The sequence below is a fragment of the Enterococcus sp. AZ104 genome (assembly GCF_050546705.1).
GTDB classification, from domain to species: Bacteria; Bacillota; Bacilli; order Lactobacillales; family Enterococcaceae; genus Enterococcus; species Enterococcus faecalis.
In genome coordinates, this window is sequence record NZ_CP172952.1 from 2,402,843 (window position 1) to 2,518,185 (window position 115,343).

Annotated in this window: 103 protein-coding genes, 2 pseudogenes and 1 other annotated feature (2 of these 106 running past the window's edge); of the genes and pseudogenes, 22 read left to right on the forward strand and 83 right to left on the reverse strand. The window is 38.5% G+C overall.

The window, feature by feature from the left end; genetic code table 11:
* The 14 genes from IGJ37_RS11525 to IGJ37_RS11590 form a co-directional block, all read right to left on the reverse strand.
* On the reverse strand, positions 1–689 hold the 5' portion of the coding sequence (locus IGJ37_RS11525; RefSeq protein WP_325815170.1) for a PTS system mannose/fructose/sorbose family transporter subunit IID. Its footprint begins 163 nt before the window's first position; 689 of the gene's 852 nt are visible here — the first part of the coding sequence; the start codon lies at positions 687–689; its stop codon lies beyond the left edge, outside the window.
* Entirely contained in the window at positions 689–1,438 is a 750-nt protein-coding gene (locus IGJ37_RS11530) for a PTS mannose/fructose/sorbose/N-acetylgalactosamine transporter subunit IIC (protein ID WP_002355079.1), read from the reverse strand. The genes IGJ37_RS11525 and IGJ37_RS11530 overlap by 1 nt, the downstream gene beginning before the upstream one ends.
* 23 nt (positions 1,439–1,461) lie before the next feature.
* Entirely contained in the window at positions 1,462–1,956 is a 495-nt protein-coding gene (locus tag IGJ37_RS11535) for a PTS system mannose/fructose/N-acetylgalactosamine-transporter subunit IIB (protein ID WP_002355078.1), read from the reverse strand.
* Between the two features lie 19 nt (positions 1,957–1,975).
* Positions 1,976–2,377 (reverse strand): PTS sugar transporter subunit IIA, encoded by a 402-nt coding sequence (locus tag IGJ37_RS11540; protein WP_002365282.1) that lies wholly within the window; start codon positions 2,375–2,377, stop codon positions 1,976–1,978.
* A gap of 71 nt (positions 2,378–2,448) precedes the next feature.
* Positions 2,449–5,262: a sigma 54-interacting transcriptional regulator gene (locus IGJ37_RS11545; RefSeq protein ID WP_325815172.1), complete on the reverse strand. Its 2,814-nt coding sequence runs from the start codon at positions 5,260–5,262 to the stop codon at positions 2,449–2,451.
* Between the two features lie 121 nt (positions 5,263–5,383).
* Positions 5,384–5,911, reverse strand: a complete 528-nt coding sequence (locus IGJ37_RS11550) for a histidine phosphatase family protein (RefSeq protein WP_002359138.1) — start codon at positions 5,909–5,911, stop codon at positions 5,384–5,386.
* A gap of 65 nt (positions 5,912–5,976) precedes the next feature.
* Positions 5,977–7,425: an amidase gene (locus tag IGJ37_RS11555; RefSeq protein ID WP_252671580.1), complete on the reverse strand. Its 1,449-nt coding sequence runs from the start codon at positions 7,423–7,425 to the stop codon at positions 5,977–5,979.
* A 96-nt stretch (positions 7,426–7,521) separates the two neighbouring features.
* Entirely contained in the window at positions 7,522–8,187 is a 666-nt protein-coding gene (locus IGJ37_RS11560) for a helix-turn-helix domain-containing protein (protein WP_002359135.1), read from the reverse strand.
* A 380-nt stretch (positions 8,188–8,567) separates the two neighbouring features.
* A complete protein-coding gene (locus IGJ37_RS11565) occupies positions 8,568–9,776 on the reverse strand; it encodes an ABC transporter permease (RefSeq protein WP_002361089.1) in 1,209 nt (402 codons plus the stop codon).
* Entirely contained in the window at positions 9,773–10,447 is a 675-nt protein-coding gene (locus IGJ37_RS11570) for an ABC transporter ATP-binding protein (RefSeq protein WP_002367351.1), read from the reverse strand. The genes IGJ37_RS11565 and IGJ37_RS11570 overlap by 4 nt, the downstream gene beginning before the upstream one ends.
* Positions 10,440–11,606 carry an efflux RND transporter periplasmic adaptor subunit gene (locus tag IGJ37_RS11575; RefSeq protein ID WP_252671581.1) on the reverse strand — a complete coding sequence of 389 codons (1,167 nt, stop codon included), beginning with the start codon at positions 11,604–11,606 and terminating at the stop codon, positions 10,440–10,442. Before IGJ37_RS11575 ends, IGJ37_RS11570 begins: the two co-directional genes overlap by 8 nt.
* Before the next feature lie 170 nt (positions 11,607–11,776).
* Positions 11,777–12,076 carry a rhodanese-like domain-containing protein gene (locus IGJ37_RS11580; protein ID WP_002355066.1) on the reverse strand — a complete coding sequence of 100 codons (300 nt, stop codon included), beginning with the start codon at positions 12,074–12,076 and terminating at the stop codon, positions 11,777–11,779.
* Positions 12,069–13,718 (reverse strand): FAD-dependent oxidoreductase, encoded by a 1,650-nt coding sequence (locus IGJ37_RS11585; RefSeq protein ID WP_252671582.1) that lies wholly within the window; start codon positions 13,716–13,718, stop codon positions 12,069–12,071. The genes IGJ37_RS11580 and IGJ37_RS11585 overlap by 8 nt, the downstream gene beginning before the upstream one ends.
* A complete protein-coding gene (locus IGJ37_RS11590) occupies positions 13,719–14,033 on the reverse strand; it encodes a rhodanese-like domain-containing protein (protein WP_002370047.1) in 315 nt (104 codons plus the stop codon).
* Between the two features lie 168 nt (positions 14,034–14,201).
* On the opposite strand from IGJ37_RS11590, the gene IGJ37_RS11595 reads away from it, so the two are divergent.
* A complete protein-coding gene (locus IGJ37_RS11595) occupies positions 14,202–14,462 on the forward strand; it encodes a metal-sensitive transcriptional regulator (protein WP_010820276.1) in 261 nt (86 codons plus the stop codon).
* 45 nt (positions 14,463–14,507) lie between these two features.
* Here IGJ37_RS11595 and IGJ37_RS11600 read toward each other — a convergent pair whose 3' ends face one another.
* Positions 14,508–15,767 carry an MFS transporter gene (locus IGJ37_RS11600; protein WP_002370048.1) on the reverse strand — a complete coding sequence of 420 codons (1,260 nt, stop codon included), beginning with the start codon at positions 15,765–15,767 and terminating at the stop codon, positions 14,508–14,510.
* Between the two features lie 97 nt (positions 15,768–15,864).
* Complete coding sequence (locus tag IGJ37_RS11605) at positions 15,865–17,073, reverse strand: pyridoxal-phosphate-dependent aminotransferase family protein (protein WP_002355061.1); 1,209 nt, start codon at positions 17,071–17,073, stop codon at positions 15,865–15,867.
* A gap of 171 nt (positions 17,074–17,244) precedes the next feature.
* Here IGJ37_RS11605 and IGJ37_RS11610 point away from each other — a divergent pair, with 171 nt between their 5' ends.
* Entirely contained in the window at positions 17,245–18,870 is a 1,626-nt protein-coding gene (locus IGJ37_RS11610) for a PucR family transcriptional regulator (RefSeq protein WP_325815174.1), read from the forward strand.
* Between the two features lie 117 nt (positions 18,871–18,987).
* Here IGJ37_RS11610 and allE read toward each other — a convergent pair whose 3' ends face one another.
* The 10 genes from allE to sylA form a co-directional block, all read right to left on the reverse strand.
* Positions 18,988–19,773, reverse strand: coding sequence for a (S)-ureidoglycine aminohydrolase (allE, locus tag IGJ37_RS11615; RefSeq protein ID WP_002384779.1), 786 nt, complete (start codon positions 19,771–19,773; stop codon positions 18,988–18,990).
* A gap of 21 nt (positions 19,774–19,794) precedes the next feature.
* Positions 19,795–21,018 carry an allantoate deiminase gene (gene allC, locus IGJ37_RS11620; RefSeq protein WP_002383320.1) on the reverse strand — a complete coding sequence of 408 codons (1,224 nt, stop codon included), beginning with the start codon at positions 21,016–21,018 and terminating at the stop codon, positions 19,795–19,797.
* A gap of 181 nt (positions 21,019–21,199) precedes the next feature.
* A complete protein-coding gene (gene allB / locus IGJ37_RS11625) occupies positions 21,200–22,564 on the reverse strand; it encodes an allantoinase AllB (RefSeq protein WP_325815175.1) in 1,365 nt (454 codons plus the stop codon).
* Positions 22,565–24,061 carry an allantoin permease gene (gene allW, locus IGJ37_RS11630; RefSeq protein ID WP_325815176.1) on the reverse strand — a complete coding sequence of 499 codons (1,497 nt, stop codon included), beginning with the start codon at positions 24,059–24,061 and terminating at the stop codon, positions 22,565–22,567.
* A gap of 908 nt (positions 24,062–24,969) precedes the next feature.
* On the reverse strand, positions 24,970–25,377 hold the full coding sequence (locus IGJ37_RS11635; RefSeq protein WP_002409212.1) for a hypothetical protein: 408 nt from the start codon (positions 25,375–25,377) through the stop codon (positions 24,970–24,972).
* 14 nt (positions 25,378–25,391) lie between these two features.
* Positions 25,392–27,005: an EndoU domain-containing protein gene (locus IGJ37_RS11640; protein WP_430598925.1), complete on the reverse strand. Its 1,614-nt coding sequence runs from the start codon at positions 27,003–27,005 to the stop codon at positions 25,392–25,394.
* Positions 26,996–27,358, reverse strand: coding sequence for a hypothetical protein (locus tag IGJ37_RS11645; RefSeq protein WP_325815180.1), 363 nt, complete (start codon positions 27,356–27,358; stop codon positions 26,996–26,998). Before IGJ37_RS11645 ends, IGJ37_RS11640 begins: the two co-directional genes overlap by 10 nt.
* Positions 27,359–27,367: 9 nt before the next feature.
* Positions 27,368–27,622 carry a hypothetical protein gene (locus IGJ37_RS11650; protein ID WP_325815182.1) on the reverse strand — a complete coding sequence of 85 codons (255 nt, stop codon included), beginning with the start codon at positions 27,620–27,622 and terminating at the stop codon, positions 27,368–27,370.
* A gap of 277 nt (positions 27,623–27,899) precedes the next feature.
* Positions 27,900–28,412 carry a GNAT family N-acetyltransferase gene (locus IGJ37_RS11655; RefSeq protein ID WP_002391365.1) on the reverse strand — a complete coding sequence of 171 codons (513 nt, stop codon included), beginning with the start codon at positions 28,410–28,412 and terminating at the stop codon, positions 27,900–27,902.
* Between the two features lie 18 nt (positions 28,413–28,430).
* Positions 28,431–28,883 carry a transcriptional regulator SylA gene (gene sylA / locus IGJ37_RS11660; RefSeq protein ID WP_002370053.1) on the reverse strand — a complete coding sequence of 151 codons (453 nt, stop codon included), beginning with the start codon at positions 28,881–28,883 and terminating at the stop codon, positions 28,431–28,433.
* 192 nt (positions 28,884–29,075) lie between these two features.
* On the opposite strand from sylA, the gene IGJ37_RS11665 reads away from it, so the two are divergent.
* Entirely contained in the window at positions 29,076–29,768 is a 693-nt protein-coding gene (locus IGJ37_RS11665; RefSeq protein ID WP_325815184.1) for a hypothetical protein, read from the forward strand.
* Positions 29,769–29,932: 164 nt separating this feature from the next.
* Here IGJ37_RS11665 and IGJ37_RS11670 read toward each other — a convergent pair whose 3' ends face one another.
* The gene (locus IGJ37_RS11670; RefSeq protein WP_325815185.1) at positions 29,933–31,594 is read right to left on the reverse strand and encodes a SulP family inorganic anion transporter; all 1,662 of its coding nucleotides are present in this window, start codon (positions 31,592–31,594) and stop codon (positions 29,933–29,935) included.
* Positions 31,595–31,770: 176 nt separating this feature from the next.
* Here IGJ37_RS11670 and IGJ37_RS11675 point away from each other — a divergent pair, with 176 nt between their 5' ends.
* Positions 31,771–32,838, forward strand: coding sequence for a choloylglycine hydrolase family protein (locus tag IGJ37_RS11675; protein ID WP_002367364.1), 1,068 nt, complete (start codon positions 31,771–31,773; stop codon positions 32,836–32,838).
* A gap of 103 nt (positions 32,839–32,941) precedes the next feature.
* Here IGJ37_RS11675 and IGJ37_RS11680 read toward each other — a convergent pair whose 3' ends face one another.
* A complete protein-coding gene (locus IGJ37_RS11680; protein ID WP_129193983.1) occupies positions 32,942–34,354 on the reverse strand; it encodes a glycoside hydrolase family 1 protein in 1,413 nt (470 codons plus the stop codon).
* Positions 34,347–35,648: a PTS sugar transporter subunit IIC gene (locus IGJ37_RS11685; protein WP_033599312.1), complete on the reverse strand. Its 1,302-nt coding sequence runs from the start codon at positions 35,646–35,648 to the stop codon at positions 34,347–34,349. The genes IGJ37_RS11680 and IGJ37_RS11685 overlap by 8 nt, the downstream gene beginning before the upstream one ends.
* 111 nt (positions 35,649–35,759) lie before the next feature.
* On the opposite strand from IGJ37_RS11685, the gene IGJ37_RS11690 reads away from it, so the two are divergent.
* Entirely contained in the window at positions 35,760–36,512 is a 753-nt protein-coding gene (locus IGJ37_RS11690) for a MerR family transcriptional regulator (RefSeq protein ID WP_010709058.1), read from the forward strand.
* 46 nt (positions 36,513–36,558) lie between these two features.
* Here the strand turns inward: IGJ37_RS11690 and IGJ37_RS11695 are convergent, their stop codons facing one another.
* Positions 36,559–37,767: a chloride ion channel protein gene (locus IGJ37_RS11695; protein ID WP_325815188.1), complete on the reverse strand. Its 1,209-nt coding sequence runs from the start codon at positions 37,765–37,767 to the stop codon at positions 36,559–36,561.
* A gap of 207 nt (positions 37,768–37,974) precedes the next feature.
* Complete coding sequence (locus IGJ37_RS11700) at positions 37,975–39,633, reverse strand: PucR family transcriptional regulator (RefSeq protein WP_325815189.1); 1,659 nt, start codon at positions 39,631–39,633, stop codon at positions 37,975–37,977.
* 127 nt (positions 39,634–39,760) lie between these two features.
* Here IGJ37_RS11700 and IGJ37_RS11705 point away from each other — a divergent pair, with 127 nt between their 5' ends.
* The 5 genes from IGJ37_RS11705 (at position 39,761) to IGJ37_RS11725 (ending at position 46,339) form a co-directional block, all read left to right on the forward strand.
* A complete protein-coding gene (locus IGJ37_RS11705) occupies positions 39,761–40,627 on the forward strand; it encodes a DUF2877 domain-containing protein (protein ID WP_002365307.1) in 867 nt (288 codons plus the stop codon).
* A complete protein-coding gene (gene fdrA, locus IGJ37_RS11710) occupies positions 40,605–42,164 on the forward strand; it encodes an acyl-CoA synthetase FdrA (protein WP_325815191.1) in 1,560 nt (519 codons plus the stop codon). Before IGJ37_RS11705 ends, fdrA begins: the two co-directional genes overlap by 23 nt.
* Positions 42,151–43,575, forward strand: a complete 1,425-nt coding sequence (locus IGJ37_RS11715) for a DUF1116 domain-containing protein (RefSeq protein ID WP_002355045.1) — start codon at positions 42,151–42,153, stop codon at positions 43,573–43,575. Before fdrA ends, IGJ37_RS11715 begins: the two co-directional genes overlap by 14 nt.
* 42 nt (positions 43,576–43,617) lie before the next feature.
* On the forward strand, positions 43,618–44,799 hold the full coding sequence (locus IGJ37_RS11720; RefSeq protein ID WP_002359110.1) for a hypothetical protein: 1,182 nt from the start codon (positions 43,618–43,620) through the stop codon (positions 44,797–44,799).
* Between the two features lie 100 nt (positions 44,800–44,899).
* Positions 44,900–46,339 (forward strand): helix-turn-helix domain-containing protein, encoded by a 1,440-nt coding sequence (locus tag IGJ37_RS11725; protein ID WP_002396642.1) that lies wholly within the window; start codon positions 44,900–44,902, stop codon positions 46,337–46,339.
* 5 nt (positions 46,340–46,344) lie between these two features.
* Here the strand turns inward: IGJ37_RS11725 and IGJ37_RS11730 are convergent, their stop codons facing one another.
* The 10 genes from IGJ37_RS11730 to IGJ37_RS11775 form a co-directional block, all read right to left on the reverse strand.
* Positions 46,345–48,897: a cation-transporting P-type ATPase gene (locus IGJ37_RS11730; RefSeq protein WP_325815192.1), complete on the reverse strand. Its 2,553-nt coding sequence runs from the start codon at positions 48,895–48,897 to the stop codon at positions 46,345–46,347.
* Between the two features lie 149 nt (positions 48,898–49,046).
* A complete protein-coding gene (gene sstT / locus IGJ37_RS11735; RefSeq protein WP_010825531.1) occupies positions 49,047–50,309 on the reverse strand; it encodes a serine/threonine transporter SstT in 1,263 nt (420 codons plus the stop codon).
* A 128-nt stretch (positions 50,310–50,437) separates the two neighbouring features.
* Positions 50,438–50,821, reverse strand: coding sequence for a potassium channel family protein (locus IGJ37_RS11740; RefSeq protein ID WP_002355036.1), 384 nt, complete (start codon positions 50,819–50,821; stop codon positions 50,438–50,440).
* 101 nt (positions 50,822–50,922) lie between these two features.
* A complete protein-coding gene (truA, locus tag IGJ37_RS11745) occupies positions 50,923–51,663 on the reverse strand; it encodes a tRNA pseudouridine(38-40) synthase TruA (RefSeq protein ID WP_002355033.1) in 741 nt (246 codons plus the stop codon).
* A 111-nt stretch (positions 51,664–51,774) separates the two neighbouring features.
* Complete coding sequence (locus IGJ37_RS11750; RefSeq protein WP_010830683.1) at positions 51,775–53,556, reverse strand: hypothetical protein; 1,782 nt, start codon at positions 53,554–53,556, stop codon at positions 51,775–51,777.
* Between the two features lie 151 nt (positions 53,557–53,707).
* Positions 53,708–54,634 carry an anti-sigma factor gene (locus tag IGJ37_RS11755; protein WP_002365315.1) on the reverse strand — a complete coding sequence of 309 codons (927 nt, stop codon included), beginning with the start codon at positions 54,632–54,634 and terminating at the stop codon, positions 53,708–53,710.
* Between the two features lie 2 nt (positions 54,635–54,636).
* Positions 54,637–55,101 (reverse strand): RNA polymerase sigma factor, encoded by a 465-nt coding sequence (locus IGJ37_RS11760; protein WP_070416085.1) that lies wholly within the window; start codon positions 55,099–55,101, stop codon positions 54,637–54,639.
* Between the two features lie 139 nt (positions 55,102–55,240).
* Entirely contained in the window at positions 55,241–55,750 is a 510-nt protein-coding gene (gst, locus tag IGJ37_RS11765) for a DinB family glutathione transferase (RefSeq protein ID WP_002361063.1), read from the reverse strand.
* Between the two features lie 39 nt (positions 55,751–55,789).
* Positions 55,790–56,551, reverse strand: coding sequence for a hypothetical protein (locus IGJ37_RS11770; RefSeq protein ID WP_016626298.1), 762 nt, complete (start codon positions 56,549–56,551; stop codon positions 55,790–55,792).
* A gap of 33 nt (positions 56,552–56,584) precedes the next feature.
* Positions 56,585–57,286: a hypothetical protein gene (locus tag IGJ37_RS11775; RefSeq protein WP_002407861.1), complete on the reverse strand. Its 702-nt coding sequence runs from the start codon at positions 57,284–57,286 to the stop codon at positions 56,585–56,587.
* A gap of 327 nt (positions 57,287–57,613) precedes the next feature.
* Here IGJ37_RS11775 and IGJ37_RS11780 point away from each other — a divergent pair, with 327 nt between their 5' ends.
* A complete protein-coding gene (locus tag IGJ37_RS11780; protein ID WP_325815198.1) occupies positions 57,614–59,017 on the forward strand; it encodes a dicarboxylate/amino acid:cation symporter in 1,404 nt (467 codons plus the stop codon).
* A 70-nt stretch (positions 59,018–59,087) separates the two neighbouring features.
* On the opposite strand, the pseudogene IGJ37_RS11785 reads toward IGJ37_RS11780, so the two are convergent.
* A pseudogene (locus IGJ37_RS11785) lies at positions 59,088–63,205 on the reverse strand (EF3023 family LPXTG-anchored polysaccharide lyase).
* Between the two features lie 582 nt (positions 63,206–63,787).
* Positions 63,788–64,267 carry a 23S rRNA (pseudouridine(1915)-N(3))-methyltransferase RlmH gene (rlmH, locus tag IGJ37_RS11790; protein ID WP_002355021.1) on the reverse strand — a complete coding sequence of 160 codons (480 nt, stop codon included), beginning with the start codon at positions 64,265–64,267 and terminating at the stop codon, positions 63,788–63,790.
* A 400-nt stretch (positions 64,268–64,667) separates the two neighbouring features.
* On the opposite strand from rlmH, the gene IGJ37_RS11795 reads away from it, so the two are divergent.
* Complete coding sequence (locus IGJ37_RS11795) at positions 64,668–65,966, forward strand: S1C family serine protease (protein ID WP_002368406.1); 1,299 nt, start codon at positions 64,668–64,670, stop codon at positions 65,964–65,966.
* 46 nt (positions 65,967–66,012) lie between these two features.
* On the opposite strand, the gene ytpR is transcribed toward IGJ37_RS11795, so the two are convergent.
* From ytpR to pepA, 4 genes are all read right to left on the reverse strand, one after another.
* The gene (ytpR, locus tag IGJ37_RS11800; RefSeq protein ID WP_325815199.1) at positions 66,013–66,633 is read right to left on the reverse strand and encodes a YtpR family tRNA-binding protein; all 621 of its coding nucleotides are present in this window, start codon (positions 66,631–66,633) and stop codon (positions 66,013–66,015) included.
* 210 nt (positions 66,634–66,843) lie between these two features.
* Positions 66,844–67,299 carry a universal stress protein gene (locus IGJ37_RS11805; RefSeq protein ID WP_002385249.1) on the reverse strand — a complete coding sequence of 152 codons (456 nt, stop codon included), beginning with the start codon at positions 67,297–67,299 and terminating at the stop codon, positions 66,844–66,846.
* A gap of 147 nt (positions 67,300–67,446) precedes the next feature.
* The gene (locus IGJ37_RS11810; protein WP_002355015.1) at positions 67,447–67,761 is read right to left on the reverse strand and encodes a thioredoxin family protein; all 315 of its coding nucleotides are present in this window, start codon (positions 67,759–67,761) and stop codon (positions 67,447–67,449) included.
* Between the two features lie 11 nt (positions 67,762–67,772).
* On the reverse strand, positions 67,773–68,849 hold the full coding sequence (gene pepA / locus IGJ37_RS11815) for a glutamyl aminopeptidase (RefSeq protein ID WP_002355013.1): 1,077 nt from the start codon (positions 68,847–68,849) through the stop codon (positions 67,773–67,775).
* A 306-nt stretch (positions 68,850–69,155) separates the two neighbouring features.
* On the opposite strand from pepA, the gene IGJ37_RS11820 reads away from it, so the two are divergent.
* Together IGJ37_RS11820 and IGJ37_RS11825 are read left to right on the forward strand one after the other, a co-directional pair.
* Complete coding sequence (locus IGJ37_RS11820; RefSeq protein WP_002355012.1) at positions 69,156–69,497, forward strand: PepSY domain-containing protein; 342 nt, start codon at positions 69,156–69,158, stop codon at positions 69,495–69,497.
* Positions 69,498–69,815: 318 nt separating this feature from the next.
* Entirely contained in the window at positions 69,816–71,471 is a 1,656-nt protein-coding gene (locus tag IGJ37_RS11825; RefSeq protein ID WP_002355011.1) for a peptide ABC transporter substrate-binding protein, read from the forward strand.
* A 66-nt stretch (positions 71,472–71,537) separates the two neighbouring features.
* Here the strand turns inward: IGJ37_RS11825 and IGJ37_RS11830 are convergent.
* From IGJ37_RS11830 to IGJ37_RS11860, 7 genes and pseudogenes are all read right to left on the reverse strand, one after another.
* Positions 71,538–72,373 (reverse strand): annotated as a pseudogene (locus tag IGJ37_RS11830) (PTS system mannose/fructose/sorbose family transporter subunit IID).
* Positions 72,345–73,118 (reverse strand): PTS N-acetylgalactosamine transporter subunit IIC, encoded by a 774-nt coding sequence (agaW, locus tag IGJ37_RS11835; RefSeq protein WP_002365326.1) that lies wholly within the window; start codon positions 73,116–73,118, stop codon positions 72,345–72,347. The pseudogene IGJ37_RS11830 and the gene agaW overlap by 29 nt, the downstream one beginning before the upstream one ends.
* Positions 73,119–73,142: 24 nt before the next feature.
* Positions 73,143–74,294, reverse strand: coding sequence for an N-acetylglucosamine-6-phosphate deacetylase (nagA, locus tag IGJ37_RS11840; RefSeq protein WP_325815200.1), 1,152 nt, complete (start codon positions 74,292–74,294; stop codon positions 73,143–73,145).
* Between the two features lie 45 nt (positions 74,295–74,339).
* Positions 74,340–74,816: a PTS N-acetylgalactosamine transporter subunit IIB gene (agaV, locus tag IGJ37_RS11845; protein WP_002355007.1), complete on the reverse strand. Its 477-nt coding sequence runs from the start codon at positions 74,814–74,816 to the stop codon at positions 74,340–74,342.
* A 26-nt stretch (positions 74,817–74,842) separates the two neighbouring features.
* On the reverse strand, positions 74,843–75,280 hold the full coding sequence (locus IGJ37_RS11850) for a PTS sugar transporter subunit IIA (protein WP_002355006.1): 438 nt from the start codon (positions 75,278–75,280) through the stop codon (positions 74,843–74,845).
* A gap of 146 nt (positions 75,281–75,426) precedes the next feature.
* Positions 75,427–76,521, reverse strand: a complete 1,095-nt coding sequence (locus tag IGJ37_RS11855) for an acyltransferase family protein (RefSeq protein ID WP_002392675.1) — start codon at positions 76,519–76,521, stop codon at positions 75,427–75,429.
* A gap of 86 nt (positions 76,522–76,607) precedes the next feature.
* Positions 76,608–77,423 carry a carbohydrate deacetylase gene (locus IGJ37_RS11860; RefSeq protein ID WP_002385244.1) on the reverse strand — a complete coding sequence of 272 codons (816 nt, stop codon included), beginning with the start codon at positions 77,421–77,423 and terminating at the stop codon, positions 76,608–76,610.
* A 143-nt stretch (positions 77,424–77,566) separates the two neighbouring features.
* Between IGJ37_RS11860 and IGJ37_RS11865 the strand changes: the two genes are divergently transcribed.
* On the forward strand, positions 77,567–78,319 hold the full coding sequence (locus IGJ37_RS11865; RefSeq protein ID WP_002365331.1) for a MurR/RpiR family transcriptional regulator: 753 nt from the start codon (positions 77,567–77,569) through the stop codon (positions 78,317–78,319).
* A gap of 68 nt (positions 78,320–78,387) precedes the next feature.
* Here the strand turns inward: IGJ37_RS11865 and IGJ37_RS11870 are convergent, their stop codons facing one another.
* Together IGJ37_RS11870 and IGJ37_RS11875 are read right to left on the reverse strand one after the other, a co-directional pair.
* Positions 78,388–78,939: a DNA-3-methyladenine glycosylase I gene (locus IGJ37_RS11870; RefSeq protein ID WP_033786611.1), complete on the reverse strand. Its 552-nt coding sequence runs from the start codon at positions 78,937–78,939 to the stop codon at positions 78,388–78,390.
* Positions 78,940–79,015: 76 nt separating this feature from the next.
* Positions 79,016–79,792, reverse strand: coding sequence for a peptidase C39 family protein (locus IGJ37_RS11875; protein ID WP_016614831.1), 777 nt, complete (start codon positions 79,790–79,792; stop codon positions 79,016–79,018).
* Between the two features lie 216 nt (positions 79,793–80,008).
* Here IGJ37_RS11875 and IGJ37_RS11880 point away from each other — a divergent pair, with 216 nt between their 5' ends.
* Positions 80,009–80,371, forward strand: a complete 363-nt coding sequence (locus IGJ37_RS11880) for a hypothetical protein (protein WP_002354999.1) — start codon at positions 80,009–80,011, stop codon at positions 80,369–80,371.
* 119 nt (positions 80,372–80,490) lie between these two features.
* Here IGJ37_RS11880 and thiT read toward each other — a convergent pair whose 3' ends face one another.
* From thiT to IGJ37_RS11895, 3 genes are all read right to left on the reverse strand, one after another.
* Positions 80,491–81,066, reverse strand: a complete 576-nt coding sequence (gene thiT, locus IGJ37_RS11885) for an energy-coupled thiamine transporter ThiT (RefSeq protein WP_002354998.1) — start codon at positions 81,064–81,066, stop codon at positions 80,491–80,493.
* A gap of 162 nt (positions 81,067–81,228) precedes the next feature.
* Positions 81,229–81,882, reverse strand: a complete 654-nt coding sequence (locus IGJ37_RS11890) for a PepSY domain-containing protein (protein ID WP_002392676.1) — start codon at positions 81,880–81,882, stop codon at positions 81,229–81,231.
* Positions 81,883–81,959: 77 nt separating this feature from the next.
* Entirely contained in the window at positions 81,960–82,745 is a 786-nt protein-coding gene (locus IGJ37_RS11895; RefSeq protein ID WP_002354996.1) for a hypothetical protein, read from the reverse strand.
* A 233-nt stretch (positions 82,746–82,978) separates the two neighbouring features.
* Here IGJ37_RS11895 and IGJ37_RS11900 point away from each other — a divergent pair, with 233 nt between their 5' ends.
* The gene (locus IGJ37_RS11900; protein WP_002354994.1) at positions 82,979–83,713 is read left to right on the forward strand and encodes a class A sortase; all 735 of its coding nucleotides are present in this window, start codon (positions 82,979–82,981) and stop codon (positions 83,711–83,713) included.
* A gap of 47 nt (positions 83,714–83,760) precedes the next feature.
* Here IGJ37_RS11900 and IGJ37_RS11905 read toward each other — a convergent pair whose 3' ends face one another.
* From IGJ37_RS11905 to rpsO, 8 genes are all read right to left on the reverse strand, one after another.
* On the reverse strand, positions 83,761–83,991 hold the full coding sequence (locus IGJ37_RS11905; RefSeq protein ID WP_002385239.1) for a hypothetical protein: 231 nt from the start codon (positions 83,989–83,991) through the stop codon (positions 83,761–83,763).
* 88 nt (positions 83,992–84,079) lie between these two features.
* Positions 84,080–84,550 carry a low molecular weight protein-tyrosine-phosphatase gene (locus IGJ37_RS11910; RefSeq protein WP_002365336.1) on the reverse strand — a complete coding sequence of 157 codons (471 nt, stop codon included), beginning with the start codon at positions 84,548–84,550 and terminating at the stop codon, positions 84,080–84,082.
* A 40-nt stretch (positions 84,551–84,590) separates the two neighbouring features.
* Positions 84,591–85,160 carry a TetR/AcrR family transcriptional regulator gene (locus IGJ37_RS11915; protein WP_002354991.1) on the reverse strand — a complete coding sequence of 190 codons (570 nt, stop codon included), beginning with the start codon at positions 85,158–85,160 and terminating at the stop codon, positions 84,591–84,593.
* Positions 85,161–85,337: 177 nt separating this feature from the next.
* Positions 85,338–86,756 (reverse strand): CHAP domain-containing protein, encoded by a 1,419-nt coding sequence (locus IGJ37_RS11920; protein WP_025187368.1) that lies wholly within the window; start codon positions 86,754–86,756, stop codon positions 85,338–85,340.
* A gap of 331 nt (positions 86,757–87,087) precedes the next feature.
* Positions 87,088–87,597 carry a rod shape-determining protein MreD gene (mreD, locus tag IGJ37_RS11925; protein ID WP_002359075.1) on the reverse strand — a complete coding sequence of 170 codons (510 nt, stop codon included), beginning with the start codon at positions 87,595–87,597 and terminating at the stop codon, positions 87,088–87,090.
* Positions 87,594–88,454: a rod shape-determining protein MreC gene (mreC, locus tag IGJ37_RS11930; RefSeq protein ID WP_002383273.1), complete on the reverse strand. Its 861-nt coding sequence runs from the start codon at positions 88,452–88,454 to the stop codon at positions 87,594–87,596. The genes mreD and mreC overlap by 4 nt, the downstream gene beginning before the upstream one ends.
* Positions 88,455–88,635: 181 nt before the next feature.
* A complete protein-coding gene (gene pnp / locus IGJ37_RS11935) occupies positions 88,636–90,750 on the reverse strand; it encodes a polyribonucleotide nucleotidyltransferase (protein ID WP_033599818.1) in 2,115 nt (704 codons plus the stop codon).
* 186 nt (positions 90,751–90,936) lie between these two features.
* The gene (gene rpsO / locus IGJ37_RS11940) at positions 90,937–91,206 is read right to left on the reverse strand and encodes a 30S ribosomal protein S15 (RefSeq protein ID WP_002354983.1); all 270 of its coding nucleotides are present in this window, start codon (positions 91,204–91,206) and stop codon (positions 90,937–90,939) included.
* Between the two features lie 279 nt (positions 91,207–91,485).
* Here rpsO and def point away from each other — a divergent pair, with 279 nt between their 5' ends.
* Positions 91,486–92,049 carry a peptide deformylase gene (def, locus tag IGJ37_RS11945; protein ID WP_033599817.1) on the forward strand — a complete coding sequence of 188 codons (564 nt, stop codon included), beginning with the start codon at positions 91,486–91,488 and terminating at the stop codon, positions 92,047–92,049.
* A gap of 47 nt (positions 92,050–92,096) precedes the next feature.
* Here the strand turns inward: def and IGJ37_RS11950 are convergent, their stop codons facing one another.
* From IGJ37_RS11950 to IGJ37_RS11960, 3 genes are all read right to left on the reverse strand, one after another.
* The gene (locus IGJ37_RS11950; RefSeq protein WP_325815203.1) at positions 92,097–92,873 is read right to left on the reverse strand and encodes an HAD family hydrolase; all 777 of its coding nucleotides are present in this window, start codon (positions 92,871–92,873) and stop codon (positions 92,097–92,099) included.
* A gap of 9 nt (positions 92,874–92,882) precedes the next feature.
* Complete coding sequence (locus IGJ37_RS11955; protein ID WP_002354978.1) at positions 92,883–93,536, reverse strand: DNA alkylation repair protein; 654 nt, start codon at positions 93,534–93,536, stop codon at positions 92,883–92,885.
* Between the two features lie 71 nt (positions 93,537–93,607).
* Positions 93,608–94,411: a formate/nitrite transporter family protein gene (locus IGJ37_RS11960; RefSeq protein WP_002365340.1), complete on the reverse strand. Its 804-nt coding sequence runs from the start codon at positions 94,409–94,411 to the stop codon at positions 93,608–93,610.
* Positions 94,412–94,734: 323 nt separating this feature from the next.
* On the opposite strand from IGJ37_RS11960, the gene rpsD reads away from it, so the two are divergent.
* The 3 genes from rpsD to lepB all read left to right on the forward strand — a co-directional run bounded on the left by rpsD (position 94,735) and on the right by lepB (position 96,653).
* Positions 94,735–95,346: a 30S ribosomal protein S4 gene (gene rpsD, locus IGJ37_RS11965; RefSeq protein WP_002365342.1), complete on the forward strand. Its 612-nt coding sequence runs from the start codon at positions 94,735–94,737 to the stop codon at positions 95,344–95,346.
* 160 nt (positions 95,347–95,506) lie between these two features.
* Positions 95,507–96,055 carry a biotin transporter BioY gene (locus IGJ37_RS11970; protein WP_002354975.1) on the forward strand — a complete coding sequence of 183 codons (549 nt, stop codon included), beginning with the start codon at positions 95,507–95,509 and terminating at the stop codon, positions 96,053–96,055.
* 61 nt (positions 96,056–96,116) lie between these two features.
* Positions 96,117–96,653: a signal peptidase I gene (gene lepB, locus IGJ37_RS11975; RefSeq protein ID WP_002385230.1), complete on the forward strand. Its 537-nt coding sequence runs from the start codon at positions 96,117–96,119 to the stop codon at positions 96,651–96,653.
* Positions 96,654–96,707: 54 nt separating this feature from the next.
* Here the strand turns inward: lepB and IGJ37_RS11980 are convergent, their stop codons facing one another.
* The 11 genes from IGJ37_RS11980 to IGJ37_RS12030 form a co-directional block, all read right to left on the reverse strand.
* Positions 96,708–100,574, reverse strand: coding sequence for a WxL domain-containing protein (locus IGJ37_RS11980; protein WP_104875675.1), 3,867 nt, complete (start codon positions 100,572–100,574; stop codon positions 96,708–96,710).
* A 495-nt stretch (positions 100,575–101,069) separates the two neighbouring features.
* Positions 101,070–105,023: a WxL domain-containing protein gene (locus IGJ37_RS11985; RefSeq protein WP_325815204.1), complete on the reverse strand. Its 3,954-nt coding sequence runs from the start codon at positions 105,021–105,023 to the stop codon at positions 101,070–101,072.
* On the reverse strand, positions 105,010–105,372 hold the full coding sequence (locus tag IGJ37_RS11990; protein ID WP_325815205.1) for an LPXTG cell wall anchor domain-containing protein: 363 nt from the start codon (positions 105,370–105,372) through the stop codon (positions 105,010–105,012). The genes IGJ37_RS11985 and IGJ37_RS11990 overlap by 14 nt, the downstream gene beginning before the upstream one ends.
* Before the next feature lie 355 nt (positions 105,373–105,727).
* The gene (locus tag IGJ37_RS11995; RefSeq protein WP_002381097.1) at positions 105,728–106,339 is read right to left on the reverse strand and encodes a YktB family protein; all 612 of its coding nucleotides are present in this window, start codon (positions 106,337–106,339) and stop codon (positions 105,728–105,730) included.
* A gap of 34 nt (positions 106,340–106,373) precedes the next feature.
* Positions 106,374–106,931 carry a GNAT family N-acetyltransferase gene (locus tag IGJ37_RS12000; RefSeq protein ID WP_002398904.1) on the reverse strand — a complete coding sequence of 186 codons (558 nt, stop codon included), beginning with the start codon at positions 106,929–106,931 and terminating at the stop codon, positions 106,374–106,376.
* A gap of 85 nt (positions 106,932–107,016) precedes the next feature.
* Positions 107,017–108,237 carry a peptidase T gene (pepT, locus tag IGJ37_RS12005; protein ID WP_002354968.1) on the reverse strand — a complete coding sequence of 407 codons (1,221 nt, stop codon included), beginning with the start codon at positions 108,235–108,237 and terminating at the stop codon, positions 107,017–107,019.
* 21 nt (positions 108,238–108,258) lie between these two features.
* Positions 108,259–109,902, reverse strand: coding sequence for a peptide ABC transporter substrate-binding protein (locus IGJ37_RS12010; RefSeq protein ID WP_002359061.1), 1,644 nt, complete (start codon positions 109,900–109,902; stop codon positions 108,259–108,261).
* Positions 109,903–109,951: 49 nt separating this feature from the next.
* Positions 109,952–110,197: a binding site (T-box leader), on the reverse strand.
* 147 nt (positions 110,198–110,344) lie between these two features.
* Positions 110,345–111,298, reverse strand: coding sequence for a siderophore ABC transporter substrate-binding protein (locus tag IGJ37_RS12015; RefSeq protein WP_002370087.1), 954 nt, complete (start codon positions 111,296–111,298; stop codon positions 110,345–110,347).
* 38 nt (positions 111,299–111,336) lie between these two features.
* On the reverse strand, positions 111,337–112,092 hold the full coding sequence (locus IGJ37_RS12020; RefSeq protein ID WP_002354962.1) for an ABC transporter ATP-binding protein: 756 nt from the start codon (positions 112,090–112,092) through the stop codon (positions 111,337–111,339).
* Complete coding sequence (locus IGJ37_RS12025; RefSeq protein WP_325815207.1) at positions 112,089–113,054, reverse strand: iron chelate uptake ABC transporter family permease subunit; 966 nt, start codon at positions 113,052–113,054, stop codon at positions 112,089–112,091. The genes IGJ37_RS12020 and IGJ37_RS12025 overlap by 4 nt, the downstream gene beginning before the upstream one ends.
* Entirely contained in the window at positions 113,051–113,998 is a 948-nt protein-coding gene (locus IGJ37_RS12030; protein ID WP_002354960.1) for an ABC transporter permease, read from the reverse strand. The genes IGJ37_RS12025 and IGJ37_RS12030 overlap by 4 nt, the downstream gene beginning before the upstream one ends.
* 184 nt (positions 113,999–114,182) lie before the next feature.
* Here IGJ37_RS12030 and IGJ37_RS12035 point away from each other — a divergent pair, with 184 nt between their 5' ends.
* A complete protein-coding gene (locus tag IGJ37_RS12035; RefSeq protein ID WP_010710887.1) occupies positions 114,183–114,635 on the forward strand; it encodes a YueI family protein in 453 nt (150 codons plus the stop codon).
* Between the two features lie 181 nt (positions 114,636–114,816).
* Here the strand turns inward: IGJ37_RS12035 and IGJ37_RS12040 are convergent, their stop codons facing one another.
* Positions 114,817–114,918, reverse strand: coding sequence for a putative holin-like toxin (locus IGJ37_RS12040; protein WP_021164441.1), 102 nt, complete (start codon positions 114,916–114,918; stop codon positions 114,817–114,819).
* A 331-nt stretch (positions 114,919–115,249) separates the two neighbouring features.
* Positions 115,250–115,343 carry the 3' portion of a putative holin-like toxin gene (locus IGJ37_RS12045; RefSeq protein WP_075551663.1) on the reverse strand. 8 nt of this gene lie beyond the right edge of the window, so the window shows 94 of its 102 coding nt (coding positions 9–102); its start codon lies beyond the right edge, outside the window — the gene reads right to left on this strand; its stop codon occupies positions 115,250–115,252.

A 115,343-nucleotide genomic window follows, 5' to 3' on the forward strand; every position in this document is an offset into this window, starting at 1 on the left:
ATCGTGGCACCGCCAGTAACTTTAAACGTCATCGGGCTAGCAATTTTAACATAACTCGCACTTAAAGCGCCCATCATCATCATTCCTAAAACATTTGCTGAATAAATGACTTGCTTAATTTTGCCGTCTTTTAACAAACTTAAGATTGAATTACGCCCTAATGTATAGGACTTATTCACTAACGTCCAACTGATGTATAATGTAATGGCTGTGTACAGAACCAACGGACCGATACTTCCAATCACGTTACCTCCTTTAGCCATTGGAATAAAAATGGAAATGATTAACGGCATTAATGCTGCCCAAATAATTGAATCACCAATCCCAGCCAGCGGACCCATCAGCCCAGTTTTAATCGATGTAATCGCCGTATCAGAGATCGCTGCGCCATTGGATTTTTCTTCCTCCATAGCAATTGCAATCCCTTGAATGGAAGCCCCTACTGTTCCTTCAGTATTAAAAAAATTCAAATGACGTTTCAGAGCTTCTTTTTGTTGTTCTTCATCGTCTGCGTAAAGTTTTTTAATTGCAGGAATCATCGATGCACAAAAAACTAAACTTTGAAGACGTTCATAAGAATTGGATAATTCACAGCCTAGTTGATAAATCCAAAAGGCTTTGGATAATTCTTTTTTAGTAATTTTTTTCTGTTCCAATTGTTGTTCATTTGCTTGTGTCATTTGTTCCATTATGCTGCCTCCTCACTCAATGCCTTGTTTCTAACTAAAAAGGCAATACAGATTCCTAAAATAGCGACGGCCATAACTTCTGCGCCAAAATATACTACTGCAACAAAACCGATTAAAAAATAAGGAATCAAATTTTTCTTGCCAATTACCATAATTGTTAAGGCGAATCCTAACGCTGGTAAAATACCACCCATTACTTCAAAGCCGTGCATCAACCATGCTGGGATAACTTCTAAGACTTTATTCACCACGGATTGACCAAAAAAGTTCGCCGCAAAAACCAAAGGAAAGCGAATTAAAAATCCCGCTAAAGCTGGATAAACAAACGCAGCTCGGTAAATCCCTCCATAATTTAACTCTTCCGCATATTTATCAGCCATATGCACCCACGTCGCATTGATGGTCCGCCGTAATTGATCCATAAAGACGCCTAACACACCAAAAGGAACAGCTAGTGCAACAGCCGCCTCGGCATTCATTCCCACACCTAAAGCAATTGGAATCGCAATTGCTGAAGCTAAAGCCGGATCACTAGGCACATTGCCGCCCGGTGTGGAGGTGACTCCTAGATAAACAAGTTGAATCCCCGCACCTACAACCATTGCTTCACTAAGTTTTCCTGTTGCTAAACCAGCCACCAACGCTGCACCTAATGGCTGAGACAGCATGCCTGAAAATGTGTACCCAAAACGCAAACGTGCAAACCAATAATAAAGTCCCATAATAATTGAAACACCTAAAACGCCCATATGATTCTCTCCTTTTTCTCTGATTATAGTGATTGATATTTTTCAATTAATTTTTGAATTGGTAGGGGATTTTCTTCGGGAATCGCTTGGAAGAAAACATGGATGCCCTTCGTTAAAAGTTCAGTCAAAATTGCAACATCTTCTTCAGATAAATTGATATTTTTTAAAACATTTTTCCGATTTGGTCCGCCACCTAAGCCACCAACTTGAATCTCCTCTTTAATAATTTCTTGGTCCACCATCGCTTTTAAGGTCGTTAAATCTGGCACTAAAAATAACACCTTTTTCTCTTCCTTTTCTTGCGATTCCCAATATTCTTTGGCACTTTCAATCCCTTTAATTACTACAGAAACCCCTGGAGGCGCCGCCATTAAATAAATACTTTGTAAAAATTCATCTTGCTCTAGTTCATCACTCACTACCAAAATTTCATTTGCACCTGATTGTTGTAACCATTTAGTCACTACTTGTCCATGGATTAAACGGCTATCGACTCTTGTTAATACGATTTTTGACATTCTGTTCACCTGTACTTTCTTATTTTGGAATTTCTAAAATTTGACAACTGTCTACTGCTGCTTGTTGAATCATCTCTGCATCTTGTAAACGAAATCCAGGACCACTTTGTTTCATGACGGATTCTAATAATAACGATGTGCATAATCCTGACACAATCAGGAGGTCATAATCTTTTGATAAACGTAATGCAACATTACTAGGTGTGCCGCCTTTAACATCTGTTAAAATTAGCAACTGGTTGTGCCACGTTAATTGGTCAATTTTTTCTGTGACTCGTTCTAAATAATCCCCCAGTGAATCCTCTGCTTGTAATGCAACTTCATGTACATTTGTGACTTCTCCAACAATCATCTGGACGCTTTTGACTAATTCCAAGCCCCAACCATTGTGTGTTAAAAGTAAAATTGGTTCATTTTCCATAAACAAACTCCTTTGCTAATTAATCATTTTATTAAAAGCAATAAGTGTGCCAACTTTCATTTCCGTTTGAATTAAGCCTTTTCAAAGAGCAATTCATAAATATAGCGCACTTCCAAAGGTGGAATCAACAGATTATAGGACACTTCAAGCGGTCGAAACGCCATTTTTATGACAGATACAGCTTCTGGCAACTCTCGATATGACACTTCATAAGCTGTCGGGTCATATTCTGGATTCAACAATTGCCGTTCTAACATACAAGCACAATGAATGATAAAACGAAGTAAAATCTTTTCGTCACTTTTTATTTTAGTTTGCAAGCAAATGTCTGAATAAATCTTAGCTAATTCGATTGAAATGGTTGTCGGATTCAAAACCGTTAGTAAGTCTGTAATAGCTTCGATTGATAATCCTTGAATATATTTAGCTGAAACTTTTTTTAGTAACTCTTGGTTTTGTTTTTCTTCTAAATGATGGCCTAATAATTCGAAAACTAGCTGAATGCCCCGCTTCGATAGTAAATCTTGTAAAGAAATAAACGGAATATCTGGCACTTCTGTCTTTACGGTGCCAATGATACCAACGATTTTCTCTTCTTTCCGAACAAAAGAATGCAAGCGATCAATGTCTTCCACTTCTCTTTTCTCTAAAGTAATGATGCGTACATTCGTTAGTAATTCATTGGGAAAAGTTTTTAGTAACAACTGTTCAATTTTAATAGCAGTCCCCATGCCAGTTAGACAGAAAATAATGAGAACTTTTGCCTCGTTGAAGCGACCTTTACTGCAAATCAAGGCGCGATGATTTTTTTCTTTTAAGACTGGTAATAGATACTCAAACGCCGTCGATTCATAAATGACTTCTCGGGCCACTTCTAGCAATGTTAATAGATTGATATTGCTAATTAGCAGCACTTCCATTTGAAACGTTTGACTGATAGCATTACCAAAGTAAACCAGGGAACCGATGTCCACCATTAAAATAATTTTTTTATACTGATTTTGCTTTACAATTGTACGGACTTTTTCTAATGTTTCTTCCACTGATTGATTAATCGGCATATCAACTGCACGCATGACCGTTGTTGAAAACAGAAGGTTGGTGTACTCAACCATGCTACTGGCCGTCGCGGCACCATGTGCAACGACGATAACGCCACAGTTTTCTTCATCTGAGTGCGCTCTTTTTTTAGCTGTGACTTTACGAATAAATAGATCAAAAAAGAGGATTTCCGTATCAGCAAAAGAAATCCCAAACAACGTTTGTAGAAAGTCCACCATGGCCTTAGCAGCTTGATACTGGGTTACTTTACCAGAATAGATATTTTTGGTATCTGAATAAAATGTTTCATTCATTTGTGCAGAATAAAAAACAGCAGAATAAAGGTGGACAATTAAAATATTCTGGAAATCCTCTGTCAATTTTTCTTGGATTAATTGTTCAAAAAAGACAATGGCTTCTTGAATTTTTGGCTGCAATGTTTCGTCAATGGCCTCTATGGCTAGCGGTTCTTGAGCAAAAATATCCATATCATAAAGTTGCTCGACTTTGTTTTGCATGATTGCTAGCGCATCCTCTGTCGAAAGAGTTAATTTTTTCAAATCCGCATATTCTTTCAATAGAAAATTATAAAAACGATCATTTTTCAGACTTTCCGATTTGAGTAACTCTTGACTGCTTAAATAAAAATGGTTGTATTGAATCGTGAGGCCATCGTTAGGTATCCACTCATTAAAAGCCAGCAGACTTTCTACATCAGGTTGCTCTTTGACTGTCCCCTCGTTTGCTTCAATGCAAATAGTTTCCGTTAATTGATCGAACACTTCTAAATAGGCTTGTGCGCTCATAAATTGAATCGCCGCTTTCAATTCGCCAACGTTGGCTTCAAAATGAGTAAACGTTAATTGTTTCAACGCCTCATAACGAATATGGATATTCTTTTGAATCCGTTGACTTTCTTCTAAGAAAAAGGACAAAATCAATTGAATTTTTTCTTTCAAAGAGCGCTCGGCTAAAGCTGGAATGGCTAATGTCACAGGAATCCTTCTTGAAAACGTTTTCAAAAAATGTTGATTGACTGCTTCGGTTGTTGCAAAAATAAATTTTATCGATACATTTCTTTGTTTTTCGGCTTCGCCCATCCGTGTAAAATACCCTTTATCCAAAACTGTAAACAATTTTTCTTGGCCTTCGCTCGTTAATCGATGGACTTCATCTAAAAATAAAAAACCGCCATCTGCCAACTCCACTAAGCCTTTTTGGTCATTGACGGCACCAGTAAAACTGCCTTTTTTATAGCCAAACAGATGCGAAGTTAATAATTCTGGATTGTTGAAATATTCTGCACAATTAAAATAAATAAACGGAACTTCTTGGTTCATTTTAACTTGATAAAATTGGTGTAATTGTTCCGCAATTAAGGTTTTCCCCACCCCAGATTCTCCAGTAAGTAAAATATTCAAGCCATTAGGCGGATATAAAATAGCGGCTTTCAACTTCTTGATGGCGTCTGCTAAGCTCCCATCAAAACCAATTACGTTCGCAAATGGATTCATTTTCAGTAGCTGCTTTTTCTTATGTATCTGTTCTGTCTGTTGATAAATGTCCTCTTGCAGCGAAGCGAGGGAATCGTAGCACGTGCTACTTTTAAAAAAAGGAAACTGTTCCTCTAAGTAGTCTTTATCAAAAAATAACACCGGTCTTGATTTAACTTTAACGACTTGGTCTTTTCTCACTAATTCTGAAAGCTCTTCACTAACAGCGGTTCGGGTATAGCCAGAGGTCTGACTTAATTGCGAAGCCGTTGCGGGCAACAAGGTTTCTTTGCTACTTGGATTTTGTACGTGAAACTGTTTTAACGCTTGATGAATATTATCAATTCTCATAGTCTTTTCCCCATTTCTTTTTTGATCCAAAAGTTAATTTATTATACATTAAAACGGAAGCGGTTTCTTATTTACCATAAAAAAAATCAAGTCTTTAACCAAAAGATTAAAGACTTGATTTTTATTCTCCGTATTGTACAAGTTGTGTATTTTCACAATGAAAGTCCAAGAAATCTTGGATTTTTTTACCATTGAAGTAGTTATCAATGACTCGCATAACCGCATTGTGGCAAACAAATAGGTAAGTTTCCTCTGAAGCCAAGGCTTCCTCAATCAGGGGATAAATTCGACCCGCGACATCTAGGACTGATTCCCCTTCTGGAAACGGCAAGGAAATCTCAGAACGATTTTCTTGGAAAGCCGTTGTTTCAATCGGTTCACCATCATAAATGCCAAAATTCATCTCAATTAAACGAGGTTCTGTTTCAATCGTCAATTGATTTCGTTCTGCAATTTTACGGGCTGTTTCTTGCGCCCTTTTTAAAGGCGACGCCAGTAAACGGTCGATTTGAATTCCTTGTTTGGCAATTTTTTCAGCTACCAATTCTGCTTGTTGATAGCCTTTTTCGGTCAATTGCGCTTCCGCATGACCACAAATTCTACGGGCCACATTATAATCTGTTTCACCATGTCTCACTACGTACAGCATTTTTCCACCTCAGTTTTTTGTCTTGTGTCTATTTTATCTGAAATTTGGTCACAATAACACCCTATTTAGCGGTAACTTTCTGGTAATTTAAATTTGCCTTCTTGCTCAAACTGTTCGCCTACTTGGAATAAGAGATCTTCACGTCCACGAGCAGCCAGCAATTGAATGCCTAAGGGTAACCCCGTTGCCGTAACATGTGTGGGCAAGCTGATGGCTGGTTGTCCTGTCAAGTTAGCTAGTTGAGTATACGGTGTTATCTGTAAACTTTTATCAAAATAATCATAGATTAATTCAGCTAACTCTGCTTCTGTTAATTCTGCTGCTTGCTCCATTCGTTGACGAATGTGCTCACTTTGCAAATCTTCGTTAATTTTTGGTGCTGAAAAAGCCGTTGTTGGTGATAAAAACAGATCAAATTTTTGAAAAAGTTCTTCCATCGTTACTGCTGCTTGATCCCACAACTGTAATGAATGAACATAGGTGGCTGCTGGAATCTTTTGGCCAAATTGATGCATGGTCCATGAAAAAGATTCGATTTCTTCTTTACGAATTGGGCGCCCGAGCCCCTGTTGAATGCTGTTCATCATCGCTGTAGTTTCTGCGCCGTTCATTTGATAATAGGAGCGAATCAGCGCTGCACCATCGACTGGATAAGGAATCTCAATGATTTCATGGCCAGCGGCTGCCAGAAAATCAGCCGCTTGTTTCGCCGCTAGTGTTGCTTCTGGCGAAATCATTGAGCCGATAGGCGAAGCGGTACACAGAGCAATTTTTAGCCGTTGTTTTTTAGGGTGTGTTTGCCATTCTGCCAAGGGCGCTTGGTAGGGGGCGCCACTGTGGCTACCACGTAGGCCATAGAATAACGCTTTGGTGTCTCTCATAGAAATAGTCAACGCAAAGTCAATCGAGGCACCTTGCCAGCCTCGCCAGCCTTCAGGGCCGACAGGCATGGAGCCACGGCTAGGTTTTAAGCCAATTAAGCCACTAAAAGAGGCGGGAATTCGGATGGAGCCACCGCCATCGCTAGCGCCGGCTATAGGAACAATCCCGCTAGCGACAACTGCGGCAGCGCCGCCACTGGAACCGCCTGGCGAATGTTCCAGGTTCCAAGGATTGCGGGCTGGCCCGTAAAGCGCAGGGTCCGTAATATTTTTAAAGCCAAACTCTGGAGCGTTGGTTTGTCCTAAAGGCATCAAGCCAATCGTTTCTGCTTGTTTGACAAAGTTAGAAGTCGTTGTTGCAGTACTATTTTTAAAAAGTTGCGAGCCAGCCGTTGCTGACCACCCCGCTTTTTCTTGGCCTAACATTTTCAAAGGAAATGGCAAACCAGCAAATAGTGTGTCCTGCTGTTTATTTTTTTGATAAGTTGCTTCTGCTTTTTGGCTGTCAAAGGTTACAAAGCCATTGATCTTTGGATTTAACTTTTGGACTTTTTTCTCAATATCCTTTAAGAGTTCTGTGTGACTTACTTTCTGTTCTTTTAATTGTTGTACCCAATATAGTCCGTCTTTCATACAGACCCACCTCCTATACTATTCCTTATTAGTATAGCATGGTTTTTAGGGGTCATCCTGTGATGGTGATTTTCATTCGTCAAGTGCTTCTCTAATTTAAGTAAATAATTCGCCAATGTAAGGAAGCAACTGCGGATGCAGTTTGTAGCCTTTATACCGTGTATTTTGGATACCTTGTTTTTTAAAGCCCCCTACTTGAATTTTTTTATTTAATTTTGTCAGCTGTTTGGTCATTTTTTTTCGATTATTGGCTGTTTCTTCTGTGTCATATATTAATTTACAAAGGCGTTCCATTGGTAAGTGTTCTTTTGGCGTACTATACAAGACAGCCAGTAGTGCACGTTCTGCGGCTGTTAGCTTTATCCCCTCTACATCTAACTTTTCATCTTCTCGTTGGATGGGTTTATTTAATTCTGCCAAAAGGAGATTTTCTCTTAATGTATCCAAAGTCGCATCCAATCGTAACCAATTGAGAATGCCATATTGATAGCTAATGCTCAATTCTTCCGAGGTAGGAATGTCTTCCGAGCGAAGAAACAACGGCGTTTTAACTCTGGCTAATTCCTTTAGATATAAATATTGTTCTTTGCGAGGAATCGTTTCGCTGAGAATGATGGCATCAAATTTTCGATAAAACAAATGACTTTCCTTAATTTCACCAATCAGACACGTCGTACAAAAAACTTGGTGATCTAAATGCTGTAAGCGGTTTTGAAAAGCAGTTTCTGATAAAATATTTTTTGTGATGACCATTATTTTCATTCTTGATTCCTCCTTAATTCTTTTTTGGTTCAAAATTTTCTCAATTTTCGTGTTTTGTTTTGATATATTTAGTATACTGGAATTTTTTCGAATTAAAATTTAGAAATTTACAAGCAAATCAGTCATTAACAGTCATTCCTGTAATCCCCTATTTATAAAGGATTTCCAATAGTCTTATTTAAAAAATGTTTGTTATTTAATCCTCAACGTGCTATTTTTTTAATTTTTTTCTTTTTTATTTAGCTGACAAACGTCAAAAGGTTGGTAGCTAATATCAACCTTTTGACGTTTGTTAGCTACTTTCTCTTGAAATCTTTGGATTTTTTTCTACTTTCACTAAAAAAAACAGCCAAAAATGGCTGTTTCTTTGCTATTTATATTTATTTCATAATATCGATTAAGTCTTTTTTTGAAGCTGCCGAGGCAGGGAAATAGCTAAATACAACCCCGATAAAGACAGAAATCCCAATGGCTAATGAAACGGTCATTAAATCTGGTCGAACAGAAAACGGTAGTGCCATTGAGGCTAAGTAGGCAATAATCATTCCTAAAAGATAACCAGTAATTCCGCCGATTAAGGTCAAGGCAATCCCTTCTGTTAAGAATTGCTTTTTAATATCACTGGCTGTCCCGCCCAATGCACGTCGGATACCAATTTCCTTAATCCGTTCTGAGACCGAAATGTACATCATATTCATAACGCCGACCCCAGCAATTACCAGTGAAATAGCCGCAATTGCGGAAATAAACAAGGTTAAATTATTTAATAAAGAGCCCATTTCTTTGATGGTATCTTTAACATTATATTCTTGATACGTCCCGCTGTTTTTCATGGTTCCTTGTTGAGAGAGAGTTTTTATTGTTTCTTTCAATACTTGATCTGGTTGGTAGCCAGGTGCCACTGTTAGCTTCAACGTAGATGTATCTTTTAGCTTGCCGAAATAATGTTCATAGGTCTTTTTTGGAAAATAAAGTAATGAGTCATCATTACCTGGACCAATGGCACCGCTGGTATTGGTTGTCACGCCAACAATGGTAAAAAGTTGCTCTTTATATGGAAAAGTTCGATTAACTGCTGCAGTCGGGTCTTGGTAGAGTTCTTTGGCAACCAGTTCATCCACCACCACTGTTTTATCCATTTTTGCATTGTCTCCATCATTCAGTTGGCGTCCCGCCAACAATTCTTTGGTGGTTTTGTTGGCAAGTTCATAGGTTACGGAAAGATTTTTCGGTCCTGCTTGAAAATTCAGTGTACCTTTTTGGGCGCCATCAACTTCTCTTTGATCAAAATCAATTTTTTCTACGCCAGGAACCATGCGCACGACCCCTAAATCATTGTCGGTAAACATCGCTTGGTCACTAAACATATCCGAAGTGTTGTAAGCCGAAAAAGAAATCTTTTTCACATTTTCTTTTTGTTTTTCAGCAGATAATTTATCGACCATGTCTTCTTTAAAGCCGTTACCGATAGCCACGATGGTAATCACCGAAGCGATCCCGATGACAATCCCTAGCATCGTTAACAAGCTGCGTCGCTTATTTTTCAAAATGGAACGGAAGGCGGTTTTCCAAATAATTGAACGTTTCATGTCAGCACCTCCTCTAAAATCTTTCCATCACGAACTTTAATCAAACGATTGCAGTATTCAATTGTTTCTTCATCATGTGTCACTAAAATAATGGTGACACCTTCATTGTTTAATTGCTGAAAGAGCGTTAAAATTTCTTCCGATGTTTTACTATCTAAAGCCCCAGTTGGTTCATCTGCAATAATAAAACTTGGCCGATTGACAATCGCACGCGCAATGGCAACACGTTGTTGTTGTCCGCCCGAAAGTTGTTTTGGATGCTTCTTGCCTTTATCTGGCAAGCCGACTTTTGTCAGAACTTCGTGGACACGATCTTTGGCTTCTTTTGGGGTTAACCCACTATATAAAAGAGGTAATTCAATGTTTTCTTCAACTGTTAGTGTTTCAATTAAACTAAAATTCTGAAAGACAAAGCCGACTGCTTCATTTCTAATTCGGGATAGTTCCTTATCAGAAAAGTCGCCAATTTCACGGTCTTCAAATAAATACGTTCCTTCAAACTTTTTATCAATAAAGCCTAGCAAATTAATCAAAGTCGATTTCCCAGAACCAGAAGGACCCATAATCGCTAAAAATTCTCCAGCATCTACTTGGAGGTTAATATCATCTAACACATGCAGTGTTTCTTCTTCGGAATAATAATATTTATGAATATGGGATAGCTTAATCATTGGCAGCTACCTGAACATCTTGATTATCTTTTAATTCTTTATTGGGATTGGCAATCACTTGGTCTTTCCAGTTCAAGCCACTTTTGACAACTTTACGACCTAAATTTGTTTCTGTTTCAATCGGTGTTTTTTTCGCTTTGCCCGCTTTGTAAACATAGACAAATTCTTTTTCGCCTTCTTTTTGGATTGCTGCTGTCGGTATAATCATTTGTTTTTGCGGCACAGCGATGCTAGTAGACAAGCCTTCTGCCCAAGGAAAATCACCTTCTACTGTAAATTGATAACTCACTACTGGATTGCCTTCATTTTTAGCTATTGGGGTTTGCGCAATGGAAACAATTTTGCCTGGTGCTGATTTACCTGAACCAACGGTCGTCACTGTTACTTCTTCCCCTGTCTGTAATTTATCGTAATCATACTCGGTTACTTTTCCTTGAATATTTTTCTTTTGTGTTGCAATTTTAATGACTGGTTTGTCGGTACTACTCATGGCACTAGCATCAACAGTGACTTGGCCATCAATTGGTGCTGTAACGACTGTGTTGACTTTGCCACGTGTTTGTTCAAGCGTGTTTGCTGCTCCGACGGCATCACTGTTGGCTAATTGAAGGGCTTGGTTAGCTTGGGCGACTTCACTATTCGCAGCACTAACGGCTTCATTCAATTGCTGAATTTCCGCATTTAGTGTTTCTTTCTCTTCAGCCTCTTTTGCGGTGTTTAATTTTTGCTTGGCTGCAGCAACTTTGTTTAAGACTTCATTGTATTTTTGAGTGGCTAAGTTAACGTTCTCTTGTGCTTGTTGAACTTGAAGATTATTCCGATTAACGGCATTCGCTTGTTCTGTTTCTGTGGCTTGGATGTCTGAGTTATTGTACGTTAACAATGGACTATCTTTCTTGACTTCTTTACCATTTTCAACATTTATTTCGGCAATTTTTCCTAAAGAAGGATCAAAGAAAATATCCCGAGTATCTAGAAAACTCACTTGACCATCTAATTTTAATGAGGCCATTTCTGTAATGGTATACGTTGTGTATTCAGGTTCAACTTCTTTTGAAGAAAAAACTGTTTTTGCTCCGATAAATCCGACGACGACCACTGCGGCACCAATACCGAACCACACTTTTTTATTTCGCTTCTTCTGGCCTGACTTTTTCATTTATTTGTTCCTCCTTGATTTCTGTTGACGAGTTTGTCATTTTATTTAGTATATAATGAATAAAAAAACCGGTCCCTTCATCTTCCTATCATTCCTCTTACAGTTTTGACACATCTTTATCTAACAAAAAACGTTTATCCTGTGTAAAAGGATAAACGTTTTTTGTTATTTTATTGTTCTAATTGACCCAACCAGCCAGATGTACCACCTAGAACATTGGTTACTTGATACCCTTGTTGACTGAGAAACGCACACGCTTGTGCGGAGCGCGATCCCATTTGACAAATCAGATAATAGGGTTGGTTTTTATCTAATTGCTGATAATTTTCGGTTAAAGTACTTAAAGGTAAGTTGATGGCCTGAGGGACATGCCCCAGTTGATATTCCATTTCTTCTCGTACATCAATAATCGGTAATTTTTTTCGTTTTGCTTCCTGATAAAATTCAGGCATGCCAATCGTGTTATACATTTTCTAGTTCCTCCGGTTTTACCATTCGATATAGCGCAAAAGCACCATCTAAATTTTTGGCTGAGATGCCTGCTTGTTTTAGCATCCGTTCTGCAATATAACTACGCAAACCGCTGTGACAACTAACAATGTACTCCGTTGACTTGTCTAATTCCTCCAAACGTTCTCTTAACTCATTTAAATGAATAGACACAGCATTTTTAAATTGACCATTGGCTCGTTCGGCGGGATTACGGACATCTAATAAAACAGCCCCCTTAGCTAATTCGTTGGATAACTCATACCATTGAACGTTTTCACTCAATCCTTCTACAAGGTTCATCGCTGCATAGCCTAACATGTTCACGGGATCTTTCGCTGAACCAAACGGCGGCGCATAGGTAAACTCTAATTCAGGTAAATCAAAAATAGTTAACTGTCCTTTAATAGCGGTCGCAAGAATATCAATCCGCTTATCTACGCCCTTTGCCCCAATTCCTTGTGCGCCATAAATTTCCCCTGTCGTAGGATGGAAAACTAATTTTAACTGAAGATCTGTTGCGCCAGGATAATACCCCGCATGGTCTTTTCCACTGATATGCACAACAGCTGTTGTTAGTCCAGCAGCTTTAGCAGCCCGTTCGCTTAAACCAGTTGAAGCAGCGGTTAAATCAAAGACTCGCACAATGGCGGTCCCAATGCTTCCTTGATTTTTTCTCTCTAATCCAGCAATCACATCCGCTACTTGACGTCCTTGGCGATTGGCGGGAGAAGCTAAAGAAATCAGCGCATCTTCTTGAGTGATTTGTTGTTTCACTACAATAGCATCCCCAACCGCATAAATATCGGGTTGATTCGTTTGATAGTGTTCATCAACAACAATACCGCCACGTAAACCAGTTGCTACACCTGCTTCAACTGCTAAGGTATTTTCTGGTTGGACCCCCACCGACAAAATGGTTAAATCAGAAGCTAATGTTTGACCGTCTTCTAAGCGAATCACTTGCCCTTCTTCTTCAAAAGCAACCGCAGATTGTCCCGTAATTACTTGAACATTGTTTTTGCTTAATTCAGCTTTGACAAAAGCGGCCATTTCTTCGTCTAATGGCGGTAAAACATGAGGCGCTTTTTCCACGAGAGTGACTTCTAATCCGCGTTTTTGCAAGTTTTCTGCCATTTCCAAGCCAATGAAGCCTGCGCCAATCACGACGGCTCGTTTTGTTTCTGGTGTCAAGGCTGTCATAATTTGATCTAAATCAGGAACATTTCTTAATGAAAAAACATTTTTGGCTTCTGCCAATCCTGTAATTGGTGGCACAAAAGGTTTCGCCCCTGGTGATAAAATTAATTTGTCATAGTGTTCTGTTAAAATTTCTGTTTCATGTTTCACTGTGATCACTTTTTCTATTGGATCAATAGACACGACTTCATGGTGAGGACGAACATCTAAATTAAACCGTGCCTTTAACGCTTCGGGTTTTTGAACAAGCAGTTGCTCTCTTTCTGCGATTTCGCCAGAAACGTAGTAAGGCAAACCACAGTTTGCAAATGAAACAAAAGGGCCTTTTTCCATGACAACAATTTCAGCATCTTCCATTAAGCGACGTAAACGTGTCGCTGCTGACATGCCACCAGCCACGCCTCCGATAATTACAATTTTCATTTATTTTCCTCCTTTAATTTGACCAAACCATTGGGACATCCCGCCACGAACGTTAATCACGTGATAGTTTTTTCTCGCTAAAATTTTGGCCGCATTTTTGCTGCGCATGCCGGACTGGCAAATCACATAGACTTCGTTAGCGGATTTGTTGTAGGCGGGAATTTTGTTAAGTGGGACATTAATCGCTTGTGGAATATGCCCTGCGCGGTATTCGCTAGGTGTTCGGACATCTAATAACGTTATCTCTTTAGATAAACGTGACTGAAGTTCTTTTGTTGAAATACTTGGCGTTTTTTTAAACAATTGAAATAACATTTTGTTCTCCTTCTCTTATATACCTTACGGGGTATATTTAACATGAAAAAGTTAGACTTGTCAACTGAAGAGATTTCTGCCATTTTTAGATTCAAAGAAAAGATAGTTGACAAAAATACCTCGTGTAGGTATATTTTAAACCAATCACTACTCTTAAGGAGGGGCAAAATGACTGAAGAAAAAAAGAAAGTGCTGAATCGTTTACGCCGCACAGAAGGTCAAATTCGCGGAATTCAAAAAATGATTGATGAAGAAAAAGAGTGTATCGATATTATCACTCAGTTGAGTGCGGTCCGTTCTAGTATTGATCGCGTAATGGGGATGATTGTTGCGGAAAATTTAAAGCATTGCTTTGAAAATCCTGAAAAAGACCCTAAAGAACAAGAAGAGCGATTAGCACAAGCGATTAATATGATTGTCAAAAAGTAAAACAACGCAAACTTATTCAGCGAAAGATAAGTTTGCGTTGTTTTTTTATTTATTAGACGAATCTGCCCCGCGTTTTTTTAAATTGACAAGCATAAAAAGAATCGTGCCAATTAGTAAAATCACGACGGCAATATAAAAGCCCATGACTTTCGAACCCGTTGTGTCAGAAATTTTCCCAGTTAAAGCTGGGGCAATCACAGATGACATCATGCCGAAAAAGTTAAACACGCCCAAAGTAGTGCCAATTCCAATTTTTGGTGCATTTTCACCTAGCCAAGAAATAATAATCGGTTCTACAGCTAATTTTCCTAAGAACCCATACATAATTAAAGCAATTAATAACAACGTCGCATTACTTACTTGTACAGTTAACAAAAGCATGGCTGTTGCTAAAAATTCTAAAACAACGATGAATTGAACTTTTTTATGCATGTACTTATCCGCCAACCGACTAAAAAATAACGCTCCTGGAATAGAGGCAAATGCGACCAGCGAAGAGGACAACCCTATTGCTGCTCCTTGGAAACCACGTTCGGTACTTAAAAAATTAGGTAACCAAGTCACAATCATATAATATGCATAACAAGTGCCAAAATATAAAATATACGCAAATAGCATATGTGGCGCAAACAGTTTTTTAAAGGGCACTTTTTCTTTTACCGCTTCGTTATCTTTTTCATCAACAACGGTTGGCTGAATCAAGGCCATGTCTTCTTTATGATTGCGAATAATCACTTGAAAAGCCACTAACATACAAATAATCATAAAGGCGGAAATGTACATCATCACTTGCCAAGGTAATCCTTTTTGGGCAACTAAATAACTAGATAAAATCATCCCTAAACCTGAACCAACTGCTGAACCACTGTTGACAATAGCTGTTGCAAAACTTTTTTTGGCTTGAGGAATGTTTTGCGACGTCAACGAGTAAGCCGAGCCATAGAAAGAACCACATCCTAAGCCTGCCAATAAGCTACCTAAGTAAATTGTTCCAATCGTTTGGGCTTGGGCAATCAGTAATGCTGCCAGCGCAAACAAGATAAAGCCTGGAATTAATACACGTTTTTTCCCAATTTTGTCTACCAAGAAGCCTGCAGGAATCTGCATGACTACGTAACCGAGAAAATAAAAGCTAGAAATGGACCCTAGGGCCGTATCGGAAGCGTTACCATTTAGAGACGCGCGAATTTGTGGATAAACAGGAGAAAGCGCGGAACGATAAATCCAGATTGTTACCCAGCCCATACATAGTAAAATAACGATTTTTTTCCAATAAGCCAACGAACTTTTTGTCTTGTCTGTCATTTTCTTTTCCTCCACCAATCATTTTTTTGGTTAACGTTTCACAAGGAACAAAAGCACTACGCTTTTTTACGTAGTGACCTTTGTCCTACCTTCTTTTTTAGTTTAAATACTCAGCCAATGCATGAGTACTACCGCTACCGCCTTCAAATTGATAGCCTTGGTGTTTCAATACAGTCTCAAAGGCACTTAAAAAATGCAACACATTGTCTTCGCGACTGCTGTAACCCATATTACCGACCCGCCAAATTTTTCCTTTTAAATCACCGAAGGAAGAGGCAATTTCAACTTTAAAATGATCCAGTAATAAGCTCCGCACTTTTTCACCATCAATTCCTTCTGGAATGACCACAGGAATGACTGTTGGTGTTTTTGTGTCTAACTTTCCGAAAATTTCTAAGCCCATTTTTTGCAGACTTTCAACTAAAATACGATCGTTTTTCCGATGGCGTGCGTAGACATTTTCCATGCCTTCTTGAAGTAACAAGCGCAGCCCTTCATGTAGCCCATAAATCATTGTAGTCGCTTCTGTATGGTGATTTAAGCGCTCTGGTCCCCAATATTTTTCTAATTGCGATAAATCCAAGTAGTTACTTTGAATGAACCGTTCATTCCGCGCATCCGCGCCAAGCCCTAACTCTTTTTGGTAACGGCCCGCTAGATAATCGGCTACACGTTGGTTGTAGGTAATTAAAGAAAGGCCTGAAGGTACGCTGACACATTTTTGAGTGCCTGCTACCGCAATATCAATCTTCCAATCATCGACCTTTGTTTCAACACCGCCGTAAGTCGCCACCATATCTACTACAAAGAAAATTTCATTTTCCCGACAAAAGGCGCCAATTTGATCCAGTGGTTGCATTTGTGCATTCGCCGTTTCGCCGTGGACCATCGCAACAATTTTTGGTTGATGTTCTTTAATCGCTTCAATCACCGTTGTTTGTTCAAACGGTGCGAGCCAGTCCTTTTCTAAATAAATGACTTCGGCCCGGGCGCGTTCGCAAATTTCACCTAATAAATAAGCAAACCGGCCATACGCAGGCACAAGCACTTTGTCGCCTGGCTCAATCAACGCAAATAACCCCGCTTCCAAGCCTGAACGTGACGTGCCATCAATGGCAAAGGCTTGTTGATTCTTTGTGGCAAAAGGTACTTTAATCATTTCCCGAACTTCATCCATAATTTGTAGAAATTCTGGATCAAATTGCCCTAAAATTGGTTGACCCATTTGACGAAGTACCGATGGATGGGCTTCGACTGGTCCCGGCGTCATGATTGTTCGCCGTACAAAATTTGGTTGTTGATACATAGTAATCCCTCACTTCATTTTTAATTCTTCTCTTTTATTATCTTTGGAAAAACCCAGAAATTCATTGTTCAATTTGCACTATTTTGACTTTGTTTTTTAGACATATTCAATAACTATCTTTTGTACTCCTTTTTATTCTTCGCTATACTATAAAAAAAGGAGGTTGTTGTGATGAAAATATTAGCTGAGGTCTTGGCTTTACCAAGATTTTCTGACTTACAATTATTATCGTCTCACTCAAACTTAACACAGCCCTTGGAAAGTGTAGAAATCACGGAAACACCTGATGTGGCTGATTTTATCCCTAAAAATGTCATGATTTTAACAACGGCAATGATTTATAAAGATGATCAAGAAAAATTGAAACCTTTTATTAACTCGCTAAAACAAGCAGAGTGTACGGCTTTAGGAATCAAAGTTGGGCGGTTCCTTGACGAAATTTCACCAGAAATTGTTGCCTATGCCAGTGCCGTTGATTTGCCCCTGATTAAAATTCCTAGCACACAGCCACTAGGCGGGTTGTTGCATGAAATTGTAGGCTATCTTCGTGATAGCAAAACCGAACAGATGTCTGTAGCATTTGACATACAAAAGCGTTTTTCAACATTATTAATGCAAGATGTTGATGCTACGCGCTTCATCGCTGAATTTGCGAAAATTTTAAATGCGCCAATTATTTTATTAAGTCCTTGGCAACAGGTGATTGCCCACTCGAATTATTTTTATGGCAATCAAAAATCGGCGGAGTTTTTCATCGAACAATTATCAAAAGACCACTTTCAACAATTGGCACAAGAAAAGAAAATCTTTCGTTTACAGGATGAGCGACAAGAAAACATTCAAGTAGCTGGCTTTCCAATTCGTGTGAACGATTATTTTCCCTATTATTTATTGGTCTTATCTCCTGAACAGATTCCTTATCCTATTTCTGAATTTGCCATTGATCAGGCCATTTTAGTTTTGACTTTTATGTTATTTAAAAACCAGAAAATTGCTGAATCTTTTGAGCATCTCAAAACAGACTTTTTGGACCGCTTGCTTGATACACATCAAGAAGCGCTGAGTAAACATCAAAATTGGTTGGAACTTTGGAAAAATTATCGTTTAATCAACAGTGATTATTATCAATTAGCGATTGTCTACGGCGTGACTAAACCAGAAAATGAAACCCATATTCGTTATCAGCAAGCGGAAGGGCAACTAATTTTCCAATGGCTCAAAGAACAATTGCCGGAAATCCTGCCAGATGTCGCCTTGTTTAAATTAAAAAATCAAAATAAAAGTATCTTGATTTTTCAATCTAAAAAAAATGACCATTTGATGATTTTGCAAAACCTCGCTGAACGTTTGCAACAGGCTTTGCCTATTACCATTCGCTTTGCTTTAGGCAATGCTTATGAAAACCTAGAAGATTTGCCTAATTCTTATATTGAAGCTTCCTCGACATTAGAGGCTTCTTTACACGCTCAAAAACCAGCGACTGTGCAATTGTTCCATCCCAAAGGCCTAGCTGGACTTTTTGAAAAGATTGGCACTGAAGATGTTGAATACTTTTGCCAGCAACAATTGAAAGAGTTGGCCTATCCGACGGAACCGACGTTACAAGAATTACGAAAAACCTTGAAAGTTTTTTTAGATTTCAATTGCGAAATTACTAAAACGGCCAACGCTCTTTACCTACACAGAAACACCATTAAATATCGCATGAATCAATGTGAAAAATTATTAGGCACCTCTATCCAAGAGCCTGAGACGAGTTTACTCTTACGGGTAGCGCTAGAACTTTCAGGAAAATAATTAACAGGAAAATAGCCGAATAAAAGTAACGTCTACCAAGAAAAAGGACTCTACCGTTCACCACTGCGTGTTCAAATCCTATTGTTCCGAGGTCATTACTTTACATTCGGCTTTTCTTTATAATTCTGGTTCACGATTGGCATCTTTGGAATAAACGTACATTAGCGGTTCTTCACGGCCAACCGCATAGGCTGCTTGTGGCACATAGGCACTCATGAAAATATAGTCCCCTTTTTCCACTGGATACCATTCATTGTCCAAATTGTACATCCCTTGGCCACTAATTAAATACGCACCATGCTCTTGGACATGCGTTTCAATATAGGCATGACTAGCGCCTGGTTCAAAAGATAAGATATGCATATTCATATCAAAGTCAAACTCTTTCGGCAATAAACTCCAAAGTAAAACGTCTGTCATTCCTTCATATTCTTCGGGTTGTTGGTCATGAATTGACCCAACCACTTTATAAGGTTGATGGCCTGCCAACGGCTGATAGCGTTTTTTATATAAGAAAACTTCTGTGTCCGCTTCCTGTGCGTTCGCTAAATACATTTTCATTTCAGGCGTAAAGTAGGCGTAGCCCCCGGCTTCAAGTTCATGAGTTTCTTGACCATCTGAAACGCGCAAACGACCGTCAATGACATAAACCAACGTTTGGATCCCGTCGCCACCAAAACCAGTTGTTTGTTGACCATTTTTATGAAACGTAGCAATGTAATCCACAAATGTCGCACCTAATTTAGGCGATCCCAAAATGGAAATATCGACATTTTCAAAACCAGGTACTGCATTTTGCACCAAACCATCATGGGGAATAATGGCGTAATTGTCTTTTTTTATCACAGCTCTTGATGTTAACAATTCTTTTTGGTAACCAACTCGATTATTTTTATAACCCATCACAATTCTTCCTTTTCTATCTTATTTATACGCTAATTCATATAAGGTATCTGCTAAAAGCTTGACGCCTTCAACCAAATCTGGAAATGCCGTTGCTTCTGCTGGATTATGACTAATCCCACCAATACTTGGCACAAATATCATCGCTGTCGGGTAATGGGGCGCAATAATTTGCGAATCATGCCCAGCACCACTATGCATCATACGATACTGATACTTGCCTTCTTTGGCTTTTTGTTCAATAACTTCTACAATTGCTTGATTCATCGGTACAGGGGCTTCATCCATCCAGCGGTCAATCGCAATCGTCAAGCCTAATTCTTGAGCAATTGTTTTCATCCGTTCTTCTAATTCACCGGTAAAATGTCGTAAAAAAGCAGCGTCGGTATGACGGCAGTCAATTGTAAATTCCACTTCTCCAGGCACCACGTTGACTGTATTGGGTTTCGGAATAACTTTGCCGAATGTTAAAACTAACGGATCCCCAATTTCGTTCGCACGATCAATGGCTTCTGCACAAATTTTAGCAAAGCCATATACCGCATCATGACGGTAACTCATTGGCGTAGTGCCTGCATGATTGGCTTGCCCTTTTAAGTTAACCGTGTAGCGACGTTGCCCTACAATACTATGAACAACACCGACTTGGAGCTTTTCGTTCTCTAAAATATTGCCTTGTTCAATATGAATTTCGACAAATGCTTCAATGTCCTCACGTCTAGTTTGCTCCTGCCGAAAATCAAAGCCTTGGCGATGCATCTCATCAACAAACTTTTTACCTTCGTTGTCAGAGATATCGACTACTTCTTCACGTTTGGCTTCACCAACGACATTTTTGCTTCCCCAGAAAACCGTTGGAAAACGACTCCCTTCTTCTTCAGCCATGGAAAGCACTTCTAAAGAACGCCGTGGTTTCCCATATTTGTCTAATAAATATTGAACAGCCGTCATGGAAGCAATAACACCATATTGACCATCTAAGGTCCCACCATTAACTACTGTGTCGATATGTGACCCAGTTAAAATCGTTTCCTGAGGAAATTCCGTTCCTGCCACTCGACAAAACAGATTCCCGACTTCGTCAAATTGCGTTTCCAGTCCAAACGCCTCAGTTTGGCTTTGCACATACTTTTGTGCTGCCAACCACGAATCTGTATAAAGTAAGCGTGTCATCCCTCCTGCAGGATCACTCCCAATTGCTGACAATTCTTCGATTCTTTGTTTTAAAACTTTTTCCAAGTCCATCACAAAACCTCCTGACTGATTACACTCTGATTGTAAACGTTTCCCTAGTTATCTTCATTGTACTTATCAAACAAAATTAAGCCTTTTTTTGTGCAAAACAACCAATGAACATCCTCTAACTCATGGACAGAGGCGCTAATTCAATCACACTTCTGTCCCTTTTCATTTCTAAAATAGGTGTTTAATTTTTGATAAATACGCCGTTAAACACCTCTGTTACTCCAGTTTCTTGTGCGTAAATTGTTTCGCCTCTTAAAATTGTTTGAATCACTTGGGCCCCAATTTCACGACCAATGTAAGGACTAATTTTATTTCGATATTCTAAATCTTCTGCTTTTAAGATATACGGCGCATTAGGTTTAATTAGTACAAAATCGGCATCCTTACCAATGCTGATGCGGCCCTTTTGTGCTAAGTGATAACGGTCAGCTGGGTTTGCTGCAATCAGATCCGCGAATTGTTTCAAGGATAAACCACGTTTTTGGACGGCTTCATCGAATAACACATCGACGTTATTTTGAACACCAGAAATGCCGCCCCAAGCTTCAAAAGCATTCGTTGTATCTTTTAAGTCTGGCGTACAAGGAGAATGGTCAGAGGTTACAAACGCGATGCCGCCTGTTTGCACGTGGTTCCATAATGCGGCTTGTTGGTCCGCGTCACGAATCGGCGGTGAACATTTGACAACTGGACCAATGGCATCAAGTTCATCCGTGGTAAAATATAAATAATGCGTACATGTTTCACAAGTCACATCTACCCCTTCTGCTTGGGCTTTTAAAACTTCTTCCACGCCTTCTTGACAAGCCACATGACAAATATGAATCCGACAACCTGTTTCTTTGGCAAATAAAATGGCTTTTTGAATCGCTTCAACTTCGGTAAACACAGGACGTGTAGCTACATATGCCGCTAAAGTCGTTTCACCATTTTGATAAGCTAACGCGCCTAATTTATCCGTAATTGGCGCATTTTCTGCATGGATTGCTAGCACTTTGCCAGTTTTGGCGACTTGTTTCATTCCTTCATATAGCGAATAATCGTCGACATTTTGAAAATCTCCTTCAATTGAACGATCGCCGCACGTTCCTAAAAAGCATTTATAGCCGGAAACGCCTCCTTCATCAAGTTCCTGAATCCCGCCAGCCAAGTTGGTCGGGACCACGCCGCCAAATGACCCTACATCTACTTTTAGTTTATTTTCTCCTGCCTTGTATTTGATCTCAAGAGAGGTCTTATCCACAGTTGCTGGAATCTGATTTAAAGGCATTTCCATAAAGGTCGTCACGCCCCCTTTGGCACAAGCGGCCGTTCCTGTGACATACCCTTCCCATTCATCGCGGTAACCACCACCAGGATCGGTAATATGAACATGAGCATCCACCATCCCAGGACTAACGACTAAACCCGTCGCATCAATCACACGTTCTCCTGACAAGTCTTGCCCAATCGCTACGATTTTTCCTCCTTGAACGGCGACATCCGTAATGACTTCTCCAGTTTCTAAAATAACTAACCCGTTTTTAATCACTAACTCTGCTTGCATCTATTTTCCCTCCTGATAAGCTGTTTCTTTCACTTTTTTTGAATCCCAAGTCCATTTTTTTAACACTAAGTACAGCACAAAACCTGTGGCAAAGCCCACAAACCACGAAATATCAGCAATGATTTTAACCTGTGGAATAAATTGACCACTTAAAGAAAGAACCAACGCCAGAATAGTAGCGACATATGCAGGCTTGTTTAATCCGTAAAAAGGATTGGCTTCCTCTTTTTTGTGTTTATCTACGTATAAAGCATTTAAATCAATTTGTTGCTTTTGAACAAAATAATAATTCGCAATCATCACACCAGCGACTGGTCCTAAAACAGCCCCAATTGCGTTCAGAAAAATAAAAATACTATCGGCGTTTTCCATCAGTTTCCAAGGCATAATGAGAAAGCTAATAACACTGGCAATCATGACGCCTTTTTTATACGTCATTTTTTTAGGAAACAGCGCCGCCAATTGATAACCTGCCGGAATGATGTTCCCCGTTGCATTCGTTGAAATAGTCGTTAATAAGAAAACCGACATGGCTAAGGCCACCACCGCCACATTATCTAAACGATCAATAATGTTTAAAATATTCCATTCTTGAATCCCAAAATACAGCGAACCACCTAACAGAATAACCACACTGGAAAAAGCGAAAATCCCATAACCAACAACTAAACCTGCTGTTTGCCCCACAACCTGAGCACGTGTCGAGCGCGCATTCTTAGTAAAATCCGCCACACTCGCACCAGGCGCTGACCAAACGGCCACAACCGAGTTAAAAATAATCAGATACGCCACAAGTGGATTGACTGAACGAATCGCACCAGAAACTTGATAAGACAAAATTGGTGTTAAACCGCCCCCAACTCGAATGGCCCAAATCGTTAATCCAATAATAACGACATAAATCAACGGACTTAAAATGGCGGTAAACCGGTTCAAAATTTTGCTACCACCGAAACCTATTGCCACATTTAAGAGCCAGAAAAGAGTAAACGCCATTAATTCAGGTAGCCTGAGACCAAAAAACTGGAATGATCCACCAATTTCTAAAAAGTTCGGCCAAAATTTCCCGAGAATAATTAATAAAGCCAGCGATCCTGTAAATGTTTGCAGACCAAACCAAGCAATTGCGGCCACACATCCTCTTAAGAACCCTGGCAGTTTTGCCCCGAGACTGCCGTAAGTAGACTGTAAGTGCATCGCAAAAGGAATGCCATATTTAGAGCCAGCCACGCCATTCAAATTCATGAAAGTTGCTACAATGAATGAGCTTAACACAACTGCCAACATAACTTGCAGCGGCGATAAACCTAAGAAAATAAAGCCGCCCACTGCTGCATAATTCGGGATATTATGAATCGAACCCATCCATAATGTAAAAAAATTGCGCGCGCCCATTGTCCGTTGTTTCGGGCTACTTGGCAACAAATCCTCATTGTAGCCACGTGCTTTCATCGCTGTTTCTTCTTGAGCTGTTACTTGAGACACATTTTTCTCCACGACAAACTCTCCTTTTTATTAAAAATTTTTTCTATTAAAACACCCTACCTTCTCTTTTTTGTCACTTTTGCACAAACATGCGTACTACTCTCATCACACAAATTGTAAGCGCTTTTTATAACAACAATCATTAGTTACCCCAACTAAATAACAAACGATTCTTTGTTCACTTTGAACGAAAAAATAGCAACCTTTTTTATATCGTCCTCTCACTCTAGAAAGTAAGAAACAAATCTTTTTATTCACATATTATGTACAAATTCTCTTTTCAAATGCTAAAATACGCTTATTATTAAAAATTACATAAATAAATTATACATTTAAATGAAATCCAACACAACATTTTTTAATCAAATACACACAAAACAGATAAACTGAAGTGGATTTTCAGGAAGAGACCCATCCTGAAAAAAGACACTGACAAAAGAGTTTTCTCACAAGATCGACAACTTTTCACAGATTCAAAATCTTCTTTTTCAATTTTTACGTTTTAAAAAATAACATTTTGAAAATAAAAAAACGCTTAATTTTAATCAAAAAAATAAACAAAGATTTCTGATTTTATCAGAAATCTTTGTTTCTAATGCATTTCCTCTAAGCTAGTGGCGAATAAGTTTTTGGTTTGTCGATCAAACTCATTGAGCTTTTGTATTTGCTTGTGGAGCTTGTCAATGTCTTGTTGCATACTATCAGCCATCTTAATAAAGGTCCGTTGGGCATTTTGTAAGAGTTCATAAATTCCTGGAATCGGCTGACTATGGGCTAATGTGGCGATTGCCCTAGCAGAATCGTGCAATAAATGAATATACAGTTAGCTTTTGGTAGTTATTGGCAATTTGATTAGTGAGATTGCGCTTACTAGTCAAGACTTTACTAACCTAAGCTGATCAGATATTAAAGTGCCTTTTTTATTTATTTTGTTGTAAAAATGCTTCCAAAATTCGTTTTACTGGTAAACTAGCATTTTTTAATAAATTTTCTGCTTTTCCGATTATTGCCTTGTCTGAAATAATCAAATTTCTGTATGGTTCTCCATCAAATGAACGTAATGAATCTAAAGCATATTCAACTACCTCATCATTTTCATGTAGCAATTCTAATAATACATTGAAGCCATTAATACCTGTTTCCTCATCAATACAATAGGCTAACCTAATTTTATACTTTTCTTCCTTATTCTTTAAATTATGAGTTAAATCTTTCCAATCATTTTCTGTAAATCCACTTAATAATTCTTGTACATACAAAAATTCATCATCAAAAAAGTAATTGTCTGAACTATTCTCAGATAAAACTTCATCTACTTTTTCATACATTAATTTCTCCTCCTCTATTTAGTAAATCCTCCTGGAATCGGTGCATTTACTTTCCCTGTTGGATATCCACTTACAATATTATCTCCTAGCTTAATTACATCTATCTCTACACCATCAACAATTGTTCTATGCCATGTTGCTCCGTCTCGTCCTCTAACACTTATTGTAGGTGAGTTACCAACATTCTTAATACTATCTAAAATTTTAGTATCACTCCATCCATTTGGAAAAACTGTACTATTTTTTATTTTAGAAAGATTTCCATCTGGAAATTGGGTAACAATTTTGATGTCTTTTGTACCATCAGGATTAATTTTGATAGTTTCAGTTGCAAAGTTTGGATGGTTATTGTTAATACTTGAAGAATGCCCACCAATTATTTCATTCTTAGTAGGATTTTTCCTTTGTCCCCAAAGGATTTTCTCTTCCATTTCTGGAGTAATAACTGATTTAGCCCCACTAACTTTCTTATAAACCGCATTTCCAGCACTCTTATTCCGATCAAGAGTATAAGCCTGTCCATTCTTACTTCCTTTTAAGACATTACCCGTGCTACCAGTTTCTTTTGAAAATGTCTGGGTACTTCGGATTGCTGCGGTACTTAAGCCTAACATCCACAGGGAATCCCACACACCTGACTCTTGGATTTCATCCATGACTCCTTGACCTTTTGACAGGAGACCTAATCCCAAAACTCTGTCATCTTTTTCAAAGCAATTATAGCCTTTTTTCTGCTGATTATTGACTCGGGTAGTCAGTTCCATTGACGTCAGTTCTACTACATCTAAGTCATATTTTTTTACTAGAGAAGCCAAGTTTCCTGATAGTTTTTTCTCGTCTATTCGGTAGGAATAGCCGTCCTTTTCTAGCATGTAATAATTGAAACCGTTCTTTTTATCATGAACATAAAGAATGGTGCAACCCGCTAACAGCTGTTTGTCAGTCACTTCATTTTTAGTATCTTTTTTGATTTCCGTAAAGTAACTTTTATCAACCCTACTTGGCAAGGTGTAGAGGCCGTTACTTTTGACAGTTGTTTCATTCAGGACTAAGATCCCTTGCATCGCCAACTGCATTTCCTCTAAGCTAGTGGCGAACAGGTTTTTGGTTTGTCGGTCAAACTCATTGAGCTTTTGTTTTTGCTTGTGGAGCTTATCAATGTCCTGTTGCATGCTTTCTGCCATCTTAATAAAGGTCCGTTGGGCATTTTGTAAGAGTTCATAAATTCCTGGAATCGGCTGACTATGGGCTAGCGTGGCGACTGCCCTAGCAGAATCGTGCAATAATTGTTGGTTGGCTTTCATGATTTTTATTTTCAATTTGAGTTTGTCTTCATCTAAAAAACCTTCACTGGCAATAAACGCATCCGCAGCGCTGTATTTGGCCAAATCACTTTGGACATTATCAACGGCGGCAGTCATTCGATGAATCGTCGGAATCACTAATTCTGAAAATAGCCCTTTTCCCGCATTATAGGCAGCACCAGACAATGTATGACCGTCGATAGCTGCGATTAGTTGCTGACAACCTGCTGTTAGCTCACTGGTGGTTGTTCGGGCAACTGCTAGGTTGCTGGACAGCGCGCGCATCATTGCTGAAGAATCGCTACTGGAGTAGATTAATCCCATGACAACCGACTCCTTTCTCTTTGGAGCTGTAGTCGTTCTTCATTCGATTGTGCGGTTGCTTTTGTGTATCTTTGACTTAATTCATGTGTCTGTTGTTGTAAAAAGCCCTTTAAATAGCGTTGTTTTCCAGAGAGCTCCTCTTGCTCCCAACGCGTAGACTTACCGCCTTTATGAATCACTTCTGCGTTGAGTTGCTCAAGTTCGCGAAAATTTCTAGTTAGTTCAGACTCTAGTGTACCAAAAATGGTTTGGATTTGCTTCTTTTCCTTCGACAATTGATCCATCGCTCGTTCTTTTTTGACAATCTGTTCCGCATAGTTCCTTCTTAATTTTTCATTCGTATCCTTTTCCATCGTTTCTCCTTATTTAAACGTTGTTTGGCTATCTCTAGCCGCCATCGTTGCCGCTAATTTGGGGAATTTATTGGCTTGTGCGTTGACACCATTAACTACTTTTGCTAATTGATTGAGCAGTTGATTACTGACTTTAACCCCTTTTTTCACGCTTGAAATATTGCTTTCTCCTAAATGACATGTTTGATTTTTATTCACAGATACATTCTTGATCCCGGCAATTGCCTTTTGGGCAGTGCCTTGATTGGATGCAATTTTTACCATATTTCCTCATCACTCCTTTTCATTTTTTTACCCACATCAAACTAAATCAATTATAAATAAAATGATAACTAAAATCAAAATGTTTTTCACTAACAATAAATTTAATAAGGTTTAAAATTATGTTTTAAAAAACAAATAAATGTTATATAAACAAAAAACTTAAATAAAGAGCCTTTTAAAGATAAACGAAACCTAAAAAACAAAAAAATATAATTTTTTTATATAAAAATAAAAAAAGTGAAAATAATCACCTTTTGATTATTTTCACTTTTCTCTACTATAATTCCTTTAACAAAATAAAATCCGTCTGTTCATCGTCTCCCATAAAAAACGAATGTTGACTGTAATAGCGGTAGCCAATCGTTTTATAAAATGCCCGCGCCGCATCATTGTGTTCCCAGACACCTAGCCACAGTGCGTTTTTACCAAATTCACGAGCTTTTTCTTCCGCCAGTTCTAACAATTGTGTTCCCAGCTTCTTTCCTTTAAACGCAGGCAAAATATACAATCGCTCAACCTCGAGCTTTTCTGGCCCCATCGGTTCCGTTTGTGCCTTCTCACGATTTAATTTCATGTAGCCAGCTAATTGATTATCGACAAAGATAAAATAAAAGTCAGAGTGGGGATTAGCCAATTCCTTTTGTAATTTTTCTAAATTGTAGGCTTCTACTAAATAGGCTTGCATATTTTCTGGGGTATTATATGGTCCGAAAGTATCTGTATAAGTTTCAATGCTGATTTCTTGTAACGCTGGTGCATCTTCTATTGTTAATTTTTTTATTTCTCCCATCAATCAGTCGTCCTTTCCTTAATAATTTCGAGTGTTCCCTTTTTTGACAAATTCCCAATCTTCGCTGACATTTTTACGCATCCGGACTAAGTACTCTGCCAATTGTGAAATTTCCACTTCTGACATACCTTGCAAAGCAACTTGATTCGAGTGTTGATTTTCGCGCAAAATGATTGGATAAACGTTTTTCCCTTTTTCTGTGGCATAAATCCGCTTAATTTTTTTGTTGCTTGCATCTTCTTGACGATAAATGAAGCCTTGTTCTTCCAAACGCTTAATCGCCCGCGCCGCTGTGGTTCGATCAACTTTAATCAGTTCGGCGATCTTTTCTTGGATAATTCCAGGATTTTCACAGACCCTGACCAAATAAAGATATTGTCCTCGTGTTAAAGATAATTCCTTAAATTCGATATTACTGATTGAATCTAAGGCCCGCGCAATCATGCCAATTTCTCTTAAAATATCTGTCACTAGGACACTTCCTTTCGCTAATATTTTATGATTGTCATTACTTTAACTTATTTTTGTTGCAAATGCAACAAAAATAAGTATAAAAACTACAGATTTAAACAATTTGAGCATTCGTAAAAGTAAAATAATTATTCCTTTTGTTATATTAACAAGTAAGATAAAATTAGTTATAGCGTCTATAGGAGGAATAGTATGAAAAAATTATTTTGTGTTATTTTAGTTATTTTTTTAACAGGTTGTAGTTCTCAAAAAGCGAATGAACCTAAAAAACAAGAAAATCCTACCAATCATACAACATCAATAAAAAGCAGTACTAATCATTACAGTTCTAGCACAGAAACAAGCTCTAGTAATAAACTAAAAGAAGCTTCAGAAAGTGCCAGTACCACTCAGGCTTCGTCAAAGTCTAAAAATGAAGTATCCACAAATGTCGAAGAAACAAATTCTTTAGAAGCAACACCTTATGCTGTCGATCTTAGTAGTTTAAACAACCCACTCGTATTTAATTTTAAAGGAATGAATGTGCCAACTTCAATTACGTTAGAAAACTTAAATTCAACACCAACTGCTACCTTCCGAACTAAATTGTTCGGGGCTGAAAATGGTCAAGTGAAAGAAGCCATTAATAAATATGAGCTATCTATAAATACAATTCCTACAAAAGAGATTAGAATATTTTCAGCGGACGATAACAGTATTCGCACCGTTAAAGTAAATACAGAGTTAATTTTAGGAACTAATATTTCTTCAAACGATGAACAAAATAGATCGGGTACTTTATACTTATTCAACAATAAAAATGGTTCGATATCTTTAATCACTCCTAACTACGCTGGCAATGTTACGGATGATCAAAAAGACGTTATGCTAGAAGTAATTCAATAAATAACCAAAAAAAATAATAAAGAGAAAACTTCATACTTAGAAGTTTTCTCTTTATTATTTTTTAGGAACTCCTCTAGAAACTCGTTTTAGTCCCCACTTATTTTTCTTATTTCTTCACCCATTAAGCTCGCGATAGAAAATAGAACATTTCATTTGAAAATGAATTATGGTTCTGCAACATGCACCGTTTGTAAAAATTCTGCGACTGAGAAATGGTATTCTTTCTCTTGATTTCCTTGAATGGTTCGAATCATTTTCTCAACTTCTGGTTGCAGAGCGGCAAACTGAACTTGTTGTCCGCGACCTTCTGCTGCGAGACAAAATTCTTCTAAAATATCTAACGCCGTACTATCAATGCTAGGAACTCCTCGCATTGAAAATACTACACCACTTTTTGTTTCCAATTGCAGTAACGTTTGTTTCAATCGTTCAGAAGACATGAAAAATAACGGGCCACTCAAATAAACCACCACCCAATTTTCCGTACAATCGGTCGGTACTAGCCCCATTCTTGACCAATCAACTTCCTCGACATTAATCGTAATCACGGCACTTTTCGCAATGAAAAACAGGCAACCCGCTAAGACCCCTAAAACAATAGCTAAACTCAAGTCAAAAATAACGGTCGCTACCATCGTTAAAAAGAATAAACATAAGGCTGTGTGGAAACGTTTCTGGAAGAATTCTTTAATCACCGACCATTCATTCATTCGCCACGCTGTCACCACTAAAACACCAGCTAACGCAGGCATGGGAATTTTAGACATGACTGGCGATAAAAGCAACATCGATAACAATAAAAAGACCGCATGAAAAATACCCGCTAAACGTGTTTGCGTACCAGATTTAATCACTACGCTCGTGCGGGCAATCGCTGCCGTCGCAGGCACGCCACCGAAAAATGGCAAAATTAAGTTGCCAATTCCTTGTGCCACTAGTTCCTGATTACTGTCTAATGGTTTCCCTGTCATGCGACCAGCCGAAGCGCCACAAAGCAAACTTTCAATCATACCTAACATAGCAATGCTAATCGAAGGCACCAAAATATCCTGAAACGCACTTAATTGAAGTGAACCAAGTTCCAAACGTGTATCACTAAAAATACTTGTCGGAATTTTCCCTACAGTGGCCACTGGCAGTTGAAAAACCACTGTTGCTAAAGTAGCTAAAATAATCATCACCAATGAAGCTGGTATCATCGCATTCCACTTTTTCGGAAAGAACACTAATCCAAGCACCACTAAAATCGATATAACCGTCGTTGGTATACTTAAATCAAAGCCCAATGAACGATAACTGCTGATTTTCTCAATTAAATTGTGTCCTTCTGAACGAACCCCAAAGAAATTATCAAGCTGCCCCAACGCAATAATAATAGCAATTCCTGAAGTAAACCCGGTAATGACCGGTGACGGAATAAAAGAAGTCAAGCTCCCTAAGCGCAAAATCCCTGCCAAAAGCAAGAAAATTCCCGCCAAAAAGGTGGCCAACAAAATCCCTTGCATGCCATGCACTGCCGCAATTGACATTAAAATAGCTGCCATCGCACCTGTTGGTCCTGAAATTTGATAAAACCCACCTGAAAGGCTCCCAATCACAATTCCAGCGATAATCGCCGTGATCATGCCAGCTGCTGCAGTGGCGCCGCTAGAGACCCCAAACGCTAACGCTAACGGCAACGCGACGGCTGCGACAGTCAAACCTGCCAAGAAATCTTTTTTCAATTTTTTTTGATTATACCCTTTAAATTCATCCCTTATCATTTGTGTGTACTTTTTAAACATTCGCATCCTCTTTTCATGAAATTTCCATTCTAAAGATATCATATTTTCGGAAAGATAATAAGGTGTTTTGTGAAGGAAATCGCTAAAAAATTTTTTTCACCTCATTTAGACAAAATTGTCTAATATTTTAGGAATTTAGCCACCGCTGTTTCCTAGAGTATGATATGCTTAACTAGTAAACAGGCTTCACAAACTTACATTAATTGGGGGAAACTATTATGTGTACAGGCATCAAGATTATTTCCAAAACAAATGATATTTTTTATGGACGTACGATGGATTTTACGTTTGACTTTTTTGGCAACGAAGATCCAATTGCACCAAAAATCCCTACTCTAATTGCTCAATTTCCAAAAGGTACAGTTCTAAACAGCCAACTAAATCCTTGGACGGCAAAATATGCCTTTATGGGACTAGCAATGTCAGGCACAGATCAACCAGCGAACGATGGTAAAACCGTCAGCCTTGCTATCACAGATGGTATCAACGAAGCCGGCTTATCTGGTGATATTCAATATTTAATGGAATCTTCAACAGCACCTGCTGAAAGTTTAGCAGATCGTGGTTTAACACCTCATATTGCAGAAGAAGTTCTCGCTTATATTTTGAGTAATTTTGAAAGCGTTGACGAAGTAAAAGTAGCTTTTGAAAAAATCGGCCTGTTAGATCAAAAATTCCAACTTGATTCATTGGGGGAAGTTCATTTTACCTTACACTGGACCATTAATGATAAAAATAATAATAGTATCGTTTTGCAACCAACAGATAACGGAGCGTTCGTCATTTATGATTCGATTGGCGTAGTCACAAACAGCCCAGAATACAATTATCATTTAACCAATGCACGAAACTATATCGGAATGCGCAACTACGCTATTAAAGAACCTTACACTTTAAAATCAGGCGCAACACTTGACCCAATTGAAGGTGGGACTTCTTACGGACTACTAGGAATCCCAGGAGACTTCACTTCGCCGTCACGCTTCATTCGTGCGTTATACTATTCTGACAATCTCCAAGAATTTGATAGCTCTGAAGGGATTATGCAACTCTATCGCGCCTTCCAAACAGTGATGATTCCTCGGGGGATTGGCCATTTAGGTCAAAGTAATTCTCTGTCTGATTTCACACATTATTGGTCAGGATATGATGTGACTAATCTAACCATGTATGTCCAACCAGAAAGTACTACCTCATTTACAAAATACACTTTGGATCCAGCTTTAACAGAAGTTACTACTTTTGCTGTTTCTAACGAGCTACTATTAACAGATTTAAATCAATAAAAACACAAACAACGTCTCTGACCAGGTCCTTGGTCAGAGACGTTGTTTCGTTCATGCGTTTAGTTGTTCAGTTATTTTATCATACCACTCCGGAAAATAGAGCTTACAACTCTGCACCATTGGACTCAATGATCTTTTGATACCAATAAAAAGAGGCTTTCTTTTTTCGAGCCAGCGTCCCCTGACCTTCATCATCTAAATCTACATAAATCAAACCATACCTTTTACCAATTTCTCCAGTTGAAGCACTAATTGAGTCGATGGCACTCCAGACGGTAAAACCAATTACTGGCACACCATCTAAGACAATCGCTTGTTTCACTGCCAGCAAATGTTGTTGTAAATAATCAATGCGATAATCATCATAAATTTCACCATTTTCTGAACAATGATCAACTGCTCCTAAGCCATTTTCAACAATCATAATTTCTTTCTCATATCGTTGATACAAACGATTTAAACTAATCCGCAGTCCCAGTGGATCCACTTGCCAGCCCCATTCAGATTGCTCTAAAAAGGGATTTTTCCCTCCTGTTGCCATATTTCCTGCTGCTGTTTCTGGTGCAGTAGTCCAACTCATATAATAACTTATACTAACAAAGTCCACCACACCTTCTCGTAGGTCTTGTTCATCTTCTTCTGTAATAACTAGTTGGACATCCAGTTGCTCCAACATTTTTTTAGCCCACGGAGAATAATATCCTCGAATCTGAATATCACCAAAATAATAGGTTTCCTCATCATCCATCATTGCTTGAAAAACAGATTCAGGGTGACAATTGTGCGGATAAGTCGGGCCATACATAAGCATTGTTGCAAAACGATAGTTGCTTGAATATTTCCGACCTAATTGAACCGCTTTTGCACTTGCTACTAACTGATGATGCGCCATTTGGAAAATTTCTTGATAATTTTCTGTATGAATCCCAGTAGAAAAATAAGGCATATACGTAATAACATTAATCTCATTAAACGGAATCCAATAGCGGACACGATCACTAAATCGTTGAAATAGCGCTTCACAAAAGCGTAAATAGAACGTAATGACTTGGCGATTTTTCCACGAACCATATTTTGTCACTAAATTTTCTGGTAAATCAAAATGTGAAATCGTTATAATTGGTTCGATTCGATGACGCTCTAGCTCGTCCAAAATTTTTTCATAAAATAATAAACCTGCTTCATTAGGCCGTTCCTCTTCTCCAGTTGGAAAAATGCGTGACCATTGGATTGAAAATCGAAGACTTTTAAATCCCATATCAGCGAACAGTTGGATATCTTTTTGATAACTTTCATAAAAGCCAATCGCTCGATGAGAAGGATAGTATTGATTTACATCCACTTGTTGAGTTATTTGACGTTTCTCCCCTTTTTTACAACGCAAAGCTAAATCTAAATTACTCAAGCCTTTTCCGTCACGGTTATAGGCACCTTCTACTTGAGTAGCAGAAATTGCACCACCCCACAAAAAATCATTTGGCATACTGCTCAATTGTTTTTTTTCACTGCTACTCATTTTCTTGTTCTCCTGTCGCTAAGGTCTGCTCTTCTTTCACTGCTCGTTCATCAGCCATACGGAAAAACGGATAATATAACAACGTCAGAGCAATTACCACAGCAATCATTGCCAACCCAAAGCGAATGCCGCCATAGAAAGTTTCTGCAACAACTGGTGGTGTCACCCAAGGTAATTCAACCGTTGGATTATAGTAATTTAAGAAACCAACTTTATAGAATAAATGTAACACCAAACCACCGACAGCTGTTGAACTTACCAACGGAATAAAGAAAATAGGGTTCAGCATAATCGGAACACCGAAAATCAATGGCTCATTAATATTGAAAATACTTGGTACAACACCTAATTTACCAAGGGATTTGTATCGTTCTGATTTTGCTCTTAACATACAAAAGGCTAAACCAATCGTATTCCCAGTTCCGCCAACCATAATAATACTAGAGAAAAACATAATTTCTGGATAAGGCAACACTTGACCAGCAATAAATGCATTAATATTAGCTAAAAAGACTGGCGCCATCACAGCAAAGAAAATATTAATAATTGGACTTGGATGAATACCAAAAAACCATAATAGATTTGCTAGTGTAAAGACTACAATAACCGTCATTGGTGATTGGCCTAATGATGCAATTGGTTTACTCACTAACTCGGTTAAAAAGCTCATCGCATCCCCCGAACCAGTATATGTGAAAATAGCTTTGACTAATAAAGCTACCACAAAAATTATCATGGCTACAAAGGTTGGACTTAACGAATCTGTCACCATCGTAGGAACGGAATCAGGTAATTTAATTCGTAAAAATTCTTTTTTCATTAAATAACTATATAACATAGTTACACCTAAACCGACTAGAATAGCTACAAAAATCCCGTCAGTCCCAATTGATGCTGTTTTAATGACAATTGTTTCTTCTCCACCTAATTTAACGGCAAACTGTGGTACCAAGATCAAGAAAAATGCCAAAGATAAAATAACACTAGTGATGGGATTTTGTTTTTCCATCTTCGCAGTTTCATACGCAATGGTACAAACAATGTAAACAGCGTACAAGCCGCTGGTCATAGCAATGACTTCTTGAATGATTGGAGCTAACCCAATGGATGTTAAAAATTCTTGCCAAATTGGAATAGGAAAATTCCCTACAATTGCGATAAAAGCAACCCCTAAAGAAACGGGTAAAACAGCCATCATCCCATTAGTTAGTGCTTGAATGACCTTACTTTTTTGCATTCTTTCAGCGATTGGACCAATAAACTTTTCTAAAAAACGTTGAAACTTATCAAACATACAATTCTCTCCTCTTTCTAATTTACGTTGAGTATACACCTTAAAGTTACTTCAAGGTAAAGCGGTTTTATAAACTAATTTTGTGTTATACTAAAATTGAGGTGAATGCTGATGAACCAAGACCATCTTTACTCGCTAGAAACGATTGCTTCCTTGTTGAAAATTCCTAAGTCCACATTGCGCTATTGGGAAAAAGAACGGTTGATTCATTCTGTTCGAGGCGATACAAATGATTATCGACAATACACAACAGAACAGCTGATTGCTATCTGTGAAATCAAGTTTTATCGCGACTTAAATTTTTCCATTAAAGAAATTAAAAACTTATATACCAATCCATTATCAGATACCCAGAAATTACTAGAAAATGCACGTCAAGATTTAGAAGAACGCATTACACAGTTAAAACAAATTCACAGAAACTTAATCACTTATCAACAAAAATATGAAGAAGTCAGCCAACTACAAGAGGAAGTCTTGAAAGAAGAAATACCGCCGTTTAAAACTCTTTACTATTTCCACCCTGCAAAAGCAGAAAATCTTTTGCTTTACTTGAATGATCCAAGTATTTTAGGCTTTGTTTTATCACCAGATGAACAAACTATTGAACATTTTTCAACGACTAATAAAGACAGCGCCGCTTTCCCTTTAGCCTTACATTGGGAATTCGATGCTTCTAAAAGCTACTATAGTCAACTGATTCGTATAGAAGAAAGTAGCAATCAGTTGCAGCCACAACAAATTCAGAAAAATCTAATTTACTTAAAAGAACAAGGCTATCAAGTCCATCAACTATTGGGCCGCTATCTGCTTTCAAAAAAACATCAAGATTACTATCAACTATGGTTTGAGTGTTCTAATTAGAAAAACGTCAAATCGGCTTAATCCCCTAAGTCGATTTGACGTTTTTCTAGTTACTCTTAATAATTTTATTTTTCAATAGCCATTGTACAAATAACACAAGGACTACAACTGGCCAAAGCGTGATTGGGAAAAAGAGCCCCACAAAAATGCCTGGTACAAGAATCGTCCCTAAAATCTGGGTTGTTAAACTCGTAGCAAAAATTGCGACAACAAAAAGTGAGTCAATTGTTGGGAAAAATTGCGCGACCGCAAACCCGATTAAAATAGCTGAAAAAACGACGGGAAAAATATCGCCACCTATCCAACCTATCTGTAAACAAACTTGTAAAAATACTAGTTTCATTATCGCAGCGACCACCAAGATATACCAGGCTTGTTGACTACCAAAACTAGGAACTAAATGCATAAAAGATTGTCCTGAAAATAGTAATCTTGGCATTAAAATAACAAAAAGAAAAATACAGGCTGCGCCTAAACTTACCAGTATGCTTTGCTTTCCTTCAAACGGTTGGCATATTTTAGCCAGAGCAGCTTTCAACCATCGATAGGCGTTACCAATCACAAAAGCAGTTAATAAAGCGGGTAAAATCAGCCATAACGAAGCCATTTCAATTTTTCCAGTTCCTAACTTCGTAATAAACGATGGGTGTCCCACCAATTTCATTAAAAAGGTAAACACCACCAACCCGTTCACAATAAATAACCCGTTCATCACTTGTTTCAGTTTCTTTTTATCCGAAGGAGCGAGCCTCGTATCGTAGCGCTGAACAAACTGTTTCGGATGCAGCAAGCGCTGGATTTTTGTCCAAAATGTTTGCTGTTCTTGCTCGTCATAATGAAAATAAAGGTACCGTAACTTATCAGATTGCCAGACTGACAACGAAATAATTGCTCCCAACAATGCAGCTTCAGGACCGACACCAGCTCCGAAAATTAAAATTACCAAGGCGGCCAATAAATTTCTAAACACACCTGAATAATCGACCGATTGTTTCGCCTTCAATTCTGTCAGCGCCTCATGCGCCGTTTGTGGTACTTGCCCGAAGCGTTTCTTCAGATAACTCAATACCAACGCTCCTAGCACACACAAGACAAAATAATAGAGGATTGGCCACTTCATTTGCGCTGGCAACACCTCCCAGAGCAGAGTCGTTAGCTCTCCTTCAATGATTAAAAACGCTCCTGAAATTCCCGCGATGATACTACTTAAAAATAACCCACTGACGATAATTGTCCACATTTTTCTGTTACGCATACTTCCTCCAAATGATAGTTGTTTCTTTTATAGTAGCAGATAGTTAGTGGTTTGTGTTTGAAGATTTTGGGAAGGAATTATTTTTTTGAAAAAATTGAGGTTATGAAAAGATTCCATTTTTTATTAATTAAATTATCCTTCTTGTATAATCGTTTCTTTTAGCTATATATATTCCATTAAATTAAAAACCGCCACTTATATTGCTTCTTAAGTTCCCACAAACAACGCCACTTCCAGCGCCAACAAGTCCACTTCCTTATCAAAATCCAACAGCACTAGCTGTTCAATTTTCTCCAATCGTTGTAACAAAGTATTACGATGAATAAAGAGCTTTTTGGCTGTTTGAGACAAGTTTCGTTTTGATTGAAAATAGACATTCAGTGTATGGACAAAGTCGGTATGTTGCTGTTGATCACTTTTCTGCAATGGTTGGAGATATTTGTTTCTGAGGGTTGCTTGTCCTTCTTCTAAAAAATAACGTTGTAGTGTCTGTCTAAAATGAAAATTCGCGTAGGAAGCAATCCTCATTTCAGGTTTTTCTGCAACGAATTGGCGTTGAAAGGTTAAAACATCAATCGCTTGTTGATACGATTCATGAATCTGGGTCAGACCTTGAATCTTAGGTCCTATTGTTAGGAAAAGTTCCACATCTTCTTGTACTTTCATTAACTGATTTATACTACTTTGTGCTAGGCGTTGCATCATTTTCAGATAATCGCCTTCTTTTTCAGGTGGATTTTCAACTAATAAGACAAAGGAACTGTCAATTTCAATACAAACAATTTTTTGTTTGTCCCCTAAAATAACTTGGTTTAGCTGGTTACCTAAAATAGACATTCTTTCTTGCCTTTGGCGTTCATTTAAGGTTAATGAAATTAGCAAAATCGCATAGGGCTTATCTATTGCCAAGCGATAATATTGTTGAAATTGTTGGAAAACAGCTTGGTCCCTTTTTTCATGCGCAATCAGCTTAAAAAATAATTCGTTTCGTTGTTGGTATTCTTCAAATTTCCGTGAGTATTCCAATTGCAATTGTAAAAGTAAGTAATGAGCTGTGATTTTAAAATGAGCCACGTCGACTGGTCGTAATGGGGCCAAGGTGTTCCAGACGAGTAAATAATATAAAATAACATTTTTCTTTTTAATTGGATAAATTTCAATTGGCACCACTTGGTTCTGGAGTTTCAACTGTAAATGAATCGGTTCTTGATAAAAGCGTAATAATGGATGACTTTGTTCCAGCAATTGTTTTTGGAACTCTGAGGTTTCATGTCTATCTTCTAAAATGCTAGAAATACGAATTGGATTTTTAGGCAAGTCAAAAAAATTAACTCCTTCAAAGTGGTCATTCAATAACAAGACAGGATTTTGAATGGTTTCTGCTAGATCCTGCAGCAAATGAAAACTGCTACTTCCCGTTTCTAAGATTTGGTAAATTTTATTATGCAATGCGGTTTCTTGCGCATTCATGTCAAATTGTTCTAACGTGACACGACTTTTCAACACATCAGCAATTTGTGAAAAGGTGTAATTGTAAGGAATTGCTAAAATAGGAACGTTCATTTCATCTGCTAATTTGATTAGGTCTGGTGGAACTTCTTCAAAATAACGTTGGGTTTTAAATCCTAAGGCAGCACAATGGTGTTTGGCTAGTTCTTTCAAAAAATTTTTCTGTAATTTCCGATCATCTTTAAATATGTACCCTGTCGTTAACAGCAGCTCACCTGCTGTTAGCCAATCTAAAATATCAGGATTTTCTAAAATATTGACTTTTAAAATCGGTTGGTCCTGATTTTTATGTCCTGCCACTAAGGTAATGCCAGGTAATTCTTCTAACGTTAATAAATCACTCACTTTTAACATCATTTATCCTCCCAATGTACAAATTGTCCATTCAAACTTGTAAATCAATGTCATTTTTAGCAATTGTTTATCGTGCTGGATTCTTTTATTATGAAGTTGTGAAAGCGCTATTAAAAAGGAGGTCGTTGGAATGACAAAAATTTTAGCTTATGACCAAACGATTTTATCGAAACTCCCTCATCAAACATTGACTAGTTTGCAATGTTTTACGCACGCTATTAATTATGGTCATGTAGACACCCAAGAAATTCTCTTGACCATTTCAACGCATCCCGAACATATAGCACCTAACACGATTATACTCGATGAAAAAAAACTTAGCCATTTCGCTGATTTACCTGTCCAAATTGAGCCCCTGTTTATCCGGTTAGGCCGACGACAATTAACACTAGCCGATGCCCAAATTTGGCAACCAACGCCACTTTATTTAACACCCAGTAAAACAAAAATAGCTATTTTTTTAACGTATATTCAGCAAACTCGTTTCAATCCTTGGCAAGCGCTTTTTCCTGCTTCGTCGTCAACCTTTCTTTTTGATTCTTATAGTCGGACCCAGATTCAAAAAGAAATGATTCATTTTCAACAGGCTTGGGAGCAAAAATCTTTTAAAATAGCTCTTGATTGTTTAACGAAGATTTTGGGATTGGGGATTGGTTTAACCCCCACTGGCGATGATTTTATCACAGGATTACTTGCTAGTTTTTCTGCATTACAGCAACTTCCCTCGAATTTCCAACAGCTGGCTGTGCTAGCCAAGGAACGAACGAATGCGGTCAGTTATGCGGAAATCCATGAAGCAGTGAACGAGCGGTTTTCTCAACTAGTTCAGCGTGTTTTTTTATCAATTGAAAGTGGAAATACAAACGAAATGGCTCAAGCGGTTTCAGCTTTAGAGGAGGTGGGCTCAACTTCAGGAAGCGACATACTTTGCGGCATTATTTTTGGTTTAAAACTATTTTGTGAGGAGAATAATCATGACAATTCAAACAGTAATTAAAGAGAACGCCTATTTTGATTCAGTTACTTTAATGACCATTTCAACACGAGCCAATGAACTGGCTGGAGTTAAAACTGCAATGATTGGGATGGGAACCGACATGAATCTTGAAGTGATTCGGAATGTTGGTTTATATACACCCGCCTTGGATCATGTTACAACGGGCGATTTATTAATTGTTTTAGATCTTGATGACCAAGCGGACTCAGAAGAAATTTTACAGCAAGTCGACGAGTTATTTACGAAGAAAAAGAAAACCGCTTCTTCTGAAGTAACCTATAAGACGTTAGATTCAGCCCTTCATGAAGAGCCTGATGCCAACTTAGTTGTAATTTCTGTCAATGGAAAATTTGCTGCACGAGAAGCGCATAAAGCTTTAGATCAGCAAAAACACGTCATGCTCTTTAGTGATAACGTGACGGTTGACGAGGAATTAGCGTTAAAACAAAAAGCACACGAAAAAGAACTGTTTGTGATGGGCCCTGATTGTGGAACAGCGATTATTAATGGCGTCGGGTTATGTTTTGCTAACGAGGTACGTTCAGGAGATATTGGAATTGTCGGCGCTTCTGGTACAGGCAGCCAAGAAGTTAGTGTCCAAATCCATAAATATGGTTATGGGATTTCACAATTAATTGGTACTGGCGGCCGTGATTTGTCTGCTGAAATTGGTGGGCTGATGATGCTTGACGGACTGGATGCTTTAATGGCTGACGAACAAACTAAGGCAATTTTGCTTATTTCTAAACCGCCTGCTCCAGAAGTAACAGAGAAAATTTTAAAAAAATTAGCTGTTTCAACTAAACCAGTTGTTATTTATTTTATCGGCAGTGAACAAACGGAACGAAAAATAGACAACGTCACTTTTGCTACTTCTTCTCTGGATGCAGTTCAAAAAGTGATTCAATTTAGTCAAACACAGGAAGCGGAAAACAGCCTCTATCAAAATCCGACAGGCGCAACGTTAACAGCCATCCAACAGCAACAAGCCCCTTCTCAAAAATTTGTTCGTGGGTTGTTCTGTGGTGGCACTCTTTGTGATGAACTTTTATATGCTTTAACAGAAGTCTCTGATGATGTTTATAGTAATATTCATAAAATTCCTGAACGACAATTAGCAAATCCTGACCACAGCCAAGCACATACATTGATTGATTTCGGTGATGATCGTTTCACAGAAGGCCGCCCACATCCAATGATCGATCCGACTTCTCGGATTACTCGCATTCTTCAAGAAGCCAAAGATCCTGAAGTGGCAGTTTTAGCGTTAGATTTTGAATTAGGTTATGGTTCTCACGAAAATCCCGTTGGTGTGTTAGCAGAGGCGTTAAAGGAAGCCAAAGCAATAGCGAAAGCAGATGGTCGTGAGTTAGCCATTATTGGCTATGTTTTAGGGACCGAAGAAGATCCACAAGCTATTCATGAACAGCGGAAAATTTTAGAAGATTTAGAGGTTCTCGTTGTCGACAGCAGTCATCAACTTTGCGAAGCCACCAAAACTTTTGTAAAAGGAGCGAACGAACATGAGCAGAAATGATCTTTTTAAGCAGCCTTTAGATACGATCAATGTAGGCATTGACTTTATACATGAAGATATGAAAAAACAAGGGATTCCTTCACATCAAGTAAATTGGGCACCGCCAGCCAATGGTGACCCAGAGCTATTAAAATTATTGGATCAATTAAAAAATCCAACACTTTATGAAAAAATCCAACAAGCCAACGAAGAAGCGGTTACCCGCATTATTCAATCAAAACCTATTTTAGTAGGATTTGATAAAGCAATTAATGTCATGCCCGATATGACTGAAACGACCATTTTACATGCTGGGCCACCCATTACTTATGAAAATATGTGCGGACCGATGAAAGGTGCCGTTCAAGGAGCGCTTGTTTTTGAAGGATTAGCAAAAGATCTAGCTGATGCCGATCGGGTTGCTCGTTCTGGCGCAATTACGTTTTCTCCTTGTCATGAACATGATGCCGTTGGTTCTATGGCTGGCGTGACTTCTCCGAATATGTACGTTCATATTATCAAAAATGAAACGTACGGCAACACGGCTTTTACTAATTTAAGTGAACAATTGGCGAAAGTTTTACGATTTGGTGCAAATGATCAATCCGTCGTGGATCGCCTGATTTGGATGCGCGATGTTTTAGGTCCATTACTTCATGATGCCATGACTTTTTGTCCAGAAGGCATTGATTTACGCTTAATGCTTTCACAAGCCTTGCATATGGGCGATGAGTGTCATAATCGCAATGTAGCCGGAAGTACGTTGTTAGTCCAAGCATTAACACCTTACATGGTTCAAACTGATTTTTCTCGTGAACAATTAAAAGAAGTATTTGAATTTCTTGGCAGTTCTGACTATTTTTCTGGTCCGACTTGGATGGGCGCCGCTAAATGTGCGTTAGATGCTGGGCATAATGTGGAGAATAGTACAATTGTCACCACCATGTGTCGCAACGGGGTCGAATTTGGGATTCGTGTCAGTGGAATTGGCGGAAATCACTGGTTTACGGGGCCTGCCCAACGGGTGATTGGTCCGATGTTTGCTGGTTACACACAAGAAGATGCTGGTTTGGATATGGGCGATAGTGCTATTACAGAAACGTATGGTGTTGGCGGATTTGCTATGGCAGCTGCACCAGCAATTGTCCCATTAGTTGGCGGAACAGTGGCAGAAGCATTGAATTATTCAAAAGAAATGCTGGAAATTACTACGAAAGAAAATCCCAATGTCACGATTCCTGTTTTAGATTTTATGGGGATTCCTTCAGGCATCGATGTCTTAAAAGTCTTAGAAACAGGAATGCTGCCTGTCATTAATACTGCTATTGCTCATAAAGAACCGGGGATTGGTATGATTGGCGCTGGATTGACTAATCCGCCAGCAAATGTCTTTAACGAGGCACTAAAAGCTTTAGTAGCTAAAATAAACTAATTTCAAAAACTTAGTAAAATGTCATTTTTTTGGAGCGATCATATGAAAAATAAATCGATCAATTACGAAGCCGTTTTAGCTCTTGTTGTAAAAATTTTTTTGGGAATGTTCCTGTATTGGATCATGAATGGCTTTCGACATGTGTCTAACTTTTTTCCTTACAATGACGTAGTTACCAAAGTGAATCAGCAGGGATTTTACAAATTTATCTATTTTGTTATGAACTTCACGGAAGGGGAATTTTACGGTGGACTTTTTACAACGCTTTTCTTACTAATCGGCGGTCTGATTGCTTGGCAACTTTATCGGAAAAATTCAAAATGGCAGGGATTTGCAATTGCTGGTGGTTCTGGTGCTTGGCCTTGGGTACTTGCTTCTCAGCTACTTTCCCTCTTTTTAACTATTTATGTTTTTGATTTTACACGCTTTTTTACAAAAGAAGTGTTGTGGTTACCAACGTTTATTGTGGTGGTCGGCACGCCGCCAGCTTTAACGCTCGTTTATGGTCCTGGCTGGAAAAAATTAGGAACGATTTCTCTGTTGAGTGCGCTTTTCACCTTTCCGTTTGCCAATTGGCTGAATGCGCAATTGATGCCCCTTTTAAATGTACCTGGGACAGTTTCCAACGTTACCACAATGGCTTTTGTTGGCTGGATTGTTTCAGCCATCTGTCATCAACTTCCTTGGATGGTTCCTTCTGTTGCACCAATCGCTCAGAAGCGGCAAAAACAACCTAAAATTGAAAATACGCAAACCTTTCAATGGTCAATACGACGCACTTTTGCTGACTTCTCCGAAGCTTGGTTTTATGGAAATGAGTTAGTTGGAGGTTTGGTAATTCTAGGCGTTTTAACAGATTGGTTTGTCAATATTAATCATATTACAAATGGTTCTGGCTTGGTTCCTGACATTTTAATGGGACAAATGATTGCTTCGGCTGTTGGTGTTTTTCTTTATCGAAAACATTTCGCTGAAGAAGGTTGGTATCCAACGTTTATGCCACTGGTCAGCATTGTTCCTGGTGTGATTTTAATGATGGGTGGTGGCTTTTGGCTTTCCCTGACCATCGCCGTTTTAGCAGGAATCAGTGCGGCCCCTGTCGGTAGCTATATTGCTAAACGATTACCTCCGTTTGTTCCTGGTGCTGTCGGCTTTGTATCAGGGATGGCCGTTGTAACCATTTTATTGTCAGCCGTTTTGCATACATTTGATATTTTTGTATAGTGAATAAAAAGAAGCGAATGACGATTCGCTTCTTTTTTTAATTGACCAATCCCCTTTTTATCCGTATTCTTAAGCAAAAGGAGGTTTTGCCATGTACTCCATGTTAAAACGTGTGATAACGGAAAAAGATTTGCTTCGGCAAATTCGTTTGTTGGAACAGTTGTTAAATGTTCCCCAGCTGACAGCCAAGCGTTTAGCCACGCAAATCCAAACGACAGAGCGAACCGTTTTTTCGGATTTACAGTATATTCGCAGTCAATTACCCGCCGACTGGTCCATTGAAACCGATAGCAGTGGTATTCGGTTACGCAATCAGGGGAATGCGCAAACCAATGAGCTTTGGTCATTATTTTTACCTCAATCCATTAGTATTCAGCTATTAAAAGAGCTACTATTTACGAAAGAGTTAGTAACAACTTCTTTTTTGAGCACTAGTGGTGTTTCTTATGAAACTTTGAAGCGACATATCAAAAAAATGAATCAGGCCTTACGTGATTTTCATTTAACGATTCAACTAACCACGACGACCATTCAGCTAATCGGGGCAGAAAGTAATATTCGGATTTTTTATCATCGTTTGTTGGTGCCTTTTACTCATAATAATTATTTTTTTGACGATTATTCTATTCATGAGGAGCATTATTTTCAATTTTTGAAACAAGTTTACAGTAGTGAGTTGACGGTGGAAACGGAAGAAATTTTTGGCGCTTGTTGGTTTTTTATTAACACGATTCGCAACAAAGCCAATTGCCGAGTGAGTCAATTTTCTTTTGATTCAAAAGATGTCTTGTTTCAACTTTATCAACCGTCCTTGGCAAAGCTTTATGCTTCTGAAGGCATCTATTTGCAAGGAGAAGAAAGTTTTTTCGCCTTCTTTTGTTTCTTAGAAAGTTGGAATTACGATAATGTCTATGGCGAAACGTTGGCTTCTGCGCTCCACACTCATTACAGTCAGCTGCGAAAGTCGTTACAACAGTTTGTCACTAATTTGTCCACTGAAGAAGCCCGGCCTGATTTAATCCAAACAAATTTATTGGATAATCTGTTATTGTTATTCATTAAATATACCGAGTCCCCAACACTTTCTGAGCAATTTCAATTGGAATATCAAGAATTAATGACCGAACAAGCCGCAGAGGACCTTGCGTTATCAAAGAGCAACCAAGAACTTTTGGAGATTTTATCTCGCTACACCACGATTGAAGAACCGACTTATTTTCTTAGTTTGGCTTCTTTGTTAGAAAAACAAGCCAGTTATTCCATTCAGGCGCAAACGATGACTGCCTATTTCCTCTTTCAAGGGGAACCTGCTTGGAAAGCTTTTTTACAACAAGAATTAGCTGCTTATTTAGGTACTCGTGTGAAATTACAAGCTATTGAATATGTGGAACTAAGCCAGTTGACGTTAAATGAAGCCGACATAATTATTTCCAATTTTCCCTTGGATCATCTTGATCTTCCTGTCTTTTATCTCTCTTTAATTCCAACAAAAAATGAACTCCGCCGACTAGCAGAGCTCACTCTTCATTCTTATTTTTAAAGGAACTAGCGAGGACATTCGCTAGTTTTTTGGCTTTCTTTCGTCATGAATCGTTTGGTTATATATTTTTCCCCTTCAACAAGGAAAAACAGACTCACAACATGGGCGAAAATCATTGCTAATTGAAGGCCATTTAAAGAAGTTGTGCCAATTAATTGCTGCGCTACTGGCCAGTAAACTACTAGCGCTTGTAGTAAAAAGAGGATTCCTAATGAAGCAAACAACACTTTATTTTGGAAAAAGCCTGTGCTTAACGACGGATCAACCAACTTACGACAGTTGATCATATACGCTGCTTGCGCTAAGACGATACTTTGTAAGAGGAACGTTTGCTGTAAGGCTTGTCCCTCAAATTGTAATGCCATAAGGTAACCTGGTACCATAATGAGTACCGACACATAGACGATTCTAAAAATACTGTACTTTGTTAAAATGCCTTCGTTGACATCTCTTGGTGGTCGTTTCATGGTATCAGCACTCGCTTTTTCAAAACCTAATGCATAAGACAAAGTAATCGTAGTTACCATGTTTACCCATAATATCTGGACAGGTGTCAACGGTAGAGGATGATTCATTAAAAGCGCCCAGACAACAATTAAACCTTGTGCTAAAGAAGTTGGCAAGAAGAAAGTAATCGTCTTTTTCAAGTTATCAAAAATGCGGCGTCCTTCTTTCACGGCTTTAGCAATCGTATGGAAATTATCATCTGCCAAAACCATATCTGCGGCTTGTTTGGTTACTTCACTTCCTTTAATTCCCATGGCAATTCCGACATCAGCTTTCTTTAGTGCTGGCGCATCGTTTACACCATCGCCGGTCATTCCGACAATTTCGCCATTGTTTTGTAACGCCGTGACAATTCGTAATTTATGTTCTGGCGTCGTTCGTGCAAATACATCGACTTTTTGAACGTGCTGAGCTAATTCTTCATCTGACATAACATCAATTTCTAATCCTTCAAGGACTTTTTTCGTATGCTTTAAACCAACTTGCTCGCCAATGGCTTGCGCTGTATCTTTATGGTCTCCGGTAATCATTTTGACGGAAATACCTGCTTCTTGAGATTCTTTGACGGCTTGAATGGCACTTTCTTTTGGCGGATCGATGATGCCTGCCAGTCCAGCAAACGTCAATCCTGACAATGTTTCATGTGTCAGTTCCTGTTGTGACGTAACTGTCTTATAAGCGAAACCTAATACCCGTTGTCCTTTTTGCGCTAATTGCGCAGCTTGTGCTTGCCAAGCACCTTTTTGATTATCAGATAACGTAGAAAGTTGTAACAATACTTCTGGCGCACCTTTGACATAAATAATTGAACCTTCTGCTTGCGGATGGCGAGTGGCCATGTATTTGTAACTTGAACTAAACGGAATTTTCTTTTCTACAGGGCGTAAAGACAGTTGATCCTGATCAACATATTGTAATAAAGCTAACTCGGTAGGATTCCCTTGTAAGTCGGCGATTTTTTGTTGGTCTTGTAATTTCAATTCTTGACAGTTGGCCATAATCTCTTTGACAATGGTCATTTCTTCAGTCACTACATCCATTACCGTCATTTCATTTTTAGTTAGCGTTCCTGTTTTATCTGAACAGATAACTGTCATTGAACCTAATGTTTCAACAGAAGGCATGCCTTTAATAATCGCATTTTCTCTAGCCATCTCATGAACACCCATCGATAAAATCATCGTTAACACAGCAGGTAAGCCTTCTGGAATCATTGCTACAATTAATGCAATCATCGCAGAAAATAAGAGGCTCCATTCCATGCCATGACGAAAAGTGGTAAAGAAAATCAGAAACACGATCAAGACCATAATCCCTTGGAAAATTTGCTTGTTTAATTGGTGCATTTTCCGCACGAGCGGCGTTGTTTTTTGATCTACTGACTGCAACGCGTGATTAATTTTTCCAACTTCAGTGGAATCTCCTGTTTCTACTACAACGCCCAAGGCTGAGCCCGCTTGGACAAGAGTTCCTGAAAAAGCCAAATTCTTTTGATCGCCTGTTGGCAATTCTTCATTCAAGGAACCGGTAATTTTCTCCACGGCTTCTGATTCGCCTGTCAAAATTGATTCTTCAATCATCAGATTATGAACATCATATAAGCGCAAATCTGCTGGGACTACATCGCCAGCTTGTAACGTGACTACATCTCCCAGAACCAATGTTTCAGAAGAAACGGTTGTTTTTTGTCCATCAATTAGAACGACTGCCTCTTGGCCCATCATCTGTTTCAGGCCGTCTAATGATTCTTCTGCTTTACGCTCTTGCCAATAACCGACAAAGCCATTGACAAGTACCACTAGAAAAATGATACTTCCTTCGACCACTTCGCCTGTGGCAAATTTTAGAATTGCGGCAGCGAGTAAGACCACCATTAGTAAATCTGTAAAATGTTTGGCTAGCTTTTGCCACGTTTTCAGTTGTTGTTTTTCTTCAATTTTATTTGGACCATTCGTTTGTAAACGTTGCTGACGTTCTTCGCTAGAAAGACCCGTTTGCTTCGTCTTAGTCTGCTCGATTACTTTTGTTGAGGAAAGTTGATACCATTTCATTTCGTGTACCTCCTATTTACTTGATACCTTTATTATAGAGAGGATTTTCTTCACAAAATGGTCGATAATTTCAGTGGCCCCTGAAAAAAATGGGGCCGAGATTATAAAAGAAAGGAACAACCCGCATTTTAGCTGGTTGTTCCTTTCTTTTAAATATTTTCTTGTTCGACAACCAATTGACTTTTGCCAATTAACACTTTGACATCAATAATTTCACCATTTTTACGTCGGTCTGCTAACTCAACTGAGGTGGTAAACAACAAGTCACTAGAAGAGTTCAACGCTGTTTCAATGGAATCTTGGACTACGCCGACGATAAAGCCAACGCCGACGACTTGCATGGCAATGTCATTGGAAATGCCAAACAAACTACATGCAAGCGGAATTAACAACAAGGAACCACCAGCAATTCCTGAAGCCCCACAAGCAGAAACAGCGGCGATGATACTCAACAATAATGCTAAATAGATTGGCACGGACATGCCTAATGTGTGGACTGCCGCCAATGTCATAATAGTAATCGTAATGGCTGCGCCGCCCATATTAATCGTTGCGCCCAGCGGAATAGAGACCGCATAAGATTCTTCATTTAAATCCATTGCTTTCGCCAATTCCATATTAATGGGAATATTGGCCGCAGAACTACGTGTAAAGAATGCGGGAATCGCACTTTCCTTTAATACAAAAAAGACTAACGGATACGGATTTTGCCGAATATTCCAAAAAACAATCGCTGGATAAACGACTAAAGCAACCACGGCCATCGTACCAATTAACAATAATAGTAACTGACCATACTTGGCTAACCCTGCAATGCCTGTTGTTGCCACCGAATGAAACACCAAACCTAGAATTCCAATTGGCGCAATGCCGATAATCATTTGAACGACCGTGGTAATCCCTGTTGAAAGATTGGCAATCACATCCTTGGTAGCGACCGAACTTTGACGTAACCCAATACCGATTAATGAGGACCAAAATAAAACAGATAAATAATTGCCTTCAATCATCGCTTGAATCGGATTTTGGACAACGCTTGTTAACACATTGCTTAAAACATCACTAAGTTGCGTTGGGGCTGCTTGCGCTTCCTGCGCCGCCTCCAAGACAATCTTAACGGGAAACAGATAGCTTGCCGTCACGGCAACAACAGCTGCCAAAAATGTCGCTAACAGATACACAACTAAAATTGATCCAACATATGTTTTCGCCCCAGCCTTTTGTTGGGCTAGCGACGCAATAATTAAGACAAAAACTAAAATCGGCGCAATTGCTTTTAAGGCGCCCACAAACAATTCACCAAGAACGCTGATGAAGGTCCATTCTGGCACCAAGAAACCCAAGGTGGTTCCAATCACAATCCCTATCATGATTTTTTGAATTAACGATAATTTCCGAATCGCTTTGACCATTCACTTCACGCTCCTTTAAAATAAAATACAGTTTGGGACATACTACCATAATTATTAAGATAAAAAAAGAGTGTTTCTCAAAAAACTTTCATTTTTCGAGAAACACTTGGTCAACTCATCAATTTCGTCTATTTTTCTGAAGACTTTTCCGCTGAATGTTCTTTGTTTTTATGGTGATGGTGGTGATGACTTTGTTTAGAATACAAGTAGGATTTTGCTACGACCGAAATAAACATAGCCATAATCCCCAAGCCTACTGTAGCATAAACCATGGTGAAAATTTTTCCCAAGTCAGTAACTGGATGCACATCTCCATAACCAATCGTGGTTAACGTCATGAAACTTAAATATAACGAATCTAATGGCGACAATTTTTCCACTGTTGAATAAAAAATAGTCCCACTCAACAACGTGGTTGCCAGTAAAAAGAACAAGGCACGAGTGTCTTCTTTTTTTAAGATACCTAAAAAAGATGAAAATAGTTTTTTGACAGAAATAAGTAAAGATAGCAAAAAAATGACCTCTTTCTATTGTTAATCTCTTCTTAACGTTAGCACTTTTTAGATGAAGTTCAACTTTTTAATTGGTGTGGTTAAAGAAAATTTATTTTTTGTTATTTATAATACACTTCATCTAAAAACAACCCTTGTGCAGGAGCCGTTTCACCTGCGCCTTCTCGGACTTTTGTTGCGAACAATTCATCAATTATCGCTAATTCTTTGGTGCCTGCACCAATTTCTAAAAGTGTCCCAACGAGGATGCGGACCATTTTATGCAAGAAACCATTGCCCACAAAAGTGAACTGTAACATTTCGCCGTTTCTTTCAATCGTAATCTTTTCAATCGTTCGAGTAGTCGATTTTTTGGTTTTTTTCAATGCTGAAAAACCAATAAAATCATGGGTCCCTATTAATTTTTGGCAAGCTTGTTCCATTTTTTCTTGATCCAACGCTTTGGGAAAGTGAAAACTATGATACCGTTCAAAGGCATTAGGAATTGGGCTATTCCAAACATAGTAGCTGTATTGTTTGCCTGTAGCGTTATACCGTGCATGAAAACGTTCAGGCATTTCTGTAACTTCTTTAACAACAATATCGCCAGGTAAATATCGATTTAAAAAGGATAACATTTCGGTTGTTGTTAGTGAACTAGTCGTTTTAAAATTCGCTACTTGACCACGTGCATGCGTGCCGGCATCCGTTCTGCCTGAGCCAATAATTTCAATCGGTTCACCCGTCATTTGTGTTAAAATACTTTCAATTTTCCCTTGAATCGTTTTCTCTGAATTACCTAGTCGTTGCCAACCTGAGTATCTTTTACCATCGTATTCAATGGTTAATTTTATGTTGCGCATGGGCGAAGCTCCTTCGTATTCTTTTTCTCTATTATCATAGCAGAAATAAGTGGATTTTTCTTCTTTTCCAAGAATAAAACACCTCTTTTCTATAGAAAAGAGGTGTTTTATTTAGTTTAATCCTGCAATTTTCAATTCTTCAACATTCGCTGCTTTAGCATTTTCAGTCACTACGGCTTTAAATGTCACTTGGTCGCCCTCTTTTAAGAATAGCGCCAGCGGACTGTTATTAGTCGTTACGCTAAAAATGGTTTTTTCATCTTCTAGTAAAAATGAAACTACCGTTTGCGCTTCCCCAGCTACTACTGAGACACGAGCTACTTTACCTTGCATCGTTTTCAAGTTGGCTTTGTCTGTATTTTCATTGTTGCTTCCTTTGGTTACTAATTCAATTCGATAAGCGTCTAATGCGCCTTGTGCCGTGTCTGCATCAATCACAATATCATTATCTACGGCGTTTATATAGACATATTTTTTGAAAATCCCTTTACTGTCCATTAACGAAACAATCCACGTTGGCACGCCATCAATATTATAAAGGACTGGCATACTAGCTTTCCATTTCTTTTCTGGATAAATTTTTGAGGCGATAGAAATGGCGCCATCACTATCCATAATGCCGACTTTAGTATCACGATAATACGTAACTTGGCCTGTTCGGGCATTGATTAAGGAGTAACCTAAAGCGGAATCTTGGTCTTTTTCACTACTTGTAAAGTCCGTAAAATAAAGCAACTGGTTCCCTTCCTTGTTCATCATCGGCGTAATTTGTCCTGATGCATAAATACCATTTTCAGTTGGAATTTTGACATCTTTTTTGGCACCAAACATCGTCTGGTTCCACCAGCCTTGACTGTAACGACCAAAGAATTCATTTAAGCTATTCGCCGCTGAGCTAGTAATCGGCGCATCAACGAAACTTGGGGCTTTTTGACTGTCATAAACGTTAACTTCTCCTGTTGTAGCATTTAATACCGCCGTTTTAAATTCATTATAGTGCATGCGACCAGAAACCCCATACTCTTTGTAAAGCGTTTGAATATAGTAAGGATTCCCTTGGTCGTCCAGCTCTAAATTGATTGTGCCAGTTGCTGCATAACCTGGATAAGCGGAATAAATTTTTCGTGCGGCATCTTTGCCAAAGTAAGCTGAAGGAGTATAAACAATTGGTTTTTCTACAAATTCTGGCTGTGCGTTGATATCTGTCGCACTAATGATGAAATAGCCAGGTACTTCCCCCAGTTTTAGCCATTTAAAGAAGCCATTAAATTCGACTGTTGCTACATAAACATACTCGCCATTGACAACTTGTGCCGTTATACCATCCAAAGTAAACATATTGGAATTGGGAATGACGGAAAATTTCTGTAACATTTTTCGTTTCGCCGTTTGTGGTGCAATCGCAATGGGTGTTTCTTTCGCCGAAGTTAAAACTTCAGCTTTTTCTTCCGTTTTTAAAGGAATCGTTTGATAAATTTCATCAATAGAAGAGATTCTGGTAATACTACTGACAACAGTCAATAAAATCATTGCCAAAACGGCAACACCCAAAATTTTGCCAGACCAGTCTTTGTTAGCCGTTTTGTTGGTATTCTTTCCTACTTCTTTGCGGCCCTTTTGGATACCAGGAACTTCGACTTTACTAGCTAAGCGTGTACTTAATAACACCCCACTAGCAATCACTGCGCCAATCAGATTAATCCATAACACGGTTGAAAGATTTTTACTTGGCAAAGTCACAAATAAAAAGATACCTAACAAGAGCAATTCCATCACCATTAATAGAATGGTCCCCTTACTCTTTTTCCCTTTATTCGCTACAATTTTGGCGCCATTCGCAACTAAGATCCCGATACCAAAAAATAACGTTAACCCAATAAAATTAAAAAACATTCACTTGCCCTCCTCATAGATAAGTAAAAAAAGTGCTCCCACGCATTGTAGAAGCACTTCCTGTGATCCATTCTATTATAACGTTTTCTATTTTTACTGACAATATCGTTGAAGCAAAATCAGTCGGAAGGCTTAGAGTTTTGAAGAACGTTTATTTCTCTGGCTGAATATAAGGAACGATAGGTGCGGTCACGCCAATTGAAGCCCCACGAACAAAAGGTTCATTTTGTAAGGCTTTGAAATTTTTGGTTTGTCCGGTGAGCATGACTCCCCAAATAGGTAATTTTTCGACTTTTTTATTTTTATTTTGTTGGATAAACTTTTGGCCTTCTTGGTTGTCAGCAAACATGGGGGATTTTTCTAAGGTTTCAAAAAAGTGTTGCTTGTCGTTTTCAGGATCAAATATTTCATTTTGATCGTCCATGCTTAATTGAAAACCATAAGGCAGCGTACCAGAAGGCCCCTCTTTTTCATTAACCGTTTCGGAGTAAACATAGAGCCAAACTAAGTTGACATTGCTCGGTAACATTTTGCGGACTTCTTCATATGGATAAGGTTTATCAAAAGAAATCGCCACTTCCGCTACTTGGTTTTCCATTTTATCTAATTCACTTAATTCGTTTTTGATACCACCATAGTAATTGGTAATCGCTGGGTTATAAAAAGATGCTACTTTCTGCTTGGTTTGTCGGTTGTATTCATAAAAATTCTTAGAAGAATAATAGCTACCAGGATAGACTTCATTCCAGTCAATCGAATTTCTGAAAAAGCTATATCTGCTACGTAAATTACTCCACTCCACCGTGTAACCATCAATATTTTTTGAACGATTAGTTACAACTTCGCCCCCAAAAGGCGAACTATTAGCAATTACTTGGGAATCTAATTGAGTGTTTGGTGAAGCAATCATTTCTTGATCATTAATTACTTCTAGTAGGGTATGATAGTTTTTCGTCGAAAGTTTATCCATTCCCACAAAAAAACCGACAAACAATACGGCAAAACTAACAACGGTTATGGCACCAATCACGATAAATTGTTTTCTTTTCGCTTTACGAATACTTTTTTTTAAATCCACTTCTATTCCTCCAGTTCTTTTTTTAATTTTTGACGTGTGCGATACAATTTTTTGCGAACATTTTCAACAGATAATTCTAAAATCAACGCAATCTCGGCATACGATAATTGATAATAATATTTCAAAAGTATTAGTTCTTGTTCCTCATCTTTTAAGGAATCAATCAATAATAATAACTCTTGCCCTTCCATTTTTTCTATTGATTGCACAGGATGGCTGTTTGCCACAAAAGTGCGTTCTCGTTTCTTTTTTCGATACATCGTAATGTAGTAATTAAATGTTACTCGGAAAAACCACGGGCGTAGATTTTCTGATGTAATTTCAGGTAATATTGAAAAAATCGTTGTATACGTTTGCGACACTGCATCTTGTGCATCTTCAAGACTTGCTCCTCGGCGAATCAAGACTTGGATGACTTCTTGCCCCAAAGAAAATAGTACTTCGTCAAAATTTGCCTCCTTTTTCATCTGATTTCTCCTTTCACTTATACAACGTTTCAACTAGGGAAAAAGTGGACAGTTCTTCGTTCATTATTTTTATGTATTTTTTCTCTCAATAAAAAATACTCCTGCTTAGGCAGAAGCATTTTTTGTTTTTGCTTATTTATCATTTTCCAATGACTAATCTTCGTGTATAAACGGCTTGCCCAGAATGCATCACTGCATCATCAATCGCTGAAACTAAACGCACTTGTCTAGTCACCGGCGGGGTCCAATTTTTATCAATCACGTCTGACAATTGTTCTTCTTTGATTTGGTCTAAATAGCTTTTGGTAAGTGCCACACTGGCAGCCAAATAGTCACTAAGCAATTGCTTTTCTGCCACCACGACTTTCGCCGCTTCTTCTGGTGTGTGATGCCAGTCTTCTGTCTCATCTGGCAAATCCAAGGCAAATTTTTCTGTCCAGTGTTGGCTAAGCCATAACGGTTCACTATGATTAAGTGCGGAAATTTGTAGGTCTAATTCTCTGGCTGTGTGCCACATCAGCCAAGTAACAGACTTGATTAATGGAGCGGGCATCGTGTTTGCTTCGGCAACGGTCATTTGCGCAAGTGTTTCTTCAAAACGTTCATGCGCTCGGTCAAGGGTTTCACTAGAAAGTTGAGTGACTTTCATAAAAATACCTCCTTTGTGTTGGTGCCTGTTCTTTCGTTTCTATTTTCTATTATACTGCAAAAGAATCCGTTGTAGTTCTTTTTTGGCTGCGGTATCTGCAGAAAGGGTAAATGTTTGAATAGGCCTTCCATTTTCTTGCCGATTGCCTTTATCATCCATCTCATAAAAACCATCTGTAAAAGAACCACTACTGTGATATTCATAAATTTCACCATCATCACCAAGTAAATATTTTATAATTGGTTTTCCTAAATCAGCAACTTCATTATAGCCTGCTGCTAAAGCCGAAGTCATTACTTTATCAGACTGGCCCAAGGTGCCATCTTTCGAAGTATAAAATGTTACCCCACCCAAGGCTTGAATAGAGTAGCTATTTTGTCTAGATGAATCTTGCCGCTGAACTAAAATAGCTTGCCAATCTGGTGTTAATGCATACCAATCACCTTTACCACTAGCTCCATGATCAAAAAATCTAGTGGTAACAGCCATTCCACCAATTTCTGCTCGCTTACTAGCCCAGAGCAGAAATTCATTAGTTATTGCTCGCTTCTCTGACTCCGTATAATTCCTTTCGTTTAATCTTGTTGAACTATTTTGCTGTGAACTCATTGTTTGAGGTATGGTTTTCAAACTCTCTTTACTAATTTTTGTTGTTTGGGTTGTTTTGCTGGAACTTTTTGTTTGTTTTTCAGAATTTTTTCCACCAGTAACAATAATAAAAATAAGTAACCCAATAATGACTAGTAGCAGTATAATCACAACAAAGAAGTATTTATTTTTTTGGTGACGATGATTAAACATACGCTTTAACTCCTTTTCTAAATCAGTGCTCTATTACTTTATGACAATCTGATCCGCCACTCGATTCATACTACTTAAATCACCCACATCAAAAAAATTTTTCCAAATTTTATTCATATTAGCTTGTCCCAAGTTTATCGCTGTTGGTTGAGCGGATGAATTATCCAGTTTCGTTTTAACAACATAATAGTAAATCATTTCACCATCACGTCCGAACGCATAGATTTGCGAGGGAACACCGCCAACACCTTGTATATTTTTCCCAGTTGCAAAAAACATTTGATCATTTTCACTAGTGTTATCACTTAACTTACTACTTACTTTGGTTAACGTTATAGTATTCATATTGGATAAAGCAATCTCTTGAACTGATTGATTCGAATTTTCTTGAGCTGGATAGCCATTAAACCGCCATCCTGAAGGCGCACCCAAAATAACTAACGCCGCACGTTGGCTAGTGGAGAGTTTTTTTACTGCTTCTGCAGCCACATTTTCTTCATCTGAAATAGTAGTAACTGCTGAACTACTTTCACTTTCTTTCACCACTGAGGTACTTGAATAACTGCTAACGGTCTTTGTCGAGGAAGATGGTGTTGCATCTACTTCTTCTACCGTCTTTCTTTTTAAATTTGTTTGCCCATTCACTAAGATGAATACTAATAATCCAATAATAACAATTAATAATCCAATCACTATTCCTAAATACTTGTTATTATGATGTCGATCACTTCTCATTAAAAATACTCTCCTATCATATAGAAAGGTAATATTTCCTTTCACTTATTCTACTAATGATTATTTTAACACAATCATTAAACAAAAAATGAAAAACGTCTGTTTCTTTCCTTTCATTTCTTCAAAAATAACACCCCCCTAAGTAAAAAAGAATTGACAATTCTCGTAGTTTCCCTTAGTATGTGGAAAAGTACCTTTAAGATAGTCCGAGAGGCTAACAAGGCAAAGTTCTGTAAAATTCTGTATTTTTGTATAGTGAATGATACGAGATGTCTTGCCCTTTTTTTGTGTGCAAGGCTTTTTTTGCGCGGTGCTTAATCAATTTATTTGGGAGGCAACAAAGTGGAAAAGAAAAAACGTGAAGTGAAAGGTATCTCATTTACCAAAAAAATGGTGATTTCATTGGTGGGAGGTTTAATCGTTGGGCTCGGCTTTTTATTTTTAAGAGAGCACCTTATTCGCAGCAATCAAGGCGCTGTGTGGCAGACAATCAATCAGATTCTTTTCCAAGATATTTCAGATCCTGAAAAAGGACAATCTGCGATTGGGCTTTTCTATATTATTGGTCAACTATTTATCAACGGCCTACAATTAGTAATTGTGCCGATGGTCTTTACTTCAATTACTTTAGCCATTTGTCATATTACCGATACGCAAAAATTAGGACGAATTTCTTATAAAACGATTTTTGGCTTTTTATCGATGTCACTGATTGCTCTATTAACGGCTGGAATTGTGGGCTATAGCGTATATTTAACTGGCGCTTTTAATGTGTCGTTATCTGAAACGCTAGCTCCTGTCGAAGTAAGTACGAGCGGCAACCCATTAATGGTGATTGTCAATGCTGTCACGAAAAATATCGGTTCTGCATTTAGCGACAATGGTGCAATTTTAGCCGTTGTTGTGTTGGCAGTGATTACTGGTTTATGTATTAATGCATTAGGGGGTAAAATTCGTGTTTTCAAAAAATTAATTGAAGAAGTCAATGCGATGGTCACGTTATTTTTAACCTTTGTAATTACTAAATTTGCTCCTATCGCCGTCTTTATGTTGTTAGTTCGGACGTTTGCTTCTTACGGGATTGATTATTTAAAACCAGCGTTAGTCTACGTCGTAACAACGACAGCGACGCTCTTAGCCTTTTTGATGATCGGTTACCCATTATTTATCTTATTTGCGACAAAATTAAATCCTGTTCCTTTTATTAAAAAGATTATGAAAGTTGTGGTCTTTGGATTTTCTACTTCTTCTTCGGCAGCCACTTTACCGTTAAATACAAAAACAACGGTTGAAGAGTTAGGTGTCGACAGCGATGTTGCCGCCTTTGTCTTGCCGTTAGGAATGACTATTAATATGAACGGCACAGCGATTATGCAAGTAATTGCGGCTATTTTTGTGGCGGGCGTAGCTGGTTATGAAGTGACACCAGCTAATATTGCCTTGATTGCCATTTTAGCTTTAATGTCATCTATTGGTACACCGGCGGCACCTGGCGCTGGCGGAATTATCCTTTTCACTATTTTAACTGGTTTAAACTATAACAATGAGATTGCGATTGCGACGTATTCATTGATTTTAGCCATTAATCGTCCAATCGAAATGCTCGTTACTAGCCTAAACGTGGTTGGTGATAGCGCCACTGCGATTTATGTCGCACATTCGGAAGATTTGTTGGATGAAGCCACTTATCTGACTGATGTCGCTGACTTGCAAAATGCGGAAGCGGAGTGATTAATGAAAAAGCAGACTTCTTGTATGGAAGTCTGCTTTTTCATTATGTTTTTAGTGAATCCGTAATTTTTTACTTCTTCGATTTACTTTTACGAAAAACTAAAAGACACCCACTGGCGATAACTAGAAGACCAATAATCACAAGCGCGATTGATTTCTTTTCTCCTGTGCTCGGCAAAAATTGGCTAGCTTTTCTGAAACCACCTTGGCTTGATGGCTTAACTTGTTTCGTACCAGTTTGATCAACTCCCGCACTAGTATTTAAGTGTCCATTATTCCCCCCATTTTTTTGTTCCTTTTTATTTTCCCCACTATTTTTCAATGTTAATTGCTCCACCGCCGAACGTAGTTTTGCTTCTGCTTGGTCTACTTCTGCTTGCGTTGCTGTTGTTTGATCTGCCACAGTTTGCGCTTGCTTCAATGCTTCGCTGTAGACTTTCCAGCTGCTTGCGGTGTAGTCTTTTTCTTGGTTTTTCTCATTTTCTTTGATGATTTTCAACAAGTTGGTTTTATCTACTTCTTTAGTTGGCACTTTTGCCAATTGCTTCACTGCCGAGCGTAGCTCTGCTTCTGCTTGGTCTACTTCTGCTTGTGTTGCTGTTGTTTGATCTGCCACAGTTTGTGCTTGTTTCAATGCTTCACTGTAGACTTTCCAGCTACTTGCGGTGTAATCTTTTTCTTGGTGTTTCTCGTTTTCTTTGATGATTTTCAACAAGTTGGTTTTATCTACTTCTTTAGTTGGCACTTTTACCAATTGCTTCACTGCCGAACGTAACTCTGTTTCTGCTTGGTCTACTTCTGCTTGCGTTGCTGTTGTTTGATCTGCCACAGTTTGTGCTTGTTTCAATGCTTCGCTGTAGACTTTCAAGCTGCTTGCGGTGTAGTCTTTTTCTTGGTGTTTCTCGTTTTCTTTGATGATTTTCAACAAGTTGGTTTTATCTACTTCTTTAGTTGGCACTTTTACCAATTGCTTCACCGCCGAACGTAGTTTTGCTTCTGCTTGGTCTACTTCTGCTTGTGTCGCTGTTGTTTGATCTGCCACAGTTTGTGCTTGTTTCAATGCTTCGCTGTAGACTTTCCAGCTGCTTGCGGTGTAGTCTTTTTCTTGGTGTTCTTTTTGTTCCTGAATTAATTTTTCTAACGCTTCTTTCGTTACTTCAGGAGTTGTTTTAACAGTGATTGAACGCGAGCTGCCATTTAACCCCGCACTATTTAAAGTGATAATATTTTGGTCAACAAAAATTTCTGGGTCCGCTGCGACTACTTCAAGAATGCCCTTATCAAATTCAATAGAAACGGATGCATTATTTTGTAAAGGATTCGCAAGAGTTAAGCGATAAACACCGTTATCAATTTTTTCTGAAATAACCGACATTGGATCATACGCATACAGTCCTGCAATTTCTTGGTCATTATTCCATGTATTCATCATGACATAATTACCTGCTTCAATGGCTTGTAAGTTTGCTGTATTTTCTAGAACAGTATAGCCTTTGTTTTTAGAAAGAGCTGCGATTTCTTCATTCGTTTTCCCAACCACTGTTAAATATTCGTAAGTACCATTTTCAACAGTCTTGCCATAATTTTTACTAATTTTAGCAAATGTATTTGTATAGGTTTTATCATTAACAAAGTATTCGTTAATATCTCCGTAGCGACCAGAGCGTTCTTCTATTTGAACATCAAGCGTATTCATTGAATTAGGAAAAACATAGCCAATGTTATTCAATGGATTCGCTGCGCTTAAACTAATCCAAGAATTATCTTTGTCTGAACCTTGGTTAAGCTTCACTTCCTGTGGATGAATCATCCGATTATCGAGGATTGTTTCAATCGAAGCATCTGTCGTACCAGTAATGCCACTTCCCAAATTAATGATTTGACCATCTAATAAGAACCAAGATTTTTTAGCAACTAAGTTCATTCCTTCATTACTTTTATCTAAAAACATTCCTATAGAGGCAACCTGTCCATTATTTGAGCCACCTACCCATGACTGGGGACTGCGTTTCCCTGTATAAGCACCATTTACCAATTCTCTTGTGTCAACTGTCGTTCCTGGTAATCGATATGGATCGATCGTTGCCCAGTATCCTTCATCAAACTGAGCAAAGTCTTGATTGTATAAATAAAGCATGCCGTCTGCTGTATGCCAGCCTTTTTTATTTTCCGTATTCCCAAATTCATAGTTTCCGACACGTTGTGAATACATACTGATACCCACCGCATATTCGTTATTTTTCTGTAGGACTCGATCCATCGAACCATATACATTTAAAGATTGCATTGGTGTCGCTTGGGCAGGTGACGCACTATTCACCACATTTTTCAAGTCAATTAACGCTTCAAAATCTCTTGGTTTTTTAAAGAAATGATAGTATGACCCACTTTGTTGAAGCCACGTTTGGATAGATGTATAAATGTCATTTCTTAAATTTTCTGGTGCAAATTTTGCAATTAAGGTTAAATTAGCTATTGTTTCTTTACCCGATTCAAACTCTGTAGTAAAAGGATTCGTTTCTGGCGCTCTGGAAATACTTCTACCAGAAACCATCGATGGCATTTTTCCATTTACCATCAATTGTAAGTAACCTTTATCAACAACATTAAATAAATTACTAATGTTAGGGTCATTCATCTCCCAGTCGGAACCTTGTAAAATAGTCTGAATTCGTCCAAACCCTTTTAGCAACTCATTCCCGTAACTGCCGTTGTACGGAAAATAACCATGTTGAATCAAGGAACCATCAGGATATAAGCCATCACCAGAGGAAACACTTTTTAAAACGGACGGAACAGCTTCTTGTACTTGTACTAGGCGTTGATTATCTTCTAACAAAAGTCCAGTACCTAAAACGGTGATTGAAATATCTGTTAAGTTAGCCCCTGTTGCACGATAAATTGGCCATTGTATGTTTGGATCTTTTGCATACAGCATCAGCGGAGCAGTAAATTTATTTAATTTTTCTGCATCTGTATTCAATAGGTCATCATGTAATAAAATCAATGTATCTGTTAGCGGCTGCGCGGAACCAATTTGCCAATCCCACCAGTTACCTGTGTAATACGTTCCATTGTATTTTTTGTATCAATCATAAATTCAATGCCTTTAACAATCGCATCATAAACTTCCGGTTTTTCAAAAAGCTCACTTGATGGTTCATAGTAGCCTAACGCTAATTTTTTAATATTGGTAAATTGAGTCGTGTAATCAGCAGACACTGTATCCGATGGTTTTCGTTCCCACAGATACCCACGATCTGCTACTTGATTAAGCGTTTGCCACAATGCTAAACTCTCCGTAGCAATCTGGGCACGATACTGTTGCACATCTGCATCGTTATCATACTGCGTTGTACCTAACAATCGCATTTTCCATTTTGCTCGCATTTCCGCATATTGTTTATTTTCTGCTACAACAGTCACAGGAATTGTATCACTAATTTCTGTTCCTTTAATTTTGACTGTTACTTTCGCTTCACCACTCTTAACTGCTGTTAAATTACCCGTTTGGTCAACCGTCACAATGGTAGGATCACTACTTGACCACTCAATCTGATCCTCTGTGATATCTACTCCAGCTGGTGACACTTCAAAGGCTAGCTGTTGCTTTCTTTTTTCACTAATAGTCAGGTTCTCTGTTAAAAGTTTAATCGCTTCTGGCAGTCGTTTTTTTTCATATGCTTCAAACGAAATAATACTTGAACTGTAAAATTGCTTATTTGTGTGTTGCCACATTTTCATCTGCTGATATTTTACAAAACGTGCTTGTACATTATTGCCATCAATATATTTTTTAGTAGGTTGGCCACCTTTCCCATTCTCTTCTTTAAAGATAGATTGATAGCTTTCACCATCTGTTGAAACTAAGATTTCATACACAGGACTTTCTGCATGCAACTGTAAAACGAGTTCGCCAATGTTTTTTACTTCACCCAAATCAACAATTAACCATTGTTCATCTTGCTTATCAGCGGACCAGCGTGTTGTTTCATCGCCATCAACAGCTTTTTCGCCAACAAATTGAGGGTATTTCCAATTCTCTCCAATTTTTCCTCCTTCTACACCAGAATATGTCACTTCTTTTTGTAAAAATAAATCAGTTATTTCTTCTGCAGATGCACTCATCGCAGTTAGCGAGAAGCCTGTAAGCATGAAAGCAACAACGACTATTATTTTTTTAATTATATTTTTCCCCATATCTTTCTATTTTTAAGCAACCAATCCGACTTTTCCAAACACTTTTTTCTGATAATTTAATCAACTTCCTCCTCTACTAAGTATTCTATATAAAAATTAGGCATGAAAAGACAACCTAAAGTAATTACTTCAGACAGACTTTTCATGCCTAGTTTTCCCTAGTCACATGAAATATTATACATGTTTACGCTTTCACTTTAAGGTAATTTTTGGTTACTGTCAATAGCGTTTTCTTCATTAAAGAGCTTATTCAACTTTTCACGTTAAAAATATTGATTTTTATGATAATCCCTTAATTTTTTCTCATTTTAAAATAATAATTATGGGTGCTGAACCTGTTTCTGAGGCACAACAATTGGACAATTTTTTTGAAAAAACGAGAGGAATGAGCATTGTTTTTTGCCATTCCTTTCATTTTTATTTATTGTTTGAACGGTAACGTTGCTCTCAAACCAGTTTGATTGAATTTTTTTATTTTCTATCAGACAAACAGACTAAAGATATTTTACTTCATATATTTTTCAAGCAATGACTTGATTCATAGAAATTACTGAGCAACCAGCCTACTTCCTATTTATGATACGGTTCCCCTTTCATAATCCGAAAACCGCGATAAATTTGTTCCACTAATACCAAACGCATTAACTGATGTGGATAAGTCAAGCGGCCAAAAGAAATTTGTTGGTTACTTCGCTGAAGGACTGAATCACTGAGACCTAAAGAACCACCAATGACAAACGTTAGGTTACTTTTGCCACTAATCCCTAATTGTTCAATTTCTTTTGAAAATTCTTCACTAGATAATTGTTTGCCATTAATGGCTAAAACAAAGACGTATTCGTTGTCATTAATTTTCCCCAAAATACGTTGGCCTTCTTTTTCTTTGACTTGAAGCATTTCAGCGTCACTGAGTTTTTCTGGGGCTTTTTCATCTGGTACTTCAATGATTTCCATCTTGGCATAGCTATTTAAACGTTTCAGATATTCATTAATGCCTTGAATCAGGTATTTTTCTTTCAGTTTTCCGACTGTTACTAGTTTAATTTTCACCTATTCCACTACTTTCTCGTTTTCTCTTCTTTCTTATTTTAGCACGAAGTTTGGCTACTTTCCACAACGTTTCCACATACTTATACACATATACACAGAGTTATCCACAGAACAAACTAAAAATTTACTTTATTTAACAGCTTTTTCAATACAAACACATATTCGCCACTGATTTGTCCACATTATCCACATTCTGTGGATAACTTTTCTGAAAACTGTACACAGAGTTATTCCCGATTTGTTCACATTTTTCTGTGTATAACTTTTTCATTCGTATTTTTTCTGTAATTTTTCCCTAAGTTGTTCATAAAAAATTCAAAGCTATTCGATAGACTAAAGGAGTAGGAAACAGATATACTTAATATAGAAAATTCAGATGCACTTATTGGGAGGTTATTTTATGCAACGAAAAGATGTTACACCTAATTCAGATAAAAAAAGTTTATTGCAAAAATTTGGGATTGGTTTAGCTGGCGGCTTACTTGGTGGCGCCCTTATTCTAGGAGGCGCTTATTCTGGGATTATTCCCACACCCAACGGCGGAAATAATGCGGCGACGACGACATCCACTAATCACGGCGACACAAAAGTCAGCAATGTAAGTTACAATGTGTCTAGCGATGTCACAAAAGCCGTGAAAAAAGTTCAAAATTCTGTGGTTTCTGTCATTAATATGCAAAGTGCTAGCAACAATTCTTCGGCAGATGATCCTTTTGGGGGATTGTTCGGTGGGAATGAAGGTACTCAAGACTCTTCCGGCAACAATGGTAACGATTTAGAAGCAGCCAGTGAAGGTAGTGGGGTTATTTATAAGAAAGATGGTAAAACGGCTTATGTCGTGACAAATAACCACGTCGTAGATAAAGCGCAAGGATTGGAAGTTGTTTTATCTGATGGTACCAAAGTGAAAGGCGAATTAGTCGGAACCGATGCTTACACGGATTTAGCCGTGATTAAAATTTCTTCCGACAAAGTTGATCAAGTCGCTGAGTTTGGAAATTCTAGTAAAATCACAGTCGGTGAGCCTGCTATTGCAATTGGTTCCCCTCTAGGCTCTGATTATGCTAACTCTGTCACACAAGGAATCATCTCTTCTGTGAATAGAAATATTACCAATAAAAACGAGTCTGGTGAAACCATCAATATTAATGCCATTCAAACCGATGCTGCCATCAATCCAGGAAACTCCGGTGGTCCACTAATCAATATTGAAGGACAAGTCATTGGCATTAACTCAGTAAAAATTGTGCAATCAACTAGTCAAGTGAGCGTTGAAGGGATGGGCTTTGCCATTCCAAGTAATGACGTAGTCAACATTATCAACCAATTAGAAAAAGATGGTAAAGTGACGCGGCCAGCTCTCGGGATTACGATGTCTGATTTAACAGGTATCTCTTCACAACAACAAGAACAAATTTTAAAAATTCCAGCTTCTGTAAAAACTGGCGTAGTGGTTCGTGGTGTTGAAGCAGCGACCCCTGCTGAAAAGGCTGGATTGGAAAAATACGATGTTATCACGAAAGTTGACGGCCAAGACGTAAGCTCTACTACAGATTTACAAAGCGCGCTTTACAAGAAAAAAGTTGGCGACAAAATGGAAGTGACTTATTATCGTGGTTCTAAAGAAATGAAAGCAACCATCGATTTAACCATTGATAAATCAGCTTTAACACAACAAAATAATCGCAGCAATCAATAAAAGAAAGAAACGACCTGTTGTCTGAACAACAGGTCGTTTCTTTCTTTTATTCTCCTACCGCAAATGCAGAACCAACTTCTGCATCAAAAGGCAATTCTAAGATTCTTTTTTTAGCAGGTGCATTTGGTAAACGTAATTCTTTTGCTGAACAAATCATTCCAAAACTTTCTTCACCACGTAAAACCCCTGGCCAAATCATTAAACCATCAGGCATCATTGCGCCTGGCTTGGCCACAACTACTTTTTGTCCTGCTTTGATGTTCGGTGCGCCACAAACAATTTGTAAGATTTCGCCGTTGTCTACTTCTGTTTGTGTGATAGATAAATGATCTGAATCTGGGTGTTTTTTACATGATTTGACAAAGCCGACCACAATTTTAGGGGTGTCGTCTTTTTCAAGGGTTTCTGAAAATCCCGCATCTTTAATCGCTGTATTGACTTTTTCAATTTGTTCGTCGGTTAAAGTCACTTGGCCGGTGCCATTAATGTCACCTAGAAGCGCTGAAGCATTGAAAATATTCCAAGCTACCACTGTTTCTGGCGCCTCAACTAAACTTACACATGCCACATCGCCGACACGTTTTACTTGGTTTTCCGCACCTTGATCGTCCGCAACGATGACAAGTAAGACATCGCCAACGTGTTCTTTGTTATATGCAAAAATCATTTCTGTTCCTCCTCTGTCGTTTTCCTGTCTTATCTTATCAAAAATTGACCCCTTGTGCATACTTTTTTGTCGAAAAACTAAAAGACTTGGAAAATATGTCGCTACGACTTATTCTCCAAGTCCTCAATTTTGAGTGACAAGCCGCTGATCCTTTGAAAAAACAAAAGAAACGTAGGGTCAACTCTCTATTCAATCAATAACTTTTTTTGCTTATTTTTCTTCAGAGTGAACAATTAAGACATCGCAAGGGGCTTGACGAATAATGTAGCTACTGACGCTTCCCATGACCACACGTTCGACTGCGTTTAATCCTGATTGTCCCACCATAATTAAATCAACATTGTATTTTTCAGGTAATTCATGACTCATGACTTCTTTGGGTGAACCAAACATGGTAACTGTTTCAACATTATGAAAATCAACGCTTTCAGCATACTTTTTACAATCGGCCATTAATTCTTCCGCAGCAGCTGTTTCTTGATCAATTAATTGATCATTTAACGTCGAATACCCCATCATTGTATACACTTGATTTTCTAAAATATTTGCAACAATGACTCGGCTTCCGTTTCGACGAGCAACCTCAATTGCACGTTCATAAGCTAAATTAGCTTGATCACTACCGTCTACGCCGACAAGAATATTTTTATACATTTGTTCTTCCATTTTCGTCACCTTCCCGATGGAGGCTGATCTAAAAGGCTTCTTTGACTAAGAAACTAGAGTCAAAAATGAATTTAGGACCCTTACGCAGAACGCCCTTTTGTCCAGCTGATTCTCTCTTAATTTAATGGTTCCTCTGGTTCATGAAAATTAGCCTAAGCTAGTTAAAAATGCACTGATTTCTTCTTTTGTTTTTCGGTCTTTGTTTACTAAGCGTCCTAACTCTTGACCGTTTTCGATTACGACAAAACTCGGAATACCAAAAATATTCCACTCGGCAGCCACGTCAATAAACTGATCACGGTCGACTTCGATAAATTGAAACGCTGGAAATGCTTCTTCAATTTCAGGCATGACTGGTTTAATGAAACGACAGTCTCCGCACCAATCAGCAGTAAAGAAGAAAACATTTTTACCTTTTTCAACATAAGTGGCTAGTTCTTCTAATGAATTGGGATAAATCATTTAAACATCCTCTACTTTCCGTAAACAATTGTATTAACTGTTGATTTATCCAAGCCACGTAATGCTTGTAACAACATTTCCCGCGCTGCTTCATAATCCGCAATACTAAACATTGTTTGATGCGTATGGATGTAACGACCACAAACGCCGATGACTGTACTTGGTACACCGTTATTAGTTGTGTGCGCTGCCCCAGCATCCGTTCCGCCTTTAGAAACAAAATATTGATACGGAATATTGTGTGTCGCTGCTGTATCTAATAAATATTCACGTAAGCGAGGCAATGTGATCAAACCTGGGTCGAAAATCCGTAATAACGTTCCTTCACCTAAATGACCATATGTCCCTTTTTTCGTGTGAATATCATCTGCCGCTGAACAATCCACCGCAAAGAAGATATCTGGATTAAATTTATGAACAGATGGTTTAGAACCACGTAAACCAACTTCTTCTTGTACGTTTGCTCCAGCAATTAATGTGTGGCCTAATTCTTCATTTTGTAACGTTTCCAATGCATCTAATACCAACGTACAACCATAGCGGTTATCCCATGATTTACTGATAATATTTTTGCCATTGGCTGTTTTAATCGTTTCTGTTTGTGGAACAATGGAATCCCCTGGACGAACACCAAAGCTTTCAGCTTCTTCTTTTGAAGAGAATCCTGCATCAAATAACACATCAGAGACTTCTAATTGTTTCTGACCACTCGTACCACGCAACAAGTGTGGCGGAATAGATGAAGAAATACATGGATAGTTCCCTTTACTTGTTTTTAACGTAAAACGTTGTGCTGAAACAACATAGGGATTCCAGCCACCTAAAGGAACCACTTGGAATAAACCATTATCGTTAATTTGAGTTAACATGAAGCCAACTTCGTCCATGTGAGCTGCTACCATTACGCGTGGCGCTGCTTCCACTTTTGAACGTTTAATCCCAAAAATACCACCTAAACCATCATATTGGACATCGTCCACTAATGGGGTGATATGTTCTTTCATGTACGCGCGAATGTCGTCTTCAAATCCGCTGGTTCCTTGTAATTCAGTTAATTCCTTGATTCGTTGAAATGTTTTTTCTTCCATAGATGTATGTCCTATTGCTTTTGATTTGTTGGAAATTACGCCAACCAAGCGTCACTTTTTCTCTAAAAAGTCACTTTATCCTGTCGATAAAAATAGGTACTCCTTTCATATGATTTCACTCTTATTATAACGCAAATACTAGAAAATGCACATCGCTTTCTCTTTTTAAACGTGACAATGAGAATGCCCTAAAAGAATGATTGAAAAACTTTTTTTATTTCTCAGCGGCCCCTTCTCTATGGTAAAATAAGAGTGATACTGACAAAAGTAATAGTAAGCAGAAACCGACCAAGGGAGGTCATACAAATGAACGAAGAAAATGAGTTGACATACTTTAAAGGCGGCTTAGCGCTAGGCGTTGGTCTTGGTTTAGTAGGCGGCATTGCCTCAACCTTGTTCTACCATAAGAAAAAAACAATCTCCGCTGATCTCGTCTTAGAAAATGTAAAAGCTGCTTTTTTAAAAGAAGGACCGATTGAAGGTTCGTGGATTGAGTTTGAGAAAAAGCCCTTGCGGAAATTCGCCATCCACTCCAAAACATATACTGGAGGAATTTGCCGCATTGAAGACGACGGCATTGTTCAATACGAATTCACTGCAGATGCCTACACAGGAACTGTCATTGACATTCAACGATTAAAAGATTAAAAAGATTGTTACAAAAGCACTTATTTGCTTTTGTAACAATCTTTTTTTCTTCTCATTTGTTTTTTGTAAAAGGGATGTTTATTTTATGTCAAAAAAATCAAACCAATGATGAATAAATACTCAAAAATCGAATGTTTTCTGTATGGAAATCACCTCAAATCTTTACTTATCAACGTTTGTCCACTTTTTTCATAAAAAAGATTAGACATTTTTTAAAAATTGATAAAAGAATAATCATTTCTAACGATTTTTTAATTTCTCCTTTTCATTTTTACATTATACTGAGAGTATTGCTAAAAATGAAAAGGAGCGTGTCAAATGAAGAAATCTGTTTTATTTACTTCATTACTTGTATTATCAAGCTTAGCTTTAGCGGCCTGCGGCGGTGGCAGTGACGATAAAGGAGCAAGCAACGGCGGCAGCGACAACCAAGTATACACAATGGTTGAATCCCAAGAAATGCCTAGTGCCGATCCGTCCCTTGCGACAGATGAAGTGAGTTTTACCACTTTAAATAATGTCTACGAAGGAATCTATCGTTTAGATAAAGACAACAAACCCGCGCCTGCTGGTGCAGCCGAAAAAGCGACTGTTTCAGAAGACGGTTTAGTTTACAAAGTTAAATTACGTGAAGAATCAAAATGGTCTGATGGCAAACCAGTTACTGCTGCAGATTACGTTTACGGTTGGCAACGAACAGTGGACCCTGCCACTGCTTCAGAATATGCCTACATGTTTGAACCAGTAAAAAATGCTGAAAAAATTTCTAAAGGGGAACTACCTAAAGAAGAATTGGGCATTAAAGCAATCAATGATCATGAATTAGAAATCACCTTAGAAACAGCAACACCATATTTTGACGATTTATTGGCTTTCCCTTCTTTCTTGCCGCAACGTCAAGATATCGTTGAACGTTTTGGTAAAGATTATACAAAGAGTAGCGATAAAGCAGTCTACAATGGTCCGTTTACGCTAACTGAGTTTGATGGTCCCGGAACAGATACTAAATGGTCTCTAACTAAAAATGAAGAATATTGGGACAAAGAGACTGTCAAGTTAGATAAAGTCGCTATCAACGTGGTGAAAGAAGCCCCAACTGCCTTAAATCTTTATGAAACTGGTGAAGTGGATGATACGTATTTATCTGGCGAACTGGCCCAACAAATGCAAAACTCGCCTGACTTGGTCCAATTAAAAGCCGCTTCTTCTTTCTATTTAGAAATGAATCAAGCAGATGAAAAATCACCATTGACCAACGCAAACTTACGTCGTGCTATGTCTTATGCCATCGATCGCGATTCATTAGCTAAAAACATTTTAGCCAATGGCTCTCTTCCTTCACAAGGCTTCGTTCCTGTGGATGTCGCGAAATCACCAAAAACGGGTGAAGACTTTGTTAAAGAAGCCGGCAGCGACAAATTAGTCAAATACGACAAGAAAAAAGCTGTGGAATACTGGAACAAAGCGAAACAAGAACTTGGTGTTTCCAACTTAACGGTTGATTTAATGGTAGACGACTCTGAAGGCGCTAAAAAAATGGGCGAATATCTTCAAGGATCACTATCTGATACTTTGGAAGGCTTAAAAGTAACTGTGACGCCTGTCCCTATGGCTGTTCGCTTAGATCGTACCTTAAAAGGGGATTTCCAAATCGCTGTTCGTGGTTGGAGTGCCGACTATTCAGACCCAATTAACTTCTTAGATTTATTAGAAAGCTCAACTTCTAATAACCGTGGACGTTACAGCAATCCTGAATACGATAAATTCATTGCTGCGTCCAAAACTACAGATGTTAACGATCCTGAAAAACGCTGGGAAGATCTAATCAACGCTGAAAAAACAGTAATTGCTGATATGGGTGTTGTGCCAATTTACCAAAAAGCAGAATCACACTTACGTGCACCAAACGTGAAAGAAATTATTTATCATCCAACAGGTGCTAAATACGACTTCAAGTGGGCGTATAAAGAATAATCACTCGATTAAATTTAGAAAAAGATTTGGAACAATAGCGATTTTGGCTATTGTTCCAAATCTTTTTTATATAATCCCGATTAAAGAACCTAACAACCCAAAAATCACAGTAAAAATAATTAAAGCAATCGGTGTGCGTCCTTTTTTCAACATAATAAAACAAAACAGCGTAAACACTAACGGTAATAAATTGGGCATTATTGTATCAAACAATTGTGTTTGAAGGTCTAACTTAGTATCTTTCAAGCGAAAAACAAAAGTTGTCGTTAATTGTACACTCTTCGGAATCAACGCACCCACCACGGAAATTCCTACAATTGTTGCTGAACGAGATAATTTTTTAGTACTTTCGCTTAAAACTGAAATTGCTTTGACGCCCATTTTATAACCTAGATTAATTAACCCAATTTTGGCAGCCATATACGGAATATTAAATAACAACAAGAAAACAATTGGTCCTAAGATATTGCCTTCTAATGATAGTTGTGAACCAATCGCTGCTGCAATCGGCAAAACGGTTAAATAAAATAACGCATCCCCAATTCCGCCTAACGGGCCCATCAACGCTGTTTTAATCGCTTGAATGGATTTTGGTGATTCTTTTGACTCTTCCATTGCAATAATCACACCATGCATGAACGTCACCAATTGTGGATTCGTGTTCATAAATTGTAAATGATTTTCCAAAGAAAGAGCTAAGTCTTCTTTATCACGATGAATCTTTTTCAATCCTGGAATTAATGAGTAGGTCCAGCCGCCTGCTTGCATTCTTTCATAATTAAATGAAGATTGTAGCAGATACGAACGGAACATTATTTTTTTAACTCTTTTTTTGTTATTACTTTTTCGGATATCGTATCATTATATGTTTCTTCAGATGCCATCTTCTTCAAACCCTCCATTATTATTTGATGCAGTGACTGTATTATTTCTTTGTGCGTAAAATTCATATAAAGCAATTGCGACAGCTAAACCTGCAACCGCTAATGTATCTAATCCTAAATAGGCAGCCATAACAAACCCAAAAATAAAGAACGGTACGTAGGATGTTTCCCACATCGTTTTTAATAACATGGCGAAACCTACTGCTGGCATCATACCACCTGCAACGCTCAAGCCATGAATACTCCATTCGGGTAGAATAGAAATGAAACTAGATGCTTTATCAGCACCAAAGAAAATACATAAAAATACTACAAAAAAATAACAAATGAATAAAACGATTGGTAAAAAACTAGACATTCTTTCGATGCCTCTTGTATCTGCTTTTTTTGCATAAGCATCAAATTTATGCATAATTGGTGACATCGCTGTATATAACAAGGTAATTAACGCTTGCGCTGCAACTGCGAAAGGAACAGCCAAACCTACGGTCACTTGTGGATCAGATTTTGTGATAATTGCTAACGCTGTTCCAATAACTCCCCCAATTACTACGTTGGGTGGTTGCGCACCGCCGATTGCTACTGCACCAATCCAAACTAACTCTAGCGTTGCTCCAGTGATTAACCCTGTGTTGACATCTCCCAATATTAAACCAACAATCAGCCCTGTAACAATCGGACGATGAATATGTGTCTGTAAGACAAGCTTATCAACCCCTGCTATCCCAGCCCAAATTCCTACCAAAATTGCCTGTACTAACATTTTTTTCCTCCTATTAGACTTCGTCTACTTTTTATAAACTGTTTCACCATTTACTAAGGTTTCTAGCACTTCGTATTTCTCATCAATAATTGTAAAATTACCTAAAAGCCCTAGTTTGATTTCTCCCATAGATTCGTTCACATTCAACAAACGAGCTGGATTTTTCGTGACTGAATTAATAGCAATCACTTCTGGAAGTAATGCTTTTTCAACAAGGTTGCGAACCATATTATTTAAATGGTTCGTACTTCCAGCTAACTTGCCATTGGCTAAACGGACCACATTTTGTTCATCAATAACCATTTCGATCCCTTTTTCTGGTTTTGGATAAACGCCTGGTTGACACCCTTTGGCCCAGATAGAATCTGTCACAGCAATTAAATAGTCCTTGCCTTTTAGTTTGGCTAACACACGTACTAATGAATAATCAACATGTACCCCATCAGCAATAATTTCAGCAAACGTTTCTTCACTATCCAAAGCAGCAACTACTGCGGTTGGTTTCCGGTGACTGATATCTTCCATTCCATTAAACGTATGGGTAAAACTTTTTGCACCTGCTTCGACAGCTGCCATTGCTTGTTCATAGGTTGCAGCCGTATGGCCAATTGAAATGACTACATCATGTTCATGACAATATGTAGTCAAGGCATTCTCTACATCATTTTCTGGTGCCAATGTCATTAATTTTATATGCCCTTTTGCCAACTCTTGCCATTTTTTAAATGTCTCAACGGATGGTTTTACTAATAACTCTGGATTATGAGAGCCACGAAATTCTTCAGAAATCATTGGTCCTTCCGCATGAATCCCTAAGATTTGTGCCCCGTTGGTTCCTTGCTCTTCCTCAATAAATGAACCAATCACTTCAAATGAATGTTCCAAGTCTTTTGGAAATGTTGTTGACGTTGTTGGTAAAAAAGCTGTAATCCCTTCTTCTGGAAGGTAAGCTTGCCACTCTTTGATAAATTCATGATTGGCATGATTGGCATCCCCACCATGCCAACCATGATCATGAATATCAATAAATCCTGGAAGAATGCGCTTTTCTCCGTATTCTTTGTCGACAGCTTTTTCATTGTACGGTAGAATTGCAACAATTCGTTGTTCTGACACTTCAACTTGAGCTGGTTGAAATTGTTCGTTAATCCATACGTTTTTACTTTGAATAATCATTCTTCCCACTTCTTCTCTTCAAAATTATTGTCCAACATTACTTTTTTATGAAAATAATGCATCTAAACTTTCTTCTGGCGTTGACGGTACACGTTGAATCGAAAGTTTAACACCTAATTCTTGTAGCTTTTTAAAGGCGTCTACATCTGTTTTATTAACGGCAACAGCGGTAGCTACTTGTTTTTTGCCTTCTTCCATATGCATATTACCAATGTTTAATTTTTCAATTGGCACACCACCTTCTACCAAGCGCAATGCATCAACAGGATTATCAACTAACAGAAAAATCTTTTGTCTTTCTGAGGCTTTATGAATGACCTCAATCGTTTTCTTAATGGAAAAAAAACGGGTTTGTACTTCTGCAGGGGCCGCCATGTTTAACAATTGTTGGCGCATTGTATCCTCAGAAATTGCATCATTTGCGACTAAAATTAAGTTGGCGCCTAAAGAACCGTTCCATTGTGTTGCGACTTGACCATGAATCAAGCGATTATCAATTCTTGTTAATAAAATATTCGGCATAGTGCTTCCTCCTCTTTTCTAATTGGTTAAATTCCGTCTGCTTCTTCTTGAGTATTTGCTTGTGGTTGTTCTAGTTTTTTATGAACAATTCCGTCTCTGGCTGAATCTGTGACCATTGAAACAAAATCTTCTACGTTCGTGCTGATTGTGCGTAAGGCAAGCCCTTCAAGAACCATCGGTAAATTTGTTCCTGCTAACACTTCGACATTTGGATAATTACTTGCGACAGTCATTGAAATTCTAAATGGTGTGCCACCTAAAAGGTCAGTTAAAATGACCACTGCTGGACACGTCTCCAGCATAGAGTCAACGGCTTTACGGATGTTTGACTCTAATACATCAAGCCCTGTATCATTGAAAAAAGGGACCGCCTGAATATTTGGTTGTTCTCCTGCAATCATACTAACTGATTGATGCATTCCAGTTGAAAATACCCCATGTCCCGTTAAAATAAGACCTATCATTTATTCTTTCTCCCCTAACTATTTACTGAGCTTACTATTTAATTGGATAAGCAGAACTTATTCCTCAAAGAGTGTAACAATTCTTGTAACAATTGAGTATGCTTTCCCATGATTTTGGACGATGATTTCTATTTAAGAACATGTCCCTATACAGATACAAGGCGTCCCAACTTAAATATGCTTTTGAAAAAATGCTCGATTACAACCGTTAACCCAAACGAGCCAACAAATGTACCCATATACAACACAAGAATAACCAAGCTGACTGGTTGATTGGTTAAAAACGGATGGACCAGTTTCAAGACCAATTGAAAAACAAAAACATTCGCTAAATAACTACGATACGCATAAGTGGCTATCCATTTAACCATTGGTAAAAGACGAATCTTTTTGGCTATTCCTTGTGTTCCCAAATAAAAAACCAACCCGATAATCAGTAAACTATAGGCACTTTGAAGAGGATCCAAATAAGGTAGATCGTTCGGTGTCATCTGTGTTCCATCAAATAAATTCCCTTGGACTGCCTGCCAAAAAATAAAAAGAAACAACAGAAATAGCACCACTCTCGTCTTTTTCAAGAAAGTAAAAATTCCCCCCTGATACTTCGCTGCGATGACCCCGAAAATACCATAAATGAGATAACTAAGCCCTGAACGATCTATTAAGTACCAAAGAGAAGTTTCTGCATATGGAAAAATCATTTTCTGGTACCAGAAGCACCAAAGGATATGCGCACCGATTGTAAAAAAGACAATTGGTAAAATCACTTTTTTGTTTTTTGTAATTCTGGTTGCCAACCAAATAAAATACGGCATAAATAATTGGAATTGCAACATCATTACGGCATACCATAGATGTGCCGCGCCATCACCACTGAGAACTTTTCCTAGAAATCCTAGGGGCGTTTCATAGGGCATTCGTTGTTGTAAACTAGGAAAAGCGTATAGATAGAGACTGGACCAGACCACATAAGGAAGCACCAATTCATAAAATTTTTCCTTTAAAAATTCAAGATACGATTCAGCTTGACTCTTTAACACCATGTTGTAAATAATTGCAAAAATAAACATGGGTGCCGAATATTTAGACATTCGGTAAAAACTACCGATTGAATTCATTGCTTCCGTTTGCGGAGAATGTGTCAACACATATGATAAAACCGTTTGTAAAATAACTGATGCTACAGCGAAAACTTTTAAAAAATCGCTGATATTCAGATTTATTGGTTGTTCTTTACTCATGTACGTCCTCTTTCTTTCAATAATTTAGCGTGTAAGTAAGCGCTCGGATTAAGAACTTACTCACACGCTATTCACGCTTCTTTGATTTACATTGCTAGCGATTCATAATTGGCTAACAAGATGCCGCGTTCTTCAATCGCTTCTTTGACTTCTTGGGACGTTAATATTTCCACTTCACGAATGCGAGGCATACAATACCCTGATTGATTTTGTAAAATAGTATCGATAAACGCAGGATGACAATTGATTTCAAAGACCTCTCCTTCACTACAAACAACCATATCAAGCAATTGCAAGATGGTTTCAGTTGAAATCGCCTTGTCATAAAATTGGTACAACATTTCATCTGGCGTGCGAACATCCTGATATAACTCTAAATAGTCTTTTGTTTCAATACTTCTTGAAGCGTTACGTAAAGGTAATTGATATTTGCGAGCAAGTGCCAAAGCCACACCTAATAACTTTTCATTTTTTCCATGAACGTTATGATGAGAATCAATATGATCAGGGCGTCTACCACTTTTCATAAATGAAATAATTTGAGCATCCCATTCGTTATAAACCTCTTCTAAATTGACTTTTTCTTCAAAAATCGATTGATGCCAAAAATAACCAGCTTCATCTACTAAGGAAGGAACCATTTCTCGAGGTAAAATAGGTTTTGCTTGGTTCAATGTCAATGTTAAATGGACACCGATAGCTAAAGTCGGTGCACTGATTCGAGCACTCTCCATGGCCTCTAAAAAATAAGGAGAAGTTGGTAATGCGGTTGTTGAAGTAACCACGCCACGTTTGTGTGCTTCAATGATTCCTTGCGTTACCGCTGGCGTGTAACCAAAATCATCAGCGTTGATAATTAATTTTTTATTGCTCATTTTTCCCCACTCTCTCTTCTGTTTCATGAATTTTTAGTTGTTTCTCTATTGATTGTAGCTAAGTGGCGCCTTTTTTTATAGCTAGTTTTCTGATTGAGTGCTATAATCTACAAATAAGACCATGTCCCTGAAAAAGGACATTACGTTCACAAACGACAGGAGGGATCAGCATGCTGTTTTTAACCTACGATCCACAATTAAATCCAACAGAATTAGAGATTTACAAGTATATTAGCCACAATATTGAAAAAGTTCCTTATATGACAATTCGAGAATTAGCAGATGAAATTCATTTCAGTAAAACGGCAATCTGGCGTTTTTGTCAAAAATTCGAGTGTGAAGGCTATACAGATTTTAAATTTAAATTGAAGAATTATCTAAGCGAACGAAAAAAAACAGCCCAACCAAAATCTTTAGATGAAACAATGCTGATTCATTTTTTGCAACGCTCATCAGAAGAATTATTAGAAGGACGGATTGTTCAAGCTGCGGAATTACTGGCAAAAAAAGAATTTGTTCTTTTTATTGGCGAAGGAACGTCCAAAGTCCTAGCTGAATTTGGTGAAATTTATTTTTCCAGTATCTATAATTTATCTGCTTCTGTATCCCACCTTTTTTCACATCCCGTTAGCAAATTATCCGAAGAAACAGCTAAAAAAGTGGGCGTTATCGCCTTATCAGTTTCGGGTGAAACACAAAAAGTTCGGCAAAATATTGATTATTTTATCGAAATGGGGATTGATGTAATTGCTATTACAAATAGTGAAAAAAGCACGATTGCTCAACTTTCAACAGTCACCATCCCCTACTATATAACAACCGAGAAAAGTTCCATTGCAGACGTAACGTCCCAACTACCTGCACTATTCTTAATAGAAAAGTTGGCGAAAACTGTTTCAACGATGTTAAATGAGTGTCCATAATCACTGCAAAAAAAGGAAGGAACTAGCCATTCGTTTTGCTAGTTCCTTCCTTTTTAATTCTTCTATACTTATTTATACTGACACGTTTCTAAATGATCATTCACCAATCCCGCCGCCTGTAAAAAGGAATAGACTGTCGTGGCACCTAAAAATTTAAATCCTCGTTTTTTTAACGCTCGACTAATCTGTTGCGATAATTCCGTGGAGGCTGGAACCTCTTCTGGGTGCTGCCAGTGATTAACGATTGGTTGCTGATCGATAAAGTTCCAGAGGTAGCGATCAAAGGAGCCAAATTCTGCCTGAATTTCTTGAAAAACTTGCGCATTCGTAATGGTCGCTTGAATTTTTAAACGATGACGAATCACACCAGGATTTGCTAGTAAAGCTAAAATTTTTTCCTCATCATATCGCGCAATTTTCCGATAATCAAACGCATCATAAGCTGCTCTAAGCGTTTCTCGTTTATTCAAAATAATCGCCCAGCTTAAGCCTGCTTGCATACTTTCCAAGGTCAATAACTCAAATAACTGTTGCTCTTCATGAACTGGACGTCCCCATTCATCATCATGATAGGCTTGCATCTCTTCAGTTGTATTCGTTGCCCAAGTACATCGCTCCATTGTCCTGCCTCCTTTTATTTGCTAAAAAAGATGCGAACAAAGGGTACTGCCTGTTGTTCCACACCTTTTCTTATTCCTAATAAAATGCCCAGAAGTTTAACGCTTCATTCATCACTTCTTCGGCTGTAAATGTCCGTTTTGAATGGCCCTTTTCTTCTGAATCGTTTGGATCATTAATCCAGAAATCGCCTTTTTCATCCACACCACTCATCACCATAATGTGACCAGTTGTAGTGAAATAGCCCGGTTTTACAGAAATAATGACTGGATGACCTTCCTTCAAGAAAGCTACCACTGTTTCAATATCCCCAATTTCTTGACAGTTATAGCCTTTCATTTCAGCATATGCACTAAAAATAGACCACGCCGTCCCTTGCCCTTCCATAAAGAAGTCATTTTTTGCCCAAGCTAACACATCCAGAGGGGTAACTTCTTGGTGATCCATGTATGAACCAACCATTGCAAGCGACACAATCGCACAGCCATTAATTTCGATTGTATTCGGCTTATCCACATTGCCAAATCCGTATGCGGTGTCTTTCCATTTAGCATCTGTCTGCAATTCTAACGGCAAATCCAGATGTCCATTATATTGCTTCTTTTCAATTTCTTGATTGACCTGTTGTCCATAGCTTAAAGGTTTGACTTTTTTCTCAATTTTAACTGGTGCTGGTTCTTTTGTTTTACTTGATTCAGCACTAGCTTTGACATATGAATCATCAAACCAACTTGAAAACCCACCTGATTTCATCGGCGAAAACTGCGCTAACAATCCGCCAAAGCCAAACGATACCAACAACACCGTGAGAACTTTTTTTTGGTAACCTGATGGTTTTTTTGACATACTATTCATCCTTTTCTATCTATTGACTACATCCGATAATCTTATGTATTTCTTATATGCTCACACATTATACTACTTTCTTTTTCGAAAAACAGAAACGTTGGTAAATTCTCATAATTATTGAAGGCGAACATATTTTCTTGAATTTTATCACAAAATTAGGTAAAATACAGGTAATTAGTCATTTGAGTTTTATTCTATTTTATTCGTAAAGGAGGCAGAAGAATGGATCAACATAAAGCTACCATCAAGAGCATTTCTAAACTGATTACGCTCTCTTCCCAACATTTCTTTTCGGCATTTTTAGAAGATTCTCAAGATCAAAAGAATAAAGAAAAGGAACGCAGTGCGCTTTTACAAGAGCTCCAAGTCGCTGCCGCCCAAAAATCCTTAGTGGTCTTACAATTGAAAGAAGTCCCTACAGCGCATAAATTCGAAACGGTGATCGGCTGGATTGTCTCAAAAAATATTTCGGACAATATCGTTGTTCGTTTACAAACGGATGAACAACAGTTGCGCATGATTCCTGTTGCTTCTGTCATGAAAGTCAGCACGTTAGCCAATCGTCACCAACGTCAAATTCACTAGAATATTGAAGTCTTTATAAAATAAATGGAAACCACCAACCCTGGCGATTGCAGGTTGGTGGTTTCTTTTATTTATGACTTTAGTCAAAATCCCATGAAACTTCTGACTTAGGACTCAACTTATTTCTTAGGAACAAATAATTGCGGTGCTACTTTTGCCAATAAGCCTAGAACTAGACTTACATACAAACAATTGACGACGGTACTCGTACCGTTTAGTACAAAAGAATAGAGGTATGGGCTCATCCCTTCTGGTGCATACATGCCCCAAACCAATACACCCGCCCAAAAATGCCAAAACCAACGGGCGAAGACTGCGACAACACTTCCTAAAATAATCGTACGAATGGCTGATTTTAAACGATTCGCTTGAAAATACAGTTGAATTTTTCTAGCGAATACGCCACCCATTCCTCCAAACGCAAAAGCAAAGGGATATTCAAAAATAATCTGTGGAACGGACAAGAAATTTTTCATGGCTGTACCGAGAATAATATTTAACATGCCCCAAACAAAGCCTGCTGCAACTCCAGGAAGCAACCCACGACGAAACGAATAAAGAACTAATGGGACCATTCCCAACGATAGGTCCAAGCCACTATTGGCAAATTCAATCGGTAAAAAAGAGAGGGCCATTGCCATTGCTGCGACGACTGTTCCTTCTACCCAAATACGTAAATCCATTTTTCTAGCCAAACAAATTTCCTCCTATGTTCTGACGCTCTCAACCACTAATACATCGTTATTTTACCATAGGGACTTTAGAAAAACACGTTTGTCGAACAAGCAAAAAAATAGCTGATCAGCATTTAAGGGAATCAACTCCTACTCAAACGCATGCCAGCTACTTTTTATCCATTAATCGTCCCGCTCAGTTGTCAAAATTTTACCAGAATGAGCATCGATTTTTACCTCTATTTTTTGTTGGCCCTCTTTCACTTTCACTTCCCAATAGGTGATTCCTAATTCTTTCTCTAACTTCCAATCTGTTGCCTGGCCGACTTTCGCTTCTTTTTCAGCCAAGGTTGTGGCTTGTTCTCTGGAAATGATATTTGTTAAATCAAGTGCCTCTTCTTGCATTTTAACGCCATTTTGTTCATCGGCATCCAAGGTTTCAACTTTTTCTTTTGTGAATTCGCCTGTTTCTGCGTTCACTTCAACTTGATATTCTTTTTGCTGATCCACGCCTTCTATTTCATAAAAATAACGTCCAAAATCTGTATCTAACTGCAGACTTGTTATTTTAGCTTCTGGATATTTTTTCTCAAATGCTGTCGTTACTTTTTCTAAAGAGACAGCTACCGCACTTGTCTTCTCTGATGTCGTCGTTGCTTCTTGTTGTACGGATGAACTTGTTTCAATAGTTGATATTACTGTTTCTTTTTGTTCATTTGTTGATGAAACAGCTGTGGGTGTTTTGGATGTACAGCCAGCTACCAAAAAGAGTGCCAAGCCAGTCATAGAGCCATAGAGTATTTTTTTCATTAAACAACCTTCTTTCCTTTTTATCATTTTATTATACTTGATTTCTCATCCAAATCATAGCTACAAAAAAAAGCCCTACTTTAGTTGATAAAGTTAGAGCTCTCTCAGCCTTCATGGGCCAACATAAAAATTTCACCGAAATCATTCTCTTGTTCAATGTGCCAAATGCGTTTTTCACTATTATAGACAAGCGTTGCCAAAATTTCTTCTTTTTGGTAAGAGGTATTTTTCATCTTGCTAAGTGAATCTTCCACCAAGTAAATAGGAATCCGATATTCTTCTTTATCCACTTCCGTTTGTTGGAAGCAAAAAATAACACCTTCTTGCAAGATACCTTTCATATTTTTAAGTAATTCAGGACTTAATTTTTCGACAGGCGTATTTCGTTTAAAGAAGGCCTTTTTCTGATTCACTTTTTCTAAAACAACACGTGTAATTTTATCAGCAAAGATTCGATAAAATTCATCAATATAACGATAATAGACACGCGTCATCTGATCTGCAAATTCAAAAAAGACAAAATCATTTTGTAGCTTATAAAAGAAAGGCGAATGCAAACTATTCTTCATGTGTCCAAAATAAAGAAGTTCCGAAATTTCTAATGGCGTTAGCTCTTTTAGCATCGTCACATCGGAAAAGTCAATCCATTTAATTTCTTCAGTCATCCAACGACGTTGTAGCGATTGAAAATAGCGATTGACGCTTTCTTCTCCGCGAATAATTTTCAAGCCTGAATGCATATCGTATTCGCCAGCTTCGGCAGAAGGATCTAATAATAGTAAGTTCTGTGGATGATGCACAATTGAACGAACAAAATCGGAATGGGTAATTCCTTTAGATAAAACCGCGTTGCTGGTTACATCTATATGTACATAAATTAAATCAAGCAAATTCCCATCTCCCCTCTACTAGCCTCCTTACCATTTTACAATATTTTCAAAAGAAAAGCTTGTTTCTTTTACTTTAAAATTCCATTACAAAATGAGGATTTTTTTGAAAAATCAATCGATTCAGTTGTTTTTTATTAAATCAAGGTCCGGCCAGCTTACCTATTCCCCAAAGAAAATAAATAGGTTTTTCAAATAAATTGTGGTAAACTTGATACATTAAAAGGAGGGAGAATATGCGCCCAAAAGAGAAAAAAAGAGGAAAAAATTGGTTAATCAACAGTTTATTAGTTTTACTATTTATCATTGGCTTAGCCTTAATTTTTAACAATCAGATACGTAGTTGGGTGGTTCAACAAAATAGCCGCTCGTACGCCGTTAGCAAGTTGAAACCAGCTGATGTGAAGAAAAATATGGCTCGTGAAACAACGTTTGACTTTGATTCAGTTGAGTCCTTGAGCACAGAAGCGGTGATGAAAGCCCAATTTGAAAACAAAAACTTACCTGTGATTGGTGCCATTGCGATACCAAGTGTCGAAATTAATTTGCCCATTTTTAAAGGATTGTCCAATGTCGCTTTATTAACTGGTGCCGGGACCATGAAAGAAGATCAAGTCATGGGGAAAAACAATTATGCCTTGGCTAGTCATCGAACGGAAGATGGCGTTTCCTTATTTTCACCTTTAGAAAGAACCAAAAAAGACGAACTCATTTATATCACTGATTTATCTACTGTTTATACATACAAAATAACTTCTGTAGAAAAAATCGAACCAACCCGTGTTGAGTTAATTGATGACGTTCCTGGTCAAAATATGATTACCTTAATTACCTGTGGCGATTTACAAGCAACGACGCGAATTGCTGTTCAAGGAACATTAGCAGCAACGACGCCTATTAAAGACGCCAACGACGATATGTTAAAGGCTTTCCAATTGGAGCAAAAAACCTTAGCCGATTGGGTGGCTTAATAAAAAAATCCTTGAAAAGTTTTGACACTTTTCAAGGATTTTTTGCTTTATTTCATCACTTGGCGTTCTTGCTGTTTCAGACGAGCAAAACCATAACGAATACCTGCAAATAATAAAACTAACGGAGATAAGAAAACAGAGATCATTAACCATTCACTTGTATACATACTACTAAAAGATAAATGATACGTGACAGCATACACTAGCGGCAGACTCATTATCAACAATAAATAATACAAACTCAATTCAAAAACATAGGATAAATAACTACTGTTCATCTTACTTCCCTCCTGTCTCTTTTTCCCTGAACAATTTGTTAACACTATTGTACCAAGGGGAAACAGAAAGTACTATCGGACTATAGTCCTAATCTTTCAGCTGTGCTTTTATTTTTTTCAACCATTCTGAGGTACCTGCTTCCACTAAGCGGTAAGTTTCCTCAAAATCACCAGTATAATAAGGATCAGGTACGTCCATGGTTTCTTTACCAACCACAACTTCCATAAATAAATGAATCCGCCGTTGCTCTTCTTGAGGAGCTAATGCTTTTAAATCGGCCACATTATTCGCATCCATCCCAATGATATAGTCATATTTTTTAAAATCACTTGGCTGGATTTGTGTCGCCCGCATTCCTTGATAGGAAATTCCTTGTTGCTCCAAAATTTTTCTGGTTCCCTTATGTGGCTGACTGCCAACTTCCCAGTGACTAGTAGCTGCTGAAAATACTTGAATAGTCGATTCTAAACCGGCTTGTTGGACTTTCTGACGAAAAATCGCTTCTGCCATTGGCGAGCGACAAATATTGCCTAAACAAACAAATAACACAGTTACCACAACGTTTCACTCCTTCATAAGACTTTTTATCCTTCACACATTACTCATTGGCTTCTTGTTCATACAAATGATAAGCCATAAATTCTGTATCTTTCGCTAAACGGAATAATTGCGTCGCCATTTCCAAAGGAGTCTGAGGATATTCCTCAAGAATCCATTTCGTTAAGACGCCGCTACATCCATAGGAAAAGAAATTCGCATAAAATTGTTTGTCTTTATCTGTTAAATGGTTCTCAACATCGACTTGTTCAAATAATGAAATAAATAAGCGATTGGTCGAAGCGGAAAAAACATTAAGAAGAACTTCTGAATCTGAGGTCACCGTTGTATAGTAGAAATGGCTCTTCTCTTTAATCGCTTTTAATAACTTCAGGGCTTGTTCCTCCCAGTTTTCCAAACAAATATCTGTTTCTAAGTAAATCAATGCATCGTGACGATAAATCCAACGTAATAAATCATATTTATCTGTAAAGTGATAATAAAATGTTTGACGATTCAAGCCCACTTTTTTGGTAATATCTTGGACACTTATTTTACGAAAATCCTTTTGTTCACATAATTCTATTAAAGCTGAAGCGATTGCTTGTTTTGTATCGTGCGTTCCGCTCATGCTGATTCCTCCGCTCCTAATATGTATATACCTCTATAATTGCAAAAAAACGGCCAGATTACAATATTTTCAGATACATTTTATGCATATATTTAAAATTAAATGAATAAAAAAAGCGGCAACTAACGATTTTTGTTAGTTACCACTCCTTGTTATCAATTATTAATAGATGACTATTTAGCCTGGAAAACGCCATACAACAGCGCGGAATCCAGCTGGTGGTGCTGGTGACCAGTTAGAGTTAGAAGAAACATAACCAGATCCTCCTGGGTTGTTTGCTTCAACGATTTGGACACTTCCACCACTTACACCTGTAACTAAGACAGTATGCACGCCACCAATCCAGCTATCTGGACTATAGGCACTTTCATATTGAACAACATCGCCTGGTTGCACGTTACTCCAGCTAACTTGTGTTGCGCCAGAAGCAACATAGCCACTGTTTGGACCACCATAACCGAAGTTAATACCGCCTGCCGCTAACCAGCGACGAACAGATACTAAACATTCACCTGGTTGATTCCAACCTGTTGCATAAGAATTACCAACATCTGCTAAAGCTGCATTAATTGCGGCTTGTTTTCCTGAAGTCACGCCACCATTCCCTGGTTTTGCTTCATTACCTTTTTCAGGAGTCGTTGGGTTAGTTACAGGAACTTCTTTTTCTTTTTCAGGTGCTGCTGCAGGTGTTGTTACAACACTTTCTGTTTCAGTACTTGAAGTTGTTGTTTCTTGCGTTGTGGTACTTTCAGTAGTTGTTGATGATTCTACTACTGGTGTTGCGGCTTTTTCTTCAGCGGCTGATGCTGCTGCCTCATTGGCTGCTTTTGTTGCTTGCGCTTGCTCTGCTGCCGCTTTTTGTGCTGCGGCTTGTGCTTGCGCTGCCGCTTGTTCTTCTGCTTTTTTAGCAGCTGCACGTTGGCGTGCTTGTTCTTCTGCTAAACGTTTTTCCGCTTCTTTTTTCTGTTTAATGAAGTCGTCTTTTTTCCCTTGTTCTTCAGAACGTTGCGCTTCTAAATCATTTTTAGCCACTTCTTGTTGAATCTTCAATGTTTTTAATGATTCTGTTTTGTCATTTAATTCTTTTGTTGCGGCTTCTAATTCAGCAATTTGTTTTTCAACATTCTTTGTTTTCTTTTCAACAGTCGCTTTGTCTTCTTTTTGTTGTTCTAGTAATTCATTGTTGGCGCTCATCATTGTTGAGACCGCTTGAACGCGACCAATTGCATCTGCTACTGAATCTGCATCTAAGACAGCATCAATAATTGAATCACTTTGACCATTCACTTGGACATCGCGTGCTTGTTTTGTCATTTGTACTTCACGTTTTTGAATACGGACATTCAAATCAGAAATTTCACTATATAATTTAGATACTTCTGATGATAGCTTGTTCTTTTTAGCTGTTAATGTATCGATTTGTTTGGCCGTTTCAACCATATCATTTTCAATCGCGGCAACTTTTGCTTCTGCATCTGACATTTGGCTAGTTAACGCATTAATTTTTTGATCTTGTTGTTGAATCTTTGTATCGTATTCATCTGCAAATGCTGCGGATGGCAACGCTACGCTTGTTAATGTAATGGAACATACCATTAGAGCCGATAATACACTTTTCTTCAATCTGTTGTCCTCCGAAAATCCTTTTTTGTTAAGCTTTTTTATTATTTATTAAAATTTGAATAAATTTCTCTTTTTCAACGATAGAGCAATTGTAGCATAGCTGTATGTCACTGAGATAATATGGATGTTACAGTAATATTTCAATTTTCTTCTTGTAAATGACAAAAAAAAGCTTCACTTTTTTCACAACTTTCTTCAAGTCTCCAGGGTAAGCTTCTCATTGTTTTGTTATTTAAAGAAAATAAAAAAAGCGAAAAATGCTAACAAATGAGCATTTTTCGCAAACGAACAAAATTTTCAATTTTTATTTTACGGAAAACAGTTTTTTCAGTGGATAAGATAAAATAACATACCACACCATGTTCAATAGCAATGTAGGGCCCAACACACGCGTAATAAATAAAATCGGGCTGACATCTGCTAAATGAAAGGCCACTTGAATCAGTACCGCAATCAGTTCATACAACGTGGTAAAAATGACGATCCCAAAAAAACCAGTTAGTAAATTTGTTTGAATTACTTCTTTAAATGTATACATCAACATAACCGAAATCGTCAGTGCAACTGTATAAATCCCGATAATGCCAATGTAGTAGCTATCGCAAATAAAGCCTAAAATTAACGAAGTAATTAATAAATAACGTTTAGAAAAATTAGGAACGGCAAACATAAACGCAAGTAATAGCAGATGAGAACTGGCGAAGTAAACATTACTTGTCCACGTTTCAAAAGACTTTGTTAAATGAGCATCAATTAACATTAAGAAAAACAAGAGAATAGGTGTGACGTATTTTAAATACTCTTTCCGAATCATTCGCTTTCCCCTGCCGATCTTTTCACGACCGTCACAACGGAGATACCATAGACATCCGCATAAGGTTTCACATAGACTTCACGATCTAAACCAAAACTATCTGGTTTCACTTTAATAACTGTTCCTACCGCTAAATCGGCTGGGGAATTACCACCTAAGCCAGAAGTCTGAACGACATCGCCTTCTTTCAGAGTAGCATCGCCAGTTAATTGTGACACAATTAATGCATTCGTCTTATTGTCGTAATTTTTAAGTAAACCAAACGATTCGCCATTTGCGGAAGTTACTCGCACAGGGAAATGGTTCGAGTTAACATTTTTAGACGTTAGTAGTTCCACTTTTGCAGTCGTTGCATTGACTTCAATAACACGCCCCACTAACCCTTTTTGCGCCATGACCGCCATGCCCGCTTCAATGCCGTCATTGGTTCCTTTATCGATAATTAATAAGTCTTGCCAAGTATCAGGCGAACGCGTAATGACATTCGCAGTTACTTTTTCATAGTTGGCCAACGTTTCGTTCAGATTCAATTCTTGTTTTAAACTATCAATTTCACGTTTATAGTTATTGTTTTGGACAGCTAATTCATTATAGCTATCAATTTTTTCTTTTAGACGTTCGTTTTCTTTAAACGTGTTAATTAAATTGCCCATTGAAGACAAGCCGTTTTCCACCACACGAGCTGGAAAAGAAATCACACGATCCACCATACTAACGCTATTATTGACGCCACCTTGAACGACATTGGTTTTGCCTTTTTCAGAACGTTGCGCAGCAGTTAAACTAATAATGGTTACTAAAATAATGACTAAGATTAAGGTAATGATTATATTTTTATTTGGATTAAATTTTTTCACAAAGACACCCCAGATATTCTTCAGACTGATAGTATTAATTTTACCACTAATTGACTATAAACAAAAGAGTTGGCGATCGTCTTTAGCTTTTTTTATCATTTCTTTTTTAGGGCTTGTTTTCAACGAAAAAACCAACGAAAAGAAAGGAAGCTTCCTTGGTTTTCGTTGGTTTAAAAAGAAATTATTTTTCTTTGTTTTCTTCGTTTAATAATGCTTTTCTTGACACGTTGACACGGCCTTGTTTGTCAATTTCAGTTACTTTGACAAGGACTTCGTCGCCTAATTTCACGACATCTTCAACGTTGTTCACACGTTCGTTTGCTAATTGAGAAATATGGATCAAGCCATCTTTGCCTTTAATTAGGTTAACAAACGCACCAAATTTTTCAATGCGGACAACTTTTGCTAAGTAAACTTGACCGACTTCAACTTCTTTGGTTAATTCTTCAATAATCTTGATGGCTTTTTTAATCATTTCAGCATCTGATGAAGCAATACTTACGTTACCGTCTTGATCGATATCAATCTTAACGCCGGTTTCATCAATAATGCTGTTGATTGTTTCGCCACCTTTACCAATGACATCTTTAATTTTCGCTGGTTTAATTTGAATCATTTCAATTTTCGGTGCATATTGACTTAATTCTTCACGAGGAGCAGCAATCGTTGTTGTTAATTCTTCTAGAATTTCCATCCGTGCTTTCTTCGCTTGGTCTAATGCTTCCGTTAAAATTTGTTCTGTAATTCCTTGGATTTTGATGTCCATTTGTAAAGCAGTGATTCCGTCTTTCGTTCCCGCTACTTTAAAGTCCATATCGCCAAGGTGGTCTTCTAAACCTTGAATATCTGTTAAGATTGTATAGTTTTCGCCATCACTAACAAGACCCATTGCAATACCTGCAACTGGCGCTTTAATTGGCACACCCGCATCCATTAATGCTAATGTTCCCGCGCAAATACTTGCTTGTGAAGAAGAACCATTTGATTCTAACACTTCTGCTACTAAGCGGATTGTGTAAGGGAAGTCTTCTTCTGATGGAATAATTTGTGCTAAGGCACGTTCACCTAACGCACCGTGACCGATTTCACGACGACCTGGTGAGCCCGCGCGTCCTGTTGAACCAACAGAGAATTGTGGGAAGTTATAATGATGGATGAAACGTTTGCTATCTTGGACACCCAACCCATCGATAATTTGATGTTCCCCTAAAGGCGCTAATGTACAAACGGATAAAGCTTGTGTTTGACCCCGAGTAAACAAGCCAGAACCATGCACACGTGGTAAAATACTTACTTCTGATGATAAATGACGAATTTCGTCTAATTTACGGCCATCCGGGCGAATCTTATCGATCGTGATTAACTCACGTACGACATCTTTTTCAAGATCTTCCGCAATTTGTTTCACTTCTTTTAGTAATTGTGCTTCTTCTTCGTGTTCCGCAAATTTTTCAGCGTAAACTTCTTTGACTGTATCTTTTACTTTGTCAATTTCAACTTCACGTGCTAATTTTTCTTCCGTCATTACGGCTGTTTTCATTGTACTGTAGTACGCATCAAAAATTTCTTTTTTAAGATCAGCGTCCACTTGTAATAAGTCCACGTCCATCTTTGGTTTACCTACAGCGGCAACGATTTCTTCTTGGAACGCCACTAGTTCTTTAATGGCATCAAAACCGAAAAGTAAGGCACCTAACATATCTTCTTCTGATACTTCTTTGGCACCACTTTCAACCATATTGATGGCTTCTTTTGTTCCAGCAACAGTTAATTCAATATCTGTTTGTTCCGCTTGTTCTACCGTTGGATTTAAAACATATTCGCCATTAATACGGCCAACGTCAACACCAGCAATTGGTCCATCAAACGGAATATCTGAAATTGCTAACGCTAAGGAAGACCCAAACATTGCAGCCATTTCTGGTGTACAATCTTGATCCACACTCATAACGATATTCGTGATTTGAACTTCGTTACGGAAGCCTTCTGAGAACATTGGACGAATAGGACGGTCGATTAAACGAGCGGTTAATGTCGCACGTTCACTTGGACGACCTTCACGTTTAATGAAGCCGCCAGGAATTTTTCCTACCGCATACATTTTTTCTTCATAGTTTACAGTTAATGGGAAAAAGTCTACATCTTTTGCTTCTTTAGAGGCAACAGCAGCACTTAAAACGACCGTATCGCCGTAACGTACTAAGACAGCTCCATTGGCTTGTTTGGCTAATTGGCCGATTTCTACTTCTAGTGGGCGGCCGCCCCAAGTTGTTTTAAAGACTTGTTTTTCTGTCATAATTCTTCTCCTTTACTCTTGCTCTTTGGAAAAGTCAGACGGCTACTAAACAAATGAAAAAGTAACAAGTCGTTGCTGCTCTTTCATTTGGTTAGTAGTTCCTAAAAACTTTCCAAAGAGGACCTTCAATAGTGACAATAAGATAAAAAGCGAGATTCTGATTGAACCTCGCTTTATACGTAATGATTAACGACGTAATCCTAAACGTTGGATCAATTCGCGGTAACGTTGGATGTCAGTTTTACGTAAGTAAGCTAACAAGTTACGACGGTGACCGATTTTTTTCATTAAACCACGGTAAGAATGGTGATCTTTTTTGTGTGTACGCGCATGTTCGTTCAATTGGTTAATGTCTTCAGTTAAGACAGCAATTTGTACTTCTGGAGAACCAGTATCTCCTTCATGACGTGCGTATTCTTTAATGATTTCGTTTTTTCTTTCTTGTGAAATTGCCATTTGTTCCACCTCTTTCTCTATTATTCGTCTGATCACTGAGTGAAGCGTTGGTGACTCGCTAAACCAAGTGATAGATGGTGTGTTTCCACACAAGCTTACTTTACAGGAAACACCGCTAAAATGCAAGCTTAATCTCTATTATTCGATAGTTTTTTTAAACAATCTAGCCCCTTTTTTGGTGATTTTGTGATACACTAAATGGTGGTAAACAACTGATTATTTCAGCGCATGAATAAATAAAAGAAGATTTTTTTTATGTTTCAAAGGAGGAACCATTGAATGATTACAATGAAAGATATTATTCGTGAAGGGAATCCCACACTTCGTGCTGTGGCAGAAGAAGTGCCTGTCCCTATCACTGAGGAAGACCGACAATTAGGTGAGGACATGTTGACTTTCTTAAAAAATAGTCAAGATCCAGTCAAAGCCGAAGAATTACAATTACGTGGTGGCGTTGGTTTAGCTGCACCACAATTAGATATTTCTAAACGAATTATTGCTGTCCATGTTCCTAGTAACGACCCAGAAAACGAAACGCCTTCATTAAGTACGGTGATGTACAACCCTAAAATTTTGAGCCATTCTGTGCAAGATGTATGTTTAGGTGAAGGGGAAGGCTGTTTATCTGTCGATCGGGATGTACCTGGGTATGTCGTTCGCCATAACAAAATTACTGTCAGTTATTTTGACATGGCTGGCGAAAAACACAAAGTTCGTTTAAAAAGCTACGAAGCGATTGTGGTTCAACATGAAATTGATCATATTAATGGCATCATGTTCTACGATCATATTAACAAAGAAAATCCATTTGCTTTAAAAGAGGGCGTTTTAGTCATCGAATAAAGAAAAAAAACTGCGCCGTTTGTTTTCAGACAAACGGTGCAGTTTTTTTAAATGGCCTTCATTTCTTTTAAGGCTTTCCAAATCCCATCATTATCATTGGTATCTGTGACCATTGTGGCCACTTTTTGAATGGAAGGACTCGCGTTGCCCATTGCGACGCCAATCCCTGCATGGCTTAACATTTCTCGGTCATTTTCGCCGTCCCCAAAGGCAATGATATTTTTTGCATCAATGCCCATACGTTTAGCTAAATACGTTAACGTAGCTGATTTTGAGCCATCTTTAGGCACAACATCTACGCTATGTTGATGCCAGCGAATAAAGCGAAATTCTGGGTATTCTTCTTCAAACGTACACTGATCTTCTGCGTCATAAAAAGCTAGCGCTTGGTAAATATCATTTTGACGATAAAAGTGTTCATCATAAGCAGGTGAATGAAAATGAAAAGAGTTCATCGCAATTTCCATTTTTTCAGCACGGTGCTGGTTGCTCTTCTTAATATCATCTAAGCCCACACAAGCAAATCCTAAGCCGCGTTGATCACTGTCTTGTGCCAAACGTTCCAACGCTTCAGCGTGCAATAAATTTTGATAATATTGCTCATGATCCACAAAAGCCGCGGCGCCATTACATAATACGTAATTGGTAAAATCTAAATCCCAAATCACCTCTTGCGCCATATAACGACTTCTGCCAGTTGCCAGCGTAACTAAGTGTCCTTGCTCCCGCAATTGTGCTAGCGCTTCTCTCGTGCTATCCAATGCTTTCTTCTCCGAATTTAACAACGTCCCATCAATATCAAATGCAAAAAGTTTTCTTTCCATCATTTCTCCTTATTCGCTCGCTTTCGCTAAATATTTACTGCCTTCTCGTTGTGCTAAAGGACTCAACACTAATTCTTTCATCAATTCCTCGACCCATTGCGGATTCGTTTTACTATATTGGCGTAATGACCAGCCAATCGCTTTTTGAATGAAGAACTCCTCTGTAGTTCTATCATAAATAATCGCCTTTTTCAACAGGTCCTGATTGGTCTTTTCTTTCAACATCAACTGTAAATTCAGCGCAACACGCCGATTCCAGAAATTTTCAGCGCCATAAAAAAGGGCAAAAATCGTTGGCAATTCAGTCAGATGCAACGCCACCCACGACCCAAAAAATTTTCGCCAAGCATCCACACTATCCCACCACGCTTTTTGTGGAACATAGGCTTTAAACGCTACGACCTCTTCTAATGAAAATCTCCGAACATTTTGAAGGGCTAAATCAATAGCGACATACTGATATTCTCGTTCTGTTTTTTGATAATAAGCCTCAATCTCTTGGCATAATTTTTCCTTTGGCCACGTATGACTTTCTTTTAAAAGTTGTTTACTTAACGCTTGACGTTCTGGGGCGGGGATGCCTGCAAAAACAAATTGATGTTTCATATAAGCAGACATTTTTGCTGCTGTTTCTGGGTTCTTCTGAAATTGAAGTGTGTCCATTCCTTCGCTCCTTATAATAAAAAAACTATACTAAAACAGTGTACCATGTTTTAGTATAGTTGGTTGGTCAATTAATCAAAATACGTTAAGTTTTTGTTGTCTTTATCTAACCAGGCATAGCCGAGACCCATAATTAAGCCACCACCGATAAAGTTACCGATAAAGGCCCAGAACAGATTATGAACAACATTACCAGCTGTGAAAGCTTCAATTGCGCCGTTCGAAGCAAAGTAAGCTAAACTGAAGGCTGGGAAGTTGGCAATCACGTGTTCAAAACCAAGGAACGCAAAGATAAAGATAATGAAAATAATGGCCGCGACTTTGCCGGCGTCATCTTTCATTCGCATACTCACTAATACGGCTGTATTAACTACAATATTGGCGAACATAGCTTCAACTAAAATCTGTAGGGTGGTTTTTTCTAATTTTCCAGCAATCGATGTAAAGAAGAAACTATCTTTTGGCAAATCTTGGAACGGCACCGTAAGTGATACCAAGAAACCAAACAAGACGCCACCAATTAAATTGAATAAGATACAGGTAAATAAAATTTTTGCAGCTAAGGAAAAGTTGACTTTTTTACGATAGACCCCAACAGTCATGTACAACATATTCGAGGTACCAAGTTCGGCATTCATATATAAAATCATCACAAGTGACCAACTGAACATGAAGGCGTAAAGCATTTTCCCTAAACCATGAGAAATTCCTTCTCCTTTAATTGCGATTGCAAAAGCAACGGCTGTTCCCAACGTTAAAAATAGACAAGCAAGCATTGCACGAACAGCGTAGCGGGAAAAGCTGTTTGAGAATAAATTCACTTTCTTGTCGATGGATTTATCAATTTGTTCAAACAATGGTGAACCAGACTTCATTGTAAACTCCCTTTCATTCCGTTTTCAACTTATATTTTCAAAACATCTCCCCTTATTCTAATGAGGAAAAGTGTTTTTGTCTACCTTTTTTTCATATTTCACTTTAAAACCTTGACGTTTCCTATCCTATTAAGTATACTAGATTTTGTGTAAAATAATTGCAGCAGAAGAATAATAACTCGTCAACAGTTCATTGCCAAACTTGGTTCAACTGCGTAACCGCGGCTGCAAAGGCGAAGGTTGAAGAATGAACTGAACGAATATGAATTTTTCATCTAATTATTTTACTCCAAAAAAACATTTATTTATTGGAGGAATTTTTAATGTCTCGTTATACTGGACCATCATGGAAAGTATCTCGTCGTCTAGGTATCTCTTTATCAGGTACTGGTAAAGAACTAGCTCGTCGCCCTTACAAACCAGGACAACACGGACCTAACAGCCGTGGTAAAGTTTCTGAATACGGAATGCAATTAACTGAAAAACAAAAATTACGTCATATGTATGGCATGAACGAACGTCAATTCCGTACGTTGTTCATTAAAGCAAGCAAAATCAAAGAAGGTAAACACGGTGTTAACTTCATGGTTTTACTAGAACAACGCTTAGATAACGTTGTTTACCGTTTAGGTCTTGCAACTACTCGTCGTCAAGCACGTCAATTAGTTAACCATGGCCACATCACTGTAGACGGCAAACGTGTTGATATTCCATCATACCACGTTGAAGTTGGTCAAGTGATCGGTGTTCGTGAAAAATCTCAAAACATCTCAACAATTAAAGAAGCGGTTGAAGCAACTGTTGGACGTCCAGCATTCGTAAGCTTTGACACTGAAAAATTAGAAGGTAGCTTCACTCGTTTACCAGAACGTGATGAACTTTACCCAGAAATCGACGAAGCACTTGTCGTTGAATACTACAACCAAAAACTTTAAGATTTCAAAAGGTCGAACTACGGTTCTTACCTTCTTTCAAAACCTTGCCTTTCTTGGGCAAGGTTTTTTTCTTTGCCCTCTTTACAAAATTGTTTACTTCCGCTAAACTATTGTTAACCAAATAAAAATAATTGGTTAACAATAGAAAGTGAGGCTTCTTATGAATAAAGCATCGTTACGCTCTTTAATTTTAGCAGCAGAATTCGCTGTGATTATTGCTGTACTTTCACAATTTACAATTCCATTGGGGATTGTCCCCTTAACTGGACAAACATTTGCCATCGGCTTAACCGCTACCGTTTTGGGCAAGCGAACGGGGACCTACGCTATTTTAATTTACTTCTTATTAGGATTAATTGGTTTACCCGTTTACGCTGGGATGTCTAGCGGGTTCGGTGTACTCTTTGGACCAACTGGCGGCTATTTAATCGGCTTTATCTTTAACGGCTTATTAACTGGTTATATTTTAGAAAAAACAACCTTTAACTATACTTGGGCCATTATCGCAAATATTGCTGGCGCCTTAGTTACCTTAGTTTTCGGTATGATTTGGTTGAAATATTCCGCAAATCTGCCGTGGCCAAACGCTTTCGCTGGCGGGTTTGCTCCGTTTATTATTCCTGGTATCATCAAGGCTGTCGCAGCTGCTTATGTTGGTATTTTAATTCGCCAACGCTTTATGAAACGTTTTTTAGCACACCTTTCTTAAGGGGAAAACTTTTTTCTTTTCCTTGTCTGTAGTACACTAAAAGGACAAAGGAGTGAAGTCCATGTCCTCATTATTAAAACGATTGGTTCAGTTGGTTTTGTTAGTCGTCGCTGTCTTGCTGATTCGACACTATGTGTTCTCCCCTGCTGCGGTGAACGGCTCTTCAATGGAACCAACACTTCATAACAACGACCGTTTATGGGTGACCTCGATTAAAAAGCCACAGCGCTTTGATATTATCGCTTTCCCTAGTCCTCGCAACGGCCAACGAGTAGCCAAACGTTTAATTGGTTTACCTGGCGAAACAGTCGAGTATCGCGATGATACCCTTTATATTAATGGTGTATCACTCAGTGAAGATTACTTAGCAAGTGCTAAACGAAATGTCTCTAAAAATGAAAATTATACCCAAGATTTTACCTTAGAGACCTTAGAAGCCACCCAATCCCTGACCGTTCCAGAAGGCATGTATTTTGTCTTGGGGGATAATCGCCCGCGCTCAGACGACAGTCGTTATTTTGGCTTTGTTAAACAAGCGAGTGTGGAAGGTGTTTTGACTTTTCGTTATTATCCGTTAGATAAAATTGGCTTTCCATAAAATAGTAAACCGCCCTCAAAAAGTCTAACTTTTTGGGGGCGGTTTACTATTTTTTTAAGGTCCAGTGACTAAGTTCCACGTCACCGTTCCTTGATATTTCTCATTTATTTTCCCTTGATTGGCAGGGACTTCTAATTTCACATTGGCAAAATCAAAATCTAATTGATAGACATCATTACCTGTAAATTGGTTATTAAGAATTACTGGTGTAGATGTGCCGTCACTCGTCAAAGTTAAGGCTTTCGTAACCCCAACTTTATTTGTTAACTCTGTGACTTGATTATAGTTTTCGATTGCTATAACATCCGCACTTCCTAATAATAAACGCGTACTAGTTGGTAAACTATCAGCTGACGCTGTTAACTGTGACAATTGTGCTGTTAACTGCCAATTAGGTTGGCTTGTCTTTATTCGTAGATATGGATTACGTGTGCCGTTGCCATAGTAATCAGCTGCTTTTTTCAGTCCGTACTGCTTAGTGCTACTGTTAATCGTAATTTTACCAAAATCAAACGTTGGTGTACTAATGAAACCTTCTTCTACTGGTGTTGGCGTAATCGTTTGATCTTCTCCTTGAATACGTACAAAGTTACTAGCTGTCACTGCAGAAAAGTTTCCACTAGCTGTCATTTCTGCGGTTAAAAGTTGTCTTGGTTCTCCCGTAATTTTCGCTGTGTTCACTGTCACTAAGGCTTCGCCGTTCACAGGAATCTCTATATCTAAGTTAACTCCTGCTTGCCATTGTTCTGCCGTCACTGGAATAATTTTATTTGGTGTATTACCAATGCGAACAGCTAATTGTGTTGGTGGTGAAATACCTGCCGCCCATTTGGTAGTTGGAGCTAGTTTAACGTTGGTCAATGGAACTTCACTGGTATTTTTTAGTTTAACTATCCACATCATAGAACCTTCATTTGGGATCACTTCTAGTAACCGACTAACCGTCATTTCTGCTGTTGGTTGGACTTCCTCATAGACCGCTGTCATGTCATCTTTATCGTCGTAAGTCACGGTGTAACTTGGTGTTTTAGTCGTTGTCAAGGTGCCTGGTTTGGTTTTACCTTTGTACCAGCCTTTGAACTTATAGGATTTATCTCCTGTTGTATAAGTGTCTGGTAAGGCTTTCGTACTAGCATAAGTGAAATTATCACTGTCAATCACCGTTTGTTTTCCTTGCGTGAAGCCTGTTGGCGGTGTAATTTTAGCGCCGCTTGGATCCACAAAGTTTTCAGTGACACGACGGTTTTCTAAATAATAGTAGATTGTTCCCTCTGGAGAAGCTAAGTTATAGTTTTTTCCGACTGTCCCTGAATAAATTCCCATAGCATACAACGTGTTATTCGGGTCCCATGTCCAAAAAGCTCGTCTGGTTCTAAAAAAAGTTCCAGCGTTAGTTAATTTGAAGGCTTCTACTCCGTCAGCTTGAGAAACAACCGTATATGGCGCTTCTATATTTTTCCGGATCTCTTTGGTCATAGGATACTTTGTTTTATCTCCCGTATAAGTAGCTAGCGGTGTAATCGACATTGTCTTATATTGTTTAGGAATTGTATGATTAACAGACCTTGCACCGTATGTCTTAAGCTTATCTATCGGGAAATCATATGACTTGCCAGGAATCGATAATTTTTTTAATTTACTCATCACTTCATCAGTTCCTTGGATTTTCCCTAATACTGTTGATTCAGTTTCGTCACTTTCACCTAATTCGGCTTCTACAGAAAAGCCTGCTGTATTCAATAGGTTACCTGCCTCATCAACATAACCAAAGTAAACATCTTTGGCTGGTAAATTATACGTTTTCATCACGACTTCTTCATAGACTACCGTCAAATCATCATCATCATTATAAGTAACTGGATAACTGGGAGCTTTGGTCGTCGTCAAGGTGTCTGGTTTGTTTTTACCTTTGTACCAGCCTTTGAACTGATAGGTTTTCGTGCCGACTTTATAGGTATCTGGCAAATCTCCGCTTTGCTTAAAGGTGTACGAATCACTAGTAATTACTGTTTTTTTCCCTTGGGTGAAACCTGACGGTGCGGTGATTTTAGTACCATTGGTATCTACGAAGTTTTCCGTAACACGACGATTTTCTAGGTAAAGATACATCCGTGCATTTTCATCTAGTGTATAGACACTCGGTTCTACTCCTTTACCAGTAATAGTCGCACTTAATAGTGTTGCAAGTCTAACATTTGTAGGCATTGATGACCAGTATATACCGCTCATCGTAAACTTTTGTGGATCTGTTGTCGGGTCAAGACCAATTCGCCATCCAGTTGTATCGATGTCACTTTTGACACCACTTCTTAAACTAAGACGATACGTTTCTGGAATAGAGTAGGCTGTACCTGTATAATTTGGGCCAGGTTGATACGTTACGGTTTTATACATTTTGGGCAACGTAAAGGTTGCATTGCGAACTCCATATTGCAACGGCGTAGGTCTTTCTGTATCGAAAACCCGACCTGGTATAGTGATTTCTTTTACTGCGCTATTATTGTTAGTCGGGACTGGGCCAATTGGCGTCACTTTGCCATCCGCAACCTCAACTAATTCTCCAGTAAAGCCATAACGATCAGCAAATGTCAGCCCCCCTGTTTCATTGATAAATAGGACACGATACATGCGATCAGGCAAAGTCACTGGATTCTGAATCGCCTTATTCATCACCTGAACAGATGACATTCCTTTTCCTTCTTGAATCGCCTCATACACCACCGTCAAATCGTCATTCCCATCATAGGTCATCGCATAGCTTGGCGCTTTGGTGGTGGTCAAGGTATTTGGCTTGGTTTTGCCTTTGTACCAGCCTTTGAATTTGTAGGTTTTGCCGTCTGCTTGATAGGTGTCTGGCAAAGTACCGCTTTGTTTGAAGGTGAAGTCATTGCTGGTCATTGGTGTTTTCTTGTTTTGGGTAAAACCCGTTGGCGGTGTAATAGCTACGCCGTTAGCATCTACGAACTTCTCGGTGACTTGTTTCCGAGTGACTACGTAATTAAGTGTTTCTCGGTACGTTGCAGTGCCGTCAAAGCCGTATAATACTGGTTCTACTGGAGTGCCAATGGGGGCGACACTCAGGATTCTTAAAAATTCATTACCATCCGTGTTTAGAGAGAAAACATTTTCACTGCTTTTAGAAAATATGCTATCTCTTGTGCGTAATACAAAAGGAGTCATATGATTTCCAAACTGCGGTAACTCAGTTGTTTGTTGCGCACTATATCTGGTCATCCTCAGTGTAGAATCGGGCTCAGCAACAATACTGTCGACATACTTTAGCGTGTTATCAATCTTTAATTGTTCAATCGCGTATATATTCATCCTATAATTTGCTGGTAAATCTGTGAAAAAATCGTATGGTAAAGGAACCGTTGCATTGACAGCTACTCGATATTGACCACTACCTGCATTAGAAGAAGTAATTGGATAATTAACCGCATATGGTCGCCATAAACTAGTTGCGTCTTCATATCCAAATTTAGTATACGTCCCTGATAACGTTAAGTTTTCATCAGCAAAAGCTTTTCCTGTTTCATCAGTAAAGCCAAAAATCATTCTCGGATAAATCACTTGATCATTCGGCACCCAACGTGGCGAAATACTCGTTTGTCGGTCATTTTCACTACTATTTTCTGGTACCGATTCTGTTGTTTCAGTTTTCACCTCTGGTATTTCTGCTTGTTTCTCTGTTTCCTGTGTTCCTTCTTCCCGACTCGTTTCAGTCGTTTCTTGACTGCTTTCCGTACTTTCTTGCATTGCGCTACTTGCTGGTGTTGCTTCCTTAATACTATTTGCCACTGTCGGGCTACTTTCACTCGTGACTGTTTCCGCAATGGCTGTTACGCCAGAAAAGGCGTTAATCACTAAAGAACTACACAAGCCAATGGTTGCTAAGCGTTGCCAGTTAATTCTCTTCATGTCGTCCCTTCTTTCTATGTACCATTCCCGCCAAGCCGATGAAGGCTAAGCTGAGAATGCTAAGATTTGCTTGCCCCTTGTCCCTTCGTACAGGGCGCAAGGGTCAGTCGTGATAGCTTGTGCTGAACCACCTCTTAGGTGAGTTCCTTGTTGGAAGTAACTTTTGCCATTTTTGATTCATGCTATTCTCCTTTTTATGTATTGATTTATTGTTCATTGGTATATGTACAGCTTTTAATTTTCTCCATTATTCTATCAAAAAAAAGGTAGCCCTGAAATTTTAAATTTTGCTACAGCTAAGCTACTTTTCTGATGATTCCTATTATACCAAGGTAGAAGAGTCCTTTTTTACTAGAAAAATGCGCGAAAAACCAAGAAAATCTGCCATTTTGCTTCTGATTTTCAGCCAAACACCTTAATCTTTATAAGAAAAAGCTCAAAATGTTAGTGTTTGATACTAACATTTTGAGCTTTCCTCATGATAACTTAACTATTTTAAGGACCTGTAACTAGGTTCCACGTAACTGCGGCTTGGTATTGTTGCCCCTTGACCCCTTGGTTGGCTGGCACTTCAAGTTTGACATTGTTGAAGGTGAAGTCCAACTGATAAATATTACTCCCAGTGAATTGCTGGTTGGCAATAATCCTAGTGGCCGTGTTGTTGGCATTCAAGCTAATGGCACTCGTAGTACCGACCGCATTTTTCAACTCGGTAGGTTGGTTGTAATTTGAGAAACTCGAAACAGGAGCCGCCCCTAACAATAAGCGGGTCGCTGTAGGCAAGCTGTCTGTCGCTGATTTTGGTTGTGACAGCTGCGCCGTTAAGCTCCAATTCGGTTGGGTTTTCTTGATTCGCAGATAGGGATTGCGTGTGCCGTTGCCATAATAATCAGCGGCTTTTTTCAGGCCATGTTGCTTTGTAGCGCTAGCAACGTCAACTTGACCAAAATTGAAGGTTGGAACACTGATGAAGCCTTCAGCCGTTGGTGTTACAATTGCTTGATCATTGTCTTTCACACGTACGGTGGCCGAAGTAGAAACACCACTGTAATTCCCACTGGTGGTAATCCCAGCGCGCAAGACTTGCCCCGCTGTCCCCGTCGCTTTCGTAGTGAACTGAACCGTGGCAGATTTTCCTACGGGAATGTCAGTGCCTAAGCTAACACCATTGGTCCACGTAGTCGCTGTGACGGGAACTGTTTTTGCGGTTCCGCCAGCTGGCGTGACAATCATGGCGGTTGGTGCTGCTAAGCCGGTTGTCCAAGCGGTTGATTTCTTGATGGTCGCCGTGGTTAGTGGCGCTTGGCTTGTATTGGTAATTGTGGCACGCCAGGTGACATTGCCGCCGCTAGTCACGGTTTCAGCGGTAGTGCGAGTTAAAGCGACACTTGCTTTCGGCACTTCTTCCTTATACATCGCCGTCATGTCGTCATTGCCATCAAAGGTTGTATTGTATGTTGGCGTAGTGCTTGTTGTTAAAGCATTAGGCTTCGTTTTACCTTTGTACCAGCCTTGGAAAGTATAGGTCTTGCCACCTGCGGTATAAGTTGCTGGCAAGGCTTTTGCGGCTGTGTACTTGAAGGTGTTGCTAGTCATCGGTATTTTGTTGCCCTGCGTGAAGCCTGTTGGTGGCGTGATTTTAGTGCCGTTGGTGTTCACGAAGGTTTCGGTGACTTGTTTACGAGTGACTTTGTAGACAAGTTTCGTCTGATTCACAGGATTTTCATTAAACAGTGCCATCATTAAAAGTGAGCTACCTCCTGAAGAACTATAGCCTAAGTGCATGTTGAAAAATCGATTATTTGCATTAGAAAAATAGGTTCCGTCTGAGCTAAAATTGAGCGAGTTAATCTGTTCTGTAGTCATATTATACTCTGTTGGTGCGATATTTGGATCAAAAATCGTGGAACTACCGATAGTGTACTTATGACCATAATAGTTCAACGAGCTACTTTGAGCTGTATCTACTTGAATGGTATCAACATATTTTAGTTGTTGGTTGATGGTCAATTTATCAACATTAAATCGTAATCTGTTGGTAGCACTGATTGGTTGTCCATTATTATATTTTTTCAATAATTCTTGGGACAATGGCATACTACCATTGTTAATACTTACCGTATATTGTCCACTACCATTATTTTTTGAGGTCACGTCATATAAATCGGTTCTTAAGGATGCACTCGTACTTTGCGCATAGTACTTACCACTAAAGGTTAACGCTGGTGTGAAAGTACCGCCTTTTTCATTCACAAAGTTCATATTAATTGATGGATACAATGTTGTAACTGTCTCTTCTTCGTACACAACGTTCAAATCGTCATTGTCATCATACGTCACCGCATAGCTTGGTGCTTTAGTCGCGGTCAAGGTGTTTGGCTTGGTTTTGCCTTTGTACCAACCTTTGAATTTGTAGGTTTTGCCACCTGTTGTGTAGGTGTCAGGTAAGGTACCAGCTTGTTTGAACGTATAGTTATTGCTAGTCATTGGTGTTTTTTTGTTTTGCGTGAAACCTGTTGGCGGCGTGATTTTAGTGCCGTTGGTGTCCACGAAGTTTTCGGTGACTTGTTTACGGGTGACTTTGTAGTTCATCGTATGTTTGTAATTAGTAGTCCCATCAAAGCCCATCAAAGTTACATTTCTTTGATTAGGCTGATCTTTCCCACCTATTCTTAACAAATGCGGTATTGTGGAAGCAGATCCATTAGCTCCAAAAATAGCATTAATAGAAAATCTCTGATTAGTATTTTTGATAAAAGCTCTTTCTAAAGGATGTAAAATATTAGGGAAATCAATCAAGATTGGGTCTATACCAACATATCCGACTAGATAATCAGCAGCTTGCAATGACGTATTCATCACTTCAATCTTATCTACATATTTCAACTCATTGGTGATTGTTAAATCGTGTAACCCGTATTCACGCTTATCGTAGACATCCCCTGTTACATTTCCGTCATAAGTAGCCGAAATTGGAATACGTGACTGTGTTTCAATCTTATATTTATTGGATTGACTAGGATCTTTTGAACCAATCATCGGATACAGATTTCCTGTTGTTTCAAATATATTGACAATTTTTTTTCTTAAAAACTGTGTATAATTTCCTGAAAATGTCAAAGGATTAGTAAAAGCTTTCCCTTGTTCATCGACAAATTCAGCATAGAAACCTGGATAAACCCATGTATCTCGTGGAACGACTTCCTCATACACCACATTCAAATCATCATTATCATCATAAGTCACCGCATAGCTTGGTGCTTTGGTGGTGGTCAAGGTGTTTGTCTTGGTTTTGCCTTTGTACCAACCTTTGAACTTATAGGTTTTGCCGTCTGCTTGATACGTGTCTGGCAAGGTGCCAGCTTGTTTGAATGTATAGTTATTGCTGGTCATTGGTGTTTTCTTGTTTTGGGTAAAACCTGTTGGCGGTGTAATGGCTACGCCGTTAGTATCTACGAACTTTTCGGTGACTTGTTTACGTGTGACTTTGTAATTCATTGTTTGGCGATACGTCGATGTGCCGTCAAAGCCCACTAATATTATGTCCCTCCCTGGTGCCGACCCTGTACCATCTGTACTCATCATCGTTAATACGTCATTAATTGATGGAGCCAAAGCTACTGAATTTAGAGAAAAAATATTTGCACTATTTTTAGAAAATGTTCTATCCCTCTGAGTCAAATTGGCACTACCGTAATTACCAAATTGAGGTGTTTCAGATACTTGTTGATCACTGTAATAAGTCCTTCTTATAGTACCGACCGGAGCAACAATACTGTCGACATATTTTAGTGTGTTATCAATCTTTAATTGTTCAATCGCGTATATATTCACAGCGTAACCTACTGGTAAATTTGTGAGAAAATCGTACGGCATAGGAACCGCTGCATTGACAGCTACTCGATATTGACCACCTCCTGCATTAGAAGAAACAATTGGATATCTAGTAGCGTATGGTCGCCACTGACTAGTTGCCGCGTGACGTGCTAATTTATAATACGTCCCTGATAACGTTAAGTTTTCATCAGCGAAAGCTTTTCCTGTTTCATCCGTAAAAGCAAAGGTCATTCTCGGATAAATCACTTGATTATCAGACACCCAACGTGGAGAAATATTCTTTTGTCGGTCACTCTCACTACTCTTTTCTGCAGGTTGTTCTGTGGTATCTGTTCTCACCTCTGGCGTTTCCGTTGGTACTTCTGCTTCGGCTTGTTCCTCCGCTTCCTTCGTTTCTGCTTCCCGACTCGTTTCAGTCGTTTCTTGACTGCTTTCCGTACTTTCTGGCGTTGCGCTACTTGCTGATGTTGCTTCCTTAGCGCTACTTGCTACTGTCGGACTACTTTCAATCGTGATTGTTTCCGCAACTGCGGTCGCGCCAGAAAAGGCGTTAATCACTAAAGAACTACACAAGCCAATGGTTGCTAATCGTTGCCACTTAGTTTGCTTCATGTCGTCCCTTCTTTCTCTGGACCATTCCGACAAGACCAATCAAGACAAGACCAAGAATGCTCAGGTTTGCCTGACTCTTGCTTCCTGTACGAGGGAGCTGCGAGCCAGCTGTGGTGGTCTGTGTCGAACCACCACTTCGTTGATCTCCTTGCAGAGGACCAGCTGGTTCCTTGGGATCCGCAGCTGGCGCATCTGTTTTCGGTGGGGGATCTTTTGGAGCGGGTGTTGTCGGATTTTGGTAAAATTCAATCCCCACCGAACTAGAACCACCCTCAGACGCTTCAACATTTATAAAAAAGCTAGGGGAAAATAGTAGACACGCAATCATTAAATAACGCTTTTTTTTCATTTAAAAACCTCCTTTTGAATTTAAGTATCTCTCACAACCTTTTATATACCACTATGATAGCAAAGAAAAGACTCTTCAAAACAACAGTTTTTTCCAGTTGATACCCCTTATTTCAACAAGTTCCTTATATATCGTGTCTTTTAAGCTACGTTATTTAAAGGAAACAAGGGAAAACAGTAAAGACTATCCCCTTTTTCAAAAAAATCATCTTCAATTTCTTAAATTTCCATTACCTAAACTAAAGAAAAGCTCACAATGTTAGTAATTAAAACTAACATTGTGAGCTTTTCTCATTTTTGACGATTGGATAATTCGATAAAATAACACTAAAACACAAAATAACTGTCTGTTTCTCTTATTGGGCAACAGCTAATTGATACAATGGCAGGAGTTGTTGATAGGTTTCCAACATATAAGCTCGTGCTTTTTCAGGGTTTTGCCACAAGACACTATCTTTGGGAATGATGCGCCCAATTTCAAACTCACCTTTTTTTACATCTCTAAAACGAGTTAAGGCTTTTTCTAAATCCGTTTCCATCAGCGGAGTAATTTGAGGAACCGTGTGATCCAAGGAAACATACGTATCTTCTGGTAATGCTTGGAATAATTGCTGATTCTCTAAAAAGGCTTGCGCAATCTGCTTTTCATTTTTAGGATTATCAATGAATGACAACCACATAAACACATAGTCGCCCCAAATGCCTAATTGAAAATGCGGCTGCATTTTATAACCGCGCTTATTCGGACTAAGTGCTGACCAAGTATTTTCTGGCGGATACACGGTGCGACGGCGATGTTGCGCAATATGGACAAACAACGCCGTTCCTAGTTCAGGCGCTAGTTGTTCGGCAAAATACGTGCCTAATTCTTTAAAAATAGGTTGAATTTGCGCACGGATAACCGCCATTCGTTCATCTAATCCAGCAACTTCAAAGGCTGCGAATTCTTTTTCTGTAAACATCAACATTTCTCTAATTCCTCTCTTAACTTGTCTTCCGCTTCTATTTTTGTCGATTTTGCCATGTTTCCAGTGTCATCCCACGATAAACATCTGTGACAATTTTCCCTTTACTAATTCGAGCACTGGGTAGTGTTCCTTCGTAGGTAAAACCAATTTTCTCCATGACACGACCAGAAGCTGGATTGTCTTGATCATGTAAAGCAAAGATTCTCATGAGTTTCATTTTTGCAAAACCCAGTTCAACTAACGCCGTCGCGGCTTCAGGCATGTAGCCATTGCCCCAAAAGGCACGGTTCAAGACATAGCCTAATTCTCCAATATTATTGGTTTCATTGACCCGCAAATCAATCGTGCCAATCATTTTGCCCGTTTCTTTCACTTCAATCCCATATTTTCCTAAAGGTTCCCCCATAAAAAATTTAGCAATGTTTTGTCTTGTTTCAGCGATTGTTTGATTTTTCAAAAACACATAGCGGACCGTTTCCTCATCTGAAGCATATTCGTACATATCCTCTGCATCGGCTAATGTGACGGGCCTTAAAATCAAGCGTTCGGTTTCGATTCGTTGGTTTTCTGCAAAAATCAATGGATAATTCATGAGCAAAACTCCCTACTTTTCTACATACTTTACCGAAAAACAGCGAAACACGCAAGGAAAATCGGCATTTCCCTTGCGTGTTTCTTTAATTAGCGTTTAAGCGAATGATGGCAATGATCGTCTGAACAGCTTTGGCCATTGATTCAACGGTAATGAATTCATATTGCCCATGAAAATTCTCGCCACCTGTAAATAGATTAGGCGTGGGAATGCCCATGAAAGAAATCTTAGAACCATCTGTCCCGCCACGAAATGGTGTGATGATTGGTTCAATGTCACAACTTTCCATTGCTTGGACGGCCAATTCTACAGGAGTCCAATCTTTTTCGATGATTTCCTTCATATTATAGTATTGGTCTTGGAAAGTAATTGTTAGTCTGGGTTTATCCGCCAGCGCATTTAAACGTTGGACTTGTTTTTCCAAAAATTGCTTTCTCGCTTGAAAGTTTTCTTGATCATGATCCCGAATGATATAGACAAGTTCTGCTTTTTCAATACTTCCTGTAAATTTATTGAGTAAATAAAATCCTTCATTTCCACGTGTTTGTTCTGGCACTTCCTTTTGCGGTAGTGATTGATCAAGTTGTTCGCCTAATTTAATGGCATTTACTAACGAACCATAGGCCGTTCCCGGATGGACACTGGTTCCCTCAATTGTTATCACAGCTTGAGCAGCGTTAAACGTTTCATACTCGAAATGCCCCACGCGGCCACTGTCGATTGTATACGCAAAAGCGACTGGGAAGTTCGGCGCATCAAATTGATCGGCCCCGCGTCCAATTTCTTCATCTGGACCGAAGGCGAGCCAAACATCGCCCCGCGCTACTTCTGGATGTGCCAAAAAATACTCAACAGCAGCTAAAATCTCGACAATTCCCGCTTTGTCATCTGCTCCTAAAAGTGTGGTTCCGTCTGTAGTAATCAACGTTTCCCCTTGATACTCTTTTAAATTGGGAAATTCAGCAACCGATAAAACGATGCCTTGTTCTTGATTCAAGAGGACATCTTGGCCATCATAATTAGTGATGACTTGGGGACGAATATTTTCTGCTGAAAAATCCGCCGTATCCAGATGTGCAATCAACCCAATACTCTTCGCTGCAGGTTGGTTACCAGGCAACCGTGCCGTTAAAAAGCCGTTTTGTTCGTTATAATGCACATCGGCCAAACCTAATTCATGAAGTTCTGTTTCAATCATTTTGGCTAAAACCACTTGACCGACCGTCGTCGGTGTGGTTTGACTGTTGGCATCTGAACGGGTGTTAACTTTCACGTAAGTTAAAAATCGTTCGACTAATTTTTCCATTTTTTACTCCTTCTTCCTGAATCATTCTGTTAAATAGGCATTGCGCAAGTGGAAATAATCCCCATACAAGTGATAACTAATGCCTTTCAATTTAGGATTGATTAGATAATTTGAGGCACTTTGATACAGCGGTACTTGGGCAGCATCTTGGTTCAACAAGATGTCTTCCGCTTCTTTGTATTCTGCAAATTGTTTCTCTGGATTATTGGCATTAATCGTTCGCGCATCTTCTACCAGTTGGTCGTATTTGGCATTATGATAATTGCCATAATTGTAACTTGATTCTCCCGCATATAAGTTAAAGTAAGAGTCTAATTCACTACTGCCGGCAATCCATCCTGAAAGAGACAACTCATAATTTTTTTCACGTCGCGATTGGTTCACATTATTACTTGGTTGCGATGAAATGGTAATTTCTAAACCTGGCAGATTTTCTTGCAACTGACTTTGAACATATTCAGCAATTCGTTTTCCTTGATCTGTATCTGCCGCCAGCAAGGAAAGTTTCACTTTTTTACCGACATCCGCTTGGGCTTTCGTCCATTCAGCTTGGGCTTTTTTGACGTCATTTTTCAAATATTCGCCACTGTATGCTCGGAAATCTTCATCTGTTTCTGGATTCGCATAAAGTTTACTTGGAATCAATCCGTTGAGGGGTTTTGACCCATCGTTTAAGACACTTTGTGTTAAGGCTTCTTTATCAATTGCTTGGCCAATCGCTTTTCGTAAATGAACATTCGCTAATGGCGTTCCTTCTTTTTTGTTGAAATCTAAGAAGTAGTTGGCCACATCTGGATGACTGACATAGCCTGGATCATCTTGATATTGTTGAACATATTGTCCGTTAATGCGAACTAAGTCTAGTTCATTCGCTTGATATAAGTTAATCCCAGTATTATCTTCTTTGATTGTACTAACCGCAACTTCTTCCAGTTTCACTTGATCCGCATCATAGTATTCTGGATTTTTTTTCAATGTCCAAGTATCTGAAGTCGCATCCCAATTGGCTAGCGTAAATGGCCCGCTATAAAGTAAATGTTCACTATCCAAGGCGTAATCTTTGCCTTGCGCTTCGACAAATTTTTGATTTTGTGGCGCTAACCAAGCAATCGAAACGACTGCTAAGAAGGAAGGTTGGGCCTGTTTTAATTCAACAATGAATTCTTTGTCATTAGGGGCTGAAATCCCTAATTCATCGACTGACTTTTCACCGTTGCGTATTTCAAAACTATTTTTAACACTGTCTAGTAAATAGGCATTCGGTCCAATCGTCGCTGGTGTCACCAGTTTTTTCCAAGAATAAACAAAATCTTGGGCCGTAATTGGCTCGCCGTTGCTCCACTTAATCCCCTCCCGCAAGGTAAAGTGGTACTTGCGCCCATCGTCACTAATCTTGACATCTTTAGCTAGAGCTGGCACCGTGGCACTATCATCATCAAACCGATAAAGGCCTTCAAATAAATGTTGTGCCATTGTAAAGGTATTTTTATCTGTTGTTTGTGTTGTATCCAATGTTGAGATTGGTGCAGGTGAACTAATACTGATTTTTTGTTCAGCTGCTAAATTTCCCGAATCTACTTTCTCTGCCGCTTCTTTGGTTCCGCCACATGCGGCTAAAAGAAACCCTGTTGCAATCAAACCTACTACTTTTTTCCCCAATTTCATGTTGTTGCCCCCTCATATTTTTTAAACAAATAAAAAAAGCATTCGTCCTAAAAAGGACGAATGCTTATGCAATCGCGGTACCACCTTTGTTGATCTCTTCGCTAAAAAAGATCCGCTCGTTTCCAGTACAATCATACTGTAGCGCTATAACAGGCGCACCTGAATTGGTTTAAGCGAACGGCTTCAACCAACCTGTTCAAAGGCCATTTTCCCCTTTAACGTCACTACCTCTTCTCACCAAACGAGGCTCTCTGCAAGCTATTTTAAAAAGTACTTTCCTTCTCATCACATTTTGTTCTTTTATTTGTTTCATCAATCATACTGATTTACGGATAGTTTAGCAAACATTTTCGAGGTCGTCAACCACATTTTTAATTTAAAACTTTTTTGTTTTTCATTAAAAAAAGAAAAGAGGTTTCAATTCCTCTTTTCTAAAACAATTTTACTCTAATCCTTTTTTAACGTCTTCTATCATCAAATGCATTGATTCTAATCCACCACCGCTTAGATACCAAACATCTGGTTGAAGCATAATGACTTTATCATTTTTACCAGCATCGGTTTTTTGAATCAATTCGTTTGCAGCGACGTTATCTTTTGAATCGTCGCCACCAATTGCTTTGGTGCGATCTACCACAAAGAGAATCCCAGGATTTTTTTCTAAAACATATTCGTAAGAAACACTTTGCCCATGAGTGGAAGCTTCAATCTTATCGTCTGCTGCTTTGAAGCCAAATGTATCATGAATTAAACCGAAACGAGAGCCTTTTCCGTAAGCGGAAAGTTGTCCTTCGTTAACTAACACAACAAGCGCATTATTCGCGCTAGCTTCTGCTTGTTTTTTCACGTCAGCAATTTCTTTTTCTAAGCCAGTTATTTTTTCTTTAGCTACCTCTTCTTTATCAAAAATAGTGCCTAATGTTTCGATATTTTGTTTCGTTGATGCCCAAGGATTTTTGGCATCTACAGCTAAGTAAATGGTTGGCGCAATGGCTTTTAATTGTTCTTGATAATCTTGTTGACGACCAGAAATAATAATTAAGTCTGGTTTTAGTTGATTGATTTTTTCTAAATCTGGTTCTTTAATGCCGCCTGCTGATTCAACTTTTTGGTATTTTTTCAAATACGCAGGGATATTTTTAGTTGGCGCACCTACCACGCGGTCACCGACACCTAGTGCATCCATTGTATCCAAGGAACCATTATCAAAAACAACGACTTTCTTAGGATTTTTGGGAACGGTTAATTGACCATTGGTGTCTTTGACTGTGACTTCCGTTTTAGCTGTTGTTTCTGTTGTTGCAGAATCTGCTGTTTTTTTATTTGTTTGACAAGCACTTAACATTAACAGTCCCATCATTGAAACTGCCATCATTGCTAAAAATTTCTTTTTCATTCTTTTCCTCCAAAAACGTTATTTTTAAATTGCCCGATTTAGTGATAAAGACAAAAGCGTTTTCCTTCAATTTCACAAATCCGGATATTCATTTCATAAAGATCATTTAAAATACTTGTTTGAATAACTTCTTCTGTTGCGCCATGCGCATAGAGCTTTCCGCCTTTCATGGCGACAATTTCATCTGCATAGCTTGCGGCAAAATTAATATCATGTAGAACAATCAGAATCGTTTTTCCTAGTTCATCCACTAAGCGTTTAAGAATCTGCATCATTTGAACCGCATAATTCATGTCGAGGTTATTTAAGGGCTCATCTAATAAAATATAATCGGTATCTTGGGCTAAAATCATGGCAATATACGCCCTTTGTAATTGGCCCCCAGAAAGGGTATCAATGTATTCTTCCGCCATTTCAGTTAAGCCCAATTGTTCCAGTGCTTCTGTTACTTTTTCGTGGTCAGCGCTTTTTAAGCGACCTTTGGAATAAGGAAAACGACCAAAATTGACCAGTTCTCGCACAGTTAATTTAAGTTGTACACCGTTGGCTTGTTTTAAAAGGGCAATTTTTTGTGAAAAAGCCGATTGCTTCCAGGTTTTTACTTCTTGCTTGTCCAGATAAATTTCCCCGGTATCTTTGGGAATTAAGCGACTCATCATGGCTAGCAGCGTGCTTTTCCCAGCGCCATTTGGTCCAATAAAGGCCGTTAATTTGCCTTCAGAAATAGGTAAATCAATGTCTGAAACGACAAATTTATCGCCATATTTTTTTGATACATCACTCATCTGGATCATGTGCGTTGCTTCCTTTCTGCAATAATTTTCCATATAAAATAAACGCCCCCAACAAATTGAATCACCACACTTAGCGGGGTATTCAAATGAAAGACCTGTTCAACCATCAATTGACCGAACACCAGTAAAAAGACTGCTATTAAACTCCCTGCCACAAACAGTTCTCGGTGGCGATAGGTTTTCATGAATTGATAACTCATATTGGCCACGATAAAACCTAAAAATGTAATCGGTCCCACTAATGCTGTTGATAAGCCGACCAGACTACTGATCAAACACAACAACACTAATTGAAACTGATTCACAGCAATCCCCAAATTCTGGGCTCGATGGTTCCCTAAATGTAAAACGTCTAAACGGTAACTTTCCCGCCAAAGTATCCCACAAATTATGAGTACCGCCACACCAACGAAAACGAGATACTGACTATTGACGTTACCGAAACTGGCAAACAACTTTCCTTGGAGTAAGTCGTATTCGTTAGGATCCATAATCACTTGTAAAAACGTACTAATACTACTGAAAAAAGTACCTAAAATCATGCCAATCATCAATAATAAAAATAAATCGGATTGATTTTTGCGTAATAGAAAATACGATAAACTAGTACTTAAAAACACCATTAAAAAGACGTTCATCAAAAACGACCCAAGACTTACTTGGCCTAACGCTTGTGCGCCTCCTAAAAGAAAAAATAACACCGTCTGCACAAAGACATACAAGGAATCCATCCCTAAAATGTTTGGCGTTAGGAAATGATTTTGCGTGACTGTTTGAAAACTAATAGTTGAAAAAGCCGCAGCGATTCCAACAAAAATAAAAGCCAATAACTTTTTGCCTCGTAACGCCAAAGCAAAGGACCAATTGCCATACGTGTTATAAGTTAAATAACAAAGGCTCACAATTACTACGGCAGCTAAAAGCAAAAGTAATGAAAGCCATTTTTTTAAAGGCCGTTTCATTGTTTGCGCCCCCTTAGTAATAATAAAATGAACAAAATGCTCCCTAATGTTCCGACAACCACGCTGACAGGAATTTCATAGGGGGCAATCAATACTCGTGCTAAAATATCACAGATTAACAAGAACAAACTCCCGCAAATCCCAGTTAACCACAAGGTATTTTTCATATGATCGCCATAACGTAAAGACACGAGATTGGGAATCACAACCCCTAAAAACGGAATATTCCCCACCATCAATAAAACGATGGCACTTGCTAAAGCAACCAGCGTCAAACCTAAAAACTGAATTCGCTGGTAATGGACGCCAAGACTATTTGCAAATGCTTCACCCATACCAACGACAGTGAAATGATAAGCAAATAAATAAATAACAAACCACAAAGGAATCATTAAGAATAACCATTCATAATTCCCTTTCATAACTGTGGAAAAATTTCCTTGTAACCAAGCAGACATATTTTGAACCAATTGGTATTGATAGGCAAAAAATGTGGCAATTGAACCTAGAATGTTACCAAACATCACGCCCACCAAAGGGACCATCACTTGATTCTTACTTGGTAATAATCGAATTAGCGCTAAGAATAACAAGGTCCCGCTTAGCGCAAAAATAAAAGCAATTGCCGTTCGATAGAGAAACGGAGCTGTTGGGAAAAATAACATTGCGACTAAAATACCCAACCTTGCACTATCGGTTGTTCCAGCGACACTAGGAGCGACAAATTTATTTTGTGTGAGTTGCTGCATAATCAATCCAGAAATACTCATCGTACTACCAGCAATGATTAAACTCAACGTGCGGGGAACACGGGTGGTAAATAAAACAAATTGTTGCTGCGCATCTAATTGAAACAACTGAGAAAGTGCAATGTCCTTCACCCCTATCACTAATGACAATAAGCTGAAAAGTAATAGTAGAACAAACAAACCAATCTTTTTCATGAGAAAACTCCATTTTTATTTAATTGAGAATGATTCTCATTCTTAATTACAGTGTATGAGAAAATCATCACAAATGCAACCACTTTTTTTCCTTTATTAAAAACTTCTTCTCAAGCCGACTGACCAACGACTTATCTAAGATATGCTATAATGGAGGGAAACGTTAGGAAAGGAGTGTTACTGAATGGCGAATGATGACTTACAACAACGTCTGGATAAAGGAATGTACGGTACGCCCCTCGTTAATCCTGAAGAACAACACAAATACATGGGCACATTTCGTGAACGCTGCCGTCTCTCCATGACCGTCGCTGAAATGAAAGATGCACAGAACCAAAAACATTTATTAGAAGAATTAGCGAAGCATCCTGAAGTTACAGTACTTTTAAATGGCGAAATCTCTTCTGACCTGCAAAGTACCTATATTAAATTATTAAATCAGCATGGCGCAAACTTTAAGATTGTTAACAATTTTGTGGAGAACAACCCTGACTCTCTCGGCTTACTGTTAGCTGAAAAACATGCAGTCGATGAACCTGTGATTGACGTTACAGAAAAATATCCTCAAGCAACAGAAACGCCAAAAGAAGAGCCAACAGCTAAAAAAGGCTTTTGGCAAAAACTATTTCAATCATAAAAAGCTCAAGGAAAGTTATGAGCGCTTCCATTTATAATAGAATTATGCTATTATAAAGATGAAAAAGAGAGGTATGCGGGTACATACCTCTCCTTTTATACCAACACCAGTTATAAGAACTGGTGGCTTACTGAGTTAAGTTTTGAATCTTAACCGTTCGGCCTACGAAGCTTGTGAACGGTTATTTTTTATTGTTTTTCGTTGCTTCAAGGATACCGAAAATCAGTAGTGCAACAAACGCTGCAAAACTAATCATCAATTCCAATGCCGCTTCGATTGACAAAAAATGCTCCTTTCGTTAAAGTGCATCGGATATACATAGGCATCACCTGCCTCTCTAACTCAGAGCCACCGTCATACAACTTTCATTGGTAATAGTTTTAGTATAACCTATTGGGTTCACCAAGAAAACGTTTTTATAGGAATTTTCTATAAAATGATATAAGTTATGAGCGCTTCCATTTTAAATAGAATTATGCTATTATGAAAATGAAAAGAGAGATATGCTACTACATACCTCTCCTTTATACCAACACCAGTTATAAGAACTGGTGGCTTACTGAGTTAAGTTTTTGTTGTTCTTTAACCGTTCAGCCGTCTAAGCTTATGAACGGTTATTTTTTATCGTTTTTCGTTGCTTCAAGGATACCGAAAATCAGTAGTGCAACAAACGCTGCAAAACTAATCATCAATTCCAATGCCGCTTCG

Excerpts from the sequence above, each read along its gene's own strand:
- IGJ37_RS11530 (WP_002355079.1), bottom strand. The coding sequence starts at position 1,438 with ATGGGCGTTTTAGGTGTTTCAATTATTATGGGACTTTATTATTGGTTT.
- IGJ37_RS11535 (WP_002355078.1), bottom strand. The coding sequence starts at position 1,956 with ATGTCAAAAATCGTATTAACAAGAGTCGATAGCCGTTTAATCCATGGA.
- IGJ37_RS11540 (WP_002365282.1), bottom strand. The coding sequence starts at position 2,377 with ATGGAAAATGAACCAATTTTACTTTTAACACACAATGGTTGGGGCTTG.
- IGJ37_RS11545 (WP_325815172.1), bottom strand. The coding sequence starts at position 5,262 with ATGAGAATTGATAATATTCATCAAGCGTTAAAACAGTTTCACGTACAA.
- IGJ37_RS11550 (WP_002359138.1), bottom strand. The coding sequence starts at position 5,911 with ATGCTGTACGTAGTGAGACATGGTGAAACAGATTATAATGTGGCCCGT.
- IGJ37_RS11555 (WP_252671580.1), bottom strand. The coding sequence starts at position 7,425 with ATGAAAGACGGACTATATTGGGTACAACAATTAAAAGAACAGAAAGTA.
- IGJ37_RS11560 (WP_002359135.1), bottom strand. The coding sequence starts at position 8,187 with ATGAAAATAATGGTCATCACAAAAAATATTTTATCAGAAACTGCTTTT.
- IGJ37_RS11565 (WP_002361089.1), bottom strand. The coding sequence starts at position 9,776 with ATGAAACGTTCAATTATTTGGAAAACCGCCTTCCGTTCCATTTTGAAA.
- IGJ37_RS11570 (WP_002367351.1), bottom strand. The coding sequence starts at position 10,447 with ATGATTAAGCTATCCCATATTCATAAATATTATTATTCCGAAGAAGAA.
- IGJ37_RS11575 (WP_252671581.1), bottom strand. The coding sequence starts at position 11,606 with ATGAAAAAGTCAGGCCAGAAGAAGCGAAATAAAAAAGTGTGGTTCGGT.
- IGJ37_RS11580 (WP_002355066.1), bottom strand. The coding sequence starts at position 12,076 with ATGTATAACACGATTGGCATGCCTGAATTTTATCAGGAAGCAAAACGA.
- IGJ37_RS11585 (WP_252671582.1), bottom strand. The coding sequence starts at position 13,718 with ATGAAAATTGTAATTATCGGAGGCGTGGCTGGTGGCATGTCAGCAGCG.
- IGJ37_RS11590 (WP_002370047.1), bottom strand. The coding sequence starts at position 14,033 with ATGTTATTTCAATTGTTTAAAAAAACGCCAAGTATTTCAACAAAAGAA.
- IGJ37_RS11595 (WP_010820276.1), top strand. The coding sequence starts at position 14,202 with ATGACTGAAGAAAAAAAGAAAGTGCTGAATCGTTTACGCCGCACAGAA.
- IGJ37_RS11600 (WP_002370048.1), bottom strand. The coding sequence starts at position 15,767 with ATGACAGACAAGACAAAAAGTTCGTTGGCTTATTGGAAAAAAATCGTT.
- IGJ37_RS11605 (WP_002355061.1), bottom strand. The coding sequence starts at position 17,073 with ATGTATCAACAACCAAATTTTGTACGGCGAACAATCATGACGCCGGGA.
- IGJ37_RS11610 (WP_325815174.1), top strand. The coding sequence starts at position 17,245 with ATGAAAATATTAGCTGAGGTCTTGGCTTTACCAAGATTTTCTGACTTA.
- allE (WP_002384779.1), bottom strand. The coding sequence starts at position 19,773 with ATGGGTTATAAAAATAATCGAGTTGGTTACCAAAAAGAATTGTTAACA.
- allC (WP_002383320.1), bottom strand. The coding sequence starts at position 21,018 with ATGGACTTGGAAAAAGTTTTAAAACAAAGAATCGAAGAATTGTCAGCA.
- allB (WP_325815175.1), bottom strand. The coding sequence starts at position 22,564 with ATGCAAGCAGAGTTAGTGATTAAAAACGGGTTAGTTATTTTAGAAACT.
- IGJ37_RS11635 (WP_002409212.1), bottom strand. The coding sequence starts at position 25,377 with ATGTATGAAAAAGTAGATGAAGTTTTATCTGAGAATAGTTCAGACAAT.
- IGJ37_RS11640 (WP_430598925.1), bottom strand. The coding sequence starts at position 27,005 with ATGGGATTAATCTACTCCAGTAGCGATTCTTCAGCAATGATGCGCGCG.
- IGJ37_RS11645 (WP_325815180.1), bottom strand. The coding sequence starts at position 27,358 with ATGGAAAAGGATACGAATGAAAAATTAAGAAGGAACTATGCGGAACAG.
- IGJ37_RS11650 (WP_325815182.1), bottom strand. The coding sequence starts at position 27,622 with ATGGTAAAAATTGCATCCAATCAAGGCACTGCCCAAAAGGCAATTGCC.
- IGJ37_RS11655 (WP_002391365.1), bottom strand. The coding sequence starts at position 28,412 with ATGGGAGAAATAAAAAAATTAACAATAGAAGATGCACCAGCGTTACAA.
- IGJ37_RS11665 (WP_325815184.1), top strand. The coding sequence starts at position 29,076 with ATGAAAAAATTATTTTGTGTTATTTTAGTTATTTTTTTAACAGGTTGT.
- IGJ37_RS11670 (WP_325815185.1), bottom strand. The coding sequence starts at position 31,594 with ATGATATCTTTAGAATGGAAATTTCATGAAAAGAGGATGCGAATGTTT.
- IGJ37_RS11675 (WP_002367364.1), top strand. The coding sequence starts at position 31,771 with ATGTGTACAGGCATCAAGATTATTTCCAAAACAAATGATATTTTTTAT.
- IGJ37_RS11680 (WP_129193983.1), bottom strand. The coding sequence starts at position 34,354 with ATGAGTAGCAGTGAAAAAAAACAATTGAGCAGTATGCCAAATGATTTT.
- IGJ37_RS11685 (WP_033599312.1), bottom strand. The coding sequence starts at position 35,648 with ATGTTTGATAAGTTTCAACGTTTTTTAGAAAAGTTTATTGGTCCAATC.
- IGJ37_RS11690 (WP_010709058.1), top strand. The coding sequence starts at position 35,760 with ATGAACCAAGACCATCTTTACTCGCTAGAAACGATTGCTTCCTTGTTG.
- IGJ37_RS11695 (WP_325815188.1), bottom strand. The coding sequence starts at position 37,767 with ATGCGTAACAGAAAAATGTGGACAATTATCGTCAGTGGGTTATTTTTA.
- IGJ37_RS11700 (WP_325815189.1), bottom strand. The coding sequence starts at position 39,633 with ATGATGTTAAAAGTGAGTGATTTATTAACGTTAGAAGAATTACCTGGC.
- IGJ37_RS11705 (WP_002365307.1), top strand. The coding sequence starts at position 39,761 with ATGACAAAAATTTTAGCTTATGACCAAACGATTTTATCGAAACTCCCT.
- fdrA (WP_325815191.1), top strand. The coding sequence starts at position 40,605 with ATGACAATTCAAACAGTAATTAAAGAGAACGCCTATTTTGATTCAGTT.
- IGJ37_RS11715 (WP_002355045.1), top strand. The coding sequence starts at position 42,151 with ATGAGCAGAAATGATCTTTTTAAGCAGCCTTTAGATACGATCAATGTA.
- IGJ37_RS11720 (WP_002359110.1), top strand. The coding sequence starts at position 43,618 with ATGAAAAATAAATCGATCAATTACGAAGCCGTTTTAGCTCTTGTTGTA.
- IGJ37_RS11725 (WP_002396642.1), top strand. The coding sequence starts at position 44,900 with ATGTTAAAACGTGTGATAACGGAAAAAGATTTGCTTCGGCAAATTCGT.
- IGJ37_RS11730 (WP_325815192.1), bottom strand. The coding sequence starts at position 48,897 with ATGAAATGGTATCAACTTTCCTCAACAAAAGTAATCGAGCAGACTAAG.
- sstT (WP_010825531.1), bottom strand. The coding sequence starts at position 50,309 with ATGGTCAAAGCGATTCGGAAATTATCGTTAATTCAAAAAATCATGATA.
- truA (WP_002355033.1), bottom strand. The coding sequence starts at position 51,663 with ATGCGCAACATAAAATTAACCATTGAATACGATGGTAAAAGATACTCA.
- IGJ37_RS11750 (WP_010830683.1), bottom strand. The coding sequence starts at position 53,556 with ATGTTTTTTAATTTTATTGGGTTAACGTTATTTTTTGGTATCGGGATC.
- IGJ37_RS11760 (WP_070416085.1), bottom strand. The coding sequence starts at position 55,101 with ATGAAAAAGGAGGCAAATTTTGACGAAGTACTATTTTCTTTGGGGCAA.
- gst (WP_002361063.1), bottom strand. The coding sequence starts at position 55,750 with ATGAAAGTCACTCAACTTTCTAGTGAAACCCTTGACCGAGCGCATGAA.
- IGJ37_RS11770 (WP_016626298.1), bottom strand. The coding sequence starts at position 56,551 with ATGTTTAATCATCGTCACCAAAAAAATAAATACTTCTTTGTTGTGATT.
- IGJ37_RS11775 (WP_002407861.1), bottom strand. The coding sequence starts at position 57,286 with ATGAGAAGTGATCGACATCATAATAACAAGTATTTAGGAATAGTGATT.
- IGJ37_RS11795 (WP_002368406.1), top strand. The coding sequence starts at position 64,668 with ATGCAACGAAAAGATGTTACACCTAATTCAGATAAAAAAAGTTTATTG.
- ytpR (WP_325815199.1), bottom strand. The coding sequence starts at position 66,633 with ATGATTTTTGCATATAACAAAGAACACGTTGGCGATGTCTTACTTGTC.
- IGJ37_RS11805 (WP_002385249.1), bottom strand. The coding sequence starts at position 67,299 with ATGGAAGAACAAATGTATAAAAATATTCTTGTCGGCGTAGACGGTAGT.
- IGJ37_RS11810 (WP_002355015.1), bottom strand. The coding sequence starts at position 67,761 with ATGATTTATCCCAATTCATTAGAAGAACTAGCCACTTATGTTGAAAAA.
- pepA (WP_002355013.1), bottom strand. The coding sequence starts at position 68,849 with ATGGAAGAAAAAACATTTCAACGAATCAAGGAATTAACTGAATTACAA.
- IGJ37_RS11820 (WP_002355012.1), top strand. The coding sequence starts at position 69,156 with ATGAACGAAGAAAATGAGTTGACATACTTTAAAGGCGGCTTAGCGCTA.
- IGJ37_RS11825 (WP_002355011.1), top strand. The coding sequence starts at position 69,816 with ATGAAGAAATCTGTTTTATTTACTTCATTACTTGTATTATCAAGCTTA.
- agaW (WP_002365326.1), bottom strand. The coding sequence starts at position 73,118 with ATGTTAGTACAGGCAATTTTGGTAGGAATTTGGGCTGGGATAGCAGGG.
- nagA (WP_325815200.1), bottom strand. The coding sequence starts at position 74,294 with ATGATTATTCAAAGTAAAAACGTATGGATTAACGAACAATTTCAACCA.
- agaV (WP_002355007.1), bottom strand. The coding sequence starts at position 74,816 with ATGCCGAATATTTTATTAACAAGAATTGATAATCGCTTGATTCATGGT.
- IGJ37_RS11850 (WP_002355006.1), bottom strand. The coding sequence starts at position 75,280 with ATGATAGGTCTTATTTTAACGGGACATGGGGTATTTTCAACTGGAATG.
- IGJ37_RS11855 (WP_002392675.1), bottom strand. The coding sequence starts at position 76,521 with ATGAGTAAAGAACAACCAATAAATCTGAATATCAGCGATTTTTTAAAA.
- IGJ37_RS11860 (WP_002385244.1), bottom strand. The coding sequence starts at position 77,423 with ATGAAACAGAAGAGAGAGTGGGGAAAAATGAGCAATAAAAAATTAATT.
- IGJ37_RS11865 (WP_002365331.1), top strand. The coding sequence starts at position 77,567 with ATGCTGTTTTTAACCTACGATCCACAATTAAATCCAACAGAATTAGAG.
- IGJ37_RS11870 (WP_033786611.1), bottom strand. The coding sequence starts at position 78,939 with ATGGAGCGATGTACTTGGGCAACGAATACAACTGAAGAGATGCAAGCC.
- IGJ37_RS11875 (WP_016614831.1), bottom strand. The coding sequence starts at position 79,792 with ATGAATAGTATGTCAAAAAAACCATCAGGTTACCAAAAAAAAGTTCTC.
- IGJ37_RS11880 (WP_002354999.1), top strand. The coding sequence starts at position 80,009 with ATGGATCAACATAAAGCTACCATCAAGAGCATTTCTAAACTGATTACG.
- IGJ37_RS11890 (WP_002392676.1), bottom strand. The coding sequence starts at position 81,882 with ATGATAAAAAGGAAAGAAGGTTGTTTAATGAAAAAAATACTCTATGGC.
- IGJ37_RS11900 (WP_002354994.1), top strand. The coding sequence starts at position 82,979 with ATGCGCCCAAAAGAGAAAAAAAGAGGAAAAAATTGGTTAATCAACAGT.
- IGJ37_RS11905 (WP_002385239.1), bottom strand. The coding sequence starts at position 83,991 with ATGAACAGTAGTTATTTATCCTATGTTTTTGAATTGAGTTTGTATTAT.
- IGJ37_RS11915 (WP_002354991.1), bottom strand. The coding sequence starts at position 85,160 with ATGAGCGGAACGCACGATACAAAACAAGCAATCGCTTCAGCTTTAATA.
- IGJ37_RS11920 (WP_025187368.1), bottom strand. The coding sequence starts at position 86,756 with ATGGTATGTTCCATTACATTAACAAGCGTAGCGTTGCCATCCGCAGCA.
- mreD (WP_002359075.1), bottom strand. The coding sequence starts at position 87,597 with ATGATTCGGAAAGAGTATTTAAAATACGTCACACCTATTCTCTTGTTT.
- pnp (WP_033599818.1), bottom strand. The coding sequence starts at position 90,750 with ATGACAGAAAAACAAGTCTTTAAAACAACTTGGGGCGGCCGCCCACTA.
- rpsO (WP_002354983.1), bottom strand. The coding sequence starts at position 91,206 with ATGGCAATTTCACAAGAAAGAAAAAACGAAATCATTAAAGAATACGCA.
- def (WP_033599817.1), top strand. The coding sequence starts at position 91,486 with ATGATTACAATGAAAGATATTATTCGTGAAGGGAATCCCACACTTCGT.
- IGJ37_RS11950 (WP_325815203.1), bottom strand. The coding sequence starts at position 92,873 with ATGGAAAGAAAACTTTTTGCATTTGATATTGATGGGACGTTGTTAAAT.
- IGJ37_RS11955 (WP_002354978.1), bottom strand. The coding sequence starts at position 93,536 with ATGGACACACTTCAATTTCAGAAGAACCCAGAAACAGCAGCAAAAATG.
- IGJ37_RS11960 (WP_002365340.1), bottom strand. The coding sequence starts at position 94,411 with ATGAAGTCTGGTTCACCATTGTTTGAACAAATTGATAAATCCATCGAC.
- rpsD (WP_002365342.1), top strand. The coding sequence starts at position 94,735 with ATGTCTCGTTATACTGGACCATCATGGAAAGTATCTCGTCGTCTAGGT.
- IGJ37_RS11970 (WP_002354975.1), top strand. The coding sequence starts at position 95,507 with ATGAATAAAGCATCGTTACGCTCTTTAATTTTAGCAGCAGAATTCGCT.
- lepB (WP_002385230.1), top strand. The coding sequence starts at position 96,117 with ATGTCCTCATTATTAAAACGATTGGTTCAGTTGGTTTTGTTAGTCGTC.
- IGJ37_RS11980 (WP_104875675.1), bottom strand. The coding sequence starts at position 100,574 with ATGAAGAGAATTAACTGGCAACGCTTAGCAACCATTGGCTTGTGTAGT.
- IGJ37_RS11985 (WP_325815204.1), bottom strand. The coding sequence starts at position 105,023 with ATGAAGCAAACTAAGTGGCAACGATTAGCAACCATTGGCTTGTGTAGT.
- IGJ37_RS11990 (WP_325815205.1), bottom strand. The coding sequence starts at position 105,372 with ATGAAAAAAAAGCGTTATTTAATGATTGCGTGTCTACTATTTTCCCCT.
- IGJ37_RS11995 (WP_002381097.1), bottom strand. The coding sequence starts at position 106,339 with ATGTTGATGTTTACAGAAAAAGAATTCGCAGCCTTTGAAGTTGCTGGA.
- IGJ37_RS12000 (WP_002398904.1), bottom strand. The coding sequence starts at position 106,931 with ATGAATTATCCATTGATTTTTGCAGAAAACCAACGAATCGAAACCGAA.
- pepT (WP_002354968.1), bottom strand. The coding sequence starts at position 108,237 with ATGGAAAAATTAGTCGAACGATTTTTAACTTACGTGAAAGTTAACACC.
- IGJ37_RS12010 (WP_002359061.1), bottom strand. The coding sequence starts at position 109,902 with ATGAAATTGGGGAAAAAAGTAGTAGGTTTGATTGCAACAGGGTTTCTT.
- IGJ37_RS12015 (WP_002370087.1), bottom strand. The coding sequence starts at position 111,298 with ATGAAAAAGAAATTTTTAGCAATGATGGCAGTTTCAATGATGGGACTG.
- IGJ37_RS12020 (WP_002354962.1), bottom strand. The coding sequence starts at position 112,092 with ATGATCCAGATGAGTGATGTATCAAAAAAATATGGCGATAAATTTGTC.
- IGJ37_RS12025 (WP_325815207.1), bottom strand. The coding sequence starts at position 113,054 with ATGAAACGGCCTTTAAAAAAATGGCTTTCATTACTTTTGCTTTTAGCT.
- IGJ37_RS12030 (WP_002354960.1), bottom strand. The coding sequence starts at position 113,998 with ATGAAAAAGATTGGTTTGTTTGTTCTACTATTACTTTTCAGCTTATTG.
- IGJ37_RS12035 (WP_010710887.1), top strand. The coding sequence starts at position 114,183 with ATGGCGAATGATGACTTACAACAACGTCTGGATAAAGGAATGTACGGT.